95 protein-coding genes are annotated in these 115,343 nt (G+C 38.0%); 49 read left to right on the top strand and 46 right to left on the bottom strand.

All coding sequences use genetic code 11. The annotated features are described in order from the left end of the window. Positions 1-323: 323 nt before the first annotated feature. Positions 324-476 carry a hypothetical protein gene (locus tag EYS08_RS25800; protein WP_165456489.1) on the top strand — a complete coding sequence of 51 codons (153 nt, stop codon included), beginning with the start codon at positions 324-326 and terminating at the stop codon, positions 474-476. Positions 477-845: 369 nt separating this feature from the next. On the opposite strand, the gene EYS08_RS16750 is transcribed toward EYS08_RS25800, so the two are convergent. The 14 genes from EYS08_RS16750 to surE form a co-directional block, all read right to left on the bottom strand. Beyond that, the gene (locus EYS08_RS16750; protein ID WP_131031104.1) at positions 846-2,807 is read right to left on the bottom strand and encodes a c-type cytochrome; all 1,962 of its coding nucleotides are present in this window, start codon (positions 2,805-2,807) and stop codon (positions 846-848) included. Between the two features lie 11 nt (positions 2,808-2,818). Next, the gene (locus EYS08_RS16745) at positions 2,819-4,222 is read right to left on the bottom strand and encodes a 3-keto-disaccharide hydrolase (protein WP_131031103.1); all 1,404 of its coding nucleotides are present in this window, start codon (positions 4,220-4,222) and stop codon (positions 2,819-2,821) included. A gap of 91 nt (positions 4,223-4,313) precedes the next feature. Beyond that, positions 4,314-6,602, bottom strand: coding sequence for a GH92 family glycosyl hydrolase (locus EYS08_RS16740; RefSeq protein ID WP_131031102.1), 2,289 nt, complete (start codon positions 6,600-6,602; stop codon positions 4,314-4,316). 35 nt (positions 6,603-6,637) lie between these two features. Beyond that, positions 6,638-7,309 (bottom strand): basic secretory protein-like protein, encoded by a 672-nt coding sequence (locus EYS08_RS16735; RefSeq protein WP_131031101.1) that lies wholly within the window; start codon positions 7,307-7,309, stop codon positions 6,638-6,640. Positions 7,310-7,641: 332 nt separating this feature from the next. Further along, a complete protein-coding gene (locus EYS08_RS16730) occupies positions 7,642-8,625 on the bottom strand; it encodes a basic secretory protein-like protein (protein WP_131031100.1) in 984 nt (327 codons plus the stop codon). Positions 8,626-9,241: 616 nt separating this feature from the next. Beyond that, positions 9,242-10,117: an ROK family protein gene (locus tag EYS08_RS16725; protein ID WP_131031099.1), complete on the bottom strand. Its 876-nt coding sequence runs from the start codon at positions 10,115-10,117 to the stop codon at positions 9,242-9,244. Positions 10,118-10,180: 63 nt separating this feature from the next. Then, positions 10,181-12,448: a GH92 family glycosyl hydrolase gene (locus EYS08_RS16720; RefSeq protein ID WP_131031098.1), complete on the bottom strand. Its 2,268-nt coding sequence runs from the start codon at positions 12,446-12,448 to the stop codon at positions 10,181-10,183. A gap of 108 nt (positions 12,449-12,556) precedes the next feature. After that, positions 12,557-15,001 (bottom strand): glutaminase family protein, encoded by a 2,445-nt coding sequence (locus EYS08_RS16715; protein ID WP_131031097.1) that lies wholly within the window; start codon positions 14,999-15,001, stop codon positions 12,557-12,559. Between the two features lie 420 nt (positions 15,002-15,421). Continuing rightward, positions 15,422-17,080 carry a RagB/SusD family nutrient uptake outer membrane protein gene (locus EYS08_RS16710; protein ID WP_131031096.1) on the bottom strand — a complete coding sequence of 553 codons (1,659 nt, stop codon included), beginning with the start codon at positions 17,078-17,080 and terminating at the stop codon, positions 15,422-15,424. 10 nt (positions 17,081-17,090) lie between these two features. Continuing rightward, entirely contained in the window at positions 17,091-20,126 is a 3,036-nt protein-coding gene (locus tag EYS08_RS16705; RefSeq protein ID WP_131031095.1) for a SusC/RagA family TonB-linked outer membrane protein, read from the bottom strand. A gap of 324 nt (positions 20,127-20,450) precedes the next feature. Continuing rightward, positions 20,451-21,455: a LacI family DNA-binding transcriptional regulator gene (locus tag EYS08_RS16700; RefSeq protein ID WP_131031094.1), complete on the bottom strand. Its 1,005-nt coding sequence runs from the start codon at positions 21,453-21,455 to the stop codon at positions 20,451-20,453. Positions 21,456-21,707: 252 nt separating this feature from the next. Beyond that, on the bottom strand, positions 21,708-22,811 hold the full coding sequence (lpxB, locus tag EYS08_RS16695) for a lipid-A-disaccharide synthase (protein ID WP_131031093.1): 1,104 nt from the start codon (positions 22,809-22,811) through the stop codon (positions 21,708-21,710). 146 nt (positions 22,812-22,957) lie between these two features. Further along, on the bottom strand, positions 22,958-23,218 hold the full coding sequence (locus EYS08_RS16690; protein ID WP_244215980.1) for a stationary phase survival protein SurE: 261 nt from the start codon (positions 23,216-23,218) through the stop codon (positions 22,958-22,960). A gap of 24 nt (positions 23,219-23,242) precedes the next feature. Then, positions 23,243-24,088, bottom strand: a complete 846-nt coding sequence (surE, locus tag EYS08_RS16685) for a 5'/3'-nucleotidase SurE (protein ID WP_131031091.1) — start codon at positions 24,086-24,088, stop codon at positions 23,243-23,245. Between the two features lie 221 nt (positions 24,089-24,309). On the opposite strand from surE, the gene EYS08_RS16680 reads away from it, so the two are divergent. Next, entirely contained in the window at positions 24,310-27,243 is a 2,934-nt protein-coding gene (locus EYS08_RS16680) for a M16 family metallopeptidase (RefSeq protein WP_131031090.1), read from the top strand. A gap of 476 nt (positions 27,244-27,719) precedes the next feature. Here the strand turns inward: EYS08_RS16680 and EYS08_RS16675 are convergent, their stop codons facing one another. Next, the gene (locus tag EYS08_RS16675; RefSeq protein ID WP_131031089.1) at positions 27,720-28,769 is read right to left on the bottom strand and encodes a glycoside hydrolase family 130 protein; all 1,050 of its coding nucleotides are present in this window, start codon (positions 28,767-28,769) and stop codon (positions 27,720-27,722) included. 68 nt (positions 28,770-28,837) lie between these two features. Next, entirely contained in the window at positions 28,838-29,023 is a 186-nt protein-coding gene (locus tag EYS08_RS16670) for a CsbD family protein (RefSeq protein WP_029276197.1), read from the bottom strand. Positions 29,024-29,223: 200 nt separating this feature from the next. On the opposite strand from EYS08_RS16670, the gene EYS08_RS16665 reads away from it, so the two are divergent. Together EYS08_RS16665 and EYS08_RS16660 are read left to right on the top strand one after the other, a co-directional pair. Beyond that, positions 29,224-32,310 (top strand): SusC/RagA family TonB-linked outer membrane protein, encoded by a 3,087-nt coding sequence (locus tag EYS08_RS16665; protein ID WP_131031088.1) that lies wholly within the window; start codon positions 29,224-29,226, stop codon positions 32,308-32,310. Between the two features lie 16 nt (positions 32,311-32,326). Next, the gene (locus EYS08_RS16660) at positions 32,327-33,706 is read left to right on the top strand and encodes a RagB/SusD family nutrient uptake outer membrane protein (protein WP_208745883.1); all 1,380 of its coding nucleotides are present in this window, start codon (positions 32,327-32,329) and stop codon (positions 33,704-33,706) included. Between the two features lie 65 nt (positions 33,707-33,771). On the opposite strand, the gene acs is transcribed toward EYS08_RS16660, so the two are convergent. Continuing rightward, positions 33,772-35,667 carry an acetate--CoA ligase gene (gene acs, locus EYS08_RS16655; protein ID WP_131031087.1) on the bottom strand — a complete coding sequence of 632 codons (1,896 nt, stop codon included), beginning with the start codon at positions 35,665-35,667 and terminating at the stop codon, positions 33,772-33,774. Positions 35,668-35,970: 303 nt separating this feature from the next. Between acs and rpmB the strand changes: the two genes are divergently transcribed. From rpmB to EYS08_RS16615, 8 genes are all read left to right on the top strand, one after another. After that, positions 35,971-36,204, top strand: a complete 234-nt coding sequence (rpmB, locus tag EYS08_RS16650; protein ID WP_025145121.1) for a 50S ribosomal protein L28 — start codon at positions 35,971-35,973, stop codon at positions 36,202-36,204. Positions 36,205-36,248: 44 nt separating this feature from the next. Continuing rightward, positions 36,249-36,431 (top strand): 50S ribosomal protein L33, encoded by a 183-nt coding sequence (gene rpmG / locus EYS08_RS16645; RefSeq protein WP_010599807.1) that lies wholly within the window; start codon positions 36,249-36,251, stop codon positions 36,429-36,431. A gap of 87 nt (positions 36,432-36,518) precedes the next feature. Then, a complete protein-coding gene (locus EYS08_RS16640) occupies positions 36,519-36,674 on the top strand; it encodes a DUF4295 domain-containing protein (RefSeq protein WP_010599808.1) in 156 nt (51 codons plus the stop codon). A gap of 119 nt (positions 36,675-36,793) precedes the next feature. Continuing rightward, positions 36,794-37,021, top strand: coding sequence for a hypothetical protein (locus EYS08_RS16635; RefSeq protein ID WP_116250259.1), 228 nt, complete (start codon positions 36,794-36,796; stop codon positions 37,019-37,021). Beyond that, positions 37,022-37,438: a type II toxin-antitoxin system VapC family toxin gene (locus EYS08_RS16630; RefSeq protein ID WP_131031086.1), complete on the top strand. Its 417-nt coding sequence runs from the start codon at positions 37,022-37,024 to the stop codon at positions 37,436-37,438. Continuing rightward, on the top strand, positions 37,438-38,400 hold the full coding sequence (gene ftsY / locus EYS08_RS16625) for a signal recognition particle-docking protein FtsY (RefSeq protein WP_086547660.1): 963 nt from the start codon (positions 37,438-37,440) through the stop codon (positions 38,398-38,400). Before EYS08_RS16630 ends, ftsY begins: the two co-directional genes overlap by 1 nt. A gap of 151 nt (positions 38,401-38,551) precedes the next feature. Beyond that, entirely contained in the window at positions 38,552-39,883 is a 1,332-nt protein-coding gene (gene rimO / locus EYS08_RS16620) for a 30S ribosomal protein S12 methylthiotransferase RimO (protein WP_131031085.1), read from the top strand. A gap of 227 nt (positions 39,884-40,110) precedes the next feature. After that, positions 40,111-40,611 (top strand): hypothetical protein, encoded by a 501-nt coding sequence (locus EYS08_RS16615; RefSeq protein ID WP_131031084.1) that lies wholly within the window; start codon positions 40,111-40,113, stop codon positions 40,609-40,611. A gap of 74 nt (positions 40,612-40,685) precedes the next feature. On the opposite strand, the gene EYS08_RS16610 is transcribed toward EYS08_RS16615, so the two are convergent. From EYS08_RS16610 to EYS08_RS16595, 4 genes are all read right to left on the bottom strand, one after another. Beyond that, the gene (locus EYS08_RS16610; protein WP_131031083.1) at positions 40,686-41,030 is read right to left on the bottom strand and encodes a hypothetical protein; all 345 of its coding nucleotides are present in this window, start codon (positions 41,028-41,030) and stop codon (positions 40,686-40,688) included. 622 nt (positions 41,031-41,652) lie between these two features. Further along, a complete protein-coding gene (locus EYS08_RS16605; protein WP_244215979.1) occupies positions 41,653-42,654 on the bottom strand; it encodes an NAD(P)H-dependent glycerol-3-phosphate dehydrogenase in 1,002 nt (333 codons plus the stop codon). 172 nt (positions 42,655-42,826) lie between these two features. Then, complete coding sequence (locus EYS08_RS16600) at positions 42,827-44,167, bottom strand: efflux RND transporter periplasmic adaptor subunit (RefSeq protein ID WP_131031082.1); 1,341 nt, start codon at positions 44,165-44,167, stop codon at positions 42,827-42,829. Positions 44,168-44,260: 93 nt separating this feature from the next. Next, positions 44,261-45,664: a TolC family protein gene (locus tag EYS08_RS16595; protein WP_244215978.1), complete on the bottom strand. Its 1,404-nt coding sequence runs from the start codon at positions 45,662-45,664 to the stop codon at positions 44,261-44,263. Positions 45,665-45,684: 20 nt separating this feature from the next. On the opposite strand from EYS08_RS16595, the gene EYS08_RS16590 reads away from it, so the two are divergent. From EYS08_RS16590 to EYS08_RS16570, 5 genes are all read left to right on the top strand, one after another. Further along, the gene (locus EYS08_RS16590; protein WP_131031081.1) at positions 45,685-46,362 is read left to right on the top strand and encodes a polysaccharide deacetylase family protein; all 678 of its coding nucleotides are present in this window, start codon (positions 45,685-45,687) and stop codon (positions 46,360-46,362) included. Positions 46,363-47,120: 758 nt separating this feature from the next. Continuing rightward, positions 47,121-49,886 (top strand): bifunctional aconitate hydratase 2/2-methylisocitrate dehydratase, encoded by a 2,766-nt coding sequence (locus EYS08_RS16585; protein WP_131031080.1) that lies wholly within the window; start codon positions 47,121-47,123, stop codon positions 49,884-49,886. 194 nt (positions 49,887-50,080) lie between these two features. Continuing rightward, positions 50,081-52,360, top strand: coding sequence for an aconitate hydratase (locus EYS08_RS16580; RefSeq protein WP_131031079.1), 2,280 nt, complete (start codon positions 50,081-50,083; stop codon positions 52,358-52,360). Between the two features lie 142 nt (positions 52,361-52,502). Beyond that, positions 52,503-53,033 (top strand): DUF3575 domain-containing protein, encoded by a 531-nt coding sequence (locus tag EYS08_RS16575; protein ID WP_131031078.1) that lies wholly within the window; start codon positions 52,503-52,505, stop codon positions 53,031-53,033. Between the two features lie 79 nt (positions 53,034-53,112). Continuing rightward, positions 53,113-53,571 carry a lipocalin family protein gene (locus EYS08_RS16570; protein ID WP_131031077.1) on the top strand — a complete coding sequence of 153 codons (459 nt, stop codon included), beginning with the start codon at positions 53,113-53,115 and terminating at the stop codon, positions 53,569-53,571. Positions 53,572-54,132: 561 nt separating this feature from the next. Here the strand turns inward: EYS08_RS16570 and EYS08_RS16565 are convergent. From EYS08_RS16565 to EYS08_RS16540, 6 genes are all read right to left on the bottom strand, one after another. Beyond that, positions 54,133-54,570, bottom strand: a complete 438-nt coding sequence (locus tag EYS08_RS16565; protein ID WP_131031076.1) for a putative signal transducing protein — start codon at positions 54,568-54,570, stop codon at positions 54,133-54,135. Between the two features lie 54 nt (positions 54,571-54,624). After that, positions 54,625-55,962: a GH1 family beta-glucosidase gene (locus EYS08_RS16560; protein ID WP_131031075.1), complete on the bottom strand. Its 1,338-nt coding sequence runs from the start codon at positions 55,960-55,962 to the stop codon at positions 54,625-54,627. A gap of 177 nt (positions 55,963-56,139) precedes the next feature. Beyond that, positions 56,140-57,534, bottom strand: coding sequence for a c-type cytochrome domain-containing protein (locus EYS08_RS16555; protein WP_131031074.1), 1,395 nt, complete (start codon positions 57,532-57,534; stop codon positions 56,140-56,142). Between the two features lies 1 nt (position 57,535). Next, entirely contained in the window at positions 57,536-58,468 is a 933-nt protein-coding gene (locus EYS08_RS16550; RefSeq protein ID WP_208745882.1) for a sugar phosphate isomerase/epimerase family protein, read from the bottom strand. A 101-nt stretch (positions 58,469-58,569) separates the two neighbouring features. After that, positions 58,570-60,081 carry a DUF1501 domain-containing protein gene (locus EYS08_RS16545; protein WP_131031073.1) on the bottom strand — a complete coding sequence of 504 codons (1,512 nt, stop codon included), beginning with the start codon at positions 60,079-60,081 and terminating at the stop codon, positions 58,570-58,572. 11 nt (positions 60,082-60,092) lie between these two features. Continuing rightward, positions 60,093-62,831, bottom strand: coding sequence for a DUF1553 domain-containing protein (locus EYS08_RS16540; RefSeq protein WP_131031072.1), 2,739 nt, complete (start codon positions 62,829-62,831; stop codon positions 60,093-60,095). A 220-nt stretch (positions 62,832-63,051) separates the two neighbouring features. On the opposite strand from EYS08_RS16540, the gene EYS08_RS16535 reads away from it, so the two are divergent. Further along, positions 63,052-63,936: an AraC family transcriptional regulator gene (locus EYS08_RS16535; RefSeq protein WP_131031071.1), complete on the top strand. Its 885-nt coding sequence runs from the start codon at positions 63,052-63,054 to the stop codon at positions 63,934-63,936. Positions 63,937-63,973: 37 nt separating this feature from the next. Here EYS08_RS16535 and EYS08_RS16530 read toward each other — a convergent pair whose 3' ends face one another. Then, entirely contained in the window at positions 63,974-64,837 is an 864-nt protein-coding gene (locus tag EYS08_RS16530; RefSeq protein WP_131031070.1) for a hypothetical protein, read from the bottom strand. Between the two features lie 100 nt (positions 64,838-64,937). Continuing rightward, positions 64,938-66,752 carry a MutS-related protein gene (locus EYS08_RS16525; RefSeq protein ID WP_131031069.1) on the bottom strand — a complete coding sequence of 605 codons (1,815 nt, stop codon included), beginning with the start codon at positions 66,750-66,752 and terminating at the stop codon, positions 64,938-64,940. A gap of 113 nt (positions 66,753-66,865) precedes the next feature. Between EYS08_RS16525 and rlmH the strand changes: the two genes are divergently transcribed. Together rlmH and EYS08_RS26475 are read left to right on the top strand one after the other, a co-directional pair. After that, on the top strand, positions 66,866-67,339 hold the full coding sequence (rlmH, locus tag EYS08_RS16520; RefSeq protein WP_131031068.1) for a 23S rRNA (pseudouridine(1915)-N(3))-methyltransferase RlmH: 474 nt from the start codon (positions 66,866-66,868) through the stop codon (positions 67,337-67,339). Between the two features lie 202 nt (positions 67,340-67,541). Next, complete coding sequence (locus EYS08_RS26475; RefSeq protein ID WP_255352031.1) at positions 67,542-67,670, top strand: hypothetical protein; 129 nt, start codon at positions 67,542-67,544, stop codon at positions 67,668-67,670. A gap of 60 nt (positions 67,671-67,730) precedes the next feature. Here EYS08_RS26475 and EYS08_RS16515 read toward each other — a convergent pair whose 3' ends face one another. Further along, positions 67,731-68,273: a DUF5606 family protein gene (locus tag EYS08_RS16515; protein WP_057932097.1), complete on the bottom strand. Its 543-nt coding sequence runs from the start codon at positions 68,271-68,273 to the stop codon at positions 67,731-67,733. A 151-nt stretch (positions 68,274-68,424) separates the two neighbouring features. After that, a complete protein-coding gene (locus EYS08_RS16510) occupies positions 68,425-68,886 on the bottom strand; it encodes a peptidylprolyl isomerase (RefSeq protein WP_029275450.1) in 462 nt (153 codons plus the stop codon). 233 nt (positions 68,887-69,119) lie between these two features. On the opposite strand from EYS08_RS16510, the gene EYS08_RS16505 reads away from it, so the two are divergent. Next, the gene (locus EYS08_RS16505) at positions 69,120-70,301 is read left to right on the top strand and encodes an asparagine synthetase B (RefSeq protein ID WP_131031115.1); all 1,182 of its coding nucleotides are present in this window, start codon (positions 69,120-69,122) and stop codon (positions 70,299-70,301) included. 284 nt (positions 70,302-70,585) lie between these two features. Then, complete coding sequence (locus tag EYS08_RS16500) at positions 70,586-71,317, top strand: outer membrane beta-barrel protein (RefSeq protein ID WP_131031067.1); 732 nt, start codon at positions 70,586-70,588, stop codon at positions 71,315-71,317. A gap of 68 nt (positions 71,318-71,385) precedes the next feature. On the opposite strand, the gene EYS08_RS16495 is transcribed toward EYS08_RS16500, so the two are convergent. The 3 genes from EYS08_RS16495 to lpxK are packed head-to-tail and all read right to left on the bottom strand — an operon-like array spanning position 71,386 to position 75,242. Beyond that, positions 71,386-73,392, bottom strand: a complete 2,007-nt coding sequence (locus EYS08_RS16495; RefSeq protein ID WP_165456488.1) for a putative porin — start codon at positions 73,390-73,392, stop codon at positions 71,386-71,388. A 1-nt stretch (position 73,393) separates the two neighbouring features. Continuing rightward, positions 73,394-74,209, bottom strand: a complete 816-nt coding sequence (locus tag EYS08_RS16490; protein WP_029275454.1) for a purine-nucleoside phosphorylase — start codon at positions 74,207-74,209, stop codon at positions 73,394-73,396. Then, positions 74,181-75,242 carry a tetraacyldisaccharide 4'-kinase gene (gene lpxK, locus EYS08_RS16485; RefSeq protein WP_131031066.1) on the bottom strand — a complete coding sequence of 354 codons (1,062 nt, stop codon included), beginning with the start codon at positions 75,240-75,242 and terminating at the stop codon, positions 74,181-74,183. Before lpxK ends, EYS08_RS16490 begins: the two co-directional genes overlap by 29 nt. 235 nt (positions 75,243-75,477) lie before the next feature. On the opposite strand from lpxK, the gene EYS08_RS16480 reads away from it, so the two are divergent. From EYS08_RS16480 to EYS08_RS16445, 8 genes are all read left to right on the top strand, one after another. Continuing rightward, a complete protein-coding gene (locus tag EYS08_RS16480) occupies positions 75,478-76,617 on the top strand; it encodes a sterol desaturase family protein (protein ID WP_131031065.1) in 1,140 nt (379 codons plus the stop codon). Between the two features lie 439 nt (positions 76,618-77,056). Beyond that, entirely contained in the window at positions 77,057-78,184 is a 1,128-nt protein-coding gene (locus tag EYS08_RS16475; protein ID WP_131031064.1) for an NAD(P)/FAD-dependent oxidoreductase, read from the top strand. Positions 78,185-78,187: 3 nt separating this feature from the next. Beyond that, positions 78,188-78,901, top strand: coding sequence for a methyltransferase domain-containing protein (locus EYS08_RS16470; RefSeq protein ID WP_131031063.1), 714 nt, complete (start codon positions 78,188-78,190; stop codon positions 78,899-78,901). Next, the gene (locus EYS08_RS16465; protein WP_131031062.1) at positions 78,898-79,950 is read left to right on the top strand and encodes a type III polyketide synthase; all 1,053 of its coding nucleotides are present in this window, start codon (positions 78,898-78,900) and stop codon (positions 79,948-79,950) included. Before EYS08_RS16470 ends, EYS08_RS16465 begins: the two co-directional genes overlap by 4 nt. 18 nt (positions 79,951-79,968) lie before the next feature. Continuing rightward, complete coding sequence (locus tag EYS08_RS16460) at positions 79,969-80,406, top strand: 3-hydroxyacyl-ACP dehydratase FabZ family protein (protein ID WP_131031061.1); 438 nt, start codon at positions 79,969-79,971, stop codon at positions 80,404-80,406. Beyond that, a complete protein-coding gene (locus EYS08_RS16455; RefSeq protein WP_131031060.1) occupies positions 80,399-81,676 on the top strand; it encodes a beta-ketoacyl-[acyl-carrier-protein] synthase family protein in 1,278 nt (425 codons plus the stop codon). Before EYS08_RS16460 ends, EYS08_RS16455 begins: the two co-directional genes overlap by 8 nt. Beyond that, complete coding sequence (locus tag EYS08_RS16450; RefSeq protein WP_131031059.1) at positions 81,669-81,929, top strand: acyl carrier protein; 261 nt, start codon at positions 81,669-81,671, stop codon at positions 81,927-81,929. Before EYS08_RS16455 ends, EYS08_RS16450 begins: the two co-directional genes overlap by 8 nt. Next, a complete protein-coding gene (locus tag EYS08_RS16445) occupies positions 81,919-82,383 on the top strand; it encodes a 4'-phosphopantetheinyl transferase family protein (RefSeq protein WP_131031058.1) in 465 nt (154 codons plus the stop codon). The genes EYS08_RS16450 and EYS08_RS16445 overlap by 11 nt, the downstream gene beginning before the upstream one ends. Before the next feature lie 43 nt (positions 82,384-82,426). Here EYS08_RS16445 and EYS08_RS16440 read toward each other — a convergent pair whose 3' ends face one another. Further along, the gene (locus tag EYS08_RS16440; protein WP_394343120.1) at positions 82,427-82,990 is read right to left on the bottom strand and encodes an ATP-binding cassette domain-containing protein; all 564 of its coding nucleotides are present in this window, start codon (positions 82,988-82,990) and stop codon (positions 82,427-82,429) included. Between the two features lie 184 nt (positions 82,991-83,174). On the opposite strand from EYS08_RS16440, the gene pruA reads away from it, so the two are divergent. From pruA to EYS08_RS16425, 3 genes are all read left to right on the top strand, one after another. Beyond that, complete coding sequence (pruA, locus tag EYS08_RS16435; RefSeq protein ID WP_131031056.1) at positions 83,175-84,809, top strand: L-glutamate gamma-semialdehyde dehydrogenase; 1,635 nt, start codon at positions 83,175-83,177, stop codon at positions 84,807-84,809. A gap of 199 nt (positions 84,810-85,008) precedes the next feature. Next, a complete protein-coding gene (locus EYS08_RS16430; protein ID WP_131031055.1) occupies positions 85,009-86,517 on the top strand; it encodes a sulfatase family protein in 1,509 nt (502 codons plus the stop codon). 113 nt (positions 86,518-86,630) lie between these two features. After that, positions 86,631-86,891 (top strand): hypothetical protein, encoded by a 261-nt coding sequence (locus EYS08_RS16425; protein WP_131031054.1) that lies wholly within the window; start codon positions 86,631-86,633, stop codon positions 86,889-86,891. A 66-nt stretch (positions 86,892-86,957) separates the two neighbouring features. Here the strand turns inward: EYS08_RS16425 and can are convergent, their stop codons facing one another. From can to EYS08_RS16410, 3 genes are all read right to left on the bottom strand, one after another. Continuing rightward, positions 86,958-87,614 (bottom strand): carbonate dehydratase, encoded by a 657-nt coding sequence (can, locus tag EYS08_RS16420; RefSeq protein WP_131031053.1) that lies wholly within the window; start codon positions 87,612-87,614, stop codon positions 86,958-86,960. Positions 87,615-87,616: 2 nt separating this feature from the next. Then, entirely contained in the window at positions 87,617-89,224 is a 1,608-nt protein-coding gene (locus EYS08_RS16415) for a SulP family inorganic anion transporter (protein WP_131031052.1), read from the bottom strand. Positions 89,225-89,380: 156 nt separating this feature from the next. Next, positions 89,381-89,683 carry a hypothetical protein gene (locus tag EYS08_RS16410; protein ID WP_244215975.1) on the bottom strand — a complete coding sequence of 101 codons (303 nt, stop codon included), beginning with the start codon at positions 89,681-89,683 and terminating at the stop codon, positions 89,381-89,383. Between the two features lie 946 nt (positions 89,684-90,629). Between EYS08_RS16410 and EYS08_RS16405 the strand changes: the two genes are divergently transcribed. The 7 genes from EYS08_RS16405 (at position 90,630) to EYS08_RS16375 (ending at position 96,537) form a co-directional block, all read left to right on the top strand. Beyond that, complete coding sequence (locus tag EYS08_RS16405) at positions 90,630-92,171, top strand: acyl-CoA carboxylase subunit beta (protein WP_131031050.1); 1,542 nt, start codon at positions 90,630-90,632, stop codon at positions 92,169-92,171. 89 nt (positions 92,172-92,260) lie between these two features. Further along, entirely contained in the window at positions 92,261-93,433 is a 1,173-nt protein-coding gene (locus tag EYS08_RS16400) for an MFS transporter (RefSeq protein ID WP_165456487.1), read from the top strand. An 18-nt stretch (positions 93,434-93,451) separates the two neighbouring features. Next, positions 93,452-94,045, top strand: coding sequence for a hypothetical protein (locus EYS08_RS16395; RefSeq protein ID WP_131031049.1), 594 nt, complete (start codon positions 93,452-93,454; stop codon positions 94,043-94,045). Positions 94,046-94,047: 2 nt separating this feature from the next. Continuing rightward, entirely contained in the window at positions 94,048-94,455 is a 408-nt protein-coding gene (locus tag EYS08_RS16390; protein WP_244215974.1) for a GNAT family N-acetyltransferase, read from the top strand. 106 nt (positions 94,456-94,561) lie between these two features. Beyond that, a complete protein-coding gene (locus EYS08_RS16385) occupies positions 94,562-95,677 on the top strand; it encodes a M42 family metallopeptidase (protein WP_131031047.1) in 1,116 nt (371 codons plus the stop codon). Beyond that, the gene (locus tag EYS08_RS16380) at positions 95,677-95,943 is read left to right on the top strand and encodes a hypothetical protein (protein WP_131031046.1); all 267 of its coding nucleotides are present in this window, start codon (positions 95,677-95,679) and stop codon (positions 95,941-95,943) included. The genes EYS08_RS16385 and EYS08_RS16380 overlap by 1 nt, the downstream gene beginning before the upstream one ends. A gap of 186 nt (positions 95,944-96,129) precedes the next feature. Then, complete coding sequence (locus tag EYS08_RS16375) at positions 96,130-96,537, top strand: PAS domain-containing protein (RefSeq protein WP_131031045.1); 408 nt, start codon at positions 96,130-96,132, stop codon at positions 96,535-96,537. Positions 96,538-96,542: 5 nt separating this feature from the next. Here the strand turns inward: EYS08_RS16375 and xth are convergent, their stop codons facing one another. From xth to EYS08_RS16340, 7 genes are all read right to left on the bottom strand, one after another. After that, positions 96,543-97,319, bottom strand: coding sequence for an exodeoxyribonuclease III (gene xth / locus EYS08_RS16370; RefSeq protein ID WP_131031044.1), 777 nt, complete (start codon positions 97,317-97,319; stop codon positions 96,543-96,545). A 312-nt stretch (positions 97,320-97,631) separates the two neighbouring features. Then, positions 97,632-98,000, bottom strand: a complete 369-nt coding sequence (locus tag EYS08_RS16365) for a response regulator (RefSeq protein WP_131031043.1) — start codon at positions 97,998-98,000, stop codon at positions 97,632-97,634. A 78-nt stretch (positions 98,001-98,078) separates the two neighbouring features. After that, positions 98,079-98,597 carry an RNA polymerase sigma factor gene (locus tag EYS08_RS16360; protein ID WP_131031042.1) on the bottom strand — a complete coding sequence of 173 codons (519 nt, stop codon included), beginning with the start codon at positions 98,595-98,597 and terminating at the stop codon, positions 98,079-98,081. Positions 98,598-98,722: 125 nt separating this feature from the next. Continuing rightward, the gene (locus EYS08_RS16355) at positions 98,723-99,373 is read right to left on the bottom strand and encodes a response regulator (RefSeq protein WP_131031041.1); all 651 of its coding nucleotides are present in this window, start codon (positions 99,371-99,373) and stop codon (positions 98,723-98,725) included. 40 nt (positions 99,374-99,413) lie between these two features. Further along, positions 99,414-100,490: a PAS domain-containing sensor histidine kinase gene (locus tag EYS08_RS16350; protein WP_131031040.1), complete on the bottom strand. Its 1,077-nt coding sequence runs from the start codon at positions 100,488-100,490 to the stop codon at positions 99,414-99,416. A gap of 350 nt (positions 100,491-100,840) precedes the next feature. Then, entirely contained in the window at positions 100,841-101,956 is a 1,116-nt protein-coding gene (locus EYS08_RS16345) for a Gfo/Idh/MocA family protein (protein ID WP_244215973.1), read from the bottom strand. A 180-nt stretch (positions 101,957-102,136) separates the two neighbouring features. Next, positions 102,137-102,565 (bottom strand): helix-turn-helix domain-containing protein, encoded by a 429-nt coding sequence (locus EYS08_RS16340; RefSeq protein WP_131031039.1) that lies wholly within the window; start codon positions 102,563-102,565, stop codon positions 102,137-102,139. 274 nt (positions 102,566-102,839) lie between these two features. On the opposite strand from EYS08_RS16340, the gene EYS08_RS16335 reads away from it, so the two are divergent. From EYS08_RS16335 to EYS08_RS16305, 7 genes are all read left to right on the top strand, one after another. Further along, positions 102,840-103,256: a DUF1801 domain-containing protein gene (locus tag EYS08_RS16335; RefSeq protein ID WP_131031038.1), complete on the top strand. Its 417-nt coding sequence runs from the start codon at positions 102,840-102,842 to the stop codon at positions 103,254-103,256. 368 nt (positions 103,257-103,624) lie between these two features. Next, entirely contained in the window at positions 103,625-106,042 is a 2,418-nt protein-coding gene (locus tag EYS08_RS16330) for an alpha/beta hydrolase family protein (protein WP_131031037.1), read from the top strand. A 359-nt stretch (positions 106,043-106,401) separates the two neighbouring features. Further along, entirely contained in the window at positions 106,402-107,295 is an 894-nt protein-coding gene (locus EYS08_RS16325) for a DnaJ C-terminal domain-containing protein (protein WP_131031036.1), read from the top strand. 5 nt (positions 107,296-107,300) lie between these two features. Then, complete coding sequence (locus EYS08_RS16320) at positions 107,301-107,606, top strand: chaperone modulator CbpM (protein ID WP_131031035.1); 306 nt, start codon at positions 107,301-107,303, stop codon at positions 107,604-107,606. 94 nt (positions 107,607-107,700) lie between these two features. Then, a complete protein-coding gene (locus tag EYS08_RS16315; protein WP_131031034.1) occupies positions 107,701-109,275 on the top strand; it encodes a helicase HerA-like domain-containing protein in 1,575 nt (524 codons plus the stop codon). A 121-nt stretch (positions 109,276-109,396) separates the two neighbouring features. After that, positions 109,397-110,296, top strand: coding sequence for a nucleotidyltransferase family protein (locus EYS08_RS16310; RefSeq protein ID WP_131031033.1), 900 nt, complete (start codon positions 109,397-109,399; stop codon positions 110,294-110,296). Continuing rightward, positions 110,287-111,363, top strand: coding sequence for a phosphotransferase enzyme family protein (locus EYS08_RS16305; RefSeq protein ID WP_131031032.1), 1,077 nt, complete (start codon positions 110,287-110,289; stop codon positions 111,361-111,363). Before EYS08_RS16310 ends, EYS08_RS16305 begins: the two co-directional genes overlap by 10 nt. 881 nt (positions 111,364-112,244) lie before the next feature. Here EYS08_RS16305 and dnaK read toward each other — a convergent pair. Next, positions 112,245-114,155 carry a molecular chaperone DnaK gene (gene dnaK / locus EYS08_RS16300; RefSeq protein WP_131031031.1) on the bottom strand — a complete coding sequence of 637 codons (1,911 nt, stop codon included), beginning with the start codon at positions 114,153-114,155 and terminating at the stop codon, positions 112,245-112,247. 452 nt (positions 114,156-114,607) lie between these two features. On the opposite strand from dnaK, the gene EYS08_RS16295 reads away from it, so the two are divergent. Further along, positions 114,608-114,967, top strand: coding sequence for a DUF1304 domain-containing protein (locus tag EYS08_RS16295; RefSeq protein WP_116250191.1), 360 nt, complete (start codon positions 114,608-114,610; stop codon positions 114,965-114,967). Positions 114,968-115,145: 178 nt separating this feature from the next. Next, the coding region (locus tag EYS08_RS26085) for a hypothetical protein (protein ID WP_208745855.1) at positions 115,146-115,343 on the top strand (198 nt) is incomplete at its 3' end.

Here is a 115,343-nt window from a genome sequence, read left to right as displayed (position 1 = left end):
AGGTTTAAATGATAAACATCGCAAAAACGAAAAAAAAATTACTGCTAATGCAATAAATCGTTTTTATAGCGTTTATGTATATGAGAGCGTTAATTTAGATGATGGGGATTCTGCAATAGTGGAATCCCCATTTCTTTTTCCCATACACTATGTCACCCTGAGGGATAATTTATTATATAAATCTATATGAGTGACGTTTAATTGATTTCTTTTGCCCTAAGGCAAGGTCTTGCCTCGGCTCGCCGCCGCCGAAGGGCTCTTTCTTTTTGACATCAAAAAGACCAGCACAGCTAGCTTGAATGCCGTTGAAAACATAAAAATCCATGAAAAAACAAAAAATGCCGGCTGAAAATTTTTCTTTTGAAGTCAGTTGTACAGCCAGAACAGTGCAGCCCGAAAAATTTGTTAGGCCGGATTTAAGTAGAACGGGAATACAGTGCTATGGCCTAGCTGGATGGAAAATCAAAATCGATTAAAAAACTGATTAATAGCGGTTTGCAAAATAACGTCAATGGTAGCGTAGTCGAAGGATCTTTTCATTTGATAGACCCTGAAATAAATTCAGGGTGACGGGCTTAACTTGTAGATTTTCTCCATTTCGCTGTGCTTCATTCAATAGCTATCGGATCGAAAAGACGACAACCCGCAACGACTGAAATACTCCACACAAATCATGGCAGAAAAATTTTACGCACAATACAATAAATCTTATTTATAGCGTTTATATATCTGAGAGCGTTAATTTAGATGATGGGGATTCTGCAATAGTGGAATCCCCATTTCTTTTATAACAAAAAAACGGCTAGCATTTCTACTAACCGTTCCTAACAACTATAATAACTAACTTATTTGTTTAAAGAATTGATCCAGTTGGCAATTTTTAAAGCTTCAGCTTTGGTTACCTGCGGCATTGGCGGCATTTCTGTTGAGTAACCCGGCCAATTTTGTGGTTGTGGATTGTGGATCAACTGAAATATTTTCTCTGCTGAATACTTACGTTTTGCAATTTCTACGAATGGCGGGCCAATTTGCCTTTTTGTTTGATTGTGGCAGGCCAGGCAAGTGTTTTTAGTTAACAATCCCTCAACTTCTTTAAAGGTGGGTGCCTTAGCTGTAGCAGCAGGCTTAGCCGGAATTGCTGTTGCTTTTGACTGAGGCGCTTTCCCGGTTGTTGCCTTTGGTGCAGTTGCTTTCTTAGCAGGAGCATTTACCGGTGCCGCCGAGTTTTTGGTACTTACTTCACTGGTAGAAAGTTTATTTCCATCGGGAATCTGGTTCAAGGTATAATAAGCTACCGGATGAACTAAAGAATAAAAACCATCTTGAGATCTTAAACCATCTAATGTTAAGGTATGTATATAATATTGACGAAGGTTCTGCACAATAATCCTGGCTTTTAAACCATCTGCCGAAACTTTAACCCCAGAGATTTTTAGTTTCTCAGTATTTACAGGTGGCGAACCATACACAGGGTGATATTTGTAAATAAAGCTTTCTGCATCATATGAAGCTAAATCTTCAGCCGATTTACGATCAACAGGCATAGTAAACTCCACTTCAAAACCATCAGGCATTGCCCTAACGGCTTTCATTTCGAAAGGGGTTTTATTATTATACACCAATCTTTCTAAGCCTTCATTGGCATCTCCTGCCGATCCCCAACCGCGGTTGGTTTCACCAACAAATAATGAACCATCGGTACCCCACTCTAACCTCAATACACCAGAACGGAAACCTTTACGGAAAAGGAAGGCAGCGCCTTGTTCCTCACCTTTCACCGTTTCCATAAAAATCCTCGAAATAATACTCATTCCCTGATCGCCAACTAAAATCTGACCAGCGAAGGGGCCGAATGTGTTTGCGGGAATTTTAACAGGTTCTGCGGAAGAGATGCCCAAAATACCATAAGGCAACCAAACCGATGGCAAACGTAATTCAGGGAATACTTTCTTCATTTCGAATAAAGTTTTGAATGTTTCGTTTACCCTATTTTCTGGTTTAATGTATCTTCCTTGTTCGTTTTTGGTTCTACGCTCGTCTATTTGCGAGTAAAAGAAATCTGACTGCAGTTTAACCGGAGAGTTAGGTAAGTTGGTCCATCTTAAACTGGCTGGATGCCCCATAAAATCACCTTTATTTACTTTCCATAAACCACCTGAACCGACCCAGTCGCCCTGGTTTTCGGTATAATAAAACTGTCCATCAATAGTACCGATCCCAGCTGGCGAACGGAAACCCGCAGCATAAGGACTCATTTTACCATCTTCGGTAATGTTCATGGCCCAACCACGCATCGGCACACGGCTTTCTGCTCTCCACCATTCTTCATCGCCAAAGGCCACGTTTCCGGTAACCATAAAAGTACCATCAGGCATTAATTTGGGTCCAAAACTATATTCGTGGTAATGACCGCTTAAAGGCCACGCATAAATGGTTTCGTACACATCGGCTTTGCCATCCTGATCCTTATCAACCAGTTTGGTCAACTCACCGCGCTGTGCCACATAAAATGCACCATTTTTATAGGCGATGCCCAAAATTTCGTGCAAACCATAAGCAAACCTTCGCCAGTAAGGTTTGGCACTTGTAGGGTTTTCTACAATGTACACTTCTCCCCTACGGGTAGAAATACCTAAATCGCCATTTGGCAAAGTAATCAGACCCCCAACTTCTAAAATGGGGCCTTCGGGTACGCGTACTTTATTTATCTTGAAAAAATCTTCTTCTTTCGGTGTTTCTTGTGCAAAAACTGTAGTAAAGCTAAAACTTAATGCCAGTATTGCTAATTTTTTAAATGTATTTCTCATTGTCATTCCAATTAAAACAAAATGGTATAATTTAACTTAGTTCCAATAGCTACGATAACTTCTTTCTTGCCATCAACATCTCTGATTACTGGTTTAGCAGTTCCATCAGCAAGTTGGATATAGTAAGATTTATCATCAATCAGGTATAAACCTTTGGCTACTTCTTCTATATCAGAACCTGTTGCCAATAGGAAATATAAATCTTTTGATGGTTTATCAACAGCAATCTCTCTCGTTAAACCTTGTCCATTTTCCATCACCTTAATGGCATCGGTAACATTTGTTCCATTAATGATGTACTTAAACTCCGGACGGTCTTGTTTATCCATAACATAACCTTTGGTTCTGAAACCAGTACCAGCGGTATCAGCAATCCATTTAGCCTGATCTTTCGCTAATTTTGCAATGGCCAAAACGGGTTTTTTAGTAAAACGGGTAACACTTCCCATAGCCCGCGAAGTTCCGTTTCCACGGCCATCCCACATTGGTGTAGCATCGATAAAATCGCCATGCCATCCCTGTAATAATGTACCATTATCTAAATCATAGCTGTAAGCAACTTTTTCAGGTCCACCTACCGAAATAGCATGTACCGAGCGTACTCTTGGCGCAACATCAACAAAACTTCTGATCATGTTGTTGCTTGCCGCTTCAATGTAAATTGGATCTGCCCCACCATTTTGGTTTGGTTTTGGAATTTCTGATAATTCGTTAATCTGGATATTTCTAAACGCTACCGAACCGTGATCGCCCTGTAAACGCAAAGGTCCCTTTGCTTTTTCAGCTCCAGCTGCTCCTCTGGTTGCACCAAATAGCTCAACATTCTCGTGAATCAGTACACCGTTTAGTTCTGCACTGATAATTTTAGCATTTTGTGTTTTCTTTCCTGATGCATCAAATTTTGGTGCCTGGAAGATAATTTTAATGTGCTGCCATAAACCTGGCGCTTTACTTGCATTTTGACGTGGAGCAACACCTCCAAAGCCTTTTTCGGCTTCAGGTTTGCTGTCATCCCAACGTTGGTAAATGCCACCGTTGTTTGATGAACTTGGGTTTTTCAGCCCCCATGCATCGTCAATCTGAATTTCGTAGTTACCTTGCAGGTAAATACCAGAATTTGTTCCTTTTGCAGTTAAATAATCTAATTCTATTGCTACATCACCGTATTCGTTTATGGTGTATAAATCAGAACCCGCTTTTTTTGCTGTAGATTGATTAATCAATATCCCTTCACCTTTAGTTATTTTTAAAACATTTTCGGTGTTTAGATCGGCCACCACATTTTGGGCGAGTGACCATGAATTTGAAGGGTTTTTAAAGGCTGAAAGATCTTTGAGATCAATACGCTGGCCAAATGCCAACAGGGTTCCGCAAAGCCAGAAAATGGCTGTAAAACCCGTCTTTGAGATGTTCATATACTTGGTTTGTTAGTTTTAGCCTAAAGCTAGATATTTTGTTTAAAATCCATCGGATAAATTGCCTTACCCGATGGATAATTATTTTTTTCTATTTTTCTGTCGATAATGAATAAGGGAAATCAGCTGGATTTGAACCTCTTGTTTTATTAGGGGTTGCTGACATATTGAAATTCAACACTCCACCTTTTTGCAAACCACTGTGGCTGATCCAATTTTTAGAATATGGCTTACCATTCATCTGCAATGATTGGACATAGCGGTTGTTATCGCTATTGGCCGGGGCATTAATCACAACAGTTTTACCATTTTCTAAAGTAACCGTTATCTTTTTAAACAAAGGAGCACCTAAAACATACTGATCAACCGCTGGTGTTACCGGATAGAAGCCCATTGCCGAGAAAACATACCAGGCAGAAGTTTGCCCGTTATCTTCGTCACCGCAATATCCATCAGGAGTAGGTTTGTACATTCTGTTCATTGTTTCTCTTACCCAATATTGTGTTTTATAAGGCGCACCACCGTAGTTATACAGGTAAATCATGTGCTGGATCGGTTGGTTACCATGTGCATATTGGCCCATGTTTGCAATCTGCATTTCTCTGATTTCATGAATTACACCACCGTAGGCACTCTCATCAAATACTGGAGGCATTGAGAAAACAGAATCCAGTTTGGTTACAAATTTACTATGGCCACCCATTAATTTGGCTAAGCCATCAACATCCTGAAAAACAGACCAGGTATAGTGCCAGCTGTTACCTTCGGTAAATGCACCGCCCCATTTAAATGGACTAAATGGACTTTGGAACGTTCCATCCTGATTTTTACCACGCATTAAACCCGAAGCCGGATCGAACAGATTCTTATAGTTCATAGCTCTTTTCTTATAGATATCGATCTCCGAAGCCGGTTTACCTAAAGCTCTTCCCAACTGATAAATGGTAAAATCATCATAAGAATATTCTAATGTTTTAGCTGCATTTTCATTCTTTTTCACATCGAACGGCACATAACCCAATTCGTTGTAATACTTAACACCATCGCGGCCAACGGCTTCCATAGGTCCTTCATTGTTTGCGCCATGTTTTAAAGCCTGCCATAACGTTTCGATATCGTAACCACGCATACCTTTAATATAAGCATCAGAAACTACCGAAGCAGAGTTGTTACCCACCATAATGTTTGCATAACCCGGGCTGCTCCATTCAGGCAACCAACCGCCTTCTTTGTAATCGTTGATTAAGCCTTGTTGCATTTCCTTGTTGATTGAAGGATAAACCAGGTTTAAGAAAGGATATAATGCCCTAAAAGTGTCCCAGAAACCTGTACCAGCGAACATGTATCCTGGTAAAACCTGTCCGTTGTAAGGACTCCAGTGTACAATCTGGTTTTGTGCATCAATCTCATATAATTTATTGGGGAAGAATAAGGTACGGTACATTGCTGAATAGAAAGTACGGGTTTGATCAATCGTACCACCTTCAACAGCAATTTTACTTAATGTTTTGTTCCAGGTTGCTCTACCTTTTGCTTTTGTGGCATCGAAACCATCGTTAGCCAATTCTCTTTTTAGATTTAAATCGGCCTGCTCAAAACTGATAAATGAAGAGGCAACCTTTGCAATTACCTGTTCGCCTTTTTGTGTAGCGAAACCAATAACAGCACCAGCATGATCTACAGTTAATTCCAAATCTTTATCGTTAAGTTTTTTATCATCCCAGGTTTTAGCCAATTTGAAATCTTTGTTAAAATAGATTACAAAGTAATTTTTGAAATTTTTAGGCAGTGGACCACGGGCATATTTAGTGGTATAACCGATAATTTTTCTTTCTGCAGGTATAATTTTAATGTAAGAGCCTTTATTCTGCGCATCTACTACCACATAAGCACTATCCGTTTTAGGAAAAGTAAACCTGAACTGAGCAGCACGCTCTGTTGGGGTAATTTCGGTGGTTACATCAGCATCTGCTAAATAAACGCTGTAATAATATGGCTTAGAAACCTCTGCTTTATGGCTGAACCAACTAGCACGGTCATCATCTGTGAATTTTAATTTGCCAGTAACGGGCATAATAGAAAAAGCGCCGTAATCGTTCATCCAGGGTGAAGGCTGATGTGTTTGTTTAAAGCCACGGATTTTGTCGGCATCGTAAACATAAGCCCATCCATCGCCATTTTTACCAGTTTGTGGTGTCCACATGTTCATTCCCCAAGGCAAACCAATTGCCGGGTAGGTGTTTCCGTTAGATAGTGACGGCTTGGATGCCGTTCCCATTAAAGGGTTTATCCAATCTACCGGATCTGTAATTTTGCCTATTGTTTGTGCGAAGCTGGTTGACGCCGCAACACTCAATAAAGCGATAAATAATCTTTTCATTTGTTGTGTTTGTGTTTTATATGCTTGTATTTATTTTAAACTTCCGAATTTTTAACGTAATCTGCCCAAAGTGCATCTAAATCTTTACCTGTTAATTTTGTCCAGATATCTTTGGTATAAGTGTGGTCTCTTAAAGATGCATCAACGGTTTTAATAATACCCGGTTTTACACTTTTCTCCATCCAGGCAAAAAAACCTGCAGTAATGCGGTAGCTATTTTTATAACTATGTTCTGGCTTTAAAGCAGGTAGCGACCATTTGGCACCTTCATTATCTACGCCAAATTTATAGCGGGCATAATCGGCAATACCTTCTGTTAACCAGCCTGGGCCAACGCTCCGGCCGTAATCCTGTACAATGTGCATTACCTCGTGGGTTACCACATCAATATCTTCAGGATGTTTTTCCATCCAGACCGAACTGAAGGTTACTTTGCCATCAGCAGTTGCCGCCACGCCTTTGTAAGCTGTATCTACAAAAAATTTCACTTCTTTTACGGTTGATGGATTATACGCTTTGGCCAGTTTTGGGTAAACTTCGAAAAAAGTTTTGATTAACCGTTTCTTCAATTGAGGGTCTAATTCCTTAAAATTGCTCTCGAACGATAAGGTATAACCACTTTTCTTTGTGATTTCCTGTGCTTTTAAATGAGCTGAAAAAGCCGAAATAAGCATTACGAAGATCGAAAAAGTAAGTATTTTTTTCATCTGATTATATTTTTATTGTAATGGATTTTTACTTTGGTTAGCCTGTTTAGTTCTGCAAAATAAATATAATATGTAAAACGATTTAGTAAATGATCAAAAATTTTACTCTGGTGATGATTATTTCACAAAACAGAGGATCATCATTTCGAGCGCAGTGTAACGGAGTCGAGAACCCGAAGGCTCAGCGGGGCAAAATCTAGATAGATCTCTCCATTTCGCTTCAGTGGAGATGACGACTGTTCTATATAAATCTTTTTTATAATGCCCCTCCCTCCTAAAGAGAAGTCAAGTTTTATAGCAAGTGTGCTATTCAAAACTTGACTTCTCTTTAATTATTTTTTACTGCTATAAGTAAGGCTTACTTTTTCGGGTCCTTTACTGTAGTCTTCCCAAAGCTGATCGACAGTTTTCCCTGTTAGGGCGGCCCAGGATTGCTCGCTGTATCGGTGCGCTCTTAATTGTTGATCTAAAGTAGCAATTAAGCCAGGTTTTACATTTTGCTCTAACCATGCAAAAAACCTTGCGGTAATACGATAACTGTTTTTATAACTCTGTTTCGCATTATACTCTGGCAAACTCCATTTCGAACCTACATTATCAACACCATATTTATAACGTACATAATCGGCAATACCTTCGGTTAGCCAAACCGGACCAGCGCTATAGCCATAGCCCTGAACAATGTGCATGGTTTCGTGTGTTACCACATCAATATCGGTTGGATGCGCTTTCATGTAAGCAGCACTAAATAAAATTCTATTTCCGCTTGCTTCTGCAACTGCCTTGTAAGCTGTGTCAACCACAAATAACACATCGTGGGTAGATTTATCGTTAAATGTTTTAACCAGGGTTGAGTAGATTTCGAAATAAGTAGCAATTAACTTCTTTCTTACAGCCGGATCTAAATTTGGATCTTTGCTGATAAATGTTAATTCATACCCTTTGTGTTTTTCTTTACTGTAAGAAATCCAGTTTTTTTTGAGTGCAGAAAACATTTCCTTTTGGATTTTCTCTTGTGATTTGTTTTTAACCCATTGACTGTTTACTTTAATCTCTCCGGCTTTGGCCTGTATTGTTGGTGTTTCTTCCGTTACCAAATCTAATACTACATCTCTTTTGGTACGGTATCCATCTGCCTGAGCAAATTTTGGATAAACCTGAAAAAAAGCAGCCTTTAATTTGTCATCTACGATAGCATTTGTTGCGCTATCTTTATCGTTAATGGTAATTTTATATTCTCGTTGCCCCCGGTTTTGAGCAAAAGTCTTTGCCCCTAAAAAAGAAGCCAGTGCAACGATTAAAAATTTCTGATTCATTTGTTTGTATTGGTTTATTTAGATAAATAATAGCCGGGGTTAATAAAAATCATTAGCGATGTAAAAAACACCCCCGCTTAATGGTTATTATGAAAACCAAATGCTATGTTTTTTAAAAGCTAAACATTAAAAAAATGGCTTTAAACATAAACTAAAACGTTTAATTAAACAATAATAAGCATATTACTACATAAGCAAAAATTAATTCAGTTTTTTTAAGGCATTTTTTTTATTAAACGTCCAATGTAATGGCCCAGCGGTATTTAGAAATAAAAATATTACAGAAAATTAGGGCTTGCCAAGCGAAAACAGGTAAGGCCATCTCATAAATTAAATTTTCTTTCAAATCTGTCGGATTGAGCGCCTGAGCATGCCTGTCGGCTGGCTATCATTGATATTATTTTGAATACTGTATTTGAATAAATTTTGAATGAAAGAATGGGCATCGTACCTGAAACATTCAATCATTCAAAACTTAATCCCTTCAAAATAACTTAAGTTGTGCGCTAAATACTCAAAGGGCATTTATACTCATCTTATGAAATAAACTATCCGCTGTACAACAAATTCATGATTTATGAGACAGCCACCATGTGGAAAGGAGGTAAAACTGACCTTATGTAAGGCTTAGATCGCAGCAACTTGCAGCACCGATTAAGGCTGCATGTTCTTTAAGTTCAGATATTTTTATATCCGTGTCAATGCCGTTACCTTTTAATGTTGCAATCAACTCGGGAGCAAAAGCACTAAAAGATTGTGCAATATTACCACCAACTATTACAGTATCTATTTTGTGTTTCTTAATAATAGGGATCAGGAACTGCGCCAGGTTATAGCCGAATTCCATAAAAACCATGGTTGCATGATGATCGGTTTCTACAATCTCTACCAGTTCTTTAACCCCTGCTACAGCTTTTCCACTAAGTTGATTAAAACGTTTTACGAACCAGCGCGTAGATAAGTAATCTTCAGCGATTCCGTCTAAAAATTCGGAGTTCCAAAGGTCAGCATCAAAAGCTTTATAATCGAGACAAAGCGATGAGCCCAGTCCTGTACCCAACGTTAAACCCAACACACTGGCATTTCCTTTGGCAGCACCGGCAAAAACCTCGCCTTGTAAAAAACCTGCTGCATCGTTTATAAAGTGAATATTCTCTGTAGGGATATCCAACCTTTTCGACAATTCTTCTTTTACATTGATCTGGTAAAGTGATTTAAACTTATCCTGATCTTTAATTAATGAAATGCCTTCACTATAATTAAAAGGGCCTGGCATGGCAATTCCAACATTCCGGGCACCGTTTTTAATATTTTTAAAAGCCTTATTGATGATATCGCACCATGCCGATAAAATCACTTCTTTACTCTCCTGCGAATTCACAGGGCTACGTTTGATAGAATCCTTCACCAAAGTTCTTGTTTCTAAATCCACCAATGCGGCCGTAATATGCGAGCCGCCAATATCTACACCTAATGCAAAAGGCTTTTCCATTCTATATATTTCTGTTATCTATTCTTTAATCTAAATTAGTCGCCAAAAGTAGCGATTCAATTTTTATTTACTGATCGAAAATGGCTTATCTTCTTCTAATAACCCTCTATTTAACGAAGGTTTAACATTCATCTCTAATTTTAACACTCCTCCTTTTAACAAATCGCTATGGTTTATAAAATTTTTGGTATAATTTTTACCATTTAAGCTTGCCGATTTTATATAAACATTGCTAACATTGTTGGCAGGTGCTTCAATGACGAATTTTTTGCCATTTTCTAAATTAATAGTTGTTTTTTTAAACACCGGGCTTCCTAGAACGTACTCTCCTGTACCTGGCGTTACGCTGTAAAACCCTAATGCGCTTAACACATACCACGATGAGGTTTGCCCCTGGTCTTCGTCTCCGGGGTAACCATTTTCTGTGGCATTGTACAGTTTATGCATCACCTCACGGGCATAAAACTGTGCTTTCCAGGGTTGATTAGCATAATTATATAAATAAACCATATGCTGTATGGGCTGGTTTCCATGTGCATATTGGCCCATATTTGCCATTACCATTTCGGTCATTTCATGGATCATCCCTCCGTACGAACCTACATTTACTTTATTGGGTTCGCTGAAAACAGAATCGAGCTTGGCGATAAAATTGTTCTTCCCTCCCATCAAATTAATTAAACCTTTGGTATCTTGAAAAACTGACCATTGCCAATGCCATGCATTTCCTTCGGTAAACGGGCCTCCCCATTCCGTTGGGTCGAAATTTGGCGACCATTTCCCCGCTGCGTTCCTACCCCTCATGAAACGGGTAGAAGGGTCGTAAACATTTTTATAATTGTACATGGGTTTCTCAAAAACCTCCATATAATGCTTATCTCCTATCATTTCTGCCAAATGGTAAGCGCAATAATCGTCGTAGGCATACTCTAGTGTTTTGGCTGTAGCTTCTCTGTATTTTGGATAAGGCACATAACCCAATTGATTATACTCGGTTACGCCATCTCTACCGTTTGCCGGGCCCCATGGCCCCTTGTTCATTGCTTCATGATAATAAGCGTCCAGTGCCTTTTTCGGATCAAACGTTCTGATTCCTTTTGCCCAGGCATCGGTTAACAAAGAAATAGCGTGGTTACCGATCATACTTCCCGCTTCGCTAGGAAAAGACCATGATGGCAACCAACCACATTGCTCATAGGCATCGAGCATGGCCTGCATATAACGGCCGTGCATTTCTGGCTGTACAAGTGTATTTAGCGGGAATTGTGCACGGAAAGTATCCCAGAAACCCGTATCGGTAAACATATACCCATCATGCACTTTACCATCATACGGACTAAAGTAATATGGTTTTCCGGCTTCATTTATTTCATAAAATTTTCTGGAAAAAAGGCTTGCCCTAAAAAAGCAAGAATAAAAAGTTTCCATGTCTGCTTTTGAACCGCCTTCTACTTCTATCTTACCCAGCGATTTATTCCATACCGCAGCAGCATGGGCTTTGGTATCTTCTAAAGTCTTATCATTGCCCAGTTCTCTTTTTAAATTGAGTTCGGCCTGTTGTAAACTGATATAAGATGAAGCTGTTTTCACCTGCACCTTTGTACCAGATTCGAACTGTACAAATGCTCCTTTTCCCAATCCTTCAGCAGAAATAGAATCTTTTGCAATGGTATTACGTTTGTTCTCCCATGTACCGTAAGATTTAATCGGTTGATCGAACTGAATTACGAAATAACTTTTCCAACCTCTTTTAAAACCTTCGCCATTGTTTACCCAGCCCGTCATTTTATTTTCTTTGGGATAGATCTGAACACCGCTTAATCTGTTGTATCCGTCTAAAATTAAAAAGCTTCTTTTGCCTTTTGGATAGCTGAACCTAAGGTGTGCACCACGCTCTGATGGTGAAATCTCGGTGGTGATATCGTTTTCGAATTTTACTTTATAATAGTTTGGTTTAGCAATTTCATCCTGATGGCTAAATTTAGTTTCGCGTTTATCTTCATTTACAACCAACTCATCAACCATTGGCATTAAAGAAAATACCGCGTAATCTCTCGTCCAAGAACTGCACTGATGCGCTTGTTGAAAGCCTCTGATTTTATCTTTAAAATATTGATACTTCCAACCATCACCATTTCTACCGGTTTGCGGGGTCCAGGTATGCATACCAAATGGCAGTGCAGTTGTTGGATAGGTATTTCCTCTGGTGAGTTCGTGTTTGGAGTTAGTGCCCTGAAGCGTGTTAACATAGTGAACCCAATCTTTCTGCTGCGCCGATAAACCTTTGGCAGCAAGGCAGCATAAAATGGATGCGATTAATTTAAGTTTCATTTGTTTGTGTTTATTCTTTCCAGCTGATATAACCAAAACCAGACTGTATATTTAAAAACACCGGCATTTGTAAGCGCATGTATAGGCATGCAAATGCTGATGCTGTGGTTACTTAATATTCCATTTATCGGCTAACATCTTGATGAAATAACCACCAACAACACTTCTCGCCTGAAAGCCTGTCATTTTTCCATTGGTAGTTTCATGCCAGTCGCTCAATGGCACCTTACTCTCCGTTTCGGTCGCAAAACGATATATCGGACTTATAAATTCTTGAAAATCTGCTCTGTTATCAGCCAAGGTAGCTGTCCACATAATCCAGTCAGACTTGGTGTAAGTTCTACGGCTATCCAATGGCAATCCGAAATCTCTTTGTTTAGTTAGATAAAACTTAATCTCCTTTTTATAAACCTCTTTCGGAAAAAGATCGAGTTTTAAAAGCTTGTCCCAAACCAAATTATATTTCTGGCTCCAGGTATTTTTATCGTTAAAGGTTAAAGCATAATGATCGCCATCATCGGCAAGTTTCATCCAGTTCTGAGCCATTTGTAAAGCAGCAGTTCTGTATTTTGTAGCTACATCGGCCTTACCTAACAATTGCGCCATTTGTGCATAAGCACCTAAAGCTACAATGGCTTTTACCGATAAATTCGAATTTCTGGCCAAGTGTCCGGCAAAATCGTCGGTACATAATTGATTGGCCGGATCGAAACCTTCTCTCAGCAGATAGTTTGCCCATACAGACATTACTTCCCAATGTTTCTCTGCATACTTTACATTTCCTTCTGCCTTGGTAATGGCTGCAGTTAAGATGATCATATTTCCAGCCTCTTCTACAGGCATATCTTCTCCATAGGTTTGGCCGTTAGCTAAAGGATAAGTACCTAAATCGTGTGCAGCAAATGGTTTCTTCCATTTTCCACTTTCTGAATAATAGAAAATACCATTGAGCATTCCTTTTAACAATTCGGGATTGTACACCAAAAATTGTGGTGCTGATGGATAAGTTACATCTACTGTATTGATTGATCCATTACTAAAATTTTCTTTCGATAGGAACAGGATGTCTCCATTTGGGGCATATACAATTTTGTGCGCTGCAATAGCCTGTCTATAAGCCAATTTACACATATCAGCATATTCTTTCCCACCAGCTTTTTCTGCATCTGCATATAGTTTGGCATCAAAAATAGTACATTCGGTTTTTAACGAAGGGTACTGGGTATCGGCCTGGGCCAATTCATCTTCAAACTGTTGACTACCCGAAAGTCTCCAAACGGGTTGCAGCTTTGTGCCAAAGTACTCTACCGATTTCAGATCATCATAACCCAACATCATATACTTGTCTACCGGGGTTGAAGAAACCGAACCGAAAGGAATAATACTGCTTAGGTTTAGGTTTTTTGAATTTAAAACCTGTGCTTGTACAGGGTATTTGGAATCGACGAAACTTTTTAAGCTTTCGTTCTGCGTACCTATAAATTGAGTGGCATTAAACCTGGCGGGTACGGCTACGTATAAATAGCCCCAATCGATACGTAAATCATCTCCCAGTTTCTTTAACACCGGCTGTTCTACTGTCCCTGTTTTTAAGATGGAGAGATTGTTTTTCGAATGCTTCCACGCCGACACACTTTGACTTGGTGTATTTACAGCCAGGTTTGATGATGCACCGAAAAAAACATCTACACTATGCGGCTTGCCATCAGTAGATTTTACCGTATAATTGATATAACTGATTGGCCTGGCGGTTAATTTAATATCATTAAGCAACAACGGGGAGGTAAAAGCTACCTGTAGTTCTACATGGCCACAGCTAAAAGTATATCTGGTAGTGGTGGCCGCTATGGATACATTGGTTTGGGTAGCGGGAGCGATTTTTACATCACTTGTATCTTCTTCTACAATTCCAGCATCTAAATGCCTGCCCCCAGCGGTATTTTTACAATGGATGGCCAGTATATTTTTTCCTGTTTTTAGGTTCCCGTCTTCAATTGGCACATAAATATAATCAGAAACCCACCCATTCCTTTTGTAAATTACTTTACCGTTTAAATAAACAATTACATTATCATCGTGATTGAGTTTTAAGTATTTTTTTGTAGCCGATATATTGTCTACACTGAAGGTTCTTCTAAAATAAAGATCGTCGCTATTCCATTTTGTTTTGGCAGAATGATCATCTCCAAAAGGAGCTTCGGCTTTTTTCCAGCTGTTATCGTTGTAACTGTTATTTTCCCAACCTGTTTCAGGTTTATCGAAGCTGTAACTGGCCTGATATTTTAAAACATCGGCAGCTGGGAGTATTTCTTTAAAGGTTTTACTTTCTTGGCCTAAAAACCGATAAAACTTACCATCTACTTTAATAACACCCAGCAAAGATTGATCCTTCCCTGTCCAGTGTTTAGTTACCGATTGGTTAAGCCCATCGCCAAAAGACCAAATACTAAAATATGCATCATGTGTAATTAACGGATAAGCGGGTGCCTTATCTTGTGCTTTTATAATTAAATTAAAAAAAAGACAAAGTGCTACTAAGGAAAATTTTCTCATAATTAATATTTGGTTTTCATTGCAGTTAATAAAACGTTTTACTGATTTATCGGCGAAATATCTTGACAGCAGCTAAATAAGCTGCGAAAGTATGCTGGTTTAAATTGGGTTTTTAGTCTAAAGGCTGAATAAAGTAAAACGTTTTACTAAAATCAATATTAGTAAAAAAATCTTCATATTCAGGTGTGTGCAACTGTAATATATAGGTTACAAAGTATTGATTTGAAAATGGATGGAAAATAATCATCAATAGTATAAATTGAAAGAATGAAAGCATAACAACGCTTTTACGAAAATTAAGCGTATTACATTAGAAACCTCGGAAGTTAGTCTTATCAAAATTACAATGGCATAATTTTGCAAAAAAAGCCGTATCACAATTTCTTATAATACGGCTTTTTATGCTTTATCTTAGTTACTTTAATTATAACCAGGATTTTGCGCTAAGTTTTCATTAAGTGTACGTTGAACTTGTGGAATTGGGAACAGGTTCCTAAACGTTGCTGATGGTGTATGATCCCACCAGCTCTCGGTCGTAAATTTACCAAATCTGATCAAGTCATTTCTTCTGAAACCTTCAAAAATAAATTCTCTGCCTCTTTCGCTCAACAGTTCGTTAAGTGTTAACGTTGCAGGTGTGTATGCTCTTGTGGCCCAATTTGTGTCAGTAAAAGCTCTTTTTTTACAGTCATTGATCAGTTGTACTGCCTCTGCTGTTGCTACTCCCCCGTTCTTACGCATAATGGCTTCTGCTTTCGCAAAATACACCCAGGTTAACCGGTAAATATTCCAATCAGTATTGTTGTAATTAGCATCAATAGGCACAGCTACGCCATTTACAATACCTGCAACCTGATTACCTAATTTGTATTTATTGAAACGAACTCCACTATTTTCTTCACCTTCACTCATATTGGATACGGTAGATCCAGTTTTATTTTTACGGATGTTATCTACAAAAACAATCTGTTGCCCATCATATTCGTTTCCTCCTCTGGCAAGCGCTGGTTGACCATTGTCAAATCTCACCATCGGACCTTCTAAGAGCCAGGTTCTCTTTCTTAAATCTTCATCCTCGTATTTTGTGAAATTTCCGGGTACTACAACAATACCATCGTTACCATTTCGTGCACCACCATAGATTTGATCTTGCTGGAAGTGAAAGAATTCACCTGTCCAAGAGGGTTGAAAAGAAGCTTTTGTAAACTCATAAGCGATTGAAAAAATCACTTCTTTGGATAAATCGTTAGTAGACTTGAATTGATCAGTGATGTTTGGATCTAACTGCATAGTACCGTTCTGCGCACCACCATCACCTGCAATCAGTTTATTTGCAGCAGCAATACAATCGTCCCATCTTGCTGTACCTGTCCAAATTTCAGCATTTAGATAAAGCTCTACCAACATTGCATAAGCACCAGCTTGACTCATCCTACCAATCATGTTTCTTGATAACTTTGGTGCTTTTTCGATGTTTTCTTTAATCTCTTTTTCGATAAAGGAAAAAACAGCTGCTCTAGGCTGTGTTTCTGGCTTTGCAGGAATACCAACCTGTGTTACAATTGGAATATTGCCAAAAAGATCCATTAGTTTTAAATAGTGAAAGGCTCTTAATAATTTTAACTCGGCAATGTAGGCATCTTTTTCTGCTTGCGTAATCCCCATATCTACAATGCTTCTTCTTTCAAGGTTTCCGATAGGATCGTTACATAAACCCATGCCCCAATACATCAACACCCAGGCATTATTTAATGGTCCATCATCACTTAACCAGGTGTGATAGTGTAATCTTTTCCATTTACCACCATCTTCTCCATGACGGCCTTTAGTTGGCCAAGCCAATTGATCTCCTGAGAGCTCAGCCGGCCTCCACCATCCATCTTGGCCTGACGGCGTAACCCAGGCATTAGCATGAGTATATGGCCTTAAAACGGCTGATAGAACTTCATTTTTATTATTGTAGAAATTATCTGCAATTAACTGATCATAAATCGGTTGATCTAGTTTTGAACAGCTATTTAATAGCAACGTTGGTGCTGCCACAAGCACTGTTAATATTATTTTTTTATATCTTTTCATTGCTTAAAAATTAAAATCCGAAATTAACACCAAATAAGAATTGTCTTGTTGCAGGGTAAGGGCTTCTGGTGTCGATACCTAAGCTTCTGCCGTTGATTTCTTGCCCTAAACCTGTATCTTGAATATAGTCTGGGTCATTCCCTGTGTAACCTGTAATGGTCACTAGATTTTGTCCAGTCAAGTTCAATCTTAGTGTTCTCACATATTTGGTCTTAAGTTTAAAGGTATAACCAAGCGTCACCTCATCAAGTTTAAGAAAGCTACCACTCTCTAAGTAATAATCAGTGTACATATAAGTATCTTTCAGATCAGCATATTTGGTGAAAGCACTATTTAGCAAGTTAGTAGAGGCACCATTTTTGTTACCATAAGAAATAGCCATAGTATTGAGCACATCGAAATCAAGCTTACTTCTGAGGAATACTCTTAAATCAAATCCTTTATAGGTAAAGTTGTTTGTTAAGGACAAATAATATTTAGGAACAGCATTCCCAAGCACGGCAAAATCGGTTTGATCTCTGAATACAGAGGTGTTAATTTGAGCATTAGTTACAACCTCATTATTTCTGTTGTAAAACCTCCATTTACCATCTGGCGTGAAGTTGGCAAAGCGTTTGCCCCAGAATTCACCAACTTTTCTACCTTCGTAAGTTCTAAATGCATCTCCGAGCGCTCCGAAACCACCTATCGAACCAAAAGTTCTCATGTCTCTGCGATATTCACTATTAGAATAAGTATCCAGGATATTTTCTGTAGTACTACCTGCAAAATCTACACTCCAACTGAAATCTTTATTTTTAATAGCCGCATAGCTTAAAGAAAGCTCAACACCTTTAGCTGAAATTGATCCAACGTTTGTCGTAATTGATGACGTTACAAAAGGAGGTTGTGGCGAAGTGTACGTATCTATTAGGTCTTTCGTTTTTCGTTTGTATACATCTATCGAACCAGTTAATTTATTGTTTAGGATAGTAAAGTCTATACCAATATTGGTTTCTTGTTTGGTTTCCCACCTCAAATCAGGATTAGGGTTTTTATTTGGACCATAAGTTTGCAGATACTCGCCTGTTGGGAAAAGATAGATCCCTCCACCGCTTAAGGTTACTAGAGCAGCATCATTTCCCATACCCGAATTACCTGTTTCCCCATATCCTACTCTTAGCTTCAAATTGTTCACCCAGCTTACATTCTTCATGAATTCTTCCTGCGTAATATTCCAGCCTGCGGAAATAGCAGGGAAGTTAGCCCATTTGTTGTTTGCTCCAAACTTAGAAGAACCTTCTCTTCTGAAGATAGCTTGAGCAAAGTATTTATCATTCAAGGAATAGTTTAATCTTGCAAAAACAGCAATCAATGTATTCTCATTTTTAAAGCTTCCTATACCTATTGTAGTTACCTTTACAGGCACACTTCCCAGATTATTATCTTCAAATAAATCATTCACATAGCCCCGGTTATTGGCATTAAAACCCTCATTGGTTTCCCGACGGAAACTGTAACCACCAATTCCAGAGAGTTTGTGTTTCCCAAAAGTCTTCGTGTACTCAATTGTAGGTTCGAAGTTGATATTTTGGTTTAACTCAGTACTTTTTCCAGCATATCCACCACTAGGAGCATCACCGTTTTCAACTGAATTCTGGCTTGCTTTATCACGATATTCGCTCCAAATTCTGTTATTTCTTTGGGTTGCAAAGAATGCGCTCAATTTCAAATCTTTCAGAACTTCGAAATCGACTTTACCATCTACTGAGGTAGTTTGCTGTTGTACACCATAGCGTTCTTGTTCTAAACGGGCAAGCTCGTTGGTGATTGTTCTGGTGAAAAGGTAAGAGCCATCAGGGTTAAAATATGATTCAGTTGGATTCTTAGTCAATACATTTTCCCAACCGCCTCCACCAAGTAGGTTGGCATTGTTGAAATTAGTAGATACGTTGAATTGTGCCTGAAGTTTATCATGAAATCCCTTTTGAGTCAAGCTCGCACGAATGCCATATTCTTTTCGTCCGTTTTCCTTTGCAAAACCTTGAAGCTCTCTGTAGTTTGCACTAACTCTATAATTAGAGTTATCGCTGCCTCCAGATACTGCCAAGTTGTGGTTGTTGGAAATGTTGTTTTTATTGATAAGATCCTGAAAATAATCAAAATCGCCACCTTTATCAACTACATTGTATTCACCACTTGCAATGCGCGCTCTCCATTCGGTAGCATTCATAAAGTCCGGTCTTTTTACAAGGGTTTCAGTTCTAACATAAGCATTGTAATCAAAACGAGCAGGTCCTTTTTTGCCTTTTTTTGTTGTTACGATGATTACCCCTGCATTTGCTCTTGTTCCGTAAATTGCGGCACCAGATCCGTCTTTTAAAACGCTAAACGATTCGATATCGTCTTGTTGTAAAAGATCAAGGTTACCTCCTGGAATTCCATCGATGATGATTAAAGGGCTTGCAGTGCCAGATACAGAAGTAACTCCCCTCAATTGAATACCTACTCCACTGTTAGGGTTAGAGCTATTTCTAGAGATTTGTAAACCTGCAACCTTTCCTACCAATAAATCTAATGGGTTTCTCGAGCCACTTTGTCTGAATTTAGTAGAATCTACTTTCGTTACAGCCGAGGTAATTTCTTTTTCTCTTAATGTACCGTATCCTACTACTACAACATCATTCAGTTTAGTATCAGAAGATACAACTAATTTGATGTTTAATGTGGTTTGATTAGCAATTGTAATGTTCTGCGTTATATAGCCTATATAACTGATCCTGATCACATCGCCAACATTTGCTTCTATACTAAATTTTCCAGTTGCATCGGTTACAGCACCTTTGCCAGAAGTTACATTCTTAATACCTACCCCTGGAACTGGCTGGCCACTATCGTCCACTACTGTTCCGGTAACATTTTTTTGCGCCTGAATCCGCCCATTGAGCTTGTTATCATTCAAGAACCTCCGTGTACCATCCCACTCCGAATTCATTGAAAACGCCGGACTATTCAGCAATACAATTGCAGCAGACAGCCCCGTGATTTTAAGTAAATTAATTTTCATTAACGGTTTTGTTAAATTATAAATTGATTAGTTATTTTTTTTCCTGGTAATATTTTATCTGTGATGGAAATGACCGGACTGGATTAGTTGCCGAACATTTTCAGGTATTTTATTGATTTAAAGGTTTGATTTGATCGTGACAGAAGTATTTCGGCGGTTTAGTAAAACCTGTTAAAATTCAGTAAGGAGCTGCTGTAATTCTCATAATAAATAGATCGGCTAAGCTAAAACGTTTTAGTTGATCAATTATAACTATTTTAAAGTATAATAAAACGTTTTAGTAAGTAAAAAAAATATTACAATCGAACGAAGGTCGATTTTTTCCTAATCTCTAATGACTAAACGGGCGGGGATAATTACCTCTTCAGCAGGTGATTTACCTTTTGAAGAAAGCTGGTTTAAAATGAGTTTAATGATGGTTTCGGCTATTTCTTCCAGGGGTTGTTGGACAGCAGAAATACGGGGAGTATGCAGTTCGAATGCTTCATGATCATCATACGCGATAACCCCGAAATCATCTCCTACTTTTTTATTGATTTGTTTTAGCGCTTTTAAGCCACTAATTGCTAAATAATTGGTTGCAAATAACACTGCATCAATTTTTTTATTTTCGAAGAGTTCTTGAATCTGAGCAATGGTTTCGCTTTCTTCCTGATTAAAATGGATCTTTAAAACCAGCTTGTCATCATATCTGATTCCATTATCTTCCAGTGCTTTCTTATAACCATCGTACCGCTCTATAATTTGTTCCACATTTATATCAGTGGTAACCAAGGCTATATTCTTTTTACCATGATCGATAAAACTCTGTATTGACTGGTGCGAGGCATTAAAATGATCTGCTCCAACGTAGCTGGTATTAACGTCTTTCAAATTTCTATCGAACAGGATTACGGGGTTACCATCATCCAGGAGCATTTGTATATCTTCTTCTATTCCTTTTATCGGAGAAATGATATAGGCATCAACTTTTCGCGATTTGAACATGTTGATCAGTTCCTTTGCTTTGTCGATACTGTTTTCTGTACTGGAATAAATAATTTTATAACCTTTTTTATAGGCTTTATCTTCAATTAACCTTGCAATCCTGGAGAAGAATGAATTGGAGATATCCTCGATAATTAAGCCGATGATATTGGAGTTACCTGTTCTTAAGCTTCTTGCAATCTGATTAGGCTTATAACCGCTTTCCTCAATAATTTTTTCAACTTTTTCTATTACTGCTTCGCTTATCGATTTCTCTTTTGCTTTACCGTTAATAATGAATGATACTGTGGTAATGGATACATTTGCTTTTACGGCTATATCTTTGATAGAAAGCGATTTCATTTGGTAGGATTTCTTTTGAGTTAATCAATTCAAAGCTAAATAAAAATTGCAGCTTTTAAATTTTTGCCATTATAAAAACGCAATTTAACATTTTTTATCTTAATCGTTTTAGAAACGTTTGTTAAAGGATGGCACAATGTCAAAGTGAAAGCTTAAAACAACAAAAGGCGCCATTAAGGCACCCTTTGTATCAAAATTAATATCCTGTACGAGTAAGTAGGTTCATCATTAAGCCCTCTACCTGTTGAATTGTTAGTGCAGGTAGGTCGTAATTAATCTTGCCGTTTTTGCCGAAGCGCCGGGTTTTCCCATGAGTAAAAGCAGCTCGTCATAATGTTCTAACATCTCGTTCCTGCCCTCACCTGTTAAGATAATTTTGAGCTCTTCGTTCGCCTTTTGGGTGTTACAATCCTCCTGGATAAGTTCGGTTACAATCTTCTTGTTTACAATAAGATTAACCAATGAAATAAACTTAATTTTCACCAACATCCTGGCAATGGCAATTGAAATGGTTCCGCCCTTATAAACCACCACCTGTGGCACTTTAAACAAAGCAGTTTCTAGCGTAGCTGTTCCTGAAGCTACAATTGCAGCATGGGCATGGTGCAATAAATTATAGGTACTACTAAAAAGAAGATGAACTTTTTTATCGCCCGTAAACTGGCGGTAGTAACTTTCGGTAAAAGTTGGTGCAGCTGCAATGGCAAAAATATAATCTGGATGGTTTTCGGTAATGCTCAACATCACCGGGAGTAACCGTTCTATTTCCTGCTTGCGGCTACCAGGCAATAGGGCGATAATTTTCCCATTTCCTAATTGATGGTTTTCGCGGAAATTTAAATCAGGCGTAAACTGCGCAATTTCGTCTAATAAGGGATTGCCAACATAATCTACCTGCATGCCCCATTCTTTGTAGAAATCTACTTCGAAAGGCAAGATACAGAACATATGATCGACAACCTTTTTGATTTTCAACACCCGTTTTTGGTTCCATGCCCAAACTTTAGGTGAAATATAATAACATACTTTAATGCCGTTGGCCTTTGCAAATTCTGCAATTTTTAAATTAAAGCCCGGAAAATCGATCAGGATCAACACGTCGGGCTTCCATTCTAAAACATCGTCTTTGCAGGCTTTAAGATTTTTGAAAATGGTTCTTAAATTTAGAATTACCTCTGTAAAGCCCATAAAAGCCATATCGGCATAATGTTTAACCAGCGTTCCACCTTCGGCCTGCATTTTATCACCCCCGAAATACCTGAATACAGCTTCGCCGTCCTCAGCTTTTAAGGCTTTCATTAAGTTGGCACCATGTAAATCGCCTGAGGCTTCTCCGGCTACGAGGTAGTATTTCATAGTTATAATTTTACTGCAAATCTGTCATTAGATAAGATAAAAAGTGATCGTCATTCCCGCGCAGGCGGGAATCTTAAAGCAAATAACATTGGGATCCTGAAATGAATTCAGGATGACGAACCGATCTATTCAGCTTCAGCGTTTCGTCAAAAAACTTTGTATGCAAAAAATATAAAAGCGCACAAAAACGTTGCGGCCAATATGCCTCTTCCAATATTTTCTTTATTGTATTTAAAAAAGTATTGCATGGTATAAGCATTTATGGCAATACCACCAATATATAACAAATCTGCTTTTGCAAGGGAAGCCACATGGTTAATAATATACCAGGCAATGGAACAAAATATTGCTGGCACAAGCAAACCGATGCCCAAACCTATCCATACAGAATTATTTAATCTTTTCAATCGATCAATCATAATGGCAAGCGCTTAACCTAAATTAATGCCATCGGGCGCAGAAACTTTTGTGCTGGCACTTGTAGATTTAGCAGCATTGTTGCCGATAAAATCCCAACTGTTTATTGCTTGTATGGCATGATGTGCCGTTAAATCAAACTGAACCGGAACAATAGAAATGTAATTGTTTTCCAATGCCCAAACATCGGTATCTTCTCCCTTATCAAAATTTTCGAAAACACCCGTTAACCAATAGTATGGGCGTTTGTAAGGATCAGTTCTTTCATCAAATTCTTCCATCCACTTTGCATTGGCCTGACGGCAAACCTTAATGCCTTTTAGGTGATCGCCTTTTGGGAAATTCACATTTAACAAGGTTCCTTCTGGTAAACCATTCACCAAAACCTGCTCACAGATGTTTTTAATGTATTTTTTGGTATGACTAAAATCGGCATCAGCTGCAAAATCGTCTAATGAGAAACCAATAGATGGAATTTTTTCTATTGCACCTTCTACCGCAGCAGACATGGTACCTGAATAGAGTACATTGATCGAGTTATTTAGTCCATGGTTAATTCCTGACACGCATAAATCAGGTTTTTTACCTTTAAAAATCTTATTTACAGCAATTTTAACGCAATCAACCGGGGTTCCGCTGCATTTATACATTTCTACACCTGCGTAAAGATCAACCTTATCAAAACGGATCGGTTTACCTATGGTAATGGCATGCCCCATTCCGCTTTGCGGACTATCTGGTGCAACTACCACTACATTGCCCAGCTCCTGCATTACCTCCATTAAATTCTTTATGCCCGTAGCTGTAATCCCGTCGTCATTTACAACTAAAATATTTGGTTTTGTGCCCTGCTTTGTCATGCGGGTAAAAATACAGATTATAAATTCAAGGCACAATAAGCCATGATTTATATGCTAAAATCATTTATTCCTAGATTTTTAGTTTTGAAATCAAAATTATTTCATTCCCTGCCAGAAAGCATATATATTTGGATAAATAACTTATTAAAAATGAAGGCTGTATTTGAGATCACGCTTAAACCAACAGGTACGCACTCATTATCATAAACCAAAACCAAGCAATGAAATTCAAACTATTTACTTTGGCTTGTTTTCTAATTACAAGTTCTTTAGCGAAGGCGCAAACAACCTACCAATGGAAAACAGGAACTTCTGGTGGCTTTAGCTACAGGTATGTAACCAACGATCCGACCAAAACACGTTTTTATACTTTAAAAAACGGTTTAACTGTAATTTTATCTCAAAATAATAAAGAGCCAAATATTACCTACAAAATGGCGGTAAGAGCGGGCAGTAATACCGATCCACGTACCAATACCGGTTTAGCGCACTATTTAGAGCATCTTTTATTTAAAGGAACAGATAAATTCGGAACCTTAAATTATGCCAAAGAAAAGCCACTTTTAGATAAGATCGAAGCACTTTACGAAACTTACAACAAAACTACCGATCCGGCTAAACGTAAAGAGATTTATAAGGAAATTGATAAAACTTCGGGCGAAGCTTCTAATTATTCTATCGCAAACGAATACGATAAAATGATGAAATCGATCGGAAGCAATTCTACCAACGCCCATACCTCGGTAGAAGAAACCGTGTACGAAGAGGATCTTCCATCAAATGCCATTGATAAATTTTTGGCGGTACAGGCAGAACGTTTCCGTGCCCCTGTTTTCCGCATCTTCCATACAGAGCTAGAAGCTGTTTACGAAGAGAAAAACATCGGTATGGATAATGATGGCCGTAAAATGTACGAGAAAATGTTATATGCTTTATTCCCAACACATAACTACGGACAACAAACCACTATTGGTACTATTGAGCATTTAAAAAATCCATCGTTAATCGAAATCAGAAAATATTACAACAAATATTATGTGCCCAATAATATGGCCCTAATTATGAGCGGTGATATTAATTATGATGATTTAATCAAAAAAATCGATAAGGACTTCGCCTTTATGGCACCTAAACCATTGTCGCTTTACAATCCCGCACCAGAAAAACCATTAACACAGGTTCAAACAGTTGATATTTACGGTCCGAGTGCAGAAAATTTATATGTTGCTTACAGGGGTTTTGCCCAAAATACGCACCAAAGTTTATTGTTAGATTTAATCGGCAGCATCCTGGCAAACGGTAAAGCGGGTTTAATGGATATCAACATTAATAAACAACAAAAAATGCTGAGGGCAGGTGCCGGTTATAACTCGATGAAAGATTATGGAATTTTCATTTTATCTGGTTCACCTAAAGCCGGACAAAGTTTAGAAGAAGCGCAAAAGTTATTGTTAGAGCAGGTTGAATTGCTTAAAAAAGGTGAATTCGACGAAAGCCTTATTAAAGCAACGGTTGCTAACATTAAACTGGCCGAACTTCAAAGCTTCGATAATAACGATGTGCGTGCAGATTTCGCCATGAACGCCTTTATTCAAAACCGTGGTACAGAATGGGATAAAACCCTCGCATCAACCGATGCAATGGCTAAAGTAACCAAAAAGGAAATTGTAGATTTTGCCAATAAGTTTTTCATTAACAATTATGTTTCTATCTTAAAGCATAAAGGTGAAGATAAGGGCATTATTAAAGTAGAAAAGCCAGCCATTACCGCTGTAAAAACCAATGTTAATGAGGTTTCTCCATTTACAAAAGACATCATTGCTGCTCCGGTAAAACCGATCGCCCCTAAGTTTTTAGATTATACTAAAGACCTTAGTTTCGGTAAAGCAGGCATTGCCGATGTAATTGCTGTACAAAACACCGAAAACGGAATTTTCCGAATGAGCTATCGTTTTGATATGGGCTCGTACAACTATAAGTTATTGCCTTATGCTGCTCAGTATTTAGCGTTCTTAAGTACTGATAAATATTCGGCAGAAGATATTAGCAAAGCATTTTACAACATTGCCTGCAGCTATAGCATAAATGTAGGCACCGATGTAACTACGGTTTCAATCAGTGGTTTACAGGAAAATTTTGATAAAGCTGTTGCACTGGTTGAAGATGTACTGGCAAATTGCAAACCGAACGAAAAAGCCTTAGAAGATTTAAAAGGTCGTTTGTTAAAATCGAGAGATAATGCAAAATTAAACAAATCATCAATTCTTGGTGGTTTAATGAGCTATGCGCAGTATGGCGCAGATAATCCTTTCAATTACGGATTAACTAACGATGAGATCAAAAATATGAAATCGGCAGATCTGATCTATATCTTACATAACCTTACCAATTACAAACACACCATTACCTATTATGGTCCTAAAACTTTAGCAGCATTTTCTGCTGATATTGTAAAAGCACATCCGTTGGCTAAAGAATTTACTGATGCGGCACCGATTAAGAAATTTGTGTACACCAAAACCGATTCGAACAAAGTTTACTTTGCCGATTACGATATGGTTCAGGCAGAAATCCGTTGGGTACGCAATGGTGGGTTATACGATCCGGCCAATGCAGCGAAAATTGCTTTATTTAATAACTATTTTGGCGGCGGCATGGGGTCTGTTGTATTCCAAACTATCCGCGAATCTAAAGCCTTGGCTTATTCTACTTTTGCGGTATACTCTTCTCCAAACACCAAAGAGAAAGAAAATACCATTATTGCTTATGTAGGTACACAGGCCGACAAAATGAATGAAGCTGTAGCAGGCATGAACGAGTTATTAACCACTTTACCAGAGTCGGATAAATCATTTGCCTTATCAAAAACAAATTCATTAAACGGCCTGGAAACTAGCCGTATTACCAAAGATGGAATTATCTATACCTATTTGGCAGATAAAAAATTAGGCTTTGATCACGACTCAAGAGTTGATGAATACGCGAACTTAAAACCATTAACTTTTAATGATGTAAAATCATTCCATCAGACCAATCTTTCGGGCAAACCTTACAGTTACTGTATCGTGGCTTCCGAAAAGAAAATCAACATGGCTGATTTAGCAAAATTTGGTCCGGTAACTAAATTAAGCCTGGAGCAGATTTTTGGATACTAATAAGGTTGAGGGTAGAAGGTTGAAGGCTTAAGGTAAAGGCCTGATGCTTTAATATCAAAATTACCAGCGATTCTCGGAAACGGGGATCGCTTTTTTTGTTTAGTTAATTAGGTCATTGGTTCATTGCCTAGGGGTTAATGTTTAAGGCGGTTAGCTAAGTGCCAAACGCTATACTCAAAAATGTTTTTCGGATCATTGAACTGTGGATTTGTAATCCTCCATTGGATTGGGAAAGCAGAGCCTGTAGGTTTTGATTAGTGTTTCTTCCGGCTTTCCAATCCGATCTTTTTTGCCCAATACCTAAACGCTCAGGCCACAAAAAGGATCTCCCCTTCAATCCGGTTTAAAAACGAAATTTTGTGATACTATCAGGGCTGTAAAGCGTATAAAAAACTCCTGCCTGCATAAAAGTTCATTAATTCATTACTACAACTACAAAAAAACAAATCGTGTCTCGGTATCTTCGTGGTCAACAGCTAAAAATATTTCTGCGCACTCAAAATTTCCTTCACCGAAAATTTAGCCCCACAAACAAATTCATCAGCTGCACCATAATAAATCGTTAATTCATCTCCGTTAATGATGTGGCCGTTTGTAAATACGACCTCACCAAAGAAACCATGTAATTCATAATCTTCAGTCGGTACCATAATCGGTTCTTCGGTTCTGGCCAGTACTTTCGATGGATCATTTAAATCCATTAGAAAGGCACCTAAACAATATTGATGTTTTCCGTTTGCACCATGATAAATTTCGAGCCATCCTTCTGCTGTTTTTATTGGTGGTGCCCCGGCGCCCACACGCGCACTATCCCAGTGGTTAGGTCTGGTTTTAATGATACACCTGTGTTTGCCCCAATGAATGCCATCGGGAGATTCGGCCAGCCAGATGTAATTGCCGCCCAGCGCTACACTACTGGGGCGGTGTAAGGCATAAAATTTACCGTTAATGCGTTCTTCAAACATGGCACAGTCTTTATTGTGTGGCGGAATAATCATGCCATGTTTCTCAAAACTCTTCCAATCTTTTGTTGTTCTTAACCCAACCCCTACCCCATGGGCAGATACTGAAGTAAAGGTTAAATAGTAGGTTTTATCGATTAAGGATACACGGCAATCTTCAATGCCAAAAGTTTCATCTTCTCCCTCACCCTGTAATAAAGGATAACCGGCTGGTTGATAAAAATGCACACCATCATCACTGCAAACGAGCCTTAAATGCGACAAGGTGGTTAAATAATCGGCACCCCGATAATTGATCACCCTTGGATCATTATCTACCAAAGCAGGATCTGCCTCCTCTATCTCGATAATTTCGATGCCGTTTTTCTTTAAAACCGGAAAAGAAATAAGTCCCTGTTTTTGCACTGGCCGTTCTGCTACCCGCACAAGAAGCCATATTTTATTTTGAAAGGTAAAAACACCAGGATTTAAGAGGCATGCGATTTCCAGGCCTGCTGTACTCGGCACTAAATCTTTTGGACAAAGTATGGGGTTTTGAATAAACCGTTGTGCAATATCGGCCATAAAAAAATGATGTTAAAACAAACAGGCGACCAAAATTGGCCGCCTGTATATTATTAATAAAATTGATATTATAATGAGTTTATCCATTTCACAAGCTCATCTCTTCCTTTTCCCGTTTTTTGTTGCAGTTTTCCCAACAATTCATCGTCTTGTCCCTCTTCGTGTTTTAAATCATCGTCAGTTAAATCGGCATAAGCTTGTTTAACCTTTCCTTTTATTTCATTCCACTTCCCTTTTAATTCTAACTTATCCATACTCGTGTTTTTTTGTGGTAAATAATATACTTTTTTAAATCTATTAACATTTTTTGTCACTTTTTGTTTTGATTTAAGCTCAAAAAACCAAACAACAATCCGATTTTACTTTACTACAGCAGGTTTTATAAAAGTTTTTAATTATATTAAAAAATCGTTTCTACGAACTACTAAACATTACTAACTAAACTACCAATTTGATGAAAAAACTACTCTTAAGTATGCTTTTGTATCTCGGTGCAATTTCATTTGCTTTCGCACAAGGCAAAGTGATTACCGGGAAAGTTACGTCAACCTCCGGACCAATTCCGGGCGTTAGCGTATTTGTAAAAGGCTCACCAGCTAACGGCACACAGAGTGATGCCTCGGGAGCTTTTAAATTAACCGTTTCGGATGATGCCAAAACACTTGTTTTCAGCTTTATCGGTTACAAAACCAAAGAAGTACCTATTGCGGGACAAAGCGTTAATGTAAACCTTGATGAGGAAAACAACACGCTTTCTGATGTAGTGGTGGTGGGTTATGGTACACAGAACAAACGGGATGTGACGGGATCTGTAGCCTCTGTTAAATCTAAAGATCTTGAGAATTTACCCGTAACAAGTTTTGAACAGGCCTTACAAGGAAAAGCAGCAGGTGTACAGATTGCAGCTCAAAATGGAAAATTAGGGCAGGGAATAACAGTAAGGGTAAGGGGCGCTGCATCAGTAACTGCAGGTAGCGAGCCACTTTACATCGTTGATGGAATACCAATAACCTCGGGAGATTTTTCAAGTACTACTGCCCCTACGAGTGCTTTAGCAGATATAAACACCAATGATATCGAATCTATAGAAGTGTTAAAGGATGCATCGGCATCGGCAATTTATGGCGCAAGAGCTTCAAATGGCGTGGTATTGATCACAACCAAACAAGGTAAGGCTGGCAAAACACTTATCCAGTTTAATGCACTGGGTGGTGTAAGCTCACCTTCTAACCATAGGGATTTTTTAAACGCAGAGCAATATGTTCAAATAGAGCGTAGAGCTGGGCAAGGCCAGGCGAATCAGGATTTTCTTAATGGAGATTATGCAACCCTGCAAGAAGCATTAGATGATTATAGCGCAAGTGTAGAGGCGCGTTTAAACCGGTATTCTGCTGGCAACAACGATTATCAAACTTATAAAGTAAATTCTAACTGGGAAGCTGCTTCTTTTCAGGACAAACCTGTTACGCAACAATACGACCTTAATTTAACAGGTGGCAATGAAAAAACTAAGTTCTACATCGGCGGGCAGGCACTAGATCAACAAGGAATTGTAATAGGCAACAGTTATAAACGCTACAGCGGCCGGCTAAACCTGACCAATAAAGTAACTGATTTTTTAGAAGCGGGCATTAACCTTAATTTTTCAAACAGTATTAATAACAGGCTATCGAATGATAATGCCTTTTCAAGTCCTTTACAATCTGTAGCACTCTCTCCTATTACGCCTTTTATAGACCCAAGGTCGGGTTTAATAAGTGGAAGTTTACCTGGAGCAGCTTCAAACTATCCAGTATACTACAATCCATTCCTTAGTGTCGATAATGCTTTTTATAAAGCAACTGTGTATCGAACAATTGGCAAAGCTTTTGCAAATATCAACATTGCTAAGGGATTAAAATTCAGCACTGATTTTTCTATTGATAACTTAAATCAAAACGAAGAAAGTTATTATGGTTCATTAACTTTTAGAAATACAGGCACATCAAATGGCTACGGGCAAAATATTTCAACTTTTGTAATTAACGCGAATACAAATAATTTCTTCAGTTATAATACAACTATCGGAAAAAGTGCTTTTGATGTCATTTTGGGTACAAGTTATCAAAAATCAACCACGAAGTACAGCACCATTGAAGGACAGGATTTCCCAAGTGATTCTTACATTAAATTAGGTTCTGCTGCAACAAAAGTAATTGCAACCAGTAATGAAGGTGCTTTTAGCTTTCTGTCTTATTTCTTTAGGGCCAATTATAAATACAACGACCGTTATTTAGTGGGTTTTAGTGTAAGGGCTGATGGTTCATCACGATTTGGAACCAATAACAGATATGGATATTTCCCGGCAGGTTCATTGGCCTGGATTGCATCTGAAGAAGATTTCTTAAAACAAAGTGAAACCATCAGTCTATTAAAATTTAGGGCAAGTTATGGTTTAACAGGTAATGCCGAAATTGGTAATTATTCTGCCCGTGGTTTATTTGCTGGAACAGGGGCATATGGTGGTTTGCCTGGGCAAACTCCTTCGCGAATAGCCAATCCGGATTTAACATGGGAAAAAACGAAGCAACTCGATATCGGCTTTGATTTTGGTATTTTAAAGAATAGAATTACAGGAATATTTGATTTCTATCAAAAAAATACAAGCGATTTATTATTAGATGTGCCTATTCCACAAACAACGGGTTTCTCTACTAAAACCCAAAATTTAGGTTCGCTAAAAAACACAGGATATGAATTAGGCATTAACACCGAAAACTTTGTAGGCGCATTTAAATGGTCAACTGCTATAACGGGAGCAATTAACAATAATAAGATTACCAATTTAGGTGGACAGGTCTTAAACAGTAATGAAATAAATGCGGCCATCTCAGATCAACCCATCGGTGTGTTTTACCTGCCTGAATATGCTGGGGTAGATCCGGCAAATGGCGATGCGATTTATTACAAAAACACAGTAGTTGATGGCAATGTAGACAGGAGTACAACAAATAATATTAACGATGCACAACGGATTTTTGCAGGCAACCCAAACCCAAAATATACATTCGGCTTAAACAACACTTTTTCATACAAGAATTTCGATTTAGGCATATTTTTTCAAGGCGTAAAAGGCAATAAAATTTTCAATGCTGGTGGCCAGTATATGAGCGCCAATGCATCAAACGGTTATGATAACCAAACTGCAGATCAAATGGATTATTGGGACAAACCAGGCGATGTAACAATGGTTCCCGAGCCGCGTCTGTTCGCAGGGAATGGTATTGGAAACTCAACCAGATACCTTTCTGATGGCTCTTATGTCCGCTTAAAAACATTAACGCTTGGGTATACTTTCCCTGCTTCTGTATTAACTAAAATTAAATTAAGTAAATTAAGGTTATATGCTACAGCTCAAAATCTAGCCACAATTACAGGCTATAAGGGATGGGATCCAGAGGTTAACGCCGATTATCAGTCAACAAACATTAATCAAGGCGTAGACTTTTATTCTGCGCCACAACCACGTGTAATTTCATTTGGTATTAATATCGGCCTATAATTTAAAAAGAATCAAAATGAAAAAGACATATATAAATAATATCATATTTGCTTGCATGTTTTTGATGGCTTTATCATCATGCAAAAAACCGCTTGATATAAATCCTGTTGATACGATTGAGCAAAAAAATGCTTTACTTACCTCAAAAGATGTTGAAGGTGCATTGATTGGTGCATATTCAGATCTCGGCAGCCGCAATTTTTTTGGTGGTCGCCCGTTTTTGATGGCTGATTTCTTAGCAAATACCGATGCCATTGAATGGTTTGGAACTTACGAGGAACTGACCCAGGCCATCAACAAACAGCTTTTAAAAACAAATACCTTTGTAGATAATGTTTGGGCTGCAGGGTATACCGCAATTAATGATGCCAATAATGTAATTGCTGCCCTTGATAAAGTAGAGCCTGCGAAAAAGAATAGAGTAGAGGGAGAAGCTAAATTTATTCGGGGGTCTGCATATTTCGAACTCGTTAGGGTATTTGCAAAAGCCTACAATGATGGCACTCCAAGCACGAATTTAGGCGTACCAATTGTGTTAACACCAACTAACCTTATAAGCGAATCGAATTATGTAAGCAGGGCCACTGTAGCTGCCGTTTACAATCAGGCTATAGCTGATTTAACAGAGGCAGAAGCTAAACTTCCGGCCACTAATGGTTTTTTCGCAACTAAATCTGCGGCAGCTGCAATGCTAGCGAGACTTTATTTACAAATGGGTAATTATAGCGAAGCCGGAGCAGCTGCAGATCGGGTGATTGCTTCTGGAAATTATCAACTAACAGGTACATACCTTGGTGCTTTCCCTAAAATGCCTGAAAGTGGGAGGCCCGCAAAACCTGGAGACAATTCTACTGAAGATGTTTTTGCCATGCAGGTAACAACTTTAACTGGTTTTAATGGCTTTAATGAGTTTTATGGTTCATCTACATTTGGTGGCCGTGGGGATGCGGTAATTTCACAAGATTGGATTGATGAGACTTATGCTCCAGATGATGACAGGATTAATGCTTTTTATGACGATGACGACATGTTTACTGCAAAATTTGGCAATCAATTCGGGAATGTTCCGGTTATTAGATTGGCAGAAATGTATTTAATCAGGGCAGAATCTAATGCACGCTTAGCACCTGCAGCGCCAATTGGAGGCATAACACCACTACAGGATCTAACAACAGTTAGAGATAGGGCTGGCTTAACCACAACTACTGCTACTTTAGCAGATATCCTTAACGAAAGGAAACTTGAATTTGCTTTTGAAGGATTTTCATTACACGATGCCAAAAGAACGCAAACCAACATTGGTAGTTTACCATGGAATTCTACCAGATTAGTTTTCCCTATTCCACAACGTGAAATTGACGCAAACACTAAACTGGTTCAAAACCCAGGTTATTAAAATTACATATCAACAGAAATGCCCCCGAAAATTTCGGGGGCATTTCTGTTATCTTTCATTTAAATTTAAAGTTTTTTCGCTGCTGCTATAATTTCTTCTACCACGCCTGGATCAAGCAGCGTAGAAGTATCGCCTAAATTAGCCGTATCACCTTCGGCAATTTTACGCAGAATTCTGCGCATAATTTTGCCCGAACGTGTTTTTGGTAAACCAGAAACAAACAATATTTTATCAGGCTTGGCAATCGCTCCAATTACCCGGGTAACCGTTTGTAAAATATCTTTTTTAGATAATTCTGCCTCACCATGCATTTCAGGGTAGATTACAAAAGCGTAAATGCCCTGACCCTTTACATCGTGCGGATAACCCACAACTGCACTTTCTACCACACCGGCGTGCATATTAATCGCATTTTCTACCTCAGCGGTACCAATTCTATGGCCAGAAACATTTAATACATCATCAACACGACCGGTAATTCGATAATAACCATCTTCATCACGCAAACAGCCATCGCCCGTAAAATATAAATTCTCGTAAGTAGAGAAATAAGTCTGTTTGCAACGCTCGTGATCGCCATAAGTGGTACGCAACATGCCCGGCCAGGGGAATTTGATACACAGATTTCCCATTACGCCATTCCCTTCAATTTCATTACCATTTTCATCAACTAAAATTGGCTGAATTCCTGGTAAAGGCAATGTTGCAAAACTAGGTTTGGTTGGTGTTACCGTAGCAATGGGCGAAATCATAATCCCTCCTGTTTCCGTTTGCCACCAGGTATCAACAATAGGCGCTTTACCATGCCCGATTTTCTCATCGAACCAATGCCATGCTTCTTCGTTAATCGGCTCCCCTACCGAGCCTAAAACGCGGATTGAGCTTAAATCTTTGCCGTTTAATGGATCTTCACCATAACTCATTAAAGAGCGGATAGCCGTAGGTGCCGTATATAAGGTATTTACTTTATGTTTTTCTACAATATCCCAAAAACGAGAAGGCGTTGGGTAGGTTGGAATCCCTTCGAAAAGAACCGAAGTAGCTCCTTGCGAAAGCGGTCCGTAAACAATATAAGAGTGACCGGTAATCCAGCCAATATCTGCCGTACAAAAATAAACCTCGCCAGGCTGATAGTTAAATACATTCGAAAAAGTATAACCCGCATAAACCATATAACCACCACAGGTATGCACCACGCCTTTGGGTTTGCCGGTAGAACCAGATGTGTAGAGAATGAACAGCATATCTTCTGCATCCATTTCTTCCGCTTCACAAATATCATTTACGTGTTTAACCTCATCTTCCCACCACACATCCCTGCCTTTCAGCATCGAAACAGGTGTACGGATATGGGTTAACACGATACATTTTTCTACGGTTGGGCAACCAATTAAGGCATCATCAATTACATCTTTTAAAGGAATCTGTTTATTGCCACGATAAGATCCATCGGCAGTAATAACTACTTTACATTGCGAATCGTTAATCCTATCGGCAATAGATTTAGCAGAAAATCCGCCAAAAATAACCGAGTGAACGGCACCAATTCGGGCACAGGCCAAAACAGCAATAGCCAGCTCAGGCACCATAGGCATATAAATACAGATACGGTCGCCCTTTTTTGCTCCGTTACGCTTTAAAACATTAGCAAAACGGCAAACGCGTTCGTGCAACATTTTATAAGTATAAGTAACACTTTCTTCTTCAGGATTATTAGGTTCCCAAACTATAGCGGGCTTATCTCCATTGGTAGCTAAGTGCCGATCTAAACAATTTTCGGTGATGTTAAGTTTAGCACCTTCGAACCATTTGATATTCGGTTCGTTAAAGTTCCACGATAGTACCTTAAACCAAGGTTTGCGCCATTGAAAGTTTTGCGCTACTTCACCCCAAAACTGCTCTGGGTTTTCTACGCTTTTCTTATAATCTTCTTCGTATTGCTTAAAAGATGTAATTTGCATTGCTCGTTTTTATATTTTGGATTAGTGGGGGCTAATTTAATTAAATAATAATAAGGAGAAATAGTCTAATCGTATCAAAATGAATATCAAACGTTTGATCAGAAATATTTATTTTTAACATGATATAATATAATACTGAATTTAATATTCGGCATTAACAAATATTGTACAAACCTTTTCCGCCAATAAATATTAATTATAAAAATAATTAGCTACACTATTGCTGTTTACAATTATTATTCAGATATTTGCACACTCTTAAAAAAATTAAGCGGACGATATTAACAACTATATTTACAAGTCATGTCAAGAGTTTGTGATTTAACAGGAAAAAAAGCAATGGTAGGTAACAACGTTTCTCACTCAAACGTTAAAACCAAACGCAAATTTTACCCAAACCTACAACTTCAGAAATTTTATATTCCTGAAGAAAACCGTTGGATTACGTTGAAAGTTTCTACTTCAGCGATTAAAACCATCAATAAAGTGGGCATTAGCGAAGCAATTAACCGTTTCGTAAAAAAAGGATTTTTGTAAAAAACATTAACTGTTGAGATTAACAGTTTTCAATTTATATTAAAATGGCAAAAAAAGGTAACAGAGTTCAGGTTATTTTAGAATGTACTGAACATAAAGAAAGTGGCATGCCAGGTATGTCTAGATATATTTCTACCAAAAACCGTAAAAACACTACTGAGAGATTAGAATTGAAAAAATTCAATCCAGTATTGAGAAAAGTAACCGTACACAAAGAGATTAAATAAGATTGATGGTGTAAAGGTAGAAGGCTTAGGGTATACATTCCCCCCATTCTATCCATCTATCATTCAATCATTAAATTTTATAAGAACATGGCAAAGAAAGTAGTTGCAACCCTTAAAACAGGTACAGGTAAAGAATATTCGAAAGTAATTACAATGGTAAAATCACCAAAAACCGGTGCTTACTCATTCAAAGAACTTATCGTACACAACGACCACGTAAAAGATGCTATTGCATCTAAATAAGGTTAATATTTTTTAATATTAAAAATATTAAAGGCCGTTCCGTTTTAACCGGAAGGGCTTTTTTTGTTAGTGAAATTTACGTTAGGAAATAATTGATTATCTTTGAAAAAAGCATAACCATGGAAGCCTATAAGTTTAAAGCAAAAGTTTCTGAAAACGGAACTATTGTTGTTCCTGACGGATTTGATATAAAAAATAAGGAAGTTGAAGTCATTATTTTGGATGAAGTGATTCAAAACGCACCAAAAAATAAGATGAAAGATTTTCTTGACAAATTTTCGGGAGTATTGGAAGGGATTGATCCAGATAAAGCTAAATACGACTATCTTATGGACAAGCACAAGTAAATGAATATTCTATTTGACACCAATATTTTTATAGATATAAGTCTTAAAAGGGATTCTTTTTTTGATGACTCTTTCGAGGCACTGAACAAAGTTGATGACATAAATATAAATGGATTCATTTTGGCCTCAACTTTTACTGATATATACTACATCTGCAAAAAAAATATAGGTCATGCTAAAACAATAGATATTCTTCTTACGCTTATAAGTACAATAAACATTCTTGGCATTAATAAAGATACAATCATCTCCGCAATCCATTCTAATTTTTCAGATTTTGAAGATGCAGTACAAAATGCTGCTGCAGAACTAAATCAGATTGATCTTATTATAACCAGGAATACAAAAGATTTCACTGGCAGTAAGATACCTACACAAACACCTGCCGATTTCCTAAAAAAACATAAAAATAATTAATGGGTTTATTCGATTTTTTCAAAAAGAAAGAAACTGCACCTGAAGCTCAGGAAGCACTGGATAAAGGTTTAGAGAAAACTAAAGACGGTTTCTTTAATAAAATCACCAAAGCTGTAGCAGGAAAATCTTCTGTTGATGATGAAGTGCTCGATAATCTGGAAGAAGTTTTGGTTACTTCTGATGTTGGTGTAAGTACTACATTAAAAATTATCAAACGTATCGAAGAACGTGTTGCCAAAGATAAATACCTCAATACCTCAGAACTAAATTTTATACTTCGTGATGAAATCCAGTTGCTTTTATCCGAAAACAACAGTAACGATTTCCGTCAGTTCGAATATGGCGATCATAAACCTTATGTAATTATGGTGGTTGGCGTAAATGGCGTTGGTAAAACCACTACCATCGGAAAGCTGGCTCATAAACTTAAAGAATCGGGACTTAAAGTAGTATTAGGTGCTGCCGATACCTTTAGAGCTGCGGCCGTTGACCAGATTAAACTTTGGGGCGAACGTGTTGGCGTAAGGGTTGTAGCACAGGCTATGGGTTCTGATCCTGCTTCTGTTGCTTTTGATACCCTACAATCGGCTGTTGCTAACGGTGAAGATGTAGTGATTATTGATACTGCCGGACGTTTACACAACAAAATCGGTTTGATGAATGAGTTGGGTAAAATTAAACAGGTGATGCAAAAGGTAGTACCAGGTGCACCGCATGAAATTTTATTGGTATTAGATGCCTCGACCGGACAAAACGCCTTTGAACAGTGCAAACAGTTTACCGAAGCTACTGATGTTAATGCATTGGCCATTACAAAATTAGACGGAACGGCAAAAGGTGGTGTAGTAATCGGAATTTCAGATCAGTTCAGGATTCCTGTTAAATATATTGGCGTAGGAGAAAAAATAGGTGACTTACAGCTGTTTGATAAGAAAGAGTTTGTGAATAGTTTGTTTAAATAAGCTAAATTTATAAGTCAAATCATTATCGATCGTCATGCTGAATTCATTTCAGCATCTGTCATTGAGATCCTGAAATGAATTCAGGATGACGACCGTACCAACAAGACACAGATTACAAAAATGTTGTGTTTATAGAAAGATTAAGTGAAAGATGAATACCAAAATAATAAGAAGTAAAAGCGCAATTAAACAACCAAAAATTAATGTAATTACATTAGGTTGTTCAAAAAACATATACGATTCGGAAGTATTGATGGGGCAGCTGCGTGGCAACAATTTAAATGTTGTGCACGAATCAGACAAGATGGGTAAAGATGATATCGTTGTAATTAATACCTGCGGTTTTATCGATAATGCTAAACAAGAATCAATTGATACCATTCTACAGTTCAGCGAATTAAAAGAAGCCGGTAAAATTGGCAAAGTAGTGGTTACAGGTTGTTTATCTGAACGTTACAAACCCGAACTGGAATCAGAAATCACCAACGTTGATGCCTTTTTCGGCACTAACGATCTGCAGAATATTTTACATGAGTTAGGTGCCAATTACAAGCACGAACTTATTGGCGAGCGTTTGCTAACCACCCCTTCTCATTTCGCTTATTTCAAAATTGCCGAAGGCTGTAACCGTCCGTGTTCTTTCTGTGCCATCCCGTTAATGCGTGGCAAACACTTGAGTAAGCCAATGGAAGAATTAGTTAACGAGGCTAAAATCCTTGCTAAAAACGGCACAAAAGAATTGATTTTAATTGCACAGGACCTTACCTATTATGGTTTAGACCTTTATGGTGTGCGTAAGTTAGATGAGTTGATGCGTCGTTTATCTGATGTTCCCGGAATCGAATGGATCCGTTTGCAATACGCCTACCCTTCTGGTTTCCCTATGGAAATTTTAGATGCCATGAACGAGCGCGATAACATCTGCAAATACCTGGATATGCCATTACAGCACATTACCGATAATATGTTGAAATCGATGCGCCGTGGTACCACCAAACAAAAAACCATCGATTTAGTTAATCAGATCCGTGATAAAGTGCCCAACATTGCCATGCGTACCACGCTAATCTGCGGTTATCCTGGCGAAACTGAACATGATTTCGAAGAAATGAAGGAATGGGTTGCAGAAACTAAATTCGACCGCTTAGGCTGCTTTACTTATTCGCATGAGGAAAAAACCCATGCACATACCTTAGTTGATGATATTCCTGATGAAGTAAAACAGCAACGTGTAGACGATATCATGGAAATTCAACAAGGTATTTCGTTCGATATTAATCAAGAAAAAGTAGGCAAAACCTTCAAGGTGCTGGTAGATAAAAAAGAAGGTGATTTCTTTGTAGGAAGAACCGAATTTGATTCGCCTGAGGTTGATAACGAAGTTTTAATCGATGCAGCTACAGGTTATGCCGCTAACGGAAGCTTTGTTAATGTGAAAATTGACCGGGCTGAAGATTTCGATTTATACGGAACGATAGTTTAGAAAAACATAAGAAAAAACGAAACCCCAAAAGCGCTGCTTTTGGGGTTTCGTTTTTATAAACATTTAAATATTCGCTTTCAGCTGTAGCGAATGCCACCAAATCGACGTTTAAAGAATAGAACCAGATATAGATGCACCAAACCAGATTGACTAAATCATTACGGTTAATTGCAATTAAAAAAATATGCCTTTAAACCTAAAAAAGTATAACTCAATATTTAAACTAAATGAAAAAAATTCTATTTGTTCTCGTGCTAATTTTCATCACCAATTTAGGCTGCAAAAAAATAACCGACGGCGGCGGAGTATGTGCCTGCTCACCTATAAGTTATGACACAAGCTTAGGCTTGGTAATTAAAAACAGTACAGATGGGGATCTTCTTAACCCTAAAACTACAGGTTTTTTAGATAAAACCCAGATACAGCTTTATGCTAAAGATGCTAACAATATAATTAAAAAAATCAATTTTGACATTCGCCAGCCCTTTACCTATACAAATAATTTGAAAATGGATTATTATCAGCTTGTTTCTTCAGAAATAAGTCGTGAAGCTAAAAGCATTGAAAACACCTTTTACCTTAAACTTGGCGATAAGCTTTATGAGCTTAACCTAAAAGTGAATAATACCGTTGTTGAAAAGTTATTGATTGATAAAGTGGATAGTCCTAAAGAACTTCCGAGCGCTAAGGAGTCGTATCTAAGTAGCATTTACACTTTAAAAATATAAAAGGATTGTGCCTTTTAATTCAACCTAAGTGCATAAAAAATCCCGCTGATATCTCAACGGGATTTTTTATGTTGTTATTTTTTAGGCTCAGGTCTGTTTTTAATCTGACTAGGTTTTAACCAAATTTTAGCACCTTTCGAGTTTACATAATATTTTTCATTTTTTGCATTGATATAAACGTTAGAACCATCTGGTGCCATTTTACCTTTCCAGGTCTTATCAGCAACCTTAGAACCCCCTTTTACCGCTACTTCGGCAGTTTTATTACCTACAGATTTAGCACCTTTACCAATTGCTTTACCGGTTTGATCTAATGCTTTACCTACTTCAGTTTTTTTCTTTTCTTGAGCATTTACGGTTAAGGCTGCACCTCCAAATAAGGCCAGCGTTAATAAACCCATTACTAATTTTCTTTTCATGACAGCTATATTTTATTTAAGTGATAACAGTTGATCGCTGCTTTTGTTTTATCGTAGATATTATTAATAAACCCTGTTTCCGTGGCTAAGCATAAGCATAATTAAGATAAAAAATAAATCATTTTTGGAGCACAATGTTCGAAGCAACGATTAAAGTCTGTTCCCGTTCTTCGCTGTATCCTTTCGCTGCGCGCCCAGGGATGTTGCTTCGCCCGGGGCTGAACAATTGGCACTGAAAGAAATATAAAACACCTACCTACTTCTTCCTTAAGAATTCATTTTTATTTCTTGCACAGCCCTTCGTTCAATAAACCTTATTGAAGCGGTTATCCTTTTTGTTGCACCGCCAAAAATAGACCGACTCACGATCGCAAAAAGATAATAGCGAAAAGAAGGACTACCCTGATCTAAAAGCACTAAACCTGCTTTACAAAAGGTTTAAATTGTTTTTTTGGAGCGCATGGTCACAGCAGCTATTAGAGTCTGTTCCCGTTCTTCGCTGTATCCTTTCGCTGTGCTTCAGGGGCCGCTTCGCCCCGGGGCCTGAACAATTGGGACTACAAGAAAATACAAACGCCTATTTAGTTCCTAGCAATATTTTATGTTGCTTATTGATAATGTCTTAATTTAATTTCTCGGCCAGTAATTTCATTTCGATATGTGGCGAACGGTTTTCGTAAATAATACTGTGCACCGCCTTGCAAATTGGCATATCTACATTATACGCCTGATTTTTAATGTGCATACACTTAACCGCATAATAACCTTCGGCCACCATATTCATCTCCAATTGAGCCGATTTTACGGTATAACCTTTCCCTACCATGTTACCAAACGTACGGTTGCGGCTGAACTGCGAATAGGCAGTAACCAACAAATCGCCAAGATACGCCGACTCCATAATATCCCTGTTGATGGGGTGAACGGCATCGACGAAACGTTTAATCTCACGGATGGCATTGCTGATCAACACTGCCTGAAAGTTATCGCCATAACCTATGCCATGACAAATACCACTGGCTACGGCATAAATATTTTTTAAAACCGCAGCATATTCCGTCCCGAAAATATCGTCTGATACGTTTGTTTTAATGTAACGAGTATTTAAAAATGAAGCAAAAGTTGATGCCTTTTCTACATCGGTACAGGCTATGGTTAGGTATGATAATTTTTCTAAAGCTACTTCTTCGGCATGGCATGGTCCGCTAACCACTAAAATATCATCGTATGGGATATTATAATTTTCGTGCAAAAATTCGCCAATAATCAGATTATCTTTGGGTACTATGCCTTTTATGGCTGAAATAATTTTTTTGCCCTTTAAATCTTCGGCACTGATGGAAGTTAAAGTGTCTTTTAAAAATGCTGCCGGAACGTTTAGAATTACAAATTCGGCAGATTTTATTATGGAGTTGATATCTGAAGAGATATGATCTTCCTGAGTAAGTTTAATCTCAACAGAACTAATATAATTGGGGTTATGCTTAAATTTTTTAATGTGCGCTATGGCTGCCTCATTGCGCATCCACCAAAAAATTTCCTTTTCAGATAAATTATCTGCAAGCATTTTAACAATGGCAGTAGCCCAGCTCCCGCCCCCAATCATTGCTATTTTAGGTACCATGTTTATAAAAAATGTTTAAGGTAAAAGGTGTAAAGCCTTTTAAAGGCTTAAGGCAAAAGGTGTAAGGTGTAAAGCTAGGACCAATTGCCCTCAACCTTAAACCTTACACCCTAAACTTTTAGGAATACACCTTAAACAACGCAAGTTACTATTTCTTGCTATTAATTATAAACTACTTCTTAGCGTCTTTGCTAAACAATTGGTCTTTAGATGTTTTTTCTACAATCATTCCGTCTTTTAATTTGTTTTGGATGGCAGAATAAGGACCGGTAACAATTTCCTGACCAGTTTTAACACCAGATTTCACGATAATAAACTGGTCATTTTGGATCCCTGTGGTTACCTCTGTCTTTTTAACCTTTTTAGTTTTAGCATCGTAAGCATAAATATATTGCTTTACTTTTTTATCTGTTAACTTAGATTTCTGCTTATCGGTGTTTTCCTGGTTACCCTGGTTTTGACCAGCATCGCCAGATTTACCGCTATCGGTAAATACAGCCTGAATTGGAATAGCTAAACCTGTTAACGATTCGCTTTCGATATCAACTGTGGCCGACATGCCCGGGCGGAAAATAGATTGTTGTTTACCCGCCAGTTCTTCAGTAATTCTAATTTTTACAGAGAAATTGGTTACCTGATCTACCGAAGTAGATACCGCAGTACCAACAGCTGTTGATGAACTTGCAATTTCGGTTACTACACCTCTAAATTTTTTATCTGAGAAAGCATCAACCTCAATCGAAGCTTTATCGCCAACTTTAACACGGGTAATGTCGTTTTCGTTAACATCAACATTAACTTCCATTGATGATAGGTTAGAGATACGCATAATTTCTGTACCTGCCATTTGCGAAGTTCCTAAAATACGATCGCCCAATTCGATTGACAATTTTGAAACCACACCATCAACCGGAGCATAAATTGTTGTTTTAGCTAAGTTTGCGCCTGCTTCTTTAACATTTGCCCCTGTTTGCTCTAAAGTAAATTTAGCACCTGTTACATTTTCTTTTGCACTGGCCAAATTTGCTTTAGCAGTTAGATAAGCCGCCTTGGCAGCATCGAATTCTGATGCAGAAATTACCTTTTTATTAAAAAGCTCTACATTACGTTTGTAAGTTGCTTCTGCATTTACAAAGTTAGCCTGGTTTTGTATCAATTGCTGTTGCGCTGCAGCCACACTAGCCCTTTGCGCATTAAAGGTAGCAACTGTTCTTTCATAGCCCGACTGCAAAACATCCGGACGTACTTTACAAAGCAATTGGCCTGCTTTAACAATATCTCCTTCTTTTACTTTTAATTCTACCACCTCTCCCGATACCTCAGAGCTTAATTTAACTTCTGTTTCTGGCTGTATTTTACCACTTGCTGTTACTGTTTCTACAACAGTTTTATCTGATGCTTTTTCTGTAGTTACTTTTTCGGTCTTATTACCACCTATAACTCCGGCCAGTTTTAATATCACTAGAAGGGCTACAATAGCAACTACGGTAATAATAATATGCTTCAGTTTCATAATTTATTGTATTTCGTTTGTTTGTATTAAAGTTATCATGTTGTAAGGTTGAAACGTTTTAAAGTTGCACCCTATTCTTCCAATATTTTAAGTTTAGAAAGTAATTTGTTTGCCTAAATAGTAATCAATTACTTTTGCCCTGAACAGTAAATCGTATTTTGCTAAGATAAAATCTATCTCTGCTTTATTTCTATTGGTTTGGGCCGTGCTATAATCTAACGAGTTTACCAAACCTACATTATAACGTTGATCGATTACATAAAAAGCATCTTTCTGCGCCTGAAAAGCATTTTGGGTAGAAGAGTATCTACTTTGTGCTGCACTAAGATCGGCAACTGCCTGATTGATTACCTTGATCAAATTGTTTTTTGATAGCTGTTCATCAGTTTTGCGCTGCATCCAGTTAATTTTCGCTTTCCTTACCGATGATCTTGTTGTAAAACCATTAAAAATAGGAATGGAAATTCCCATACTCACATACTGACCAAAGTTATCAGATAATTGATTGGTGAATTTCGACATCGGAAAACTCGAATTAAACTGGTAGTAATAAGCCGATCCTAAACCAGCACCTAAACTAATCTGGGGAAAGAATCCACCCTTAGCTACAGCAATACCTTTTTCGGCTGCTTTACTGTTTAATTCCGCTAATTTAATATCAGGGAATGTGGCTAAAGCCTGATTATAGATATCAGTAGGTACATAAGTGGTTTGAATATTACCCATTTCATTAACTAAAGGAGGCTGAACCTTAAAAGTCATTGGAGGTTGAATCTCCATCAATTGGCCTAGAGTTAAGTAAGATATGGTTAGCTGGTTTTGAGCATTCGTTAAATTAAGCTCTGCTGTGGCTGCCTGCGACTTTGCCTGAGAAATATCAGCCAAGGTTTTATTTCCAACATCTAAAAGCGCTTGCTCCCTTTTTAAAGTAGAATTGGCCACATCCAATTGTTGCTTTGTAGCCTTTACCTGATCTTCATTGTTTAAAACCTGAAGATAAGCTGTAACCACCTGAAGAATCAAATCGTTCTTTACCTTTTCTACATTGGTTTCGTTGGCGGCAAGTAAAATTTTGTTTTGTCTGATCTGGTTCAGTTTAGTACCGCCTTCAAAAAGCGAAACATTCGTACTTACGTTTGGACTTAAATTATAATTTTGAGTATTTTCGAATAAACCTGATACCTGTTGACTTCTACCCCATTGCATCGACTGGTTAATGGTACCATTTAAGGTAGGTAAGAGTGCATTTTTAGATTGACGAACAGTTTCTTCACTTAAAGAAGCACTAAAAGCGGCTTGTTTAATATTTAAATTGTTTTTTAATGTGTTTTCAACTGCCTGTTGAATACTGATAACTTCTTGAGCTTTAATTTTCTGACTAAAACTTAATGCTACTAATAACGCAGATCCGGTAATTAACTTATTCTTGGTAAACATCTTCATAATTTGTTTCAAATCTATATAAACAACTTTAATAATTTCAATCTGTACAGGCATTTAGTAACTTTGTAGCTAAAATGTACCTGATCAAATCACCGCTTCTGCTAAAATGGTATTATCCATCACTATTATGGAATAAATCCCGCACCGAAAAAGTTATTTATTTGACCTTTGACGATGGACCCATACCCAATGTTACAGATTTTGTATTAAAAACTTTAAAAGTCTTTAATGCTAAAGCTACATTTTTTTGCATCGGCGATAATATTGTAAAACACCCCGAAGTTTTTGAACGTGTAAAAAACGACGGACATGCCATTGGCAACCATACTTTCAATCATTTAAAAGGCTGGAAAACCGATAATGAAATCTACCTTCAAAATACACTAAAATGCCAGGAACTTACACAAACAAATCTATTTCGTCCACCTTATGGAAGGATTAGGAAGAGCCAGATTAAAAGTCTGAAGTCCGTAGTCCGAAGTCCAAAGTCCATATTCCAAAATCAACAATCTGACTTAGGACTAAAGACTATCGACTCAGGACTGAACATCGTAATGTGGGATGTACTCAGCGGCGATTTCGACACTAAGCTGTCGCCCGAAAAATGTTATCAAAATGTGATTAAACATACCGAAAATGGTTCTATAATTGTATTTCATGATAGTTTAAAAGCATTCGACCGTTTATCTTACGCACTTCCCAAAGTATTGGCTTATTTTACTGAAAAAGGTTTTACATTTTCAACGCTTTAGCCTTAAGCTAATCTTATGCCAAGGCGACGAATACACATCAACAAACTGAATATCAATAAATTAACTATATATAAAATAAATAACTGTTCAAAATCGCACAAATCTGTCCGATAACGAACGGTTAATACAGGTGTTAAGATTCTATGGAGTACAACTACTTTTCACCTAACTAACAACAACCCCGATTAATTTTATAGCGACCAGTTTTTAGCCTCTTTTCTTAACGCGGTCGTCATCAGGCTGCATCATATTTGTAATTCAATTAGAATTTGTCACGTTGAGCTTGTCGAAACGCCTTTTCGATATATTTAAACAGGTCCTTCGACAGGATCTCCATAGGAGTCCTTTGGACAGGATGACAATTCTATATTTATGAGACAACCTCATCTTTCCTGTTAGATAGGCCCTGAAATGAATTCAGGGTGACGATTATAATATTAAAGATGATAAGAATGGAGATTTAAGCTATAACAAGCACCAAAAAAACACTTACTAAGTGTATAAACCCAGCCATGATTCGTGTGTTTTTATGACCTTTAATTTACATCTTTTTTCGTTGTTTAGAATAATTCCAAATTGTTTAATCGCCTGCCTAAATTGCATTTAAGGGTTGTTTTTTGCTATTTTTGTTTTAACCAAAAAATTGGGCCCTATAGGCTCAGTAAATGCAAATTAATATACAAAAACAGTATTCTTTTTTGTAAAAAGTGGGTGTACATTTTGTTGCACAATCTTACAAAAAGAATAAAATAGCTAAGATGAGTATTTATAACGATTATATCCAGGAGATTGAAGACAGAAAAGCTCAAGGTCTTCACCCTAAACCTATTGATGGAGCAGAATTACTGAGTGAAATCATCGATCAAATCAAAAATGTAAATAATTTTAACAGGGCAGATGCTGTTAACTTTTTCATATACAACACCTTGCCGGGTACTACCGGAGCTGCTGGTGTAAAAGCAGAGTTTTTAAAAGAAATTATTTTAGGCGGAACTATCGTTGCAGAAATCACACCTGATTTTGCTTTCGAATTGTTATCGCACATGAAGGGCGGATCTTCCATCAAAGTGTTGTTAGACATTGCGCTGGCCGATAATGGTGATAAAGCCCATAAAGCTGCAGATGTACTTAAAACACAGGTTTTCCTTTACGATGCAGATACCGATCGTTTAAAAGAAGCTTACAACAATGGCAATGCCATTGCTAGGGAAATTTTAGAAAGTTATGCCAGGGCTGAATTCTTTACTAACCTTCCTGAAGTACCTGAAGAAATTAAAGTGGTAACTTTTATCGCTGGTATTGGCGATATTTCTACAGATTTATTGTCTCCAGGTAACCAGGCACACTCTCGTTCAGATCGCGAATTGCATGGCAAATGTATGATTACACCAGAAGCTCAGGAGGAAATTAAAGCATTGCAAGCGCAACACCCTGATAAAAGTGTAATGTTGGTAGCTGAAAAAGGCACCATGGGTGTCGGTTCTTCACGTATGTCGGGTGTAAACAATGTTGCACTTTGGACGGGTAAAAAATCTAGCCCTTATATCCCATTTGTGAACATAGCTCCAATTGTAGGTGGTACCAACGGCATTTCTCCAATTTTCTTAACAACAGTTGATGTAACAGGCGGTATTGGTATCGACCTTAAAAACTGGGTAAAGAAAACAGATGAAAATGGCAATGTTATACGTAACGAAAATGACGAGCCGGTTTTAGAGCAGGTTTATTCTATAGAAACTGGTACAGTACTTACCATTAATACAAAAACTAAAAAATTATACAATGGAGATCAAGAACTGATCGACATTTCAAAAGCGTTGACACCGCAAAAAATGGAATTTATCAAAGCTGGTAGTTCTTACGCTATCGTTTTTGGTAAAAAAATCCAAACTTTTGCAGCTAAAACTTTAGCTATCGAACCTTCGTTAGTATTCGCCCCTGCTAAAGAGGTATCTGTTGAAGGTCAAGGTTTAACGGCTGTAGAAAAAATCTTTAATAGAAATGCAGTAGGTTTAACACAGGGCAAGGTTTTACATGCCGGTTCTGACGTTCGTGTAGAAGTAAACATTGTAGGTTCTCAAGATACAACAGGTTTGATGACCGCTCAGGAATTAGAAGCGATGGCTGCTACAGTTATTTCTCCCATTGTTGATGGCGCTTATCAATCAGGTTGTCATACCGCATCTGTTTGGGACAAAAAAGCACAGGCGAATATCCCGAAATTGATGAAGTTCATGAATGACTTCGGCGTAATTACTGCCCGCGACCCTAAAGGCGAATATCATTCAATGACTGATGTTATTCACAAGGTATTGAACGACATTACTATTGATGAGTGGGCAATTATCATCGGTGGTGATTCGCACACGCGTATGTCTAAAGGTGTAGCTTTCGGTGCAGATTCTGGTACGGTGGCATTGGCACTCGCAACTGGTGAGGCTTCTATGCCAATTCCTGAATCGGTAAAAGTAACATTCAAAGGTCAAATGAAAGAACACATGGATTTCCGTGATGTAGTTCATGCGACACAATTGCAAATGTTGCAACAGTTTGATGGCGAAAACGTGTTCCAGGGCCGTATCATTGAGGTACATATTGGTACTTTATTAGCCGATCAGGCTTTTACCTTTACAGACTGGACAGCTGAGATGAAAGCAAAAGCATCTATCTGTATTTCGCAAGATGACACTTTAATCCAATCGTTAGAAATTGCTAAAAACCGTATTCAAATCATGATAGACAAGGGTATGGACAACCATAACCAGGTTTTACAAGGATTGATCAACAAAGCAAACAAACGTATTGAAGAAATTAAAACCGGTATCAAGCCAGCTTTAATGCCAGATGATAATGCCAAATACTATGCGGAAGTAGTTATTGACCTTGATATCATCAACGAGCCAATGATTGCCGATCCGGATGTAAACAACGCAGATGTTTCTAAACGTTATACGCATGATACCATCAGAGACTTAACTTTTTATGGTGGCGATAAAAAAGTAGATCTTGGTTTCGTAGGTTCTTGTATGGTACATAAAGACGATTTGAAAATCGTTTCTCAGATGTTGAGAAACGTAGAGACACTAACTGGTAAAGTAGAATTCAAAGCACCATTGGTAGTTGCGGCCCCTACTTACAATATCATCGATGAGTTGAAAGCAGAAGGCGATTGGGAATACTTACAAAAATACTCTGGATTTGAGTTCAGCGATGCTTTACCTAAAGCCGCAGCGCGTACCGAATATGAGAACATCATGTACCTGGAACGTCCGGGTTGTAACCTTTGTATGGGTAACCAGGAGAAAGCGGCCAAAGGCGATACTGTAATGGCTACGTCAACCCGTTTATTCCAGGGCCGCGTGGTGGAAGATAAAGATGGTAAAAAAGGAGAGTCTTTGTTGGCATCTACACCGGTAGTGGTTCTTTCTGCTATTTTAGGTCGTATTCCAAGTATTGAGGAATATAAAGTAGCGGTAGAAGGTATCAACTTAACCAAATTTACGCCTATTTCTACAAAACAATAAGAAACAAATAAACATATTTTTTGTTATAAAGCACGAAGGCTGTCCGTTAATCGGATAGCCTTTTTATTTACACCAAGGATTGAATAGAATGATTTTAAATAAGATAATTTGACAAATCTTAAAAATAAGTATATTAAAAATTGTTTAATTTAGTTAGTGTTGTAATTGACAATAATTTAAAAAAAAAATAAAGTATGGCTTTTGATATAGACATGATTAAAAAGGTTTATGCAAACTTTGGCAGTCGCGTTGAGGCGGCGCGTAAAGTGGTTGGCAGACCTTTAACATTATCTGAAAAAATATTGTATACACACCTTTGGGATGGAGATCCTAAAACGGCGTTTAAACGTGGTTCTGACTACGTAGATTTTGCACCAGATCGCGTTGCGATGCAGGATGCAACAGCTCAAATGGCACTATTACAATTTATGCAGGCTGGTCGCCCACAAGTGGCTGTACCTTCTACAGTTCACTGTGATCATTTAATTACGGCTAAAGAAGGTGCAGCAATAGATTTACCTCATGCTAAAACCGAAAGTGCTGAAGTTTTTGATTTCTTATCTTCTGTATCGAACAAATACGGTATTGGTTTCTGGAAACCAGGTGCTGGTATTATTCACCAGGTAGTTTTAGAGAATTATGCCTTCCCAGGTGGAATGATGATCGGAACCGACTCGCACACCGTAAATGCTGGTGGTTTGGGTATGGTTGCTATTGGAGTTGGTGGTGCTGATGCCTGCGATGTAATGGCGGGTTTACCTTGGGAGCTTAAATTCCCTAAGTTAATCGGCGTAAAATTAACAGGAAAATTAAACGGCTGGACTGCTGCTAAAGATGTAATTCTTAAAGTTGCGGGTATCCTTACAGTAAAAGGTGGTACAGGTGCAATTGTAGAATATTTTGGCGATGGAGCTGTTAACTTAAGTTGTACGGGTAAAGGTACCATTTGTAATATGGGTGCCGAAATTGGAGCAACCACTTCTACTTTTGGCTATGACGAAAGTATGGAACGTTATTTACGTGCTACCGGTAGAAATGAAGTTGCTGATGAAGCAAACAAAATTGCAGCATATTTAACAGGTGATGCTGAAGTTTATGCTGATCCGGAAAACTATTTCGACCAGGTTATTGAGATCGATTTAGATACTTTAGAGCCTTACCTAAACGGCCCTTTTACACCAGATTTAGCTACTCCGGTTTCGCAGATGAAAGTGGAAGCAGAGAAAAACGGCTGGCCTTTAAAAGTAGAATGGGGATTGATCGGTTCTTGTACCAACTCTTCTTACGAGGATTTATCAAGAGCAGCATCTATCGCAAACCAGGCTATTGCAAAAGGTTTGGTAACCAAATCCGCATTCGGTATCAACCCAGGGTCTGAGCAGGTGCGTTATACCGCAGACCGTGATGGTTTCTTAAAAACTTTCGAAGATTTAGATGCTACTATCTTCACCAATGCCTGCGGACCATGTATTGGTATGTGGGACCGTACCGGGGCAGAAAAAGCAGAGAAAAACACGATCGTACACTCATTTAACAGAAACTTTGCTAAACGTGCAGACGGTAACCCTAATACTTTCGCTTTCGTGGCTTCACCAGAAATGGTTGCTGCAATTGCAATTTCAGGTAATTTAGGCTTTAATCCATTAACCGATACCTTAACAAACGATAAAGGCGAACAGGTTAAATTAGATCCACCTACAGGTTTTGAATTACCAACAAAAGGTTTCGCTGTAGAAGATGCAGGTTATCAGGCACCAGCAGCTGATGGTTCCTCCGTTCAGGTTTTGGTTTCTCCAACTTCACACCGTTTACAATTGTTGGATCCATTTACCCCATGGGAAGGTACCGATTTAAAAGGTTTAAAACTTTTAATCAAAGCCAAAGGTAAATGTACAACAGATCATATCTCAATGGCTGGTCCATGGTTAAAATTCCGTGGTCACTTAGATAACATTTCTAATAACATGCTCATTGGTGCGGTTAACTATTTTAACGATAAAACAGATAACGTTAAAAATGAATTAACTGGCGAATACGGACCTGTTCCTGCTACTCAACGCGATTATAAAGCTGCTGGCTTAGGATCTATCGTTGTTGGTGACGAAAACTATGGCGAAGGTTCATCACGTGAACACGCCGCTATGGAGCCTCGTCATTTAGGTGTTCGTGCCGTACTGGTAAAATCTTTTGCCCGTATCCATGAAACTAACCTGAAGAAACAAGGTATGTTAGGTTTAACCTTTGCAGATAAAGATGATTACGACAAAATCTTAGAAGATGATACCATCGATATTGTAGGCTTAACAGAATTCGCTCCAGATAAACCATTAACATTGGTATTACACCACGCAGATGGTACCCAAGAGTCGTTTCCGGTTAACCACAGTTATAACGATCAACAAATTGAGTGGTTTAAGGCAGGTGGTGCATTAAATATCATCAGGGCAGAAGCCGCAGCTAAAGCAGCGCTTTAGTAGTCGGAAGTCCAGAGTCGGTAATCCGAAGTTTGGATGAAAATAAAAAAATCCCGTTTTGTTAAATCAGAACAGGATTTTTTTATTTGTAAACTACAATATTAGTTCTATTTTTGCTGCTCAAAATAAACTAATCAAATTAATGAAAAAGCTCTTTCTTTGTGCCACGTTTGCGGCCATGACTTTCTTTTGTGCAAAAGCACAGGATGCCCAAAACACAATCAAAATTAACCCTTTAAGTGCATTATTAAAAACAGGGTCTGTATTTTATGAACGTAAATTGAATGATGGCGTTTCTTTACAGCTGGGTGTCGCATATACAGGTTTAAAGTTAGATGATGTTAAATTTACCGGTGTTGCCATTACGCCAGAAGTTCGCTTCTACTTAAAACAAAAAGCAATTAGCGGCTTGTATGCAGCTCCTTTCTTAAGATATCAGGATTACACCGTTACTGATGGTACTGATAAGGGAAATTACAATTCATTTGGTGGCGGTGCATTAATTGGACGCCAATGGGTATATGGCAGCGGATTTGTATTGGATATTTTCTTTGGCCCAAGTTATAATAACGGAAGTTATAAGGCTACACAAGGCAATAACGAACCTGATATTAAAGGTGGTATTGAAGGCTTCGGACTTCGTACTGGTATTGCTTTAGGTTTCGGATTTTAATTATATACATCAAAAATTTTAATACCGTTCTGTTCAATCAGAGCGGGATTTTTTTATCATATAAGTAGTTGCTTAAACCATGAAAAAACTTTTATTATCAATTGCCATCCTGGCCATATTTAATTTAACAGCGTGCAAAAAAACTGAGTCTGAAAATAATTCTATTATCGGTAAATGGCAAGTTGAATCATATGTGGTCACTAATTTCGAAAATACAGGAAAAGATCAGGATGATACCAAAGACGAAAGTCCAAGGCCAACTTTAGAATTCAAAGAAGACGGTAGTTTACACGCTATTTTTTATTTCAAAGATTTGCTGGGAAACAACCAGAATACAATAGATGATGTGCAGGTAAAATATACCGTTACTGGTGATAAATTAAACCTAAGTGGGAATTTAGCCTTTAACCACAATAGTTTTACCTTTTCTATTTCAAATAATATCTTGATTTTGAAGAGAACCGATAAATCAGGCATTGGAAATAAGAACGGAGAAACTCATACCGAGAATACAAAGATTACTGCTCGTAGATTATAGTGTTACACATTTTTTTTGTGAGATAGCTTACAAATCCTGTTCTGTTCAATCAGAATGGGATTTTTTATTAATAGAGAGTTACTTATAAAGAGAGATTTGTCCTCCTTGCATTAAAAGAACTTTCTATCCCCTAGCGAAGCGGCATCCCTGAAGCGCATTGTAAGGATATAGCGGAGCATGAGAACAAACCTTAATGGCTGCTACTGGCCTTGCGCTTCAAATAATGTATAAATAATTGCTTTATTTTTTTGGAAAGCAGTTGCAGTAGGTCTTCGGCTTGGCTTTGTCCCGCTAATGCTGCTGCTGGTTAGAAAAAACCCAGCATACGCGTATATCGGGTTTAGCTGGCAGAGACAGTTGCACTTATCGCGGAGATTTTGCCTTACTTGCAGTAAAAGAACCTTCTAGCCCGGGCGCAGCGGCATCCCTGAGGCGCAGCGTAAGGATACAGCGGAGAACGGGAACAAACTTTAATAGTAGCTCCTGCTTTTGCGCTTCAAAAAGTTGTAATAAATAATTTCTTTAATTTTTGGAAAGCAGTTACAGAAATCAGTTAAATAATCATTCAAACTCATAACCACAATCGTAGCAATGGTGACATTTATTGGCCTTAATGGGTGTAGTTAGGGTTAAAAAGGCAAGTACAGTTGCCCAAATACTATATTTTTTATCAGTAGCTATTCCATAACCTACGTTGGTAGATCCACATTTTTCACAAACTGTTTTATCTTCAACTGATTCTTCTTCATCAACAATTCCATCTGATGATTCAAAGGCCAAACTATTGTCTTCAGCGAGTAAAGTGTTAATAGCCTCTACATCTCTTTCAAAAACAATGAGTTTTACACCACCAATGGCCTGATTGTAAAGTGGATTTAATGTTGCAACATTTTCATCCGCCAGGAAACAGGCGAATCCACTATCTCCCAATTTAGCTTTAATAATATTGGCCTCCATCGGATTGTAATAGGTGCTGTAAACTACTGTTCTATCATTCATCAACCAAACTTATGAATTTGTTTAATAATGAAGAAGAAAACAGCGATATATCAACTAACTTTTTAGGAAATTTTGCCACCAATAGCCCGAATCTTTAATGCTGCGCTCCTGTGTCTTAAAGTCATTATAAATCAATCCAAAGCGGGCAGTAAATCCTTCAGCCCATTCAAAATTATCCATTAATGTCCAGGCCATACAACCGGTTAAATTTATGCCTTCCTTTTTGAGCTTTAGTAGTGCATTTAAATAAAGTTTAAAATATTCGATCCGCTCAGGGTCTTCTACCCTACCATTGATCAATTTATCATGATAAGCGGCACCATTCTCGGTGATCATGATATTTTTGACATTTGGGTAAGCGGCAAACTGTTTAACGATATTATAAAAACTATCTGCGTTTACCTCCCATCCCATCGCGGTATGGGGCTTTTTTCTACTTTTAGCTTTTACTTCCCAAGCCTGGATAACCGGAATAAAGGCATTATACTTAACCACCAGAGGAAAATAGTTTTGAAGACCGATAAAGTCAAAATCAAACTTCATCCGTTCGTGTAGCCGCCAGGTACCATATTCGATCTGAAATTTCTCTAACACATCCCAATTGGCAGTTGGAAAACCCATGCCCTGTGTGGGTTCTACAAAAAGACGGTTCATTAGGCAATCAACCCGCTTTGCAGCAAGAATATCACTATCACTCTGGGTACTTGGAAGTACTTCCGAACAAGAAAAAGTAGTCCCGATATTAGCCTTGCTAATTTCGGAACGTAAAATCTTGCCCCCATCTGCCTGGGCCAGCGCAGTATGTAAAACTGCTGAAAAGAAATTCCCTAATCCTGTTTTGCCTGGAGCATGAACGCCCAGCATGTACCCCAAAGAAGTATATCCAAAAGGCTCATTCAACACAATCCAGTTTTTCACCTTATCGCCGTACTCTAAGGCGCAAATGCTCACAAAAGCATTAAAAGCAGCATTGATACTAAAACTTGTCCAACCGCCCTCATCTTCCAAAGCTTGCGGTAAATCCCAATGATAAAGCGTTATGTAGGGTGTTATTCCATGGGTTAAACACTCATCAATAAGATTGTGGTAAAAACGGATGCCTTCCTGGTTAATTTCTCCCCTACCTGCGGGTAAAATGCGCGACCAGGCAATAGAAAACCTGAATACTTTAAAGCCCAGCAGTTTAACTAAAGCTATATCTTCAGCATACCGGTGATAAAAATCGCAAGCAGGATCTAATTTGTGATTCTTTTTAATTTTTCCATTTTTTGCAGTAAAGGTATCCCAAATGGATGGGCCTTTACCATATTGGGTGGCTGTACCTTCTATTTGGGCCGCAGCAGTAGCCACACCCCATAAAAAATTTTGGCCAAAATCACTTGCATTAATCATTCGCTATCAATTAATTGCCATAAGTTGCAAGTTTAATATTAACAAATCATTAACAAGGAATAGAAAAGACTTTTATCTACATTTTAATTGTTATTCTTTTAATCTCAGATATTACGATCCGACTCCGTATTTAAATTAGAGATGTACCGTATAGTTAATTCGATTCAGAGAAAGCAACTACGGTGCTTTAACCACAGTAGTATCCTGCGCTATCATTGGTACTTTATAATTTCCGGTATCTAAACTAACTTTAGGCAATAGTTTTTTTATACCGGCTAAATCTGCTTTAGTTATACCGGTTTGATACACATATAGAAATTTTAAATTTTTCAGTTTCTTTAAATGATTAATCCCTTTTGCAGTAATTTTTGTTCCGACCAAACTCAACGATTGTAACTGATCTAAATCTTTCAGCGATACTAAACCTGCATCTGTGATCTGGGTGTTATTTAGGTTTAACCTGGTTAAGTTTTTACAATCCTTTATTGCAGTTAAGGTTTGATCGTTTACTTTATTGCTTTCTAACTTAAGCCAAAGGAGCTGTTTTTCGATTGATTTTATCAGATCCAAAACATCTTTGCCCATCGATTGTGCATTGATAAAATTGGCTGAAAGGTAATTGGTATTTTGAGCAACCGGGAATACGGTAATGCCGGCATCGGTAAACTTTTTCAATACTTTATTATCAACTGCCGTAACCTCTTCAGTTGGAATATCACTGGCTTTGATTTGCTCGGCCCCACTTTCGCCTTTTTGCAGGCTGGCTAAAATTGTTTTTATATTTTCTGGCTGAGGAAGATCCTTGAATTTCTTTTTAAAATCGGCACCATTATCAATCCACCATTTTAATAAGGCAATCTCATTGTTAGTGAGCTGCGGCTTTTCTTTAGGTGCCATATGGTCTTCATCATTCAATGGCAATAAAATCCGCTTCATCAGCTCACTATCGTCGGCTTTACCCTTCACAATGGTGTGCCCATCTTCTCCGCCTTTTAAAATATATGCTTCCTGGTCTAACCTTAGCTTGCCTTTTTGTTTTTCGCTGCTATGGCAACTATAACACCTATTTTGAAAGAGTGGTTGGATGGCATTTTGGTAAACAAAGGCTTCCTGAACATTGGGAATTGGTGGAATAGCTGACCCGCCTTTTGTACTGCCCGATTTTAACGGCGCGGTTAAATAATCAGAACCATGGGTTAAAGAACCTCCTAAATGTCCTGTAATAGAAATGAGCACAATAAGAACCGCAGCAATTGTGCCCAATATTGCATTCGTTTTAACCTTTTGGTAAATGATCCACAATATAAAAGACAAAACGGCAACACTGATTCCCATCCATTGGTGATTGCTCACGAGTTTCCCATCATAATCGCCGCCATTGGCCAATAAATAACCAGTGATGCAAGATACTACAGCACTTAAAGCACCTAGAAGCAGCATAATAGGAATGGCTGGTTTTAGATTGATAAATTTTGCAGTAAATGATAAGAGAATGCAAATACAGCCAAGTAACAAAATTCCTATAGGAAGGTGGACAAAAACCGGGTGAAAGCGGCCAAAAAATTCTAACATCTTATTGATATCTCTTTCTTAATAAATTCATCATGTAAACATTTATTGCCCATTGATCGGCAAGGGGTTGGCGTGTATAAGGCAGGGTAGGCATATAATCAGCCGGGCCAAATTCGGTAAGAATGGTCATGCGCTCGCCGTTTTTCTTTTTGCGTGCTATAATCTTATCCCACCAGGCCAGGTGTGCTTCTACCACTTTTGCCCATTCTGGTGCCCTTGGATCGTTTACCTGTGGCCCTTCGGGGTGCCCAACCCTCGAGTGGATATGTTCTGCCTTTTCTAAAATAAAATCGATGGTCTGTTTCTGGTCAGACAATAAACTTTCGTGCACATTGCACCAATGCGAAATATCTAAAGTAAATCTTAATTCTGGGTTTTTCTCAGCGAAATTTTTGGCAACATGTGCAGCAAACATCATACGGCTACGATGCGTTTCGTGATAAACCGGTATGCCATACGATTTGCTTTTGGCCGTTGCGTAATCGATAATCTGTTTATTTTCTTCGTAAGTGAAATAATCTTTTCCCGAATGGCAATTGATGTAAACCGGTTTTTGATAAGTGTTGGCACAAATAGCATCTAAACTTTTTTTGAAAGAAGCTAAGTGCTCGGTTATGTTCGACTGCGATCCGGCGCATAAAAATCCGATTTCCAGTTTATATTTCTTAACCGCATCAAAAAGTTCCTTTATCGCTTTATCCTCACCAGGCCACCATACTTCAATGCCTTCATATCCTTCTTTTTTGGCTGCTGCGCAAAACTCATCTCTTGTGCCTCCAAATCCCCAATCGGTTTGCATAAATAATAATTCGTAGCCAGCTTTTGCTTTTATATTTTTAAGTTCGTTGGCGCTCATATTTTGGATGGGGGCTAGAATTGATACGGCCGTTACAACAGCTGTATTTTGTAAGAATTTCCTTCTGGTTTGGTTCATTGGTTCATTTGTAGATTGGTCATTAGTTTATTGGTAACTGCCAATTGAAAATTGGTCATTGGGTTAATCGGTTAATAGACTGTGGACTCAGAACTCCTGGCTTAAGCTACAATCTCTGAGATCACCTTGCCTGCCACATCAGTTAACCTAAATGGCCTTCCCTGGAAAGGATAGGTAAATTGTTCATGGTCGAAGCCCAACTGGTTTAAAATAGTGGCTTGAATATCGAAAGCATCAACTTTTCCGCTTACGGCACTATAGCCAATTTCATCTGTTTCGCCGTGTGTAAATCCTTTTTTCACACCTCCGCCGGCCATCCATATGGTAAATGCTTCTGTATGGTGATCTCTACCTTTAAATGGATTTTGAATACCATTTCTGTTTTCCATCATTGGCGTACGCCCGAATTCACCGCCCCAAACAACCAGGGTTTCTTCTAATAAACCGCGTTGTTTCAAATCGAGTAATAAAGCTGTAATTGGCCTGTCAATGGTTCTGCATTTATTCTTCAGTCCGATGTTAAGTGAGTTGTTTGGATTATCGCCATGTGCATCCCATCCCCAGTCGAATAACTGCACATAACGCACCCCTTTTTCTACCAGTTTACGGGCAAGCAACACATTATTGGCAAAACATGCTTTACCGGGTTGTGTACCATACATTTCGTGGATGTAGGCTGGTTCATCATTGATGTTCATCACCTCTGGTGCCGATATCTGCATGCGGTAAGCCATTTCATACTGAGCTATCCGCGATAAAATCTCAGGATCGTTATACTCTTGATATTGCTGCTCATTGGCTTTATTAATGGCTTCGATAGAAGCTTTTCTCAAATCCCGGCTCATTCCATCGGGATCTTTTATAAACAGTACCGGATCCCCTTCGCTTCGGCATTGTACACCTTGATAAACAGAGGGTAAAAAACCACTCCCCCAAACACTTTTTCCGGCATCAGGGAAACTACCACCACTGGTAAGCACAACATATCCCGGTAAATTCTGGTTTTCTGACCCCAAACCGTAGGTTACCCAGCTTCCCATACTTGGTCTGCCCAATCGAGGTGAACCTGTATGTACCAACAGCTGCGCCGGAGCATGGTTAAATTGATCTGTTTTAACAGCTTTCAAAAAGCTTACCTCATCTACCATGGTAGAAAAGTGCGGTAAATTATCACTCACCAAGGCACCTGATTGGCCATATCTGGCAAAATTGGCCTGTGGACGCAACATTTTAGGCACCCCGGTTATAAAAGCAAATTTTTTCCCGGCAAGTAATGATGGAGGGCAATCCTGGCCGTCCATTTTCATTAGCTCTGGTTTAAAATCAAACAATTCTAATTGTGATGGAGCACCTGCCATGTGCAAATAAATTACACTTCGTGCCTTACCTACAATTGGTGGCGATTTTGGTAATAATGGGTGTGCAGGATCGTAAGCGATCTTTGTTTGTGGACTCGAAAAAAGATTACCACAGCTACCCAATAACGAACCCATTGCCAAAGCACCCAAACCCATCGCACTTTCTTTTAAAAAATGGCGTCGAGAGTGCAGGCGTGCATTTGCTTCATGTGCTTCTTTAATTAACCTATGTGCGTTTAATTCGTCTCTTGTCATAACCGGTCAAATCAATTTTTGGTAACCACTTCATCCAGGTTAAGCATCGCATTGGCCACGAGTACCATTGCCGCATCTTCTGGCTTAAATTTCTTTTCTTTATCGCCCATAAATGCAGATACACTTGCCGAATTTTTTCTAAACTCGCCAAAAGCCTTGGCATACAAGTCTTCGAATACTTTTAATCTATTTTGAGGGATTGTTTTATACAAGATCAATTCATAGCCCTTGGCAATTTTAGATCTGCTGGTGCTTCCTCCTACTTTATCCATGCGTACCGCCAGTTTTCTGGCCAAATCGATATAAACACTATCATTTAAGGTTACCAGGGCCTGTAAAGGGGTGTTGGTTCGGATACGGCGCGGACTACAAACCACCCGGGATGCACCATCAAAGGCAATAGCTGATGGGTATGGGGCTGTTCTCTTCCAATAGGTATAAATTCCCCTGCGATATTGTTCTTCTCCACCACTTAACACCCATTTAGCACCGCTATAAGGGGAAAACCAGATTCCTTCAGGCTGCCAGGGCATTACCGGTGGTCCGTACATTTTATTACTTAATACCCCACAAACAGCAAGACTCTGATCTCTTATTTGCTCAGCACTTAACCTGATCCGCGAACCCCTGGCGTAAAACTTATTAAACAGATCTTTTTCTTTCAGTTCTTCGCTTACCTTACTATCTTGTCTGTAAGTAGCCGTCATCACCAGTTCCTTCAACATTTTTTTAACGCTCCAGTTGTATTTGTACATAAACTGATAAGCCATAAAATCTAAAAGTTCCTGGTGGGTAGGAGGCATTCCCTGGGTTCCCATATCTTCTAAAGTTTCTACCAAACCGGCTCCATATAACTGTTCCCACAATCTGTTCACCATTGTTCTCGATACAAGAGGATTTCTTTTATCGGTAAGCCACATGGCTAAACCCATTCTGTTATCAGGTGCATTTTTAGGCATTGCAAACCCCAAAGAATTAGGTACACCAACTTTAACTTCTTTGCCCTTCGAAGTCCATGCACCACGCTCAAATACGTAGTTTTTGCGCTGCATGCTCAATGGATTTTCGACCATAATCGGTGTTGTTGGCACCTTTGCATTCATTAAATCAGTAAATCTTTGTTTATTGGCCACATACTCGGGTTTACCTTTTCCGGGAAACTGTTTGGTAAAATAAAACCAATCGAAGTACACCATAAATTCGTCAGGATTTTTTACCGAAGGATTGGTATACTTTAAATACACATCCTTTACCCCACTTTGCTTTGCAAAATCTATTTCTACATTTTCATAACCTTTAGTTTGGGCGAGTTTCCACGATTTTACAACAGGGCCGTTTGGTGAGCCTAAATGTAAACTCATTGTACCATCAGGTTTGCTGCAGTTGTAGCGCAAAATCAATTGGTCAACATTTTCCAGGTTTACAGATTTTAACCTTGCAGATGAGCGATTTTTAAAATAAAGTGCAATGTTATTGTTGCCAATTACCGAATTCACCAATTCATCGGCCGTTGTAGAGTTTATTGCCGGCTGACCAGTTTTCAGGAATAAATCAACTTCGGCAACTCTTTCTTTACCCGCAACAGTTTTAACCCAGCTGGTTAAATGATTGAGCTCGTTTTTAAGACTATCGTTAAAATCTTTAAGTAATGGGTATTCCGCAGAAACGTCTTCATCCCTTGTATTGTTAAAATACGACATGAATTTATAATACTCATCGTGTTTAAAGGGATCGTATGGGTGGCTATGGCATTGTACGCAAGAAAAAGTTGTACTCATTAACCCTTCCCAGGTGGCATTTACACGATCTAAAACCGCCGCCGTTCTAAATTCTTCATTATTGGTCCCCCCCTCATCGTTGGTTGGCGTATTTCTGCTAAAAGCCGTAGCAATATATTGGGCATCAGTTGGATTTGGAAATAAATCACCAGCAATCTGATCGGTAATAAATCGATCATAGGGCATATCGCGGTTAAAGGCCTTAATCACCCAGTCGCGATAACTCCAGATATTTCGGTTAGGGTCACTCTCGTAGCCTTTAGTATCGGCATAACGTGCTATATCCAGCCACATCGATGCCCAGCGCTCTCCAAATTTAGGCGAAGCCAGCAAACTATCAACCAGCACATTGTAGGCCGCGTGCTCGTCTTTACTGTTCAAATAGAATTTAGCCAGTTTATCTGATGGGTAAGTACCGATCAGATCTAAACTTACTCTCCTCAATAAAGTAGCCTTATCAGCAGTTTTAGAGGGCTCAAGTTTATTTTCTTCAAGCTTTGCAAAAATAAATTTATCCAGATCGTTACGTACCCAATCATTATCCACATCTGGCAATTCAGTCGGTTTTACACTAACATAAGCCCAATGGTTACCCCATTTTGCGCCTTGTTTTATCCAACCACTCAAAATATCAATTTCATCATTATTTAAAGCTGGATGCTTATATGGCATCCTTTCTTCGGGATCGTTTGATTTTAAGCGTTTGATAAATTCACTATCCCCCGGATTGCCTGGAATGATTGCCGGTTTGCCACTTTTGGTTTTAGCCAAAGCCTCTTCCCTAAACAACACACTAAAACCACCTTGTTGTTTAACCCCACCGTGACAGGAGATACATTTTTTATTTAAAATGGGCTTAATCTGTGTATTAAAATCGATCGGTTTCTCCGACGAAAAAAGCGAAAAGGCTATTAAGGCAATCACAACCAGTACGAAGCCTGATGCAAATAATATTTTCTTTTTCAATAACATTTTGGTTAGAATAAATTTAAGCTAATTTTTAGATCTCTTAACTTGTATACAAAGTTAAATTAAGCTAAACATTCATCAAAAATTACAATAGAGGCGAATAATAGACTAAATGGCTAAGATTGCGCTTCGTTTAAACCAAAGATCAAGAAAAAAATAAAACACAAAAATGTATTAACTTGCTCAAAAAATGGATTATCTTACTTTTCATTAAGAATCAATAATGGAGAAACGCCAAGTAGGTCAGAAAAATAGTTTTGATTTTCAAAAGGCCTTTATCATTCCCAGGAATGTACTTATAAAACAGTGCACTAAAAATGAAATCATAAACAATTTATTTATTACCGATATTGGTTATTACCGTAAGGCATTGAATCACTATATAAAAAGGAATAATGGTTCAGAACAGCATATTTTGATTTATTGTGTAGAAGGAAAGGGAAACGTAGAATTCCAGGATACTAATTATCATATTGAAGCAGGTAATTTCATTATTATTCCGAAAGAAACAGCACATACTTACCAAGCTGACCCAGTACTACCATGGACTATTTATTGGTTCCATTTTTCAGGAACCGGTGCTGATCAATTGGTTGCTTCTTTACAGAATTATAAGGCTTATGCTGGTTTTAGTGAAGAACGTAACATATTGTTCGATACTATTTACAACCGGTTAGAAAGAGGTTTCAGTAGAGAAAATATAATTTACGCCAATTTATGTTTCCACCAATACATTGCTGAAGTTGTTTATACCGATAAACATCTTGTTAACGATAAAATTGTTGAACCTGATAAAGTTGAAGAGGTTATAGATTTTATGCGGAAAAATATTGAAAAGATGCTTAGTTTAAAGGAAATGGCACTGGCTGTTTACCTTTCACCTTCCTATTTATCGGCCATTTTTAAAAAGAAAACCGGAACCTCACCTATCGATTATTTTAACCAGCTCAAAATTCAGAAAACAACACAATATTTACTTTTCACCAACTTAAGGATCAACGAAATTGCACAAAAGATCGGCATTAACGATCCTTATTATTTTAGCCGGCTCTTCTCAAGCGTTATGGGCATTTCGCCGAAACAATACCGCGATAATAGGTTTAATTGATACTGCTTTTATATATCTCAGATTGTCCCCAATGCAATTAAGTATGCTTATCAATATTAAAATTTGCCCAAATAATTTCCCTATCAACCATGGTGAAGCGCTGATAATGATTATATAGCGATGTTACATTGATATCTGGTTGCATAACTAACCACCAAGTCTTATTATCTGATTTTAAATCAACAGCAACTAAATCGTACATTCTTTTTATATCATCTAATGATTTTTCAAAGTTGGTATTCTCGAATCTTCTAAAAATTAAATGTTGCAAATTGGCAATTATAGCATCATAATCTGAGGCTAGTTTTTTTACAAGTTCTACTTTATCATCTATTTGCTGATTTTCGGTTTCTGCACTGATTGATAATTCGACGTTATTATTAGGATGAATATTTGATACTTCTCCAAACCATGCTTTATCCTGCCGATTATAAGTTAACTGACCAAATGGTTCTATTATTTTACTTTCCCCATGAATATTGGCATGTATATCCTCGTCACGAAGTGGGAAAACCTTTAAACAAATAAACATAATCAAAAAAGAAGGTCCGTATGTAATCAAAAATTCATCAACAGCACGAGGCATTAACTTCCCAAATGCCAATAAGTAAAGCACAAACAATGCTATTGAAGTCATAATTGCATTGCCTGCAATTCTCTTTTTATTATAAACAGACTGTACTATGCCATTAATTTTACGCATATTAAATAAAAGTGTGCAGAAAGTTAATGCGATAAATACAGCGGCATCTTTTAGATCTAAATGAACATTAACGCTATAATTTGAAGTAATAATTGGCAATATCCTAAGGTATGCCATCATGATTGCAAAGGTGACTGGAAGGCAAAGTAGCAGGGTAGTTAATGTTACTTTTAAGCTATAAGTAATGGCCTGTTTCATGAGAAATCGTAATTTAGAGCAGTTTAAGCGTTTTGTTAAAAGTTGAAGTTAAAAATTTAATCTATTAAATAGCAGATTAAAATACCCAACTCCATCAATATTAATCCAAGGTTAAGCCAATTTCCTTCAGCAAAATAGCTGCATTAAAAGTCTTACAAGGCCCTTGCTTCAATAAATAATCAAATTTCATTTCGCCTTCGGTGATCTGGATATCAAAATGGAAATTACGGACGGTTTCGGGGTGATCGATAATCAGATCTGCCAGTTGTAAATCGTGTGTGGCAAAAAGTGCAGGTGTTTTTTCGGTAATCAGCTTTTGTATAAAAACCTTCGATCCCAAATATTTATCCCGGCTGTTTGTACCCCGCAACATTTCGTCAATCAATACAAAAGTATCTTTGTCTTTAACCACATTATCTAGAATCATTTTCAGGCGGTTTAACTCTGCCTTAAAAGTTGAGGTACTTTCGTTCAGCGAATCTTTAATCCGCATATAGGTATTGATCGAAAAAACCGACAATTGCATGGTTTTGGCACAAACCGGTGCACCAGTATAAGCCAATATCATATTAATACCCAAAGTACGTAGAAAAGTGCTTTTGCCGGCCATGTTAGAACCCGTTACAATATCTACAGTTGGTTTGGCTTCCAAATGAAAATCATTATCCACCCGAACTTGCTCGTTAATAAGCGGATGGCCAATATGGGTAGCAGCTAATGCAAACTGACCTGTAATAACTGGAAAAACCCAATCTGGTTGATTATAGGCCGTTGTGGCCAATGAAATCAGCTCTTCAAAATCGCCTAAGTGATCAAGTGCCGAAATCACATCCTCTGATGAAGATTTATACCAAATGTCTAAACTGATACAGCACTTTAAATCCCAAAGCAAAAGTGCGTTCAATATACCACCAACCAGGATATTCAGCCTGGCATCAAAATTCTGAATAATTTTGGATAGGCCCTTAATTTCTTTGCTTACCGGGATTTTTGAATCTAATAAACCTAAGATGTATGAACTTTGCCAGTTTTGATTCTCTGTCCATAAAATAGCACTGGCATAACCGTTTAACAGATTCGAACTTCCACCAAAGGTGTAAAAAACCTTGTTAATTTTTGAGCCTAATAAAACATTCCACCCTGTGTGGATTACAAATAGAAGTACCAATATTTTCCAAAAAGCAGCGCTAATAAAAAGAGCCGCCAAAATTAAACCAACAGAAATATAAGGGACAAGCTTTACATAAAACCTCAAAAAACTGCCCTTTACAAATTCTAATTGTGCCCCCAATTGGTGTTTAAGCTGTATTTTAATCTGCTCTATTTTATCGGGGTCGTAACCATGCAGATTAGCCCTGAACCTATAAGTTTCTGCTATTTTATCTGTTATTTCTTTTATAGCTTCTTGGCGGAGTAATATCTTATTCCTTGTTGGTTTTTCTGCGAAATTTTTAGCCAGGAGGTTATTTCCGCTTTTGGTACTACAACGGTTAATCAAGGAAAACAGAGATGCGGCACCAAAAATATCAAGATCGGAAGTATAGGGATGCAGTTCAGATTCGAAAGCTTGACCATGATCGTAGCCATTGGCTGTTCCGTTTAAAACATTCCACTCATTCTGATAAACCCACAAGAGTTGCTTTTTAAAATCGATTTCGCGGTCTAACTTACTTTGCCGGCGCACAATGAAGGCAAAAGCGATTACCGGCACTAATAATGCAAACTGAATTAATGTACGTAAATCATCATCCACAGAACTCACCAGTAAAATAAAAAATAAAATTTCGGCTAGGAACAATCCGATCCGCATGAACGAAAGTTGATCTATTATTTTTTTGGTCACTGCTATATCAGCGGTAACCTGCTTAATTTTTTGATCGTAATCGGCTATTATTTCTGCTTGTTTTTTTAACATGATATCGCTTCGGTGTATATATTTTCGAAGGTATAAGATCGATAGATTGTGTTTTTTGTTACAATTTTCTCTAAGTTTGAATCTCGAAATTCTAAAGATAGGTAAAATATTAAATGAAGATTACACTGATCGCCATTGGCAAAACAGAAGATAAATATCTAATTGAAGGAATTGATAAATATATCAACCGTTTAAAGCATTATATTAACTTTAGTTTTGTGGCTTTACCAGATGTAAAGAATGTTAAAAACCTAAGTGAAGCGCAGCAAAAGGCAAAAGAGGCAGAACTACTGCACAAACAAATTAATAATGGCGATGTTGTTATTTTGTTAGATGAAAAAGGGAAAAAATATTCATCAATAGAATTTTCAAACTACTTAAACAAACAGATGATTGGTAGTGTGCAGCATTTAATTTTTATTATTGGCGGCCCTTATGGATTTGATGAAACCATTTACAAAAGGGCAAACGGTTTAATTTCGCTGTCTGACATGACCTTTTCACATCAAATGATCAGATTGTTTTTTGTAGAGCAGCTTTACCGGGGATTTAGCATTTTAAAAGGAGAACCTTATCATCACGCTTAGAACAATCCCATTAGGTTAAGGGGTTTTAACCATAGATAAACACGGATTTTTATATCTGTGTGCATCCTTTTTATCTGTGGTTAAATTATGTTTACCGCCACGGGGCTTAACATAACAACATCATGCTTAGAGATGGAAAATGGTTGAGGTAAGATGAGATATGGAAAAACAGGATTAAAATCATCATTAAATAAAAGAAATTATGCTATTAGATAAATATAAACGGGAATACAGATATAAAAGCAATCAGAACGGCAACAATAAATACCTATGGATCAGCATTATTGCATCGCTGGTTATTGTAGCTTTGCTTTATTATTTCTTCGATTAAACCCACAAAAAAACACCAGACAAATTGCCTGGTGTTCGCTATAATTTGGGTAAATAAAGCTTAAACGCCTTTTTTACTGGTCATACTTGCTTTTTTAGCTGGAGCTGAAGTTTTAGTAGTTGCTTTAGCACTTGCTGATGCTTTAGATCCTGTAGCTTTTTGTTTTTTATCCGAAGCTGCTTTTTCTTCTGATAACTTAACCTCTGCTGGTGTACCTGGTGTTTCTGGAGTTTCTTCAGTAAACAATGGCAGATCTTTTAATAAGTTATACCAAGTGATAATTTTCTTCATATCAGAAGCATAAACTTTCTCTTGATCGTGACCTGGTGCTACTTCAAGAAAATAAGCGCGTAAATCGCCTTTCAAATCAGGAGTAGATCCTTTTGCAGAAATTTTAGCAAAAATATCGGCCAATTTAATTTCTTCATCTTCACCATACACCGTAATATCTTCTAATGAAGCTAATTTTGTGTTGGTGATGTTAGCTACAACTTTAGTTTTTTGAGCATCTAAGCCTTCTAAAATGTAACCTACTTTATTTTGTCCAACCAGTTTAAACAAACCCGGTCTGCCAGATACGGCAACAATTCCTCTTAAATTCATATTTTTTTTTGAGATATGAGATTCGAGATATGAGATATGAGAAATCACTCAAATCAAATAACTAAAACTCTTTGTTCAATTATTAATGAGATAGAGCATCAATCAGAGAAATCAAGTCTCAAATCTAATGTCTCAAATCTCGTATCTATTTTTAATCTTCTAAAACTTCTATGTTTAAAATTTTATCACCCTGACGGATATCATCTACAAGGTCTACATTCTCAACAACTTTACCAAAACAAGTATGGTTGCGGTCCAAATGAGCAGTATTTGTTCTGCTATGGCAGATAAAAAACTGTGAACCACCAGTGTTGCGGCCAGCATGGGCCATAGATAAAACACCACGATCGTGATATTGATTTTCTCCGTCCAGTTCGCAATCAATTTTATAACCTGGGCCACCAGTACCTGCTAAATGTGCTTTAGCTGGGTCTTTTGAATTTGGGCATCCGCCCTGAACCATAAAATTAGGAATTACACGGTGAAAAGTTACACCATCATAAAAGCCTTCTTTAGCTAATTTTTTAAAGTTTGCAACGGCTTTCGGCGCATCATTATCGTAGAATTCTACAGTCATTTCGCCTTTTTCTGTTTTTATTATTGCTTTACTCATATCAATATCGGTACTAATTTTAAATTTTCTTTTCCTAAAAAACAATCGTATTTTTTTTGTAGAGGGCAAAAATAACAAAATTGTATAACTTATAACATCATTAAATTTTTCTATACAGTTTAAATGCGGTATTTTAGTGTTTTAAGCATACCGATTTGATAAAGAAATATTATATCCTGCTCATTTGCCTGCTTTGCTCCCTGGGGCTAAGGGCTTCTTCTTTGTTGATTTACATGGATGAAGACCAAAAGAACCACCTTAAAGCATATGGTATAGCCTATTGGACAATCAGCAAACAACTAGAGGTTGATTGGCTTTTAAATTACCGTGGCGGAAGTTTTTTAATTAAATACAATAAAACAGTTGAAGACGAGCTTAAAATCCGCGGGGTATCATACGAAGTAATGGCCGATGGAAAGGTAACCAACCTTTTAAACGAAATCAGCGATCCTGCGGTGAATATGGAAATGGTTAAGCTGGAGAAAACACCAAAAATTGCAGTTTACTCTCCAAAAAGCAAATTACCTTGGGATGATGCCGTTACACTCGTTTTAACCTACGCCGAAATCCCATACGATGTAATTTATGATGATGATATTTTACAGGATAAATTGAGCAAATACGACTGGCTACACTTGCACCATGAAGATTTTACCGGGCAGTACGGACGTTTCTGGGCCAATTTCAGGTATGCAACCTGGTATCAGGAAGATGTTAAAAACCAGGAAACCTTAGCTAAACGCATGGGTTATAAAAAGGTTTCTGAAATGAAATTAGCCGTTGCCAAACACATTAAAGAATATTGTGCTGGTGGAGGCTTTTTGTTTGCAATGTGCTCGGGCACTGATAGTTTCGACATTGCCCTTGCTGCTGATGGGGTAGATATTTGTGCCCAAATGTTTGATGGTGATGCTGCAGATCCAAATGCCCAAAGTAAACTGGATTTTAATAAAACCTTAGCTTTCCAGAATTTTAAATTAGATAACAACCCAATGAACTATGAATTTTCGGATATCGACGCTACTCAAACCCGTACGCTGAACCAAAGCAACGATTACTTTACTTTATTCGATTTTTCGGCCAAATGGGATCTTGTTCCAACCATGCTTACCCAAGATCATGATAAGGTGATTAAAGGCTTTATGGGGCAAACCACAGCTTTCAGAAAGAGTTTAGTTAAAACAAGTGTAACTGTTTTGGGCGAAAATAAAGGTGCTGCAGAGGTAAGGTATTTACACGGAGAAATTGGCAAAGGTCAGTTTACTTTTTATGGTGGGCACGATCCTGAAGATTATCAGCATGCTGTTGGCGATCCGCCAACAGATTTAAATCTGCATCCAAATTCACCAGGATACCGCCTGATCCTTAATAATGTGCTTTTCCCTGCGGCAAAAAAGAAACCTCAAAAAACATAATTTTAGAGTAATCGCCTTTTGGCATCTTTTCTTTTAAGGTTAAAAAACTAGTAATTCTACTGGATATTCCTATTATGTAGACAGTAAATCACATCTATCGGCATAACTAATTGCTATCGTAATTATACTGAAACCGCTTAAAAAAACTCCTGTAAACCAGTAGATTACCAGACAAACTGTAACAGACTTGATACTTTGGCACAGCTTTTGGAATTGAGGCTTGTAATTAACAACAGGTTTAAGCCTGAAATTTTTAAACAAGATTCTTCTAAAAGAAAAATATTATGAAAAAGTTACTATTAAGCGCATCGGTTATTTTATTAGCAACAGGTGCATTTGCACAATCTACAACGGGTACTACTTCAAGATTCGGTATCAAAGCAGGAGTTAACCTAGCCAAAATCCATTCGAGTGGCGACAATGAAGCATTATTTAACGACAATGCGAAAAATAATTTAGGTTACAATGTTACTGCATTCGGAGATTTTGGAATAGCCAACAATTTTTTCATCCAACCAGGAATTTCATTACAAAACAAAGGGGTTAAGTTTGAAGGCACCAATTCGGCAACAGTTGGTGCAGTAACAACTACCACAACAACTTCGTTAAAAACAAATGTAATGGCTATTGAAGTGCCAATTAACGCGGTATTTAATATCCCTACTGGTGAAACTGGTGCAGTACAGATTAGTGCTGGTCCGTATGTTGGATTTAACATTTCGGGTAAAAACAAAGGAAATAGTACAACTACAACAGTAAATAATAACACAAACTCAAGTGTAACCTCCACTACAAGCAATGATAAAGATTTAAGCTTTGGTAGTGCAACCGATAAGGATGCAAGCGGGACAGATTTCGGTGCAAACTTTGGTTTAGCTTACCGCACATCTTCAGGTTTCCTGGTAGGTGCTAACTATGGTTTAGGTTTAAGTGATTTAACTCCAAAAGATTCAAGAGCTAATTCAAATAAATATACCAACCGTGTATTAGGATTTTCAGTAGGTTATTCTTTCTAAGCAATAAGCCTTAAAAACAAAAGCCTCCCGGATTTATTAAATCGGGAGGCTTTTTTATGCTTGTTTCTTTAGTCGTAAAAGTTCCAGCTTACCCCAAATTTTAATAGGGCATCTTGCATGGGGTACCTGTTTACAGTATAATAACCTGGTTGAAATAAGCCCTGATTAACAAAATCGTATTTAACAAAAATATTGGCCCTCTTTAAATTTGCTTTAAAAAAGACATCAATTACCGGTTTTGATACCAGGTTTGTTGGATTGCGCTCATCAATATAAAACTGCGCTGTTGCAGGTGAATATAAGTAGTTTGCATATTCAGAATTGTACCTCACATCAAATCCCACATTAGCCTTTAATACTTTGAAAAAAGTATTGTCAAAATAAATACTGTTATAAGTATAAAGTTCTGGCGTTCTTAACACTGCATTGTTATCTGTTTTTTGATAAGCAATATAATTTTCCATTACAAACTTACCAAACCTCGATTTCTTTGATACATCCAGCCTGATTAAGCTAATATCAGCAGTAGCCTGTTTTGGTAAAATGGCATTCGTACCATTACTATGGTCGGCAGCAAAATAAACGTAGTTACTGGTTAAGAAATACTTGGCTCCTGCAGTAAAACCGTACTTATCGTTGATATAGTTAAATGATAAATTGGCAATTTTAGTATTCTTAAAATCGCTGTTTGTCCATTGGTAATGATTGCCATGATAGTAATTAAAAATAGCCGCCGGCGTTTGGTTTTGTACATAGGCGCCCAACTCTATTCTTCCTATGGTTTTACCTAAAAGGATTTTACTTTTTGCCTCGTATAAATAATCGCCTGCATTTTCACCCTGCAAAATTTGCTGTAAGTCTAAATTGAAATCGATATTGTTAGAGAACCGATAACCCGCTGCGCCTAAAATGGTAATGTTTTGATAAGCAAATCTACTGCGCTCATAATTGGTTGCATCTTGTTTTATACCAAGATATTCATGCTTGTAATAATCGTGCCTTATACCCGCATCAACCTTTAGTTCATTTTTAATAACCGAACTGTTTTTTGGCCTTAAAAAGAAACTATAAATAAACTCATTTTTGATATGTTGTACATGGGTCGAATCATTCGTAAATATTGTACTCGCAATTCCGGGAGGAAGTACATGATTAACATCCGTTCCATTTTTGTAAAAATCGTAGCTGTCATTATTATACTCGAAGGTGTACGATACTTTATTGGTTGGTAAAACAGCATTGTTCACATTTGCAGAGGTATCTATCCTGCCTACATAATAGGTTTGCTTTAAGAAAATGGTGTTTTTACGGTACAAATTTCTTGCGTCTGATAAATTTACAGGCTCTGCTTCTCTTACAATTTTAGAATAGTCTGGATTGAATAAATCTGTTGCTACAGTAGAACCATTCTCGTAGGCGCGCATGGTATTAAAAATTGCCGATGCCCACATATTATAACGTTTACTTGGCGATTGGTACCATGAAAATACGGCAACATTCAAGTTATCGCCGCGTTGCCTGGCGTAAAAACCTCTGGAATCGCCACGGTTAAAGTTAACCCCAACATTCCAGTTTTTTTTAATATTCTGTGTGTGGATAGCCCTAAAAAGCTGTTCTTTTTGTCCGGCACTAACAAAGTACAAGCTGGTAAAAGGGGTTCTGGCCTGATAGTAAATAATATCTTCGGGCGTTAAAGCATAATAATCAAGCGAATGGAATCCTGCATCAAAGCCAATCCTTTTACTAGGCTCGTACAATAAAGGTCTGGCTGCCAAGCCCATGTTACCATTGTTTATGGTTGGGTGAAGGGGTTGTAAAAGCGGACTATAATTCTGAATATTCGTAGTTGAGGTATCTAAAGGCAACAGTACAATACTGTCTTTAGTTAACGACAGCTTAGTAAACCTGATATATTTTGCGGTAAAAACAACAGAATCCTTTCCCGAGTCTAGTTTCTTCCGAACAGAATCCAATTCCTTGTTTGTACCAACACTTGTTTTTAAATCTTGTGCAAAGGTTTTATTAATTCCTAATAGCAGTAAGAAAAAAAAACAGATTTTAACGACTTTATACATCTTATAGTTCAGAAATTAAGCGGGTTAAAATCTCTGTCATTTTAGGCTCGGCTTTGGCTGCTGCTGCTAAAATTTCTTCTAAATTAAAAGGTTGCAGGTCTTCTGGAAAACCCTCATCCGTTAACACCGAGATGGCAAAAACAGGCAAACCAGCGTGATTGGCCACAATAACCTCAGGCACGGTACTCATACCAACTGCATCAGCGCCAATTAAACGCAGGTATTTATATTCAGCTTTGGTTTCTAAATTCGGTCCGGAAACGGCAACATATACCCCTTTATGGCAGTTAATATCTACATCTTTAGCTATTTCCAGCGCTTTGGCTATGATATCGCGTTTATACGGCTGGCTCATATCCGGGAAACGAGGACCTAATTCACTTTCAATTAAACCCCGCAATGGGTTATCTGGCTGCAAATTAATATGATCATCGATAATCATTAAATCGCCCTTTTTAAACTCAGGATTTAACGAGCCCGCAGCATTAGATACAATTAAGTTTTCTATACCCAAACCTTTCATTACCCTAACCGGAAAGGTAATCTGTTGCATGCTGTAACCTTCGTAATAATGTAGGCGCCCTTGCATGGCAATAATTTTCTTCCCGTTCAATGTTCCAAAAATCAGTTTCCCACTATGAAATTCTAAAGTAGAGATTGGAAAATTTGGAATATTAGAATACATCAATTGATGCTCAACTTCGATTTCCTTTACCAAGCCACCCAAGCCAGTACCTAAAATAATACCTATTTCGGGCTTAAAGTTCTCTGTTTTACGTTTTATATATTCAACGGTTTCTTCTATTGCTCTTAACATAGTTTAAAATGAGTTCGTCAAAGGTAATCTTATCTTCTTCAAATAATTCAACCTCTATGGGTAAATAATATACAGGTAAATCTACCAGTAAATCTTCAAATCCGGTAGCTCTTAAACGCTTGCTATCCTTTTCTGTTGTGATAATGATTTTATCTTTTTTAGTACTGGCCATAAAAACCGATTTAAACTTCTTAATATCATCATTTTTGAAAACATAATGATCCCGAAATTCTTCGTGTTTAATGGTTTTAGTATATTTTTCAAGCTCTTCTATTAACGGAGCAGGATTTGCGATTCCGGTGAGCAGAAAAATTTCGAAATCTTTAATCGCCTCGAGCGTGCGGCTTTCGTTATCATATAAATGAATAAGATCGCCATACTTTAAATAAGAATGTAATACAGGTTGATTTGCATTTGGCTGTAGCTCATTTATAGCGGCCTGCTGCGCAACATGTAACAACGGAACTGGCGATTTTGTAACCAACAATACATCGGCCCTTTTACGCGAGGAGAAAACATCCCTTAAATTTCCGGCTGGCAATAAAAACTGTAAAGTACCCAACTTTCTAAATTCGAAAAGCAAAATATTAAAACCTGCCCTTACCGCGCGGTGCTGAAAGGCATCATCAAGGATAACTAAATCATGATTCTCTTCCAATTGTTTAATTCCATTTACACGGTCTTCGCAAACAGCAACGGTAACGGCTGCAAATTTTTGATGGTACTGTAATGGCTCATCCCCTATCGTTTCGGCAGTTGCAGCGCCATCGGCAATGATAAAGCCTTTCGTTTTCCGGCCATATCCCCTACTGAGTATGGCTATTTTATAATCGGCCAGCAACTTCACTAAATACTCTGTTGTTGGCGTTTTGCCCGATCCGCCAACGGCTAAATTGCCTACACAGATTACCGGTAAATCGAACTTTACAGATCGCATTAATCCCCAATCATAAAGTTTTTTACGGAGGAGAATAGCCATTCCATAAATGATCGAAAAAGGAAGCAATAAAAGGCGTAGATAGTTCAGTAGCATATCGTGGTTTCAAAAATACTGATTATTTAAAAAAGAAAGGCATGGCTAAGCCGATACCCAATAAAGCAACCCTTAATCAATGAAATGGTTTGTAGAAAATTGAATTAGTCCGAAGTCGGTAGTCCAGAGTCCGAAGTCAATTAACCGATTAACCGCATTAACCAACTATGCAAAAGTTATTCGACCATATTTTGTCTTTTTTTATTATCATTGTTCTCTACCAAAACATATTTTAATGTCTCCGAACAAAAGATTAGTAGTGGGCCAGGGCCAGATTAGTGGATTTATTTCTATTTTTTTAGCTGTATTGGCGCTTTTAGGTATCCTGTGTTTTCATTATCCAGAAAAGCTCACCACCCCCGAATTCCGTGAAATTTACACAAAAAACAGTATGGAAGCTTTAATGCTTGGCGGTGTTATAGGGTGTTTCTTCTTTTCATTACTGAGCTTAATCCTTAGTAAAAAACTAAAATGGGCCTGGCCAGGCTTTGCACTTGGTGCTTTGGCCGTAATATTGGGTGCTTTGAGTGTAGAAGGTAGAGATGTAGCCAAATCAGGCTGGCACTTCGGCCTTGATTGGATGATTTTAGATCTGCTGTTAATGGTTGCCATTTTTGTTCCCTTAGAATTGTTTTTCCCAAAAAATAATGATCAAACCAAATTCCACGAAGAATGGCGTACCGATTTAACCTATTTTGTAATCAGTCACCTATTTATTCAGTTTTTTGGCATTGTAACCCAAAAACCTGCCGTATTATTTTTCGGTTGGATAGGTTTAGATAAATTGCACACCTGGGTACAAGGCCTCCCATTTGTAGTGGCCTTGTTTTTGGCTTTTTTCAGTACCGATTTGTTTCAATACTGGGCACATCGTTTTTTCCATACCCGGGTAGCCTTATGGCGTTTCCATTCCATACACCATTCTACACAAAATATGGATTGGCTGGCCGGAAGCCGTACTCATTTTATTGATATATTTTTCACCAGGGCAATGACCTTTATCCCACTTTATGTTTTGGGCTTTTCATCTACCGTTTTCAATGTGTACATTATATTTATTGCCATACATGCGGTACTCATCCATGCCAACACCAGGATTAATTTTGGCCCGTTAAAATACATTTTTACTACACCCCAATATCACTATTGGCACCATTGCGAAGATCCTAAATATTATGGCCATAACTTCGCGTCAATATTCCCCTTTATTGATATGATGTTCGGCACCTATTACTTACCAGGCAAAGAATGGCCCGCCGGAACAGGTGTACATGAAGCTTCATATCCGAAAGGTTTTGTTAAACAATCCATTTATCCATTTACAAAAAGCCCTTTTGATACCGATTTGAATATGGAAGAAAGAAGTGATAGATAAAATAGATTAAGCTAACGCTTGTTTAATGACAAGCGCAAAAGAGATGATAATTATAAAGATTATTTGGAAAGCAGCGTCTGTAAACATAATTAATGTTAGTCGGGCTTTCCGCTATATTCCCGATGAAGAATCGGGAATATAGCGGAAAGCCCGTTTATTCAAAACTGACACTGCTACTTTTAAAGGTTTTTGAACCTCCCAGAAAAGACAATCAATCGTCACAAACGATAAAATCGTAAAGCTATTTGTGCACTCGTTTAGAAACGAGCGCAAACGAAACTGTCAGATGGTAACATCTGACAGCACCTTGTTCCGACAACACATTGCACACCCAACTCGGTGCCCTCTGTATTTTTCTCTCCATGATCTCAGCGGTTAAAGAAGCTTAAATGGAACAAACCCGAATTTTAAATGTTATATTGGGATTCCATCTTATCATATGCGGGCCGAAACAGAAATTTTAATTATTGGTGGTGGATTGGCAGGTTTAACAGCCGCACTTCACCTGAATAAGGCGGGTTTAAATGTTACGTTGATCGAAAAAGATACCTATCCCCATCATAAAGTTTGCGGCGAATATATTTCGAATGAGGTGCTCCCTTATTTTGAATGGCTCGGTCTGGGTATTGAAAATCTGGCGCCCACATTAATAAGCGAACTGCTTTTCACTTCCCTTTCTGGCAAAAGCATAAAAACTAAATTACCCCTTGGCGGCTTTGGTTTAAGCAGATACACCATCGATCATTATCTATATACCGAACTGATCAGGAGAAAAATAAACGTAATTCATGATCGCGTAGTACAGATTAACTTTGCCAATAATCAATTTATGGTAACAACTGCTAAAAACGCTTTTGTTGCCACTTACCTTATTGGTGCTTATGGAAAAAGGTCAGCAATTGATGTTAAGCTAAACCGGAATTTCATCAATAAACAATCACCATACCTGGCAGTTAAAGCCCATTACAAAGCCGATTTTCCGAATAATCTGGTAAGCCTTCATAATTTTGAAGGTGGCTATTGTGGCGTTTCGAAGGTTGAAAATGACCGATTGAATATCTGTTATCTAGCTAACTATGAGCGGTTCAAAAAACATAAAAACCTGCTTGCCTTCCAGGAAAACGCACTCTATAAAAATAGGCATTTGAAAGCTATTTTCGAAAATGCTACCTGTTTATTCGATGCACCATTAACCATCAGTCAGATTTCTTTCGAAACTAAAGAACCTGTGTATAACCATATTTTAATGATTGGCGATACTGCCGGATTAATTCATCCACTTTGTGGCAACGGCATGGCCATGGCCATCCACAGTGCCAAAATTGTTTCAGAACTTTTGCATCAAAAAATGGAGGGAAAAATTGGTTCGCGTGCAGCATTGGAAAAAACTTATACTTTACACTGGAACAAGGAATTTAAAAGCCGCTTAAAAGTGGGCAGCGTATTATCTTCTTTGCTAAGGAACAATAAATTCGAAAGTTTAGCCATGAGTGCGTTGACTAAAATGCCCTTTCTTCTCCATAAAATAATTAAACAGACACATGGTAAACCGATCAAGATTTTATAATAAATGCCAATAGATACCACATATAGAAGTACAGCACCGGAGATTATGGATGACTTTGCTATGGAAGGTGAGATATTACGCGATGCACTGGATAAAATAGCCAGCATCAATCAGCTCCTTGGTGGCAATAAAGTTACACTCGAAGGAGTTAAGAGCTTAATCATTAGCAAACCAAAGGACGAGGTTATTCGTATTACTGATATTGGTTGTGGAAATGGAGATATGTTGCGCACTTTGGCAGATTATGCAAATAAACAAGGTTTACATTTTATTTTAAAAGGGATAGATGCCAATAGATACACTATAAATCATGCACAAAGTTTATCTAAAAACTATCCCAATATAACCTACGCCTGTAGCGATATTTTTGATGATTTAAGTAAAACAGAACCTTGCGACATTATGCTTTGTACTTTAACCCTACATCATTTTAAAGATGAAGAAATTATTGATCTGCTTGAGAATTTTAAAAACTCGGCAGCCGTGGGTATTGTAATAAACGACCTGCAAAGAAGTGCAGTGGCGTATTACCTGTTTAAAGCTTTGTGTTATGTATTCCGTTTAAATGATATGTCCAGAGAAGATGGATTAGTATCAATTCTGCGTGGGTTTAAAAGGGCAGATTTGCTTAAATATAGCAAACAATTAAAGCTGAAATCGAGTTCAATAAAATGGAAATGGGCTTTCCGCTACCAATGGATAATTAAAACAATATGAGCGTAACCGTAAAAGCAGTAAGTAAAGCCTTGCCCGAATTCTGGAGGTCAACCGCTGAAATTTTACCATTTTTAGATATGTGGCTAAAAGATCAGGATGACCGCTTTATCCGAAAGGTAAAAAAGATTTTTGAAAGCGCCGCAGTAGATAAAAGATACTCGATCATGTCGCCCGAAGAGGTTTTTAGTGATTTAAGTTTTGAGGAGAGAAACAACATTTATGTAAGAGAAGGGATAAAGCTGGGTGCCAAATGTTTGGAAACCGCACTCGAAAAAGCCAACTGGCAAGCTCAGGATTTAGACTACATCATTACGGTGAGCTGCACCGGTATCATGATCCCATCTTTAGATGCTTATCTGATCAACTTACTTACACTCCGCCAGGATATTGTGCGGCTGCCGGTTACCGAAATGGGCTGTGCCGCTGGTGTATCAGGCATGATTTATGCAAAGAATTTCCTGAAAGCAAATCCTGGTAAACGGGCCGCAGTTGTTGCAGTAGAATCACCAACAGCAACCTTTCAATTAAACGATTTTTCGATGGCCAACATTGTAAGTGCAGCAATATTTGGCGATGGTGCCGCCTGTGTACTGTTAAGTTCGAATGAAGAAGATAGTGGGCCAGAAATTTTAGCTGAAGAAATGTACCATTTTTATGATGCTGAAGAGATGATGGGATTTAAACTTACCAATACCGGATTGCAAATGGTACTGGACGTAGCAGTTCCAGAAACCATTTCGAATCATTTTCCAGATATCATTCATCCTTTTCTTTCCAAAAATGGCCTCGATATTAATAATATAAACCATTTAATCTTCCATCCGGGTGGAAAAAAGATTATCCAGATTGTTGAAGAATTATTTGGCCAGATAGGCAAAAATATAGACGAAACGAAAGAAGTTTTAAGGCTTTATGGAAACATGAGCAGCGCAACAGTTCTCTATGTTTTAGAACGGATTATGGATAAAAAGCCAATGACTGGAGAAAAAGGACTGATGTTAAGTTTTGGTCCTGGATTTTCTGCACAGCGCATACTTTTACAATGGTAATCATTCAACTAATCACTAATGAAAAAAGAGATCCTAGCTAAACTCCCTTACGGCAAATCTTTTCTATTTGTTGATGAGTTGCTGCATGTTGACGAAAACGGCGTAATCGGGACATATATCTATCCTGAAAACCTTCCGTTTTACGAGGGTCATTTTAAAGACCGTCCGGTAACGCCCGCGGTGATCCTCACTGAAACCATGGCACAGATTGGATTGGTCTGTTTAGGCATTTACCTGTTAAAAGATATTGATCAAAATATATCCATCGCCATGACGTCAAACGCTATTGACTTTTTAAAACCGGTTTACCCTAGTGAGCAGGTTACAGTAACGAGTGAGAAAGTGTATTTTAGGTTTAATAAACTAAGTTGCAAAGTAAAAATGGAAAATGCAGCAGGCGAAATGATTTGCAAAGGCCGCATTTCGGGCATGTTAATTTCAAAAGGAAATGGGTAACAGAGTCGTAATTACCGGTTTAGGCGTATGCGCACCCAATGGCACTACCATTGATGAGTTTTCGGATGCCATAAAAAAAGGACTATCTGGCATCCGCCATCAACCCGATCTGGAAGCCTTAAACTTCTCTTGTCAGATAGCAGGCAAGCCAGTACTTAGCGAAGAGCGGATCAGCCAATATTTTACACCGCTTGAATTACGAAACCTAAACAGTACAGGAATTATATATGGTGTTATTGCTGGTTTGGATGCCTGGAAAGACGCAGGCTTAACCATCGAAAATAATGAAGAGCCCGACTGGGATAGCGGTACGATTTTCGGAGCGGGTACTTCTGGTATAGATAAATTTAGATGGGCAATTAATAAAATAGATGCGCTTGAAATCAAAAAACTGGGAAGTTCTGTTGTAATACAAACTATGGCCAGCGGCGTAAGTGCATTTATCAGTGGCAAGCTCGGCTTAGGTAATCAGGTAAGCACCAATTCATCTGCCTGTGCAACAGGAGCAGAAAGCATATTGCTGGCTTACGAAAGAATTAAAACAGGTCAGGCTACAAGAATGTTAGCAGGAAGTACAAGCGATAGCGGCCCTTATATCTGGGGTGGTTTTGATGCCATGAAAGTTTGCACTTTTAAACATAACCATGAACCGGAAAAAGGTAGCCGCCCTATGAGTGAAACGGCAAGTGGCTTTGTACCTGGAAGCGGCGCGGGTGCTTTGGTATTAGAATCGCTCGAAAGTGCGGTGGCTAGAAAAGCCAAAATATATGGCGAAGTACTCGGAGGCCATATCAATTCTGGCGGTCAGCGGGGCTTAGGTACTATGACTGCGCCAAATCCTACCGCTGTACAGCGATGTATCCAAATAGCATTAAAAAATGCGGGTATTGAAGCCCAGGAAATCGATGTGATTAATGGCCATCTTACTGCAACAACCAAAGATGCCCTGGAAATAGAAAACTGGAAAGCAGCACTAGAACTACCTGCTGATGATTTTCCGTATATCAATTCTGTAAAGGGTATGATTGGCCATTGTATTGCAGCATCAGGGAGCATAGAATGTGTAGCCTCAATGCTTGAGCTTTCAGAAGGATTTATTTTTCCCAATATTAATTGCGAAGACCTAAGCCCCGAGGTTACCACTTTAATTGATGCGAAATGCATTCCACAAACTTTAATTCAACAACCAATTAATATCTTAGCTAAAGCCAGTTTTGGTTTTGGTGATATTAACGCCTGCATTATTTTTCAAAAATACACCCATGAATAAAGAAGAGATCATCGAAGCCTTAAAAACAATAGTTGAACCTTATAGCGAGGAGGTATCAGCCTTGGCACATATTGACGAAAACACCGATTTTATAAACGATCTAAAAATAAATTCGGCCAACCTGGTTGATATTGTTTTAGATATTGAAGAGAAATTCAATATCGAAATAGACAACGATTCGATGGCTAAAATGCTTACAGTAAAAGCCACCACCGAAATTATAGCTCAAAAACTGGAAGCGAATGCTGGGTAACGATATCGTTGATCTGGGTCTGGCTAAAATCCAAAGTAACTGGAGGCGTAAAAATTATCTCGATAAAATTTTCACCGCCGAAGAACAGTTACTGATTTCATCAGCAAAAAGACCCGATGAAATGGTATGGCTGTTATGGAGTATGAAAGAATCGGCTTATAAAATTTATAACCGTAAAACCGGAATCAGAAATTTTGCCCCTAAAAGTTTAAACTGCACCATTTATCCAAATATCGATCAGATAAAAGGCACAGTGAGTATAGACAACGATACATATTTCACTAAAAGTGATATACAGCTACAATACATCCATACCATTGCTGCCCCTGTTTCTAGTGAGCTAGAAGAAATTAAAGTAACCATTTACGAATCACCAAATCATCCAAGTGATTATAAATGCACTAAACCAGGTTGTGTGAGTCACCATGGACAATATTTGGCTTTGGTGTATTAATTCCAGAGTTGACAACTTACTAACAAGGAGGCAAGAAAAGTTATCAACTCTTATAGAAAGAGGGTATCATTAAGCTTGTTAAATCATCATCACCAAATTGCTGTTTCCATAAATTGGCGTAGTGGCCATTTGCAATCATCATTTCAGTATGGCTCCCCTCTTCTACAACCTTTCCTTTATCTAATACAATAATCTGATCAGTTTTTCTAATCGTAGGTAACCGATGCGCAATGATGATGATTGTTTTCTTTTGCATCCTCAACAAATCTATTGTTCGCTGCACATACTGCTCAGAAGCCGAATCTAGAGAGGAAGTGGCTTCATCTAGAATTAAAATTTCAGGATTGCGGTACAGTGCCTTTGCTATTGCAATCCTTTGTTTTTGTCCGCCTGATAAAGAGGCTCCGTTTTCACCTAAATAAGTCTGAAAACCTTCTGGCAAAGCTTCAATAAAATCGATAATCCCCAGTTGTGTACAAATACTAATAATCTGTTGCATATTTGGTTCATAATCGCCAATGGCAATATTTTCGATTACATTTCCTGCAAAAAGGTCAATTTTTTGCGGCACAACGCTTAGTAAATTTCTTAAAGAGGCATTGTTCAAATACTTAAGCGAACTATTCCTATTAAATTTAAACAAAATTTAAAATTACCTGCTCACCGGCTTCGGTCTCCAGACTTCTGTCTCTGACTATTCCAGTCAAACGTTTGCTCTATTTTCTTTACAGAATAATAGAATTGCCTACCCCAAAAAGCATTATCTTTGTCCAAATCATAAAAAATAAAATATGCTTAAAGGATTTTTTAACGTACCCACTCCGGTAAACGAACCTATATTAAATTATGGCCCAGGCAGTAAAGAACGTGCACTTTTAAAAGAAGCACTTGCAGAGGCACGCTCACACCAACAAGACATCCCGATGTATATTGGCGGCAAACAGGTTCATACCCAAAAAAAGGGAAAAGTTGTTCCACCACACGATCACCAACATATTTTAGCTCAATTTAGCATTGGCGACAAAACCCATATTACACAAGCTATTGATGCTGCTTTAGCGGCAAAAGAAGATTGGGAAAACTTAGCTTGGGAACACCGTGCTGCTATTTTCTTAAAAGCTGCCGACCTAATTGCAGGTAAATACCGTTACAAATTAAATGCTGCAACCATGTTAGGCCAAAGCAAAAATGCCTACCAGGCTGAAATTGATGCTGCATGTGAGCTTATCGATTTCTTACGTTTTAACGTAAGCTACATGGTAGATATTTACAAACAACAACCTCCTGTTTCTCCTCGTGGAAGCTGGAACCGTGTTGAACAACGTCCATTAGAAGGCTTTGTTTTCGCCCTTACTCCTTTCAACTTTACTGCAATCGCTGCTAATTTACCAGCATCGGCAGCTATGATGGGTAATGTGGTGGTTTGGAAACCCGCTGATACACAAGTTTATGCTGCTAACCTTTTAATGGAAATTTTCCGTGAAGCAGGTGTGCCTGATGGTGTAATTAACTTGGTATATGCTGATGGACCAGAAACTGGAGAAGTGATTTTTAACCACCCTGATTTTGCAGGTATCCACTTTACGGGCTCAACGAAAGTTTTTCAGGAAATCTGGAAAACAATTGGAACAAACATCCACAAATATAAATCGTATCCGCGTATTGTTGGCGAAACTGGCGGTAAAGATTTTATCCTGGTTCACCCATCTGCACAAACAAAAGCAGCAAGTACGGCAATTGTTCGTGGTGCTTTCGAATACCAGGGACAAAAATGTTCAGCGGCTAGTCGCGTTTATATTGCAGAAAGCCTTTGGCCAGAAATTAAAGAACAGATGTTAACTGATCTTGCCAGCTTTAAAATGGGCGGAACAGAAGATTTTGGCAACTTTATTAATGCCGTTATCGATGAACGTTCTTTTGATAAATTGGCAAAATATATCGATCAGGCTAAAAAAGATAAAGGTGTAGAAGTTATTGCCGGCGGCAACTACGATAAGAGCAAAGGTTATTTCATCGAACCAACTGTTCTAGTGGTTGATGATCCGAAATATACAACCATGTGCGAAGAGTTGTTCGGTCCTGTTTTAACGGTTTATGTTTACGCAGATAAAAATTTCGACCAGATTTTAGAAGTAATCGATACTACCTCACCTTATGCCTTAACCGGTGCTTTAATAGCACAAGATAGATATGCAATTGAAAAGGCAAGTCATGCGCTACGCAATTCGGCCGGTAACTTTTACATCAACGATAAGTGTACAGGTGCTGTTGTAGGTCAACAGCCATTTGGCGGCGCAAGAGGCTCGGGTACAAATGATAAAGCGGGCTCAATGATCAATCTATTGCGTTGGGTTTCTCCTCGTACCATTAAAGAGGTTTTCGAATCGCCAACTGATTATCGTTACCCATTCTTAGCAGAAGATTAATAGCACAATATATAAAGGCCAGACATCATTGTTTGGCCTTTTTTATGCACATATAATCCTCGCTTGCAACGAGGATTATGGAGAAAAGCGATTGTATCGCTTAACTTATACTCCACATTAAAAATGTGGCCCCCGTGCATCCTCGTTATAAACGAGGACGATTTCATTAATTTTAAAAACATCAACATCTTTTCTAACCATGAACCACAAATTTTTATTATCCCTCATTATTGGCCTCGCCAGTTTTAACTTTTACGCCACAGCACAAAAGAAACCGAACGTAATTATCATCTATGCAGACGATTTGGGTTATGGCGACCTCAGCTGTTACGGCGCAACAAAAATTAAAACTCCAAATATTGATGCCTTGGCAAAGCAAGGGCTGCGGTTTACCAATGGTCATGCAACCGCATCCACCTGTACACCTTCGCGTTATTCCTTAATGACGGGAAGATATGCATGGCGTAAAAAAGGAACAGGTATTTTGCCTGGCGATGCCGCATTGATTATCCCAACAGATAATAGTTCTCTACCTTCAATTTTTCAGCAAGCAGGTTATAAAACAGGTCTTGTTGGCAAATGGCACTTAGGCTTAGGCAATGCAGTAGAAAAAGACTGGAACAAAGAAGTAAAGCCCGGGCCAAGAGAAGTAGGTTTTGATTATTCCTTTATTTTCCCAGCTACGGCCGATAGGGTGCCAACCGTTTTTATGGAAAATCAATTGGTTGTAGGTTTAGATCCTAAAGATCCCATTACGGTTGATTATAAAAATCCAGTCGGTACCGATCCAACAGGAAAAGACCATCCAGAATTGTTAAAAATGCCTGCTGAAGCTAATCATGGGCACAACCAAACCATTGTAAACGGTATTGGCCGTATTGGTTATATGCAAGGAGGCAAATTTGCTCGCTGGACTGATGAGGAAATTCCGTTTACCTTTTTAACCAAAGCGAAGAATTTTATTGAAGATCATAAACAAGAGCCTTTTTTTCTATACTATGCCTTTACCGAACCGCATGTACCACGTTTACCTGCCACCATGTTTAAGGGAAAAAGCGAGCTAGGCAATCGTGGCGATGTAATTTTACAACTCGATTGGGCCGTTGGCGAAATAACTAAACAACTAAAATACCTGGGCCTTGATAAAAATACCATGATCATTTTCAGCAGCGATAACGGTCCTGTAATTATGGACGGCTACGAAGATCAAGGTTTCGAAAAATTACATGGTCATACACCTGCAGGCAGTTTACGCGGAGGAAAATACAGCATCTTAGAAGGTGGCACACGCGAACCTTTTATCATTTCGTGGCCAGCAAAAATCAAACCGGGCGTTTCTGGAGCCTTAGTTTCACAGATTGATTTTTTGGCCTCTTTTGCCGGTTTTTTTAATGTAGAAAGTAAAAATGCCATTGATAGTAAAAATGTATGGGGTGCTTTTACCGGAAAAGACCAAAAAGGCCGTGATTTCTTTATCGAACAGAGTAACCAACTGGCCATTGTTAAAGATAACTGGAAATATATCAGGCCATCAAAAGGAGAAGTTTTTTATAAGCTTACCCGTACCGATAGTGGAAACCTACCTACTGTGCAACTGTATAACTTAAATGATGATTTGGGCGAAAAGAACAACCTTGCACAAAAATATCCCGAAAAGGTGAAAGAATTGGAAACTTTATTAAGTACCGAAGAAGCGAAAACTAAATAAAATAGATTAGTTGGTCGATTCTCTTGACCAGCTCGATTTATACAACGCCAGTTTAAAGATATAAAACCAATCTTCTTTTCTGCTGTTTTATATAAGCAGCTTAAAAGAAGATCATGAAAAACACAAAAGATAACAACAAAAATCTGGGCAATAAAAATGCTGATAATGGCGCCGATAAAACCAATATGCCCGATCAGCAGGTGCCGCGCCACCGGAGCAACGATAACGAAAAGAAAAATAGTGTTGAAACTGAAGCGGGTAACCTCGGCAGAGATTTCGGAATGGGCGATTTTGGTTCGGAAGAAGCAAGAACAGATGCAGAAAAAGGCAATAAGGGAGAAGCAGGAAATATGCCTAATACCACAAAAAAATAAAAGCCCCCGATGTAAAACCGGGAGCTTTTCCTAACAACTAAAAAAACAGCACTTATTATGGTGTTTTTATCCTACTTTAAACGCAGGGGCAACATCATCAAGACAAGTACAAGTTACTTTTAGGTCTTTTATGATTCCTGTTTTTAAGCTATAAACCCAGGCATGTACAGATAGTTCCTGTCCATTGGCCCAAGCACTTTGTACAATCGATGTATTGGTTACATTGGCAGCGCCCTCAATGGCGTTTAATTCAACCAAGCGGTCAAAACGCTGATCGGGATCTTTGATTGTAGTCATCTCACGTTCGTGAGTGCGGTATACATCACGGATGTTTCTTAACCAGTTATCAATAATTCCAACCTGTTTATTGCCTAATGCAGCTTTCACGCCACCACAGCCATAATGGCCGCAAACGATAACGTGTTTAACTTTTAATACATTAATGGAATAATCCAGTACTGAAAGTAAATTCATATCGGTATGCACTACAACATTGGCAATGTTTCTATGTACAAAAATATCGCCTGGTTTAGTATTCGTGATCTGATTTGCAGGCACACGGCTATCAGAACAACCAATCCACAATACCGGTGGGCTCTGACCTTCAGACAATTTATCAAAAAAGGCAGGATCACTGTCGATCGTATCTTTAACCCAGTCCTTATTGCCTTGTAACAGGCTATCGTATGTTATGTCTTTCGTATCTATTGTTTTTGCGCACATATTTATGACTTATTAATATCTTCTTCTACTTTTATATTTAATTTTGGTACTGTATAATGTTTTTGGATGTTCTCCAAGATTACAATAATACCTTTGGTATAGGCATTATGTTTGTAATTATAAATGGTTTCTAACACATCAGGATCTATATACCTCGCATTTGATCCATCAATAATTACAGTTGTTTCTTTAGGTATATTCGTAAAAACTACTTGTATCGCTGCTTTATTTAAGAAAGAAACTTCCTCTGCAAGTTTAATTCTGATGTGCTTTTTGTCGCCTTCGCTCGTAATTCTGTAAAAGAATGGGTTACGCATATTGGTACGCAATAAATAGAAAATCGAAACCAACATACCAACGGCTACACCTTTTAACAGATCGGTAAATAACACAGCCAATACTGTAACAACAAATGGAATAAACTGATCCCAGCCTTTATGGTACATGTGTTTGAACAAACTGATGCGTGTTAATTTATAACCCGTTACCAAAAGAATTGCAGCTAAACACGATAATGGAATCATGTTAATTAATCCAGGGATGAACAGCAATGATAACAGTAACCAACCACCATGAAAAATAGCCGACATTTTGGTCCTGCCACCGGCATTTACATTTGCCGAACTCCGTACAATTACCGATGTCATAGGTAAACCACCAACCATACCACTGGTGATGTTACCTAAACCCTGGGCGATTAACTCTCTGTTTGTTGGCGATACACGTTTAATCGGATCTATTTTATCTACTGCCTCTATGCTTAATAAAGTTTCTAAACTGGCTACAACAGCAATAGTTGCAGCTGTAATGTAAACATTTTTATTAGCCAACTGAGAGAAATCGGGCATGGTAAACAGGCCTAAAAATTCGCCAAAACCACTTACCACTGGAATTTTCACCATCTGATCGGCACGTAGTGCATGATCGGTACCTGCAAAAAGTAAAGTTCCGAGAACTCCTAAAGTTACCACCAATAATGGCGCAGGTACTACTGCTAATTTTGGAAATTTAGGCCACACGATTAGAATAGCTATTGATAATAAACTGATAATCACCGCAGCCAAACTAAAATGGCTTACTGCAGCAGTAATCGCAGAAAAAGTATTTTCATGATCTTGTTGAAAGAATCCCTCATCACCACTGAAATCGGTATCAACACCTAATGCATGTGGTAATTGTTTTAAAATCAAAATCAGTCCGATTGCTGCAAGCATGCCCTCAATTACACTAGACGGAAAGTAATTACCAATAGTTCCGGCTTTAACCAGACCTAAAATCATCTGGAATACCCCTGCCAGTACAACGGCAAGTAAAAAGGTTTGATAACTGCCCAAAGAGGTAATGGCACCTAAAACAATAACGGTTAAACCTGCGGCAGGGCCACTCACACTTAACTGCGAGCCGCTAAAAGAGGCAACCACTATCCCTCCAATAATACCTGTAATTAAACCAGCAAATAATGGCGCACCTGAGGCTAGTGCAATACCTAAACATAGTGGCAATGCTACTAAAAACACTACAATACTTGCAGGTAAATCTTTCTTTAAATTCTTTTTAAGAATATATTTCTTCACGTCCGAACCTGAAAAGGCCGGGTTAAACTTTTGCATAACGATATAATTATCTAGTAAATTTTAACGAATAAATCGCTGGGGAATTGTAAGGTATATTCAGAATGGCACAGCAATACAATGTAAACATTTTAACAAAGCATTTATGCTCAATTCAATTGATTAGGCACAATAATTACCCCAAATAGTAAAAAATTAGATAAAGTTAGGCGGCGGTGTTGGAACAGTAGGATGATATGGATCTACATATCTTTTAAAATGTTCGATGAAACTGCTCTTCAGAAAAAAATGGCTCGAAGAGAACTCGTAAGAAAAGATGGGATGATTAAGCTCGATGAGTTTGAAATCGGTAAACTTTGCAATGTCTTTGGCGGTCTCTTTTCCGCCTTCATGCTCTAACTCGATTTGCATGATTACAGCGTTCATGATTTCCTTGTCAATACTCGCACAAAATACCGGCGCACCAGATATACCCATCTTCGCCATGAAGATGAACATGAATGAGGCAACGATTAAATACTTGTATTTCCTTAAAAACATCTAAAACCCTAATGTTATTTTAATCCTAATGGTTACAAAAATAAACGGATTATTGGTTTTTCAATGCTTTAAGCTGTAAAAAAAATGTAATATAACAGATAGGCGATTGCATTCGACATAAAAAGCCTACCATTTAAAAATTTTGGAAATACTTAGTTCCGTGATAAATTAAATTAACCGAGGCCAAAAAGGATATTGCTCCAGTTTGATTTAGTTAATAAAAATCATATTCCAAACCGCACAATTTTACCCTAAGCGGATGAAAGATTTGACTTCTTCCACCAACCTAAGTTTAATAAACCCGATTGTCGGGAAGAGCTCCCGATCCTTCATCGGAACTCGTACCAAAAGCGGGACTGAAATTGCCAAAAGCTCAGAACTGCTCATTTCCAATTCATTATAATATTTTTTTTTTTGGAAATGAAAGGGCAGTATTTCATGGGTGCTGTAGCCCCGCCATCCGCTTTACTTCGTTACACTATGTGTTCGCTCCTGTCGGGTTTAGTTAACAAGGGTTTGTTTCAAGGCACCAAACTTTGTCAAATAAACCCGATTGTCGGGAAGAGCTTCCGATCCTTCATCGGAAGCTCTTCCCGACAATCGGGACTGAAATTGCCAAAAGCCCGGAACCAACCGTTTCCTATTAACCTCAGTTCGATTATTAATCTCCCCTTTAAGGTATAATCTTTAGACATTTTTGCATTTTATCGTCACCCTGAATTTATTTCAGGGGCTTAATGGGCAGAAAGATGCTGATCCCGAACATTCAGGACAGCATGACGATCGCGACTCTAACCCGCCCCTGCTTTACTCAACATCACATGCTGGACTAGGATAAAATAACACCCCGTTTACCTTGCATTACCGCTAGTAATTTTTAATTTTAAAATCTCATAGCGTTGCAATGGACAAAAAAATAGCATTACTTAAAGATAAAATCAACCAGGCAAACCTTGGCGGTGGACAGGCCCGAATCGATAGTCAGCACAAAAAAGGCAAACTTACAGCCCGAGAGCGCATTCATTTTCTAATGGATGAAGGGAGCTTCGAAGAAATTGGCATGATGGTTACCCACCGAAGTGCTGATTTTGGGATGGAACGCGAAAAATATCTTGGCGATGGTGTAGTAACTGGCTATGGAACAATTAATGGCAGGTTAACTTATGTATTCTCTCAGGATTTCACCGTGTTTGGCGGTTCACTCTCCGAAACCCATGCAGAAAAAATTTGCAAGCTTATGGATATGGCCATGAAAAATGGTGCACCACTGATCGGTTTAAATGATAGTGGCGGTGCCCGCATTCAGGAAGGGGTTGTTTCTTTAGGCGGCTATGCCGATATCTTTTATAAAAACGTACAGGCTTCGGGCGTAATTCCGCAGCTATCGGCCATTATGGGGCCATGCGCAGGTGGAGCTGTTTATTCGCCAGCCATTACCGATTTTATTTTAATGGTAGAAAATACTTCTTATATGTTTGTTACTGGCCCAAATGTAGTTAAAACGGTAACGCACGAAGAAGTAACCTCAGAAGAATTGGGAGGTGCCAGCACACATGCTACAAAATCGGGTGTTACCCATTTTGCCTGTGCCAATGAAATTGAGGCTATTAACCATGTAAAGAAACTACTGAGCTATATGCCGCAAAACTGTGAGGAAATAGTCGATCATTTACCTTACGAAACAACTGATGAAAGTCGACCGGAATTAAATACTTTTATGCCAGAAAATGCTTCGCAGCCTTACGATATACGTGAAGTGATTTCTGCCGTAGCTGATACGGACAGCTTTTTAGAGGTACATGCAGCTTATGCTGAAAATATTGTAGTAGGCTTTGCCCGTATTGCGGGAAGAAGTATTGGTATAGTAGCCAATCAGCCCGCTTATTTAGCAGGTGTTTTGGATAGTAATTCTTCAACCAAAGCAGCCCGTTTTGTCCGCTTTTGCGATTGCTTTAATATTCCATTATTGGTATTTGAAGATGTTCCGGGATTTTTACCAGGTACAGATCAGGAGTGGAATGGCATTATCACCAATGGTGCAAAATTATTATACGCTTTTAGCGAGGCTACTGTACCACGCATTACTGTAATTACCAGAAAAGCTTATGGTGGTGCTTATGATGTGATGAACAGCAAACATATTGGTGCAGATATGAACTACGCCTGGCCTAGTGCAGAAATTGCTGTAATGGGTGCAAAAGGTGCCGCAGAAATTATTTTTAAAAGAGAAATTGCTTCAGCGGAAAACCCTGAAGAAAAATGGCTGGAGAAAGAAAAATTATATTCAGATATCTTTGCCAACCCATATCGGGCGGCCGAACGCGGCTTTGTTGATGAGGTGATTGAGCCAGCCCAAACCCGTACAAAGTTGATAAAAGCCTTTAAGATGTTGGAAAATAAGGTGGTGAATAATCCAAGAAAGAAACATGGAAATATACCTTTGTAGAAAATAATCCCAGTCATTGGTGCATAGTAAGGTTTGTATCAATCCAGACCATTAAGACTCATGACTGAAGGCTTCCGACTTAAGACTAAATGCAGATTACTCAGAAATTATCACGCGCCGATATCCTCCTCATGGCTTTTTGCACAGGCCTAATTGTTGCAAACATTTATTACTGCCAACCTTTGGTAATCTTAATTGCAAAAGATTTTAGTCTCACTGAAACCGATGCCGGACGTATTACCTACCTCACGCAGATCGGTTACGCTTTAGGACTTTTCCTTTTAGTGCCTCTGGGCGATATGTTTGAACGTAAAAAACAGATTCTCATAATTACCGGACTTGCAATCTTCGCCTTATTGGTTGCCGCGGTTTCACACACCTTTTTTGTACTGGAAGTTGCCTCAATTTTAATTGGCACCTGCTCTATTGTACCCCAATTGATTTTGCCCTTAGCGGCTAATTTAAGTACCGATGAAAATCGTGGGGCCAATATTGGGATGATTATGAGTGGTTTGCTGGTTGGAATTTTGGCCTCGCGGGCGGTAAGTGGCAGTATTGGCTTTTGGCTAGGTTGGAGAGCTGTTTATTATATTGCAGCCGGAATTTGTGGACTGCTTATTCTTTTAATGGCTAAACGCTTTCCGCAAAGCTACCCTGCTTTTAAAGGAACGTACAAGGAACTCATGCGTTCGATGTTCAGTTATATCAAAACCCAACCTGCCTTAAGAGAGACTTCGATTATTAACTTCCTGGCTTTCGCAATTATTAGTGCATTTTGGACTACCATGGTATTATTTCTGGCTAACTCACCCTTTAATTTCCAAACCCTGCAGATTGGGTTATTTGGAATTGCTGGGGCAGCGGGTGCATTGGCGGCACCATTAGTTGGAAAGTTAAGCGATGGTAACAATCCGCGCAAAAACTTAATGATTGGTTTTATATTACAAATCGTTAGTATCGCATTGTTTTATTTTACGGGCAGCCATTTGTACCTATTTGTAATTGGCATTGTACTTATAGACATCGGCCAGCAAGCCATACATGTAACCAACCAGACCCGAATTTACACCTTAATACCAGAGGCGAGAAATAGACTAAACACCATTTTTATGTCAGTTAGTTTTATTGGTGCCAGTTGCGGCTCAGCCTTGGGTTTGTGGCTGTGGGACCAAGGTGGATGGGCATTATTCTGTTATGGAATGACAGGTATAATTGTCCTTAACATTTTAATTTATCAGTTTTACGGAAGAAAAAACAAATAACTAATCAATAAAAATTTCATGAAATCTAAAAACGCAATCAAAACATTTTCGGCCTTACTTATTTGCCTGGCCATTTTCGGTAAAGCAAAAGCGCAGGACAGTACAAAAGTAGAACAGCCAACCGAAGTAAAGTCATTAAATAAAATCAGGTTGACCATATTGGGACTTGGTTACGAAAGAGAGCAAAAAGTGGGTAAAACAACTTCAGTTTATTTTGGTGCAGGGGCCCAAGGCGTTTTTATTTATCAAACGGAGATCTCAATTGATAACAATTATAATTTTAGCTTTAACACAGACACAGATTTTAAAGTTTACCCCGCTCTTAATGCCGGATTTAGGCATTATTACAATTTTAACAGAAGGATTAAAAAAGGTAAAAGAACCTTAAATAACAGTGCTGGCTATGTAGGTCTTGATGTGTTAGCCATTATCCCCACACAGAGCGATACCGTATATGGTTATCAGATCAATATTATGCCGCAGTGGGGATTTCAAACCACTGTTGGCAGAAAAGTTAACTTCGAGTTGGCTTTAGGTCCTCTTGCTGCAATTAACAAAACCGATACCTATTACGGAATTGGCGGAAAAATCGGATTTAGCTTTTTATTATAACTATGGTTCAAATTGAGCAAATATTCCCTTCTCTAACCTGGCGGATCAGGCATGAGGCCATGTATCCAGAATTACCTTTTGATCGTGTAAAGCTTTCCGATGATTTTGACAGCATCCATTTTGGATTATACCTCAATCATAAGTTAACTGGAGTGGTTTCCCTATTTCATGATGGGGATGTTTATCAGTTCCGTAAACTTGCCGTTCTGCCCGATACTCAAAAAGCAGGTTATGGCTCACAACTAATGGCATATATCCTTGATTTTTGTAAAATTCAAAAAGCGACAAAACTATGGTGCAACGCACGTGTAAATGCTAAGGAATTTTATTTTAAATTTGGCTTCCACGAAACAGATAAAACCTTTTTTAAAGATGGTTACGATTTTGTGGTAATGGAAAAAGAACTTTAAATTACCAACCGTCATGCTGATCCGATAGCTATCGGATTTAGTTCGGCATCTTATTAATCAGAGCCTGAATCAAGTTCAGGATGGCGAACAATTATAGAATAACATTATGGCTAAGAAAAAAGACGAAGAAAAGAAAAAACATGTTGCTGTGGTTACTAAAAAATCGCTGCAATTTCTTGAAGAATACATCAATAATCCTGCTCCTACCGGTTACGAATGGGAAGGACAAAAACTTTGGTTAAACTATTTAAAACCATATATCGACGAACATTTTATCGATAACTACGGTACCGCTGTAGGTGTTATTAACCCTAAAGCTACTTTTAAAGTAGTTATAGAGGCACATGCCGATGAAATTTCCTGGTATGTAAATTACATCACCGCAGATGGTTTAATTTATGTAATCCGTAATGGCGGTTCAGATCATCAGATTGCGCCATCAAAACGTGTGAATATCCATACTGAAAAGGGAATGGTTAAAGCAGTGTTCGGTTGGCCAGCAATCCACACCCGCCATGGCGAAAAAGAACAGGCACCAGAACTAAAAAATATCTTTTTAGACTGTGGTTGTACTACAAAAGAAGAAGTAGAAAAATTAGGCATCCACGTAGGCTGTGTAATTACCTACGAAGACGAGTTTATGGTTTTGAACGACCGCTATTATGTTGGCCGTGCCTTAGATAACCGTGTGGGCGGTTTTATGATTGCCGAAGTAGCACGTTTATTAAAAGAGAACAAGAAGAAACTTCCTTTCGGTTTATATATTGTAAACTCCGTACAGGAAGAAATCGGTTTACGCGGTGCCGAGATGATTGCTCAGCGCATTAAACCCAATGTGGCCATTATTACTGATGTAACACACGATACCACTACGCCAATGATTAACAAAAACATTCAAGGCGATTTATCAGCCGGTAAAGGTCCTGTAGTTTCGTATGCCCCAGCTGTTCAAACCAATTTAAATAAATTATTAATTAAAACGGCTGAGAAAAATCATATTCCTTTCCAGCGTCAGGCATCTTCGCGTTCTACCGGAACTGATACCGATGCTTTTGCCTATTCGAATGGTGGCGTACCATCAGCATTAATTTCGCTGCCGTTACGCTATATGCATACTACCGTAGAAATGGTACACAAAGAGGATGTTGACAATGTAATCAGCTTGATTTATGAAAGCTTATTGAACATTACCGACGGCCAGGATTTCAGAGAATTTAAGTAATGGAAAAAGTAAATCACCAAAAGATCATCCTCAGCACCTTGCTAAAGGTTTTGCTAATGATTGTTATTATTTTCATTCTTAACTCCTGGCCAAACATTAAACAAAGTTTTAGTGGTAATGTGCCAGCATTTAGTTATTGGCTTGATCATAGTTTCAAAATAAGTAATATCATCCTCATCTTAGGATTTGGTGGTTATTTTTACTATAAAGATTTGAGCGATCAAAAAGAACTAATCGAAAAGTCAAAAAACACCAATCAGCATTAATTATTCCCAAATAAGTCAAGTTTTAAAGCTTGACTTATTTTTTGCCTGCTCAGGCAACTACGTTAAACCATCCTACCTTTTGCTCCTCATTTTATTTAAACCCCTGAGCACTACGTTTATTTTTATTAATACTCGAAATATTTTACATTGTTTATGTAATTTCCTCAAATAGTTTATCCTTTATTTATGAGTACAAATAAAAAAAATATTGATCTATCCATTATCTGCGATGATCATTGGGATGTGGTGTTCGACCACCTAGGCCTTGGTTTTTGGGAATTAAGTATAACAACGGGTATACTCCGTTCAACCCGGTCGTTTAAGAAAAACCTAGGTTGCCCACCAGATGAGGTTTTAAGTTATGAAAAAGTTTTAGGTTTAATTCTACCAGAAGACCTTGACCATGTTCAGGACGAAATTGAACTCACAGTTTCGAGAGAAAAAAACAGCTACCACACAGTACACAGAATTTGCCGACCTGACGGAGAAATCAGATGGATTAAAGCAGATGGAATACTATCCCAACAGGATGGTGAATGCTTAAAATTAATAGGAACAATTTTAGATGTAACCGATTTAAAGAATAAGTCGTAATAATATTAAGCCTCGTTTAGTTCAATCCATACCGGACCGTGATCGCTTGTTTTTTCCCAGCCCCTCACTTGTTTATCTACCCCCGCAGCTTTTAAGCGATCACTAACCTGAGGACTTAGTAAAAAATGATCAATTCTTAATCCCGCATCTCTACCGTATGCATTCCTGAAATAATCCCAAAAGGTATATATCGTTTCAGTTGGATATAATTTTCTGATCGCATCTGTCCAGCCTTGTGCCATTAAATTTTGAAATGCCAAACGGGTTTCAGGACGAAATAAAGCATCTTCAACCCAACGTTCTGGTTTATAAGCATCCAGCTCTGTAGGTATTACATTATAATCGCCACATAAAACCACTGGCAAGTTATATTCTAACAATTTTGCGGCATGGGCGGTAAAACGTTCAAACCATCGTAACTTATATTCGAATTTTGGCCCTGGTGCCGGATTTCCATTCGGAAGGTAAAGACAACCAATTATAACATTATTCACCATTGCTTCGATGTATCGGCTGTGCAAATCTTCAGGATCGCCATCCAAATTTCTTTTTAGCTCTTTTATTTCCAGGTTTCGAGCCAATATAGCAACGCCATTCCAACTTTTCTGGCCATGCCAAATGGCATTGTAACCAGCATCATTAATAGCCTGCTCCGGAAATTTTTCTTGCGGTGCCTTTAATTCCTGTAAACAAACCACATCAGGGTGGGTTTCTTCCAGCCAACGTAAAAGAACAGGTAAGCGCCCATTTATTCCGTTTACATTATAAGTTGCTATTTTCATCTGTATCAATATGTTTTAATGATGCTGAAGCAGTCATGATTGATCTGGAGTACGGTTTTTGAAAATCATGATAATTTCATTTTATAAATCTCCGCAATAAAACTCAAAAATGAAACTAAGTATTTCAGATGGTAAAACTAAGCGTGGCTTAACATCCTCATAACATCTAGTCTTAACTATTTACACTACTTTTTAAAACTAATAATAAACTAAAATGTTTAATTTTGGAGATTCATTCATGTTTGAGCGCATGTTTGAGTTTAGATATAGGGATAGGCTGTTAGTCTATCCCTTTTTTTTGCTCAAATGACCTTAGTTTTTATCCAACAAAGTTTTTACTTTCTGTTGGAGATCCATAATATCAAAAGGTTTTTCAATGATGGCAGTTGGTGAGCAACCTAAATTATCCATATTTAAAGCCGAAACCAATATAATGGGCAAATGAGCTATTTTAGGATTGTGCTTTAATTTATTGCAAATATCCCGACCATCATGTTTACCAATACAGATATCCAATAAAATAATATCAGGCAGGAAATCAGCGATTGCTTCTTCCAAATTATCAGCACTTAAAACGCTTTTAATAAGGTAATGCTCTTCCTCAAAAATTAAATTTATAATGTCGTGGATGTTCTCATCATCATCAACTACAAAGATTTTCTTAACTAGCACGTTGCTCATATGCAACAAATCTAGTTTAAGTTAATTATCTCACATGGCGTATTTATACCTGAATTTACCGAATAAACGATGAGAAGGTTAGGCAGCCAACCCAGATTTATAATTTTTAAGCATCTTTTTAAGAAGTCCTCTTGCTACATGTATTTTGGTTTTTACAGTGCCCAATGGTATATCAAGTTCAGCAGCAATTTCATGATATTTATAACCTTCAAAATAACGGCAAAAACAAAAACGGCAATCTTCGGGCAAGGCATTTAATGACTTTTGAATGTCCTCCATCATAAACTTTGCCGCACCACCGTTAGTTGATGCGCTTGGAACCAGTTGGATGGAAGTTAAATCCTCTTCCTGCTGGATCATTTCATTTTTCCGTTTTACCTTGTAATAATGATTAAGAAAGGTATTTTTTAGAATTGTAAAAAGCCAAGCGCGTACGTTACTTCCCATTTCAAACTTAGCCGAAAACCTAAACGCTTTCATAAAGGTATCCTGAACTAAATCAGCGGCATCGTCTTCATCACGCGTATAAGCTAGTGCGCGATCAAAAAGTGGTTGTCTGTATTGGTATATGTCGCAATTGAAATTTAATGTTTCCATGATTCGTTTTAGGGCTGATTGTAAATATTCAACAAATAGCACCATGCAATGTTATTTGTAGAAATACCCGATTTTTTACGGTTTATTTAAAACACTAAAAAATTGCCCCAAAACGATCAAAAATACTAGGCTACGTAACCATTTCGCATAGCAAAACGAACTAAAGAAGCAGAGTTTTTTGTGCCGGTTTTACTGATTAAAGCTTCTCGCTGGCTCTCTACTGTCCGCCTGCTTAAGTACAATTTGTCTGCTATTTCTTGATTGGTCAACCCATCAGCGATGAGTTTTAATACATTAATTTCGCGTTCAGAAAAGTTGATTTCAGTATTCATTTTTTGCGAAAGCATATTTAACTGTGTATTAAAACGCTCTAAAATGGAGATGCATAAATTAGAAGAAAGATACCGTTTTCCTTTCATTACATGCTTTAGGCAAAACAGCAATTCATCTTCTTCGATATCTTTTGACAGGTAAGCAAAAGCGCCTGATGTAAAGGCATTTGACGCGTACTTTTCATCATCTAAAATAGACAATACAACTACTTTTATGTCGTATCCCCGCTCCTTAATGGTGCTGGATAAAGCTATTCCATCGAGCCTGGACATTATAATATCTGATAAAATAATATCAGCTTTTATTCCTTTTTCCAAAAGTTCCAAAACCGCTAAACCGTCTGATACTTCTGCAACAACTTTGATGCCTTCGTGTTTTTCTATAAGTGCTTTAAGTGAGGTCCGGATAATATGGTGATCATCCGCAAGAATAATGTTAATCATAACTCAAATATAACTTACACTGTTATAAAATTAAAAAAGGCTACTTAGGCAGCTCAATATAGAAAGTAGTTCCGATACCAATTTTGCTTTTAAACCAGATTTTTCCCTGGTGCAACTCAACAATTGATTTGATTATGCCCATACCAAATCCGCCTGATTCTTCGCCTTTCAGACCTGGTCTTAAAGTTTCGGGCAAATGATCAAAAAGCCCGGCGTGCATCTCATCTGGAATTCCAACCCCATTATCGGCTACTGTAATTAAAACGGTACTTTCATATTCCTCGGCATGTAAAGTAATATTTCCATGATCGGCAGTAAATTTTATTGAATTTGAGATTAGATTATTGATTACCTGCATAAATTTCATACTATCCAGGTACAGATAAATCTGTTCGGCAGAACTTGTGAATTTAATATTCTTCATTTTGCCTAGTTTCGATCGTTTGTAAAAACGAACCACATCTCTAAGTTCCCAGACCAAATCTGCCCGCTCTTTGCCAATTTCAACTATCGATGATTTCAAAAACTCCCGGTTAATCATGCTCCGTACCAAAAGCAGGTTACGCTCGCACATATCATGAATAAAAGCCAGCGAGTTTATCATCTGCTCATTACCTGTTTGGGCAACGCCATCTTTCATGGATGAGGCAGCTAATTTCATCATGGCCAGCGGTTCTTTTAAATCGTGTGCCAATACTTCTAAGGTTATATTTTTTCGGGCGTTTATTTGTTCAATATGGATTTTATTGTGGCGCATTATCGTGGTATCCTCTACTGTACCCACTAAACGCTTTACTTCCCCATCGGCAACGGTAAACACAATTATCCGCACATATTTTTCTCTATCGGCAAACAGTAAGCGGAATTCATATTTTTTCTCTGTACCATCTTCAAGGCATTCTTTGTAACAGGACATTACATGTTCCGAATCTTCAGGGTGTACACGCTCAAAAAGCAATTGTGGCTTAGCCACAACTTCATCAAGGCCCAGTTCCCAAATGTTACTTATCGACTTATTGAGGTATGAAAAATTTTGTTCCGTATAATCGAAAATAAAATACCCATCAGCAGAGCGGTCGCCTAGGTTACAAAAAAGCTCTTTTTTTAGTTCGGACATGATTTAATGCTTGATAATTTGCCATTAAATGATGTAATTATATCATCGGCAGCAACCATATCACAAACATCGCACACGCTAAAAAGTTTTATTTCAAAAATGTGTATAACATTTCATGTCGGTACATTTAGATTATCCTTGATCCGTTTTTAGAGATATTAACATTTTCCACACGATGTGCAAAATTATTTTGCGGATCAAAACCAACTATTGCCTAAATTGTTAAGCATAAAGAAAGATAAAAAAGTCCTGTGAGCGGGAGATCCGCGGAGGGCAGGCACACCATAGAGAAGATACTATTCTCCTCACCAATAGCCATCGCACAGGTGGCTATTTTTATTATGTAGTAGCTATTTTAAAATCACCTTTTTGCCTGTTTGAGCTGATTTTTTCGCAGCCGCTAAAATTTTGACCACAATTAAATTATTCGATAGTGATGATAAATCATTTACTGGATTAATTTCTCCTTTTAAAACTGCAGACAGATAACTTAAATGGTTTGAATAAATTGGCTTCGATGTTTTAGCCTGATAAATTTTATATTCGTCCTTCCCATTATTCTTCAGCCTTAACGTTTTATCATTAACGGCCTGCATGTATCCATTTGCACCAAATACTTCCATATCTTTTATGCTAAAGGGCCAATTCCACGATGCTTCGATAATTCCGGTAGCAGATGGGTACTCCAATAAAATTGTTGCATCGTCATCAACATTCGGATAAACATCTTTTTTAATCTGATGGGTAATTGCGCTAACCGAAATTGGGGCTTTTCCATCCATTAACCAGGTCATTAAATTGGCACCATAACAGCCAAAATCGACCAATGCACCTCCCCCGTTCTGATTGGGATCGGTTAACCAGCTTAAAAACTCAGCACTTACCCCAATTTCTTTTGGTCCCTGATGGCCATCGTGCACAATTATTTTTCGCAAGGCACCTATGGTATTGGCTTCCTTTACATCCTTGTAAAGTTCTTGATTACTCGAATACCAGGTAGTTTCGTAATTGGTGAGTATATGCACTTTATACTGTGCTGCTAGTTCAGCCATTCTTTCTGCCTGCTTAACTGTTATTGCCAACGGTTTTTCTACCATTACCGATATGCCGAGGGGAGCGGCAGCTTCTACTACAGCCAAATGTTCGCTTATGGCATTGTAAGCCAAAACAACATCAGGTTTCTCTTTCTTTAATAAATCAGTAAGGTTATTATAAAATATGCTATCGGGAATTTTATAGCGGTCTTTAAACCTTTTAACTAGCTCAGGATTATTTTCGGCAATACCAATTATGTTCACTTCAGCTTTTTGATAGCTGTTCATGATAAGATAAACGTGATCGTGAGTTAGCCCTGCTACGGCCACATTTAATTTTTGTTGTGCTTTAACAGCGCAGGAAATAAGTAAAAAGCAAAGAATAAAGCCATTGGCTCTAAAAAAACACCTAATCAGATAAGTAGTCATCATACGCTCATTTCTAAAATTTGATGGTTACCAAATTAGAAATTTAAAAAGCTCCTGATGCTAATACCTAAAAATATTACAATGTTGAAGATAGGAAAATGAAGTGACCGGAGTTAAGACGTAAATAAAAAGAAAAATCTAACGGGATGACTTAGCTTATTTCTATTGGCAAAAAACTTAGTTTTATTGATATAAAAATGTATCAGATCTTTTATTTCTAAGTGGAAATTCCTTACTAATTGGATCTAGCTCTTGTGGCTCTTCTGTTATTAACAGGTCATTGTATTTTTCTAGCAGATGAATGTATTTATTCATCCAGAAATACACCGAATTATTGTCCGAACCGATTTGTTTACCTGGATCTGCTGTTTGATTGATGGATTCGGGGTTGTACTTGGGGAAAGCTTCTGGAAATGCCGAAGAAAGATCCTGACCTAATAACTTGCCTACCTGCCAAATTACTTCATGCCCAATTCTGTCTTGACCAAACCAGTTGTAAATTGTTCTGCGGCTTACATTAAGTTTCCTTGAAAGCTCACTGATGCCCATGCGGTCTCTGCGCACCAGGCGTTCAAGAATTTCTCCTTGTTTTTGTTGTTGTTGTGTTGTCATTGAGATAATTAATTTTTAAAAAAATGAAAAAATAATTAAATCAGCTATCGGGGACGATTGACAATTCAAATGTAAGAATAAGTGTAAAAGATTGTATAAAAGGTGTTGATTTTTTGACATATATCAAACTACATCAGCTAATTACTGTGAAATATGCCCAAAATGAGTGATTTTCAAACCTACCTTTTCCAAGAAATAACGTATTACTTTAAATACAATTACCGCAGAAATTGAAATTATTTGATCAAATTCTTATATTCATCATAAAAAAGAAATGGCACAGAATAAAACTACCGAAAACGATTTAAGCGTTCCAGACTTTTTAAACACCATTCCCAACGAAAACAAAAGAGCTGATTGTTTTAACCTGTCGGATATTCTAAATTTAACCACAGGTTTCAAAGCTAAAATGTGGGGGAATGCCACTGTTGGTTTTGGAAGTTACCATTACAAATATGAAAGCGGCCGGGAAGGTGATGCACCATTAGCTGGTTTTTCTCCAAGAAAAGACGCCATAGTTTTATATCTATCTTCTCAATTTAAAGATCGGGAAGAATTGCTTTCCAGATTCGGTAAACATAAAACATCTAAAGCCTGTATCTACTTTAAAAAAATGAGCGATATTCATATCGAAGTTTTAAAAGAAATGATTATCAACGCTGTAGCCCACACAAGTAGCTTGTATCCTTAATGGAAGATGTAAAATGGATGATGAATTGAATCCACAGTAGATTATGAGCGCTTTTCTTTTGCCACAGATATATCTATTTGTCATCCTGAGCGCAGCGAAAGATCTTTATTCCTATATTACCAGGTGTTTATTTTTGCGGTTAAAAGATTGCCGTATACACATCTTTAACTTCTCTTAACTCCACAATGGTTAAAACATTAGTATTAGTGAGAACTGAAAGATATAAGGTCATTTATTAAAAAGATCCTTCAGTACCTTCAGAATGACAGAAGAAAGCATCCACTTCACGATGTAAATAAGAAGTTACGCGATAATAAGTTAAATTTTACAATATTTGATTGTTCCTTATTTCGAACAAAAAACTGGAAATGATAAAAAAACTACACCTCTATTTATTGATAGCGGGCGCTTGTGTTTCGCTTAATTCAGCCGCACAAGACGCAGTAAGCTACCAAACACCGCCAAAAGAAATTGCCGATTTATTACTTGCCAAACCAACACCTGGCGTAAGTATTGATGGCAAAGCAGAATGGATCTTGTTTAGCGAGCGCAACTCCTATCCCTCGGTCGAAGAACTGGCCTTGCCCGAATACAGAATTGCAGGATTAAGGTTAAATCCAAATAATTACTCACCCAGCAGGCAAACCTACATCAACAATTTTAGTTTAAAAAACGTCAAATCCAACCAAACGTTTCAGGTTTCAGGGTTGCCAACTCCATTATACGCCAGCAACATTAGTTGGAACCCATCAGAAAATAAAATTGCCTTTACCCATACCACCCAAAAAGGAGTAGATCTTTATATTATTGATCTGGCTACAAAAAAAGCAGTTAAAACCAATAAGGCTTTTTTAAATGTGGTTTTAGGTAGTGGCCTTACCTGGTTAAATGATAATACCATTATCTACCGTACGGTAACTAAGCCAGCAAGTGCTGCACCTACGAAACCATTGATGCCAAAAGGGCCAACCATTCAGCAAAACCTAGGTAAAGCTGCACCAAGCGCCACTTTTCAGGATTTAATTAAATCACCTTTTGACGAACAATTGTTCGAGTTTTTCGCAACCTCGCAATTGGTAAAAAATACAGCAGGTGTAGAAACTGCCATTGGAAAACCAGCTATTTATGGTTCGACAAGTTTATCGCCTGATAAAAATTACATGATGATCGAAACCATACGCAAACCTTTTTCTTATTTGGTTACTGCAAACGGTTTTCCATCAACGGTAACCATTACTGATTTAACGGGCAAAACCATTAAAGTTATTGCCGAACTACCTTCTTCAGAGGGTACTCCATCTGGTTATGACAATACGCAAAACGTACCGCGTGGTTTCGATTGGAGGGACGATGAACCTGCTACACTGGTTTGGAGCAAGCCATTGGATAGTGGTTTAATTAAAAAAGATATTCCCTTTCACGATGCGGTTTATGCGCTAAGCGCACCTTTTACCGGCACAGAAAAAGAATTATTTAAAACACAGACCCGTTACCGGGGTGTACAATGGGGTGATGCCAACCTTGCCTTAATTATGGAAGGATTACGTAGCAAACAAACCAATAAAGTGAGCCGTTACAACCCTACAACAGGCGAAGTAGAAGAATTGTACAGCCGTAACCAAACAGATGCTTATGGCAATCCAGGCTCTCCGGTTACTACTAAAAACAAATACGGCCGACAGGTAATTAAAACGGTTGATAATGGCACTAAACTGTTAATGAACAATATAGTAGGTTCATCAGCAAAAGGAGACTTGCCTTTCTTAGCCAAATTCGACTTAACCACTAAAAAGAATGAAATTATCTGGCGCAGTGCCGAAGGAACTTTCGAATATGTAAGCGATGTAATTAATCCTGATAAACTGGTTTTGCTTACCCGTAAAGAGGGTCAAAAATTAGTACCTAACTACTTTATTAAAAACCTGGTGCTTCGCGTCGCCGATCAACCAATTACTAATTTCACTAATCCATATCCATCTTTAGAGGGCATTACCAAACAGAAAATTTCTTACAAACGTGCCGATGGCGTAGATTTAACGGGCGACCTGTATTTACCGAAAGGTTACAACAAAGACAAAGACGGACCATTACCTTCATTAATTTGGGCTTACCCTCGCGAGTTTAACTCTCCAGCAGATGCCGCACAGATCCGTGGATCGAAAGACAAGTTTACTACAATTAGCTGGGCCTCTCCCATTTTTTGGGTAACCCGTGGTTATGCAGTGTTAGATAATGCCGAAATGCCAATTGTTGCCAAAGATGGTAAAAAACCTAACGATACCTTTGTAGATCAACTACATCTTAATGCCGAAGCTGCTATTAATAAACTGGTTGAGCTAGGCGTTGGCGATAAAAAACGTATGGCTGTTGGGGGGCATAGTTATGGTGCCTTTATGACTGCAAACTTATTGGCTCATACTAATCTTTTTGCCGCAGGTATTGCCCGTAGCGGAGCTTATAACCGTACACTTACGCCCTTTGGTTTCCAAAACGAAGAGCGTACCTATTGGCAGGCACCTCAGTTGTATTACGAAATGAGCCCATTCAGTTATGCAGATAAAATTAAAACGCCTATATTGTTAATCCACGGTGATTCTGACGATAACCCAGGCACTTTTCCTATTAACAGCGAACGTTTGTTCAATGCGATTAAAGGTGCTGGCGGTACTACCCGTTTTGTATTTTTACCTTATGAAGCACACAGCTACCGCGGCAAAGAAAACTTGCTTCACATGCTTTGGGAGCAAGACCAATGGTTAGAAAAATATGTAAAAAATAAAAAATAAATCTCTCTCTACCTTTATCGATTAAAGTGCCTCAATTTGGGGCATTTTTTTGTTTAATGGGGTTTTTAGCGGTGTCAGATACTATACTGTCTGACACTAATAAACAAACTTTAATTCAATCCCTTAGTTTCTTCCTTTTCGGTAATTATCTATATTCTAAGTTTATGAATCAGTCAGATGGTAACATCTAACTGCACACATCATGCTATAATAAAAAATCTTAATGACCTTTAATCTCTTAATGATAAAGCAAACCTACATTACACTTAACAATCCCAATTGAAAAACACCGTTATAAAGCATACATTTATGCAATAAATTGAACATTACCTTTATTTATTTGTTAAGCCATTATGGATATGGACTACATAGACTATTATAAAATCCTCGATCTGAAAAAAGACGCGACAACTGAGGACATTAAAAAAGCATATAGAAAATTAGCCCGAAAGCACCACCCCGATCTTAACCCCAACAATGAGGAAGCCAATAAAAAATTTCAGCAAATAAATGAGGCAAACGAAGTTTTAAGTGACCCGGAAAAGCGTAAGAAATATGATAAGTACGGTAAAGATTGGCAACATGCCGATCAGCTAGATGCCCAGCAACAGCAGAAAAGGCAATACCAGTCGCAAGGTGGAGGATATGGCGGTAACAGCTACTCTGGAGGTTTTGGAGGCGACGATTTTTCTGATTTCTTTTCTTCGATGTTCGGCGGCGGTGGCAGAAGCAGTAGAAATTCCCCTTTTAAAGGCCAAGATTACAATGCCGATTTACAACTGAATCTACTCGATGCATATACGACACACAAACAAACCTTAACCGTAAACGGCAAACAAGTACGTATTACCATTCCGGCGGGTGTAGAAAATGGGCAGAAAATTAAGTTGCCAGGTTACGGTGCACCAGGTGTTAACAATGGCCCTCCCGGAGATTTGTACATCAAATTTAATATTACAGATCACCCAAGATTTAAACGAAAAGGAAACGACATCTATATCCAGGAAGAAATAGATGTATATACGGCCATTTTAGGAGGCGAAAAAATTGTAGAAACCTTAAACGGCAAAGTTAAACTTAAAGTGCCAGAGGGAACACAGCCCGATGCTACTTTACGTTTAAAAGGAAAAGGATTTCCACTTTATAAAAAAGAAAATCAGTTTGGCGATTTATATATCAAGTGGCAGGTAAAATTACCTACCAATCTAAATGTCGAACAAAAAGAACTATTCGAAAAACTTTCCAAATTCTAACCATTATGGAAACCAATCTAATACCTGTAGAAGACATCTGCGCTTATCACCACGTAGAGATCAACTTTATCCAATCACTTGAAAATTTTGGCCTGATCCACACCACGGTTAAAAAGCAATCGCTCTTTTTGCCAGTTGATGAATTGACCAAATTGGAGCAGTATCTTCGTCTAGCACACGATCTGGAAATCAACTTAGAGGGCATTCATGCTGTTTCGCATCTGCTCAATCAATTGCAAAATATGCAAGAAGAAATAACCGCACTGCAGAACGAACTAAATTATTATAAGCAACTTAACCAACACCATTAAACAACCGTTTGTGCAGTATTTTGCATTAAAAGTCGAAACAAAAACACAATCTTTTTAAGATATCTTTCTTAAATTGGCAATCTAATTTAAAAAAATGAGCGATATTTCTTCAAAATTCATCGAAAAAATAAAATCATCCTACGCCCCTACAGGCTCGTACATTTATTTAGGCGCCGGAATTTTAGACGGTCAGGTTTACAGCGAAGCTGAGGTTAATTTGTCGCTAAAAATGATGAATAGACATGGTTTAATTGCTGGAGCAACCGGAACAGGTAAAACTCGGACCCTACAATTATTGGCAGAACAACTGTCGGATGCCAGCGTTCCTGTTTTTATGTTAGATGTTAAAGGCGATTTATCAGGCTTAAACCAGCCCGGCTCCGTTAATCCAAAAATAGAAGAAAGAGCACAACAGCTCAACAAACCTTTTTCTCCATCTGGCTTTCCCATCGAAATTTACTCCCTTTCGGGTAAAATGGGTGCTCAGATGCGGGCAACAGTATTGGAATTCGGTCCAACGCTTTTATCTAAAGTGCTGGATTTAAATGATACCCAGGCAGGTGTTATGGCGGTAATATTTAAATATGCTGATGATAACAAAATGCCGGTTATCGACTTAAATGATTTAAAGAAACTGGTTTCTTATTTATCAGAAGGTGCCGGAGCTGCAGAAATAAAAAGCAGTTATGGTACCATTTCTACTGCTACTTCTGGCACTATATTAAGAAAAATTGTCGCTATAGAGCAGCAAGGATTGGCGGGTATGTTTGGCGAAAAATCTTTTGACATTGAAGATCTTTTCGAGCGTGTTGATGGCAAAGGAACCATAAGTTTGTTAAATATTGCAGATGTTCAAAATCAGCCCGTATTATATTCTACATTTTTATTGAGCCTACTGGCTGAGTTATTTAATACCATGCCCGAAGTTGGCGATTTAGACAAACCAAAACTGATTTTCTTTTTTGATGAAGCACATTTATTGTTCAAAAATTCTTCGAAAGCATTTTTAGAGCAAATTGAGACCATTATTAGGTTAATCCGTTCAAAAGGAATTGGTGTTTTCTTCTGTACCCAGGCGCCTACCGATGTACCTGAAAGTGTTTTAGGGCAACTGGGTAACCGCGTACAACATGCATTAAGGGCATTTACGCCAAATGATGTAGATGCTTTAAAAAAAACAGTTAATACCTATCCAAAATCAGATTTCTACGAGATCGATAAAATACTAACTTCATTGGGCACTGGTCAGGCTTTGGTTACTGTATTAAATGAAAAAGGCATTCCAACGGAGGTATCTGCTACCATGCTTACCCCGCCAAGGGCGGTTATGGGCCCATTAACCGCTGCAGATTTTGATCAACTGATTCATGCCAGTTCGATGTATACCAAATATAAAGACCCTATCGATCCTGAAAGTGCTTATGATATTTTAACAAAACGCATTAATGAGCAAACTGCAGCAGCAGAACAAGAAAAACAAGAAGCTGAGGCTCAAAAACAGGCTGAACAAGAAAGCAAACCTAAACCAGGTGAAAAGAGCTTGGTTGAACAAGTAATGGGCGCAACAATAACACGCCAAATTGGTAAAGAAATTGTTCGCGGTATTTTTGGCATGCTTACCGGTAAGAAAACACGCTCAAAAACCGGTGGTGGACTTTTTGGATTTTAAAAAACTTATTAATTAACATAGTAAACGCTCAAATAACTAATTTCGCAAGATGAAACCAAGATGGTAAATTAATCGTTCCATCATCGAGGTCTTCACCCCCACTAAAAACAATAAACAATAGATGAAACCTACCCTATTAATATTGGCTGCAGGTATGGCAAGCCGTTATGGAAGTATGAAACAAATCGATGGTTTTGGCCCAAATGGAGAAACCATTATCGATTATTCAATATATGATGCAATTAACGCTGGCTTTGGCAAAGTTGTATTTATTATTAAAGAGGAGTTTGTAAATGAATTCAAAGCCATTTTCGAACCTAAACTTGCTGGCAGAATTGAAACAGAATATGTTTTCCAAAACTTCGATTTAAAACAATTTGGTATAGAAGAAGAAATATACAGAGAGAAACCCTGGGGTACCGCACATGCAATCCTTTCGGGCAGAAACGTAATTAAAGAACCATTCTGTGTAATTAATGCTGATGATTACTATGGTTACGATGCCTTTAAAAAGATGGTCGATTTCTTAACCACCGAAGTAACAGATAGCAATTATTCTATTATTGGTTACGAAATTGGCAAAACTTTATCGGAGTTTGGCGCCGTTTCCCGTGGTGTTTGCCAGGTAGATGAATTTGGTAACTTAAAAGAAATTGTAGAACGGACAAAGGTTTATCCTAAAGATGGTAGTATTTTTTACGAAGAAAATGGCGAAGAGTTCCCTTTAGCCTATGAAACGCCTGTTTCAATGAATTTCTGGGGATTTACACCAGCGGTTTTCAAAATTACCGAAGAATTGTTCAGAGAATTTGCTGAAGCAAACAAAGATAAGCCCAAGGCAGAATTCTTTATTCCATTAATTGGCGAAAACCTGGTAAAAAGCAATACCGCCACCTTTAAAGTAGTGCCAACATCAAACAAATGGTTCGGTGTTACGTATAAAGAAGACAAACCTTATGTTCAGGACAGTATTGACCAATTGGTTAAAAACGGAACATATCCAGAAAAACTATGGAACTAAATTTAGATTCCGAAGTTTTAAAAGCCTACGGATACGCTAAAGAAAATACAAAAATTACACAAATAGGTACGGGTTTAATTAACCGTACTTATTTGCTTTCTCCTCTATCCGAAAAGAAGAAATACATTCTTCAAAATATAAATACTTCGGTTTTTAAATCTCCCCAGGCCATTGCCAATAACCTGCGGTCTATTGCTGATTACCTTACCTTCACTTACCCTGAATATCTTTTTATTAAGCCTGTTTCTACAGCAAATAGTGAAGAAATGGCGCACATTCATCATGAATATTGGCGGATGCTTCCTTTCGTGCCGAACACCATCTCCTTAGAGGTGTTAGCTGATCCAAAGCAAGCATATGAAGCTGCGAAACAATTTGGCAAACTGAGTAGATTATTAGATGATTTTGATGCAAAAACACTTCAGCCTACTATCCCGGGTTTCCATGATTTAGGTTTAAGGTACGAACAGTTTACTTTGGCATTAAGCCATGCGGAAGAAACGCTAAAGAATGAGGCAAAAGCACAAATTGAAGAGGCTTTAGCACATAAATATATTTTAGATTATTATACCTCATACTCGCACAGAACTGATTTCCCTGATCGTGTAATGCACCACGACACCAAAATAAGCAATGTTTTGTTGGATACTGAAACTTATGGGGGTATCTGCGTAATCGATTTAGATACCATTATGCCCGGTAAATTCATTTCCGACTTGGGCGATATGATGCGCACTTATCTTTGTGCCTTCTCTGAAAATGAAACTGATTTAGATAAGATTAAGATACGTTTACCTTACTTTGAGGCCACGATAAAGGGTTATTTATCCGAAATGAAAAGTATTTTGACAGAAACAGAAAAAGAACTCATCTTATTCTCAGGCAAATACATGATTTATATGCAGGCCCTGCGCTTCTTAACTGATTATTTGAGCGATAACAAGTACTATCCTATTAGTTACCCCACACAAAATTTAAACCGGACCAAGAATCAGTTTAAACTATTGCAAGAAATTGGTGCAAACGAAAAAGAGTTACAGGACATTATTGAACAGAATTTGGTTTAGTTTTAAAATAACCCAGTTATAGCATCCCGACATACGTATGATTTAAAAAAGAACGAGGTGAAAATAAATAGTTTTAAGGTATGGCTTTTCATTTCTGCAACACTCATTTTTTGCGTTTTCACTTTTATAACGCTTATTGCCGCCGCAGCTGTTGAAGAAGGTACGGATGGAAACAGCTCTACAACACGAGCAATAGCCAAATTATATTATATCTTTCGTTTTCCTACGCATACCATATTTTTTAACTTTATGGATGGAAGTTTCTTCTTTCTCGGCCTAGGAATAAATTGTTTATTCTACGGTTTTATAACAGAAAGGATCGTTTCTGCGTTTAGCAGAAGAAATTAAACAATATGCCAATATTTGACCATATAAGACGTTTGAGAAACACATAAGTTAACCTTATCGCTATTCAAACCCTTCCAAAAGCACTAAACTGCCTTCCTAAACCCGACAGTAGCGGCAGCCCCGATTTTTTCATGAGGGCTAAAGCGAATGGCGGGGCTATCACCTCCGAAGAGTACGGAACCATTCGTTTCCAATACTTTTAACCAAATAAGAAATATAAGAACACATGAATTAACCTTATCGCTATTCAAACCCGCACGAAAAGCGCTAAACTTCCTTCCTAAACCCGACAGCAGCGGTTCCGATCCTTTACCGGATTAGCGAATGGCGGGGCTGTAGTTTCCGAAAAGTATTGAACCATTCATTTCCAATTTTTTTTAACCATATAAGACATATTAGAAACATATAAGCTTAAATGGTTTTACATTCTTATCCAATCAATGCTTAAAAACAAAAAAAGCGCTCCTGAACTTAATCAGAAACGCTTTTTATATTCTCCCAAGACTTACAACTCAGGACTTCAGACTCAAAACTTATTTCTTATCGTCTTCTTTTACTTCTTCAAAATCAACATCGGTAACGTTATCGCCACCACCTTGAGGCTGACCATCAGCTTGTGGTTGTTGGCCACCCTGAGGTTGCTCACCAGCTTTGTACATTTCCTCAGATGCTGCGTTCCATGCATTTTGCAATTCAGCTTGTGCTGCATCGATATCTGCAAAGTTACGAGAACCGTGCGCTGCTTTCAATTTCTCTAAACCAGCCTCGATCGGTGCTTTTTTATCAGCAGATAATTTATCACCAAACTCTTTTAATTGTTTCTCGGTTGAGAAAATTAAAGCATCAGCACCATTGATTTTATCAGCTTCTTCTTTCTGCTTAGCATCGTCTGCTGCATTAGCTTCAGCTTCTTCTTTCATTTTTTTGATCTCAGCATCAGTTAAACCTGAAGATGCTTCGATACGGATTTTTTGCTCTTTACCGGTAGCTTTATCTTTAGCACTAACGTGTAAGATACCGTTAGCATCAATATCAAACGATACTTCTACCTGAGGCACACCACGAGGTGCTGGTGGAATACCATCTAAAATAAAACGACCAATTGTACGGTTCTGAGCAGCCATTGGACGCTCCCCTTGTAAAATGTGGATCTCTACCGAAGGCTGGTTATCAGCTGCAGTTGAGAAAGTCTCCGATTTTTTAGTTGGGATAGTTGTGTTAGACTCAATTAATTTAGTCATCACACCACCCATGGTTTCGATACCTAATGATAAAGGCGTAACGTCTAATAACAATACATCTTTTACATCACCAGTTAATACACCACCTTGAATAGCAGCACCGATTGCCACAACCTCATCAGGGTTAACACCTTTACTTGGCTCTTTACCGAAGAAAGCTTTAACCGCTTCCTGAATAGCAGGAATACGGGTTGAACCACCTACCAAAATAATTTCGTCGATATCGCTTGTGCTTAAACCAGCATTTTTCAAAGCAGATTTACAAGGATCGATAGTACGTTTAATCAAACTATCAGCCAATTGCTCAAATTTAGCACGAGATAATGTACGTACTAAGTGTTTAGGGCCACTAGCATCAGCAGTAATGTACGGCAAATTAATTTCAGTAGAAGTTGTGCTTGATAACTCAATTTTAGCTTTCTCAGCAGCTTCTTTTAAACGTTGTAAAGCCATTGGGTCTTTAGCCAAATCCATGCTGTTTTCAGCTTTGAATTCGCTGGTTAACCAATCGATAATAATGTGGTCAAAGTCATCACCACCTAAGTGTGTATCACCATCAGTAGATTTTACTTCGAAAACGCCATCGCCTAATTCTAAAACAGAAACGTCATGCGTACCACCACCACAGTCAAACACAACAATTTTCATGTCTTTATGTGCTTTATCCAAACCATAAGCTAAAGCAGCTGCAGTAGGCTCGTTAATGATACGTTTTACAGTTAAACCTGCAATCTCGCCAGCTTCTTTAGTAGCCTGACGTTGTGCATCGTTAAAATAAGCTGGTACAGTAATTACCGCTTCAGTTACTTCCTGACCCAAGAAATCTTCAGCAGTTTTTTTCATTTTCTGTAAAATCATCGCAGAAATCTCTTGTGGAGTATATTTTCTGTCATCGATTTCAACACGTGGTGTATTGTTATCACCTTTAACTACCTTATATGGTACACGTCCAGCTTCTTTCGCACTTTCGTCGTAGCTGTTACCCATAAAGCGTTTAATCGAATATATCGTTTTTGTTGGGTTGGTTATAGCCTGACGTTTAGCAGGCTCGCCAACCTTACGCTCACCGTTTTCTGCAAAAGCAACAATAGACGGTGTAGTACGTTTACCCTCACTGTTTGCGATAACTACAGGCTCGTTGCCCTCCATTACGCTCACGCAAGAGTTTGTTGTTCCTAAGTCTATTCCAATAATTTTTCCCATTGTATTTTTAATTTCTCTTTTTAAAGTATTATAATTTCTACTGCTATTAAACAATGCTTGTGCCAATTGGGTTTTGGCAGATAATATGGGTAAAAGACTGATAAAATGTAAAAAAAGAGGCTATAGTTTACTGACAGCATGACAGAAATAAGCTGAAAGGCTAAAGCTTAAAGACTAAAGCAAAGCGCAAATTCCTTAAATGATTTGAAAATGAGCGCTAGCAGTGCTTCGGAGGCAGCAGTCCCGTCCTAAAGGGACTCCTTTGGAGCTAACCGCTTTACTTCGTTTCACTCGTGCCCGCTATTATCGGGTTTATTGAACAGCATTTTTTGCGCTTCTGTGATAAAACACAAGCAGAAATAATGAGTAATCATCTAAATGCCCTCAAAGTTTTATATCTTTAAATTACAATCAATCGGAGCAATCATTAAATCTGTATAATCCAATCTATAATGCAATTAGCAGCACAAATCGTAATCGGCTTAGTAGCCTTCATCCACATTTATATCCTTTGGTTAGAAATGTTTGCCTGGACCACCAAGGCACCGAAAGTGTTTAAAACTATCCCGAAAGATTTATTTGTGCCAACGAAAACATTGGCTGCAAACCAGGGATTGTACAATGGCTTTTTAGCAGCAGGTTTAATTTGGTCATTATGCATAACCGATCATCACTGGAAATTTTATGTGGCCATATTCTTTTTAACCTGTGTGATTATCGCAGGCATTTATGGTGCAGCCACAGCAAGTAAAAAGATTCTTTACGTACAGTCGATACCTGCATTGGTAGCCTTGATTTTATTGCACCTGTAAGTTCGATACGATCCTATCGGTCGGTGTCTCACCGACTGAAAACACGCGGTTGGTTTGATAGATTCTGCTCCCGAATATTCGCATTAGCGTCAAGTTAATGATATTGACAAAGGTTGAAAAGTCTGTGATTATTATTTAAAAAGGAAAAAGCAACTTGTAGTTCTAAACACATTTGACAATGTCTACAAGCCGCTTTTTCAACTCTAAAATAAAAAAAAGATTTGATATTTTTTTTAATGGATCAACCATTGATACTATAGCTCGGAGCAGTGGTTTTCTTCAGCGCAGTGCAAAGAAGATTTCTCCGATGGATTTTGTTATGGGCTTTGTGTTAAGCTGTTCTCAAATGCAAAACACATTCAGTCAATGGGCTTTC

Origin of the sequence: Pedobacter kyonggii (genome assembly GCF_004310665.1) — a bacterium.
Taxonomy (GTDB): domain Bacteria; phylum Bacteroidota; class Bacteroidia; order Sphingobacteriales; family Sphingobacteriaceae; genus Pedobacter; species Pedobacter kyonggii.
The sequence above is the reverse complement of the archived record's forward strand: the minus strand, read 5'-3'. Positions and strand labels throughout refer to the sequence as shown.

Bases quoted from the DNA above. Each gene is read 5' to 3' on its own strand.
- EYS08_RS25800 (WP_165456489.1), top strand. From the start codon at position 324: ATGAAAAAACAAAAAATGCCGGCTGAAAATTTTTCTTTTGAAGTCAGT.
- EYS08_RS16750 (WP_131031104.1), bottom strand. From the start codon at position 2,807: ATGAGAAATACATTTAAAAAATTAGCAATACTGGCATTAAGTTTTAGC.
- EYS08_RS16745 (WP_131031103.1), bottom strand. From the start codon at position 4,222: ATGAACATCTCAAAGACGGGTTTTACAGCCATTTTCTGGCTTTGCGGA.
- EYS08_RS16740 (WP_131031102.1), bottom strand. From the start codon at position 6,602: ATGAAAAGATTATTTATCGCTTTATTGAGTGTTGCGGCGTCAACCAGC.
- EYS08_RS16735 (WP_131031101.1), bottom strand. From the start codon at position 7,309: ATGAAAAAAATACTTACTTTTTCGATCTTCGTAATGCTTATTTCGGCT.
- EYS08_RS16730 (WP_131031100.1), bottom strand. From the start codon at position 8,625: ATGAATCAGAAATTTTTAATCGTTGCACTGGCTTCTTTTTTAGGGGCA.
- EYS08_RS16725 (WP_131031099.1), bottom strand. From the start codon at position 10,117: ATGGAAAAGCCTTTTGCATTAGGTGTAGATATTGGCGGCTCGCATATT.
- EYS08_RS16720 (WP_131031098.1), bottom strand. From the start codon at position 12,448: ATGAAACTTAAATTAATCGCATCCATTTTATGCTGCCTTGCTGCCAAA.
- EYS08_RS16715 (WP_131031097.1), bottom strand. From the start codon at position 15,001: ATGAGAAAATTTTCCTTAGTAGCACTTTGTCTTTTTTTTAATTTAATT.
- EYS08_RS16710 (WP_131031096.1), bottom strand. From the start codon at position 17,080: ATGAAAAGATATAAAAAAATAATATTAACAGTGCTTGTGGCAGCACCA.
- EYS08_RS16705 (WP_131031095.1), bottom strand. From the start codon at position 20,126: ATGAAAATTAATTTACTTAAAATCACGGGGCTGTCTGCTGCAATTGTA.
- EYS08_RS16700 (WP_131031094.1), bottom strand. From the start codon at position 21,455: ATGAAATCGCTTTCTATCAAAGATATAGCCGTAAAAGCAAATGTATCC.
- lpxB (WP_131031093.1), bottom strand. From the start codon at position 22,811: ATGAAATACTACCTCGTAGCCGGAGAAGCCTCAGGCGATTTACATGGT.
- surE (WP_131031091.1), bottom strand. From the start codon at position 24,088: ATGACAAAGCAGGGCACAAAACCAAATATTTTAGTTGTAAATGACGAC.
- EYS08_RS16680 (WP_131031090.1), top strand. From the start codon at position 24,310: ATGAAATTCAAACTATTTACTTTGGCTTGTTTTCTAATTACAAGTTCT.
- EYS08_RS16675 (WP_131031089.1), bottom strand. From the start codon at position 28,769: ATGGCCGATATTGCACAACGGTTTATTCAAAACCCCATACTTTGTCCA.
- EYS08_RS16670 (WP_029276197.1), bottom strand. From the start codon at position 29,023: ATGGATAAGTTAGAATTAAAAGGGAAGTGGAATGAAATAAAAGGAAAG.
- EYS08_RS16665 (WP_131031088.1), top strand. From the start codon at position 29,224: ATGAAAAAACTACTCTTAAGTATGCTTTTGTATCTCGGTGCAATTTCA.
- EYS08_RS16660 (WP_208745883.1), top strand. From the start codon at position 32,327: ATGAAAAAGACATATATAAATAATATCATATTTGCTTGCATGTTTTTG.
- acs (WP_131031087.1), bottom strand. From the start codon at position 35,667: ATGCAAATTACATCTTTTAAGCAATACGAAGAAGATTATAAGAAAAGC.
- rpmB (WP_025145121.1), top strand. From the start codon at position 35,971: ATGTCAAGAGTTTGTGATTTAACAGGAAAAAAAGCAATGGTAGGTAAC.
- rpmG (WP_010599807.1), top strand. From the start codon at position 36,249: ATGGCAAAAAAAGGTAACAGAGTTCAGGTTATTTTAGAATGTACTGAA.
- EYS08_RS16640 (WP_010599808.1), top strand. From the start codon at position 36,519: ATGGCAAAGAAAGTAGTTGCAACCCTTAAAACAGGTACAGGTAAAGAA.
- EYS08_RS16635 (WP_116250259.1), top strand. From the start codon at position 36,794: ATGGAAGCCTATAAGTTTAAAGCAAAAGTTTCTGAAAACGGAACTATT.
- EYS08_RS16630 (WP_131031086.1), top strand. From the start codon at position 37,022: ATGAATATTCTATTTGACACCAATATTTTTATAGATATAAGTCTTAAA.
- ftsY (WP_086547660.1), top strand. From the start codon at position 37,438: ATGGGTTTATTCGATTTTTTCAAAAAGAAAGAAACTGCACCTGAAGCT.
- rimO (WP_131031085.1), top strand. From the start codon at position 38,552: ATGAATACCAAAATAATAAGAAGTAAAAGCGCAATTAAACAACCAAAA.
- EYS08_RS16615 (WP_131031084.1), top strand. From the start codon at position 40,111: ATGAAAAAAATTCTATTTGTTCTCGTGCTAATTTTCATCACCAATTTA.
- EYS08_RS16610 (WP_131031083.1), bottom strand. From the start codon at position 41,030: ATGAAAAGAAAATTAGTAATGGGTTTATTAACGCTGGCCTTATTTGGA.
- EYS08_RS16605 (WP_244215979.1), bottom strand. From the start codon at position 42,654: ATGGTACCTAAAATAGCAATGATTGGGGGCGGGAGCTGGGCTACTGCC.
- EYS08_RS16600 (WP_131031082.1), bottom strand. From the start codon at position 44,167: ATGAAACTGAAGCATATTATTATTACCGTAGTTGCTATTGTAGCCCTT.
- EYS08_RS16595 (WP_244215978.1), bottom strand. From the start codon at position 45,664: ATGCCTGTACAGATTGAAATTATTAAAGTTGTTTATATAGATTTGAAA.
- EYS08_RS16590 (WP_131031081.1), top strand. From the start codon at position 45,685: ATGTACCTGATCAAATCACCGCTTCTGCTAAAATGGTATTATCCATCA.
- EYS08_RS16585 (WP_131031080.1), top strand. From the start codon at position 47,121: ATGAGTATTTATAACGATTATATCCAGGAGATTGAAGACAGAAAAGCT.
- EYS08_RS16580 (WP_131031079.1), top strand. From the start codon at position 50,081: ATGGCTTTTGATATAGACATGATTAAAAAGGTTTATGCAAACTTTGGC.
- EYS08_RS16575 (WP_131031078.1), top strand. From the start codon at position 52,503: ATGAAAAAGCTCTTTCTTTGTGCCACGTTTGCGGCCATGACTTTCTTT.
- EYS08_RS16570 (WP_131031077.1), top strand. From the start codon at position 53,113: ATGAAAAAACTTTTATTATCAATTGCCATCCTGGCCATATTTAATTTA.
- EYS08_RS16565 (WP_131031076.1), bottom strand. From the start codon at position 54,570: ATGAATGATAGAACAGTAGTTTACAGCACCTATTACAATCCGATGGAG.
- EYS08_RS16560 (WP_131031075.1), bottom strand. From the start codon at position 55,962: ATGATTAATGCAAGTGATTTTGGCCAAAATTTTTTATGGGGTGTGGCT.
- EYS08_RS16555 (WP_131031074.1), bottom strand. From the start codon at position 57,534: ATGTTAGAATTTTTTGGCCGCTTTCACCCGGTTTTTGTCCACCTTCCT.
- EYS08_RS16550 (WP_208745882.1), bottom strand. From the start codon at position 58,468: ATGAACCAAACCAGAAGGAAATTCTTACAAAATACAGCTGTTGTAACG.
- EYS08_RS16545 (WP_131031073.1), bottom strand. From the start codon at position 60,081: ATGACAAGAGACGAATTAAACGCACATAGGTTAATTAAAGAAGCACAT.
- EYS08_RS16540 (WP_131031072.1), bottom strand. From the start codon at position 62,831: ATGTTATTGAAAAAGAAAATATTATTTGCATCAGGCTTCGTACTGGTT.
- EYS08_RS16535 (WP_131031071.1), top strand. From the start codon at position 63,052: ATGGAGAAACGCCAAGTAGGTCAGAAAAATAGTTTTGATTTTCAAAAG.
- EYS08_RS16530 (WP_131031070.1), bottom strand. From the start codon at position 64,837: ATGAAACAGGCCATTACTTATAGCTTAAAAGTAACATTAACTACCCTG.
- EYS08_RS16525 (WP_131031069.1), bottom strand. From the start codon at position 66,752: ATGTTAAAAAAACAAGCAGAAATAATAGCCGATTACGATCAAAAAATT.
- rlmH (WP_131031068.1), top strand. From the start codon at position 66,866: ATGAAGATTACACTGATCGCCATTGGCAAAACAGAAGATAAATATCTA.
- EYS08_RS26475 (WP_255352031.1), top strand. From the start codon at position 67,542: ATGCTATTAGATAAATATAAACGGGAATACAGATATAAAAGCAATCAG.
- EYS08_RS16515 (WP_057932097.1), bottom strand. From the start codon at position 68,273: ATGAATTTAAGAGGAATTGTTGCCGTATCTGGCAGACCGGGTTTGTTT.
- EYS08_RS16510 (WP_029275450.1), bottom strand. From the start codon at position 68,886: ATGAGTAAAGCAATAATAAAAACAGAAAAAGGCGAAATGACTGTAGAA.
- EYS08_RS16505 (WP_131031115.1), top strand. From the start codon at position 69,120: ATGGATGAAGACCAAAAGAACCACCTTAAAGCATATGGTATAGCCTAT.
- EYS08_RS16500 (WP_131031067.1), top strand. From the start codon at position 70,586: ATGAAAAAGTTACTATTAAGCGCATCGGTTATTTTATTAGCAACAGGT.
- EYS08_RS16495 (WP_165456488.1), bottom strand. From the start codon at position 73,392: ATGTATAAAGTCGTTAAAATCTGTTTTTTTTTCTTACTGCTATTAGGA.
- EYS08_RS16490 (WP_029275454.1), bottom strand. From the start codon at position 74,209: ATGTTAAGAGCAATAGAAGAAACCGTTGAATATATAAAACGTAAAACA.
- lpxK (WP_131031066.1), bottom strand. From the start codon at position 75,242: ATGCTACTGAACTATCTACGCCTTTTATTGCTTCCTTTTTCGATCATT.
- EYS08_RS16480 (WP_131031065.1), top strand. From the start codon at position 75,478: ATGTCTCCGAACAAAAGATTAGTAGTGGGCCAGGGCCAGATTAGTGGA.
- EYS08_RS16475 (WP_131031064.1), top strand. From the start codon at position 77,057: ATGCGGGCCGAAACAGAAATTTTAATTATTGGTGGTGGATTGGCAGGT.
- EYS08_RS16470 (WP_131031063.1), top strand. From the start codon at position 78,188: ATGCCAATAGATACCACATATAGAAGTACAGCACCGGAGATTATGGAT.
- EYS08_RS16465 (WP_131031062.1), top strand. From the start codon at position 78,898: ATGAGCGTAACCGTAAAAGCAGTAAGTAAAGCCTTGCCCGAATTCTGG.
- EYS08_RS16460 (WP_131031061.1), top strand. From the start codon at position 79,969: ATGAAAAAAGAGATCCTAGCTAAACTCCCTTACGGCAAATCTTTTCTA.
- EYS08_RS16455 (WP_131031060.1), top strand. From the start codon at position 80,399: ATGGGTAACAGAGTCGTAATTACCGGTTTAGGCGTATGCGCACCCAAT.
- EYS08_RS16450 (WP_131031059.1), top strand. From the start codon at position 81,669: ATGAATAAAGAAGAGATCATCGAAGCCTTAAAAACAATAGTTGAACCT.
- EYS08_RS16445 (WP_131031058.1), top strand. From the start codon at position 81,919: ATGCTGGGTAACGATATCGTTGATCTGGGTCTGGCTAAAATCCAAAGT.
- pruA (WP_131031056.1), top strand. From the start codon at position 83,175: ATGCTTAAAGGATTTTTTAACGTACCCACTCCGGTAAACGAACCTATA.
- EYS08_RS16430 (WP_131031055.1), top strand. From the start codon at position 85,009: ATGAACCACAAATTTTTATTATCCCTCATTATTGGCCTCGCCAGTTTT.
- EYS08_RS16425 (WP_131031054.1), top strand. From the start codon at position 86,631: ATGAAAAACACAAAAGATAACAACAAAAATCTGGGCAATAAAAATGCT.
- can (WP_131031053.1), bottom strand. From the start codon at position 87,614: ATGTGCGCAAAAACAATAGATACGAAAGACATAACATACGATAGCCTG.
- EYS08_RS16415 (WP_131031052.1), bottom strand. From the start codon at position 89,224: ATGCAAAAGTTTAACCCGGCCTTTTCAGGTTCGGACGTGAAGAAATAT.
- EYS08_RS16410 (WP_244215975.1), bottom strand. From the start codon at position 89,683: ATGTTCATCTTCATGGCGAAGATGGGTATATCTGGTGCGCCGGTATTT.
- EYS08_RS16405 (WP_131031050.1), top strand. From the start codon at position 90,630: ATGGACAAAAAAATAGCATTACTTAAAGATAAAATCAACCAGGCAAAC.
- EYS08_RS16400 (WP_165456487.1), top strand. From the start codon at position 92,261: ATGCAGATTACTCAGAAATTATCACGCGCCGATATCCTCCTCATGGCT.
- EYS08_RS16395 (WP_131031049.1), top strand. From the start codon at position 93,452: ATGAAATCTAAAAACGCAATCAAAACATTTTCGGCCTTACTTATTTGC.
- EYS08_RS16390 (WP_244215974.1), top strand. From the start codon at position 94,048: ATGGTTCAAATTGAGCAAATATTCCCTTCTCTAACCTGGCGGATCAGG.
- EYS08_RS16385 (WP_131031047.1), top strand. From the start codon at position 94,562: ATGGCTAAGAAAAAAGACGAAGAAAAGAAAAAACATGTTGCTGTGGTT.
- EYS08_RS16380 (WP_131031046.1), top strand. From the start codon at position 95,677: ATGGAAAAAGTAAATCACCAAAAGATCATCCTCAGCACCTTGCTAAAG.
- EYS08_RS16375 (WP_131031045.1), top strand. From the start codon at position 96,130: ATGAGTACAAATAAAAAAAATATTGATCTATCCATTATCTGCGATGAT.
- xth (WP_131031044.1), bottom strand. From the start codon at position 97,319: ATGAAAATAGCAACTTATAATGTAAACGGAATAAATGGGCGCTTACCT.
- EYS08_RS16365 (WP_131031043.1), bottom strand. From the start codon at position 98,000: ATGAGCAACGTGCTAGTTAAGAAAATCTTTGTAGTTGATGATGATGAG.
- EYS08_RS16360 (WP_131031042.1), bottom strand. From the start codon at position 98,597: ATGGAAACATTAAATTTCAATTGCGACATATACCAATACAGACAACCA.
- EYS08_RS16355 (WP_131031041.1), bottom strand. From the start codon at position 99,373: ATGATTAACATTATTCTTGCGGATGATCACCATATTATCCGGACCTCA.
- EYS08_RS16350 (WP_131031040.1), bottom strand. From the start codon at position 100,490: ATGTCCGAACTAAAAAAAGAGCTTTTTTGTAACCTAGGCGACCGCTCT.
- EYS08_RS16345 (WP_244215973.1), bottom strand. From the start codon at position 101,956: ATGATGACTACTTATCTGATTAGGTGTTTTTTTAGAGCCAATGGCTTT.
- EYS08_RS16340 (WP_131031039.1), bottom strand. From the start codon at position 102,565: ATGACAACACAACAACAACAAAAACAAGGAGAAATTCTTGAACGCCTG.
- EYS08_RS16335 (WP_131031038.1), top strand. From the start codon at position 102,840: ATGGCACAGAATAAAACTACCGAAAACGATTTAAGCGTTCCAGACTTT.
- EYS08_RS16330 (WP_131031037.1), top strand. From the start codon at position 103,625: ATGATAAAAAAACTACACCTCTATTTATTGATAGCGGGCGCTTGTGTT.
- EYS08_RS16325 (WP_131031036.1), top strand. From the start codon at position 106,402: ATGGACTACATAGACTATTATAAAATCCTCGATCTGAAAAAAGACGCG.
- EYS08_RS16320 (WP_131031035.1), top strand. From the start codon at position 107,301: ATGGAAACCAATCTAATACCTGTAGAAGACATCTGCGCTTATCACCAC.
- EYS08_RS16315 (WP_131031034.1), top strand. From the start codon at position 107,701: ATGAGCGATATTTCTTCAAAATTCATCGAAAAAATAAAATCATCCTAC.
- EYS08_RS16310 (WP_131031033.1), top strand. From the start codon at position 109,397: ATGAAACCTACCCTATTAATATTGGCTGCAGGTATGGCAAGCCGTTAT.
- EYS08_RS16305 (WP_131031032.1), top strand. From the start codon at position 110,287: ATGGAACTAAATTTAGATTCCGAAGTTTTAAAAGCCTACGGATACGCT.
- dnaK (WP_131031031.1), bottom strand. From the start codon at position 114,155: ATGGGAAAAATTATTGGAATAGACTTAGGAACAACAAACTCTTGCGTG.
- EYS08_RS16295 (WP_116250191.1), top strand. From the start codon at position 114,608: ATGCAATTAGCAGCACAAATCGTAATCGGCTTAGTAGCCTTCATCCAC.